We start from the raw sequence: 115,343 nt of genomic DNA, 5'->3' as shown, positions 1-115,343 counted from the left end.
ATCTGTATGGCTGTGGCATGCTGTTTGTGGTGTATATGGTGGCATTCGCACTGGCGATTGGTATGGCGAATGATCGCCAGCAGACACTGGAGATTGGCCTGATTAACTATTTATGGCCGAGCTTGACGCTGCTGTTAGCTGTGCCGTTGCTCAAACTTCGCGCACGCTGGTGGCTCTGGTTGGGGGCCGCCTTAGCGCTGTTTGGCGTTATTTGGGTCGTCAGTGGTGGGAATGGGCTGGATATTAAAACACTGAGCACCAATGTCCGCAGTAACCCGCTGGCCTATAGTCTGGCGCTGATCGCCGCTTTTACCTGGGCGGCTTACTCCAATTTAGTGCGTTTATACAGTCGAGGACCGGGGGCGCTGCCGCTATTTCTGCTCGCCTGCGCGCTCTGTTTATGGGTGATGTTCTTTATGCTGACACCCGGCAAGTTGCATTTCACTCCGCGCGCCACTTTTGAACTGCTGCTGATGGGGGCAAATACCGCGCTGGCCTATGTGTGCTGGGATATTGCCATGAAGAAAGGCAACGCCACACTGGTCGCAGCCCTCTCTTACTTCACACCACTGTTATCGATACTGATTGCCAGCTTGTGGCTCAATACCCTACCGTCAGCCGCATTCTGGCCGGGGGTCGCCATGGTGGTGGTCGGTTCGCTGCTCTGCTGGTCTGCCAGCCGCGCGACTATTTCGAAATGATGAAATCGCGGTAGCCTTTCAATACCAGGAGAAAATCCTCTAAGCCGCACAGGCAAAGGCTCTCTTCATCGTAGTAATTCATGCCCTCCTCCATCTCATCGCCGTCGAGATCCAGTTGGTTGGCCCGTACCATCACTTCTTCACCATCCAGCCACAAGGTATATTCATGACCCGTCAGTTGCCACTGGCGTTCACTGCCTTTCACTTCAATGGCGGCAGCTTCGATTTGATCCAGTTTTGCCAGATCGCCTTTGATCTCCTCATTGAGCCAGTGGCCGATCACTTCATGCCCCATGGAGAATCTGACGAGCACTTGCCCGGTTAAATCACGCAAGAATTCATAGTCCATAGCACGCTCTCCTGATGTCAATATACCCAAGTCATTGGGGCGCTAGCACCGCAGCGGCCTCAAGTAAAAAGGGCATATTATGAGTTTAAACGTTATTAGCAGACTCACTTGGCGCAAGCTCGCAAAGCCGATAAATAGCGGCAAAATATCAATAGAATGTGGTTTTTTTAAATAAAAACGGGAGGCCAATGGCCCCCCGTTTGTTTAGCTGGTGCGGAATATAACGGCTTAGACGGCGGTTTGGAAGATCACGCCGTCAGCTTTTTCAGTATATTGGCTCAACTGATCAAAGTTCAGGTAACGGTAAGTGTCCTCAGCGGTCTTATCAACCTGAGCCATATAAGTCTGGTATTCATCAGGTGTTGGCAGATGACCAAGCAGCGAGGCTATCGCCGCCAGTTCAGCCGAAGCCAGATAAACATTGGCCCCAGTACCTAAGCGGTTCGGGAAGTTACGGGTTGACGTAGAAACCACCGTCGCACCGTCAGCGACCCGCGCCTGGTTGCCCATACACAGTGAACAGCCGGGGATCTCAATGCGCGCACCACTGTTACCAAAGATGCTGTAATAGCCCTCTTCAGTCAGTTGAGCGGCATCCATTTTCGTCGGCGGCGCAACCCACAAGCGAGTTGGCAGTTGACCTTTATGCTGACCCAGCAACTTGCCCGCAGCACGGAAGTGACCGATGTTGGTCATGCAAGAACCGATAAAGACTTCATCGATTTTGCTGTTGGCCACATCAGATAACAGGCGAGCATCATCAGGATCGTTTGGCGCACACAGAATCGGTTGGGTGATGTCAGCCAGATCAATTTCGATCACGGCTGCGTACTCCGCATCTGCATCACCTTCCAGCAGGTTCGGATTCGCCAACCAGCTCTCCATGCCAGTGATGCGGCGCTCCAGCGTACGACGGTCGCCGTAACCTTCAGCAATCATCCACTTCAGCAGCACCACGTTGGATTGCAGATATTCGGTAATCGGCGCTTTATCCAGTTTGATAGTACAACCGGCCGCAGATCGTTCCGCAGAGGCGTCAGCCAGTTCAAATGCTTGTTCTACTTTCAGCTCTGGCAGACCTTCGATCTCCAGAATGCGGCCGGAGAAGATGTTCTTCTTGCCTTGCTTCTCAACCGTCAGCAGCCCTTCCTGAATGGCGTAGTAAGGGATGGCATGAACCAGATCACGCAGGGTGATACCCGGTTGCATTTCACCTTTAAAGCGCACCAGCACCGATTCAGGCATGTCTAGAGGCATCACACCTGTTGCGGCCGCAAATGCCACCAAGCCAGAACCCGCTGGGAAGGAGATGCCAATCGGGAAACGGGTATGGGAGTCACCGCCAGTACCGACAGTATCCGGTAACAGCATACGGTTGAGCCATGAGTGGATAATGCCATCACCTGGACGCAGCGAGACACCGCCACGGTTCATAATGAAGTCAGGTAGTGTGTGGTGAGTCGTCACGTCAACTGGCTTAGGATAAGCCGCCGTATGACAGAATGACTGCATCACCAAATCAGCCGAGAAGCCCAGACACGCCAGGTCTTTCAGCTCGTCACGGGTCATCGGGCCAGTGGTATCTTGTGAACCGACTGAGGTCATTTTAGGTTCGCAGTATTCCCCCGGACGTACGCCAGTGACGCCACAAGCGCGACCGACCATTTTCTGCGCCAATGAGAAGCCTTTATTGCTTTTGGCAACAGGCTTCGCCACACGGAATACCTCGCTTACTGGCAGACCTAGTGATTCGCGGGCTTTGGTGGTCAAGCCACGGCCAACGATCAGCGGAATACGACCACCCGCACGAACTTCATCCAGCAACACGTCCGTTTTCAGCTCGAAAGTGGCTAAGATCTCACCGGTATCATGGCGACGAACTTCGCCCAGATACGGGAAGATATCAATCACGTCACCCATGCTCAGATTGGCAACATCCACTTCGATTGGCAGTGCACCAGCATCTTCCATGGTATTGAAGAAGATGGGGGCAATTTTGCTGCCCAACACCACACCGCCGCCGCGTTTATTCGGTACGTAAGGGATGTCGTCGCCCATAAACCACAGCACGGAGTTAGTGGCGGATTTACGGGAAGAACCGGTGCCGACCACATCACCGACGTAAGCCAGCGGGAAGCCTTTTTTGTTCAGCTCTTCGATCTGTTTGATCGGGCCAACACTACCGGGTTTATCCGGATGAATGCCTTCGCGGGCGTTCTTCAGCATCGCTAGCGCATGCAGTGGAATATCTGGGCGTGACCAGGCATCTGGGGCCGGAGATAAGTCATCGGTGTTGGTTTCACCAGTCACTTTAAATACGGTAACCGTGATTTTCTCTGCCAGCGCAGGGCGGGAGAGATACCATTCGGCATCGGCCCAAGATTGCATCACTTTCTTGGCATGCGGGTTACCTGCTTTGGCTTTCTCTTCCACGTCGTAGAAGTTATCAAACATCAGCAAGGTGTGAGACAGCGCTTTGCCCGCAATCGGAGCCAGCTTTTCATTATCTAACGCATCAATCAGCGGATGAATATTATAGCCGCCTTGCATGGTGCCAAGCAGTTCAATCGCTTTTTCAGCATTAATCAGGGGGGAGTGGGCATCGCCTTTGACGATGGCAGCCAAGAAGCCCGCTTTCACGTAGGCGGCTTCATCAACACCGGGTGGTACGCGGTTAATCAGCAGGTCAAGCAGGAATTCTTCTTCGCCCGCAGGCGGATTTTTTAATGATTCAACCAGCGCGGCCATTTGTGACGCATCTAATGGCTTGGGGACGATACCCTCAGCAGCACGCTCGGCTACGTGCTTACGGTATTCTTCTAGCACGACTCTCTCCTCGCTCTTATTGTCATTTATTTTGCCAGGCTATCTGTTGCCACCAGCCATCATCACTGAGGCAGTAGGTATAAGGTAAGACGCCCAGTTTCGCTCAGCCAGCATACCAGTATTTGAACTCAGTGTTAATTCGTTCACATAAAAGCAACATTAAATTTTTGCTGAATCGTTATGCGCAGAGCATTCCCCTGAACTATTGATAACCGCTCTCAGTTAGCCCCTTGCGGTAGAGCAATATCTGCAAAAACTGCCCTTGCATAATACCCATATTCAATGAATGGATACCATCTCTCTCTGAGCGTCTCGTGCTTTCGGTATGACTTTTAGGGCGAGGAGTGACGAATGGAAAATATTATGGCGCAAAATGAAACAGAAACAGCCGATAACGACTGTTGAACTTGCTGACAAACCTTATTTATAGCTCGGTGATTGGCGGGGCGACTGCACCGATGGGCGATCCGACGGCTTACGCCGTGACGACCCATTCAGCACATATCCCCGCGAATCAACGTTGTCAACGGCGGTTTCTGTTATTCAAGTGGTATGGAGATTAGAACTGGGTATTCAGGCTAACAAAGAACGTCCGCCCCGGTTCATTGTAGGTTGCGGCCCCTGCCCCTGCGATACCCACGACGCTCTGGGCATTACCCGCACGGAACTGGCGTTTATCGAACAGGTTTTCGATACCCGTGGTCACACTGACATTTTTGGTCAGAGTGTAGCTACCGCTCAAACCAAAGATGGCATACGGGCTAACTTCATTGAGTGCAGTCCCAGTAACGGGCAGCCCCTGATAATCATATTTCTTCGGTTTCTGGCGGCCATACCAAGTCACCGTTGAGAGCAGTGACAAATCATCCGTTGCCTGCCAGCTCAGTGAGCTGTTCAGAGTAAACTCTGGAGTGATCGATAAGTAATCACCGGTGGTTTTGTTTTTTGATTCAAGCATGTAGGTCAGGTTGCTGCTCCATTGTACCGTTTCAGTCACTGGCACAGTCAGGTTACCTTCCAACCCTTCAACCAATGCCTTAGGCACGTTTTCCCACTGGAAAATATCGGAGTTAACATAGGCACCAGTGCCGCCACTGGCGGTACCGACGGAGACCAGACCTGGCTCAATTTTATTGCGATAGTCATTACGGAAGTAAGTGATACCCGCAATAATGCCGTCATTGTTATGGAATTCAAATCCAATCTCTTTGTTGACGCTGGTTTCAGCCGAGAGTGAATCATTGCCCATCAGGTAGCAGCTACCGCCACCGCCATAGCAGCCCTGACCACGGCTATATAACAAGTAGTTAGGATTAGTTTGGTACAGGTTTGGGGCTTTATAGGAGCGGGCAATCCCCATTTTCATGGTGAAGTAATCACCCAGTTCCTGCGACAGGTTCAGCCCTGGGCTCCAGTTACTGCCTGCGGTGCTGTGATGATCAAAACGCAGTGCTGGGGTGAGCATCGTGGTATCTGTCAACTCGATGTTATCTTCCACAAACAGGGAGGCTATCTGCGCGGAACTCCGGGTATCACGCCCTGTGCCGGTCAGACCGCTGACGCTGCCGCCCTCGGTGGTGGTTTGGGTATTGGAGCTTGGATCATTCATTTTCTGATCGTTCCACTCCGCCCCCACCGTCAACACCTGATTGACACCCAGTTCGAATGGCAAGTTAACTTCGGAGTGAGCGAGATAATTCTCAAGTTTGATAGTATTGAAATTGTTATTAGAGAATATGCCTTCCGTACCGCCAGCCAACCCTTCGTTAATGCGTGAGTTACGTGTCTCTTCGTACTGAATGTAAGAGGTTGAGCTAACGCCGTTATCCCAAAAACCACGATGGGTTACTGAGAAGTTCTCGCGGTACATGCGGTTGGTTTCAGCGCCGTATAAGCTGCGCACAATGGCGTTACTGTTGGTATTTTGTGTATCACCGGTATAAATGTTCCCCTGACGGCTATAACCCGCCTCGAACTCCAGTGATTGGCCTTTGGCGAAGTCCCAACGTAATAAGCCGTTGATATCTTTATTACGCACCCCTTCACGACCCGCTGGCAATGTGCCAACCTGATTACCGGTACGGGCAGACTCATGACCTTGGTTGATATCCCAGTCATCCGCATCGGTCTTATTGTAGCCACCGTATAAACGGAAACTGAGGGTATCACTTAACGGCCCCATCAGGCTGAAGTCAGTACGACGAGTCGCCCCTTCTTCACTGTGCTGTGGCACATTCATGTAAGCGTTCCAGCTACCATGCAGCTCTTTGTCCGGCTGTTTAGTGATGATATTCACCACACCACCAGCGGCACCGTTACCGTAACGTGCCGCTGACGGCCCACGTAACACTTCGATTTTCTCAACCATATTCGCTGGAACCCAGTTGGTATCACCACGGGTATCACGTTCGCCACGCCAGCCATAGCGCACCGCATTGCGGCTCGAAACTGGCATACCATCGATCATAATCAGTGTGTTTTCCGGCCCCATGCCACGAATATCAATCTGGCGGTTATTCCCGCGTTGACCGCTGGCGGAGTTACCGGAAAGATTGACGCCGGGCATGGTGCGGATAATTTCGGACAGGTCATTCGCCGGAGGGCGTTTGCGAATATCTTCTGCGGTGATGGTCGAGGCACCCAGTGCCTGACGGACTTGCTGCTGAGCCGTGACCACCAGCGTATCGCCAGTGGTGGCCTTATTTTCAGTGGCGGTATCAGACGCGGTTTGGTCTGTCACTTGGGTTTGCGCCCAAAGTGGTGTTGAGAGACAAATGCTGATCAGACTCGCTAAGGTCGTCAGCGAGCGCCGTTGCCATGTTACGTTCATTAAACTTTCCCCGATGCAAAAGCCCACAGCAAATGTCAGCAGAGGAAAATCTCTACCAATCTATTCATGGGGCAACAAAAACGAACAAGATTGATAATTATTTTCATTATCAATTCATCCGGCTAATTGTTACATTTGCAACCCAAGAAAAGGTTTGTTTAAACGGCAAAGCTGTTTGTTGTAAAGTCAATGTTGCCATCAGTTCAATCGAGTCATCACGTCAATGTTAGTGGAGAGTCATCATGCCGGCGGTGAAGAAAAACAAGGTACGCAATGTCTCCCCCTCATCCAAACCGATTTACCGTGACCAAATTGTCCAGCAATCCAATTTGGTTGCCAGCAACTATCAGCTGAGCGGTGCGAAGTCATTACCCACTGACCCGGTATTATTTGGCGATTTTCAGGTATTGCGCTTGAATCCGCATCTGATTTTACATACCGCGAACGTCACTAATCTCTATGATATCAAGACACAAAATCAGCTCAATCCGGCGCTCAAATTGGCAATAGTGGTCAATGGTAGCGCCCATATCTCCTTTGGTGGTAAGCAGCTGCATTTGCAGGAAAAAGGCGATGCCTCACTGGTTTCACTCACTGAAAGTACCCTGTTTACCCGCCACGGCAAAAATAACAGTCACGAGCGCACGCTAACCCTGACTTTTGACCGCGAGTGGCTATATGGCGATTTGCTGCCACAGGATGGCGCGTGGGACACGCTGTACAACTTTACGCAGCAGCATCTGGCGATTCATTTATGGCAGCCATCGGTGCAGGCTCGAGCTATCGCCCAGCAAATCGCCAGTGCGCCACCTTATACCACACCGCTGGCGCGTTTACGCTGTGAAACCCAATGCATCGGTTTGATTATTGAAGCTTTTAGCTCACTGGAGCAACAAGTCCAGCAGCAGAATAAAGTCGTATTACGCGGGTTAAATCGCATTCAACAAGTCCGTGATTGGCTGGAAAATGGCGAGGCAGACCATCTATCAATGAGTCAGCTAGCGCAATCCATTAATATGAGTCCCAGCACCTTGCAGCGGCGTTTTCGTGAGAGTTATCACGTCACGGTATTTGAATATCTACGCCATTGCCGTTTGAAACGCGCCATGCTGGCATTGAAAAAAGAGGGTGTCAGTATTGATCAAGCTGCGACCATTGCGGGATACACCAGCCCGGCCAATTTCGCCACGGCGCTGCGTCGCACCTTTAATATCTCCCCCAGCCAATTACGAGCAGGGAACTATCCTGAATAAAAAATAGTGGTAATCATTGACTGTTAAGTCCCCCATATTAAATATCGATGCAGTAAGTTGTCATTCCTTGATTAACCCTCGGTGAGCGATTAAATATAGAGCCTATATCGGCCGGAAAGATTCGGCTACGAATATATCGGTAAAATAAAATCATGGGGTTAATATGGCAAAGTGCATAAGCATACTTATATTCATTTCCGCTATTCTATCAATTAATATGGCTCGCGCTTATGAGGCCCAACCGCAATGGTATTCAAATAAGGAGAGTTGGTCTGATTATCAGGCCAGACATTGTGAATGGGAAAGGGGCTACCCCTGCAAAAACGTCCCTAGAAATCAGGGGGTTCCTCCACCAAAAAGTACTGGGGATATCTTACTTGAGTTGTTTACCGGGCTACTGAGCATGGGGCCAGCGCCACAACCAGAAGGTTTCAATATCAGTCTGTTCAGACCAAACCTGGCGAATGGCATAGCCAAACCGAGACCTCTCATTTCAGCTAAACCGATAATCACCAGCAAAATACCCACCAAATCGAGTACCTACGCTAAATACGAGAACAGCCTATCATTGTCAGGCACGGCCACTAACAAACCCAAAATCAGTGGCAGACTGCAACGCGTTAACGGGAAAATAGGTTATCTTCTCGGTGATGAGCGCCCGCCGTTTATCAGTGAGGAACCCGTCAGCAAAAGAAGCAGGTTGGAACAACCTGATACTGATAACCTGACCAAAGATACTATAGCGACACATAGCAATGAGGCAGAAGAAGCGACTATTGGCGAACTCAATATTATTAATCGCATTGAGCCAATCAACGAAGCGCAGATAAGCCGTGCCAAAGAAGAAATAGAGTCTCTCTACAGCAGAATAACATTAGAGAATAATGAGCTAGATATTGAAAATGAGATAAAAAACTATAATAGTTCGAGTGCCCATGAACATGTCAGTTTTAGAGAATACTATGCGCTGAGGCACTATAAAGAGATCGGCTATTTAGAGATCAATGAGGCAATGCGCACTGGGAATATCACGCCTGAATTACAAATAGAAATAAGCGAAGTATATAATGCGTTAGATAGAAACTCGGATATGAATATCACTTTAAGAGAATCAGATAATGCGCCACCACCTGAAGAATCCAATGTCAGTATATTATACCGGGGCGAAACAAGAAATAGAGCGGAGTTTTTAGCCAAAATAAAGCCTGATACGACCATTGATATTGAACCTTTCTTCAGCACAACTTCAGATGAAGAGGTCATCAATGATTTTAAAACTGACGACTTGCAAGAGGGTCAGATCAACGTCAGCTATATGATTAAGTACCATGAAGGGCTAACCAATAGCACAGATATCAGTGAAATTTTGGGTGATGCAGAACAAGAGCGAATTTTTCTGCCGCACAGCCGTTTCAACATTGATAAAGTTACTGAGGTAGATAACGGCGAAACCGTCGAGGTAGAGATGACCGCTCTCGTCGATGGGCCTTTCTCTTACTTAATACCCGTAAATTGAACAGATAAAAAAACGGCCCCTGCAAAGGAGCCGCTTCAACTTTTCATATCTACAAACATTTACACCTGCAAATCCTGCTTCAGCAAAAAGAACTTATTTCTTTTTCGCTTTCGGGTTAGGCAAGTCAGTAATGCTACCTTCGTAGATTTCCGCCGCCAGCCCCACAGACTCATGCAGTGTTGGGTGAGCATGGATGGTCAGCGCGATATCTTCCGCATCACAACCCATCTCGATTGCCAGACCGATTTCACCTAACAGCTCGCCGCCGTTAGTCCCGACAATGGCACCACCGATGATACGGTGAGTCTCTTTGTCGAAGATCAGTTTAGTCATGCCGTCGGCACAATCAGAAGCGATAGCACGGCCCGACGCCGCCCACGGGAAGGTGGAGGTTTCGTAGCTGATGCCTTTCTCTTTCGCTTCTTTCTCTGTCAAACCAACCCATGCGACTTCTGGTTCAGTGTAGGCAATGGATGGAATGACTTTCGGATCGAAGTAATGTTTCATGCCAGCGATAACTTCCGCGGCAACATGGCCTTCGTGAACACCTTTATGTGCCAGCATTGGCTGACCCACGATGTCACCGATAGCAAAGATGTGTGGCACGTTACTGCGCAGTTGTTTATCCACGTGGATAAAGCCGCGCTCGTCAACTTCAACGCCAGCCTGACCTGCATCCAGCAACTTACCATTAGGTACGCGGCCGATAGCCACCAGTACTGCATCATAACGTTGTGGTTCTGCAGGGGCTTTTTTACCTTCCATCGTGACGTAGATACCATCTTCTTTGGCTTCTACCGCAGTCACTTTGGTTTCCAGCATCAGGTTGAACTGCTTGCTGATACGTTTGGTGAAGACTTTCACCACGTCTTTATCAGCCGCAGGGATAACCTGGTCAGCCATTTCTACGACGTCAATTTTAGAGCCGAGCGCGTGGTAAACAGTGCCCATTTCCAGACCGATGATGCCGCCGCCCATGACCAACAGACGTTCAGGAACTGTTTTCAGTGCCAGTGCGTCGGTTGAGTCCCAAACACGTGGGTCTTCATGAGGAATGAATGGCAGTTGGATTGGACGAGAGCCAGCAGCGATAATAGCATTATCGAAAGTGATAGTCGTTGGACCATTTTCGCCTTCAACTACCAAGGTGTTCGCGCCAGTAAATTTACCAAAACCGTTAACCACTTTGACTTTACGGCCTTTAGCCATACCTGCCAAACCACCGGTTAACTGATTGATAACTTTCTCTTTCCAAACACGTACTTTATCAATGTCAGTTTTAGGCTCGCCAAAAACGATACCGTGTTCAGCCAGAGCTTTGGCTTCTTCGATCACTTTAGCGACGTGCAACAACGCCTTGGAAGGGATACAACCCACATTCAGGCAAACGCCACCGAGCGTGGAGTAACGCTCAACCAGAATGGTTTCTAAACCTAAATCCGCGCAACGAAAAGCAGCAGAGTACCCTGCTGGACCTGCCCCAAGTACCACGACCTGAGTTTTAATTTCAGTACTCATCATGACCTCTTAATTGTTTGTCCGGCGGGTCTGTAACGTCATTTTTTAGGCTAATTAATTTCATAACGCCTTGATCCACCGTGACGCTTGCACCGCGTGCAGTTTACAGAATTGTTAATAATCTGAAAAGCCGCATCGCGTGACGAGTGTCGCAACAACCTTGTCGACTACTGTAATAAGCCGACAAAGCCGGTTCATAACTGTCTTTTGTCTGTCTGTGTATACCTAAAGTACTTGGAGTTGCAGGTAGGTAGCCAGCAAGCCAATCCCGATGAGCTTACTCAAGTAAGTGATTCGGGTGAGTGCGCGCAGCTAACACCCCTGCAGCTTCAAGAACGAAAGGTAAATAAGGCTGGCGCGAAGCCAGCCTCGGCAATTACATCACCAGACGGCGAATATCGGCCATAATGGTCGCGATATAAGCTGCGAAGCGAGCACCTGCTGCGCCATCGATCACACGGTGGTCGAAGGACAGAGACAGAGGCAACATCAGACGCGGAGCAAACTCTTTACCATTCCAAACCGGTTTCATGGATGATTTTGACACACCCAAGATAGCCACTTCTGGCGCGTTGACGATTGGCGTAAACGCCGTACCGCCGATACCGCCCAGGCTGGAGATAGTGAAACAGCCGCCTTGCATATCAGATGCTGTCAGTTTGCCATCACGCGCTTTCTTAGAAATCACAGTCAGCTCGCGAGACAACTCGACAATGCCTTTTTTGTTCACGTCACGGAATACCGGAACAACCAGGCCGTTAGGGGTATCAACCGCCACACCGATATTGATGTATTTCTTCAAGGTCAGCTTCTGACCATCTTCAGAAATGGAGCTGTTAAAGCGTGGGAACTCTTCCAATGCCTTAGCAGCTGCCTTCATCAGGAACACCAGCGGGGTGATTTTCAGATCTTGTCTTTTCTTCTCAGCTTCGATGTTCTGTTGCTTACGGAAGGCTTCAACTTCAGTGATATCCGCTTCATCGAATTGTGTCACATGTGGGATCATGACCCAGTTACGGCTCAGGTTCGCACCAGAGATTTTCTGGATACGGCCCAATTCGACTTCTTCGATTTCACCAAATTTGCTGAAATCAACTTTCGGCCAAGGCAGCATGCCAGGCAAGCCGCCGCCGGAGACTGCCGGAGCAGATTCAGCGCGTTTCACCGCATCTTTCACGTAAGCCTGAACGTCTTCGCGCAGGATACGGCCTTTACGACCGGTGCCTTTGACTTTCGCTAGGTTAACGCCGAACTCACGAGCCAAGCGACGGATAACCGGAGTGGCATGCACGTAAGCATCGTTCTCGGCAAATTCGCCTTTGCTCTCTGCTTTGGCAGTTGGAGCGGCTGCTGGAGCTGCCGCCGCTGGTGCTGCCGGAGCTGCTGCTTGCGGTGCTGGAGCCGAAGCGGCCGCAGGGGCTGCGCCTTCCACTTCGAATACCATGATCAGAGAACCGGTTTTCACTTTGTCGCCGGTGCTGATTTTGATCTCTTTCACGATACCGGCAAAAGGTGCGGGCACTTCCATGGAAGCTTTGTCGCCTTCAACGGTAATCAGCGATTGTTCAGCTTCAACTTTATCGCCGACTTTCACCATCACTTCGGTCACTTCAACTTCGTCGTCACCGATATCTGGCACTTCAACGTTCTTAGCTGCTGATGCCGCAGGTGCAGCAGGCGCTGCTGCCGGAGCTGGCGCAGCCACTGCTTCTTCTGCTTTAGCAGGCGCCGCTGCGGCACCTGTTGCTTCGAAGATCATCATCAGTTTGCCGGTAGCAACGGTGTCGCCAACCGCAATTTTGATCTCTTTAACCACACCCGCCTGCGGTGAGGGGACTTCCATAGAAGCTTTGTCGCCTTCAACAGTGATCAGCGATTGTTCCGCTTCAACAGTATCGCCAACTTTCACCATAATTTCGGTGACTTCAACTTCATCCGCACCGATGTCCGGTACATTGATTTCGATAGACATGTGTTCTTTACCTCTTATGCCAGACGCGGGTTAACTTTATCGGCGTCGATACCAAACTTAGTAATTGCTTCTGCAACTACGCTGGTGTCGATGTCACCGCGTTTAGCCAATTCACCCAGTGCTGCAACCACAACGTATGAAGCATCAACTTCAAAGTGGTGACGCAGGTTCTCACGGCTGTCAGAGCGGCCGAAACCATCTGTACCCAGAACGCGGAACTCGCTGGCAGGAATAAAGTTACGAATTTGTTCAGCAAACAGCTTCATGTAGTCGGTAGAAGCAACGGCTGGCGCGTCATTCATCACCTGAGCCACGTAAGGTACGCGTGGCGTTTCTGATGGGTGCAGCATGTTCCAACGCTCACAATCCTGACCGTCACGGGCCAGTTCAGTGAAGGAAGTTACGCTGTAAACGTCAGAACCTACGCCGTAGTCGTTAGCCAAAATCTGAGCCGCTTCACGCACGTGGCGCAAGATGGCACCAGAACTCATCAACTGCACTTTGCCTTTGCTACCTGCAACAGTTTCCAGTTTGTAGATACCTTTACGGATACCCTCTTCTGCGCCCTGCGGCATTGCTGGCATGTGGTAGTTTTCGTTCAGCGTAGTCAGGTAGTAATAAACGTTTTCCTGCGCTTCGCCGTACATACGCTCCAGACCATCATGCATGATGACTGCCACTTCGTAAGCATAAGCTGGATCGTAAGAGATACAGTTCGGGATTGTCAGTGACTGAATATGGCTATGACCATCTTCGTGTTGCAGACCTTCGCCGTTCAGGGTGGTACGACCTGAAGTACCGCCGACCAAGAAGCCACGCGCCTGTTGGTCACCCGCTGCCCAGCACAGATCACCGATACGTTGGAAACCGAACATGGAGTAGTAGATGTAGAACGGGATCATTGGCAGATCGTTGGTGCTGTATGAAGTCGCAGCAGCCAGCCATGAAGAAGCCGCACCCAGTTCGTTAATCCCTTCTTGCAGGATCTGGCCTTTTTCGTCTTCTTTGTAGTAAGCAACCTGTTCACGGTCTTGCGGGGTGTACTGCTGACCATTCGGGCTGTAAATACCAATCTGACGGAACAGACCTTCCATACCGAAGGTACGAGCTTCATCGGCGATGATTGGAACGATGCGATCTTTGATCGACTTGTTCTTCAGCATCACGTTCAGCACACGCACGAAGGCGATAGTGGTAGAGATCTCTTTATTCTGCTCTTCCAGCAAGGAGCTGAAATCTGACAATGCAGGGATTTCCAGCTTCTCGGTGAATTTAGGCATACGGGTTGGCACGTAGCCTTCCAGCGCCTGACGACGTTCATGCAGATACTTGTACTCTTCTGACTCTTTATCGAAAGTGATGTACGGCAGTTTTTCGATATCAGCATCAGCCACTGGCACGTTGAAACGATCGCGGAAGTGGTGAACCCCTTCCATGTTCATTTTCTTCACCTGATGGGCAATGTTTTTGCCTTCAGCTGTTTCGCCCATGCCGTAACCTTTAATGGTGTGGGCCAGGATAACAGTCGGTTTGCCAGTCGTGTCTTGGGCTTTTTTCAGTGCAGCAAAGACTTTCTTCGGATCATGACCGCCACGGTTCAGAGACCAGATCTCGTCGTCGCTCATGTCTTTCACTAATGCAGCAGTTTCTGGGAAACGGCCAAAGAAGTGTTCGCGCACATAAGCGCCGTCTTTGGATTTGAAGGTCTGGTAGTCACCATCCAGAGTTTCATTCATCAATTGGATCAGTTTACCGCTGGTATCTTTACGCAGCAGCTCATCCCAACGACCACCCCAAATCACTTTCAGCACTTGCCAGCCAGCACCACTGAAGATGCCTTCCAGCTCATTAATGATTTTGCCGTTACCGGTAACTGGGCCATCAAGGCGCTGCAAGTTACAGTTGATAACGAAGACTAAGTTATCCAGTTTTTCACGGGTTGCGATAGTGATCGCACCTTTGGATTCTGGCTCATCCATCTCGCCGTCGCCCAAGAAGGCGTACACGGTCTGTGCTGCAGTGTCTTTCAGACCACGGTGAGAGAGATATTTCAGGAACTTAGCTTGATAGATGGCACTGATTGGGCCAAGGCCCATTGATACTGTCGGGAACTGCCAGAATTCAGGCATCAGTTTCGGGTGCGGGTAAGAAGAGAGACCTTTACCGTGAACTTCCTGACGGAAGTTGTTCATCTGATCTTCAGTCAAGCGGCCTTCAAGGAACGCACGAGCATAAACGCCTGGAGAGATGTGGCCTTGGAAGTAAACCAGATCGCCGCCATCTTTTTGGGTACGAGCACGGAAGAAGTGGTTGAAGCAAACTTCGTAGAAGGTAGCGGAAGATTGGAAGGATGCCATGTGGCCGCCCAAATCCAGATCTTTCTTAGACGCACGCAACACGGTCATCACGGCATTCCAACGGATAGCAGAGCGAATACTACGCTCCAGCTCCAGGTTGCCAGGGTAAGCCGGTTCTTCTTCTACTGGAATCGTGTTGATGTAATCACGACTGGCTGAACCAGCTGCAACACTCACACCACCTTTACGGGCTTCGCCCAAAACCTGATCAATCAGATACTGAGCACGCTCAACACCCTCTTCACGGATAACCGATTCAATCGCCTGTAGCCAGTCGCGGGTTTCGATCGGATCCACGTCATTGTTTAAACGTTCTGACATGGTGGTATTCCTTATCTGTTTCTAATGGTTTATTTGGAGCCTATCTTCCTGTGCTTTAACCCCAGGCTAAAGCACGTGCCCTGGTGAAAACACCGGAAGATAGGCCCATCAGTTTAGTTGCCGCTAATGATTCTCAAATGAGAATCCAGAACGAGTAATTGAGGTCTTGCAGAGGCGCAACCTGAATGAATCGTTTCTAGTCCTTGCGCTGTTGGAGCCGACGCAAAGATCGCTCACGGCGACTGTGCTCCCGACTGAGATCCAACAGGATTTCCTCAATAAACGCCAAGTGACGGTGTGAAGCTTCGCGGGCTTTCTCTGGCTCGCGTGCCACAATCGCCTCAAAAATCCCGGCGCGGTGACTGCTCACCGTTGCCAGCATTTCGCGGCGCGAGTAAAGCAATTCAAAGTTTTGTTTAACGTTTTGTTCTAGCATCGGCCCCATGCAGCGCAGTAAATGCAGTAAAACCACATTATGCGCTGCCTCTGTGACAGCCACTTGATACTGCATAACAGCATCAGCCTCAGCATCTAAATCACCGCTGTCTTGAGCTTGCTGAATAACAGTATGGCACTCACGGATACGTTGCAGGTCTTCATCAGTACCGCGTAGGGCTGCGTAATAGGCAGCGACACCTTCGAGGGCATGACGGGTTTCTAACAGATCGAATTGTGATTCGGGATGGTCGGCCAGCAGTTCAGCCAGCGGATCGCTAAAACTTTGCCACAGATTGGTTTGCACGAACGTACCACCACCCTGACGACGCAGCAGCAGACCTTTCGCTTCTAGACGCTGGATTGCTTCTCGCAAAGAAGGTCGGGAAACATCAAATTGCTTCGCCAACTCACGCTCGGGCGGTAATTTCTCACCCGGGCGTAGCGTCCCTTCCAAAATCAGGTACTCAAGCTGTTGCTCGATAACATCTGATAATTTGGGCTGACGGATTTTGTTGTAGGCCATATTTTCTGTAAGTCGCGCTGTAAGCCGTATTGAGTGAATCGTCTCTGCGAGTAGCGCGGAGTCAATTGGTAATACCAATTCAAAAAACGTGACGATAAAGTAACAAAGTATTCACTACCTGTCCATACGGACCTTGACCAAAATCATGAAACCCAGCACATTTTAACAACTCCACCAATAAAGTGACGCAAAGTGATAACGTACCGTTGGTAATACCATTACCTGACATGAACGAGTTTTAACTTTTATGAAACGGGTATTTAGGCAAGCTGAAGCGTTATAGTTATTTTATTTGTGAATTTTAATTCTTAATTTATGAATATAAATTCAATTTGCACCAAGAAAAATCTCTCCTCCTCTTTTCCCGCTCTGATCACTGGTATGACCATTATAGAAATGGCTCACTGGTGAGTTTTCGTACTAAAACCGCCCATTACTGCTTTTCCGCCAAACAACAGCTTGATCATGCATCAACATTTTTCTTTGCGTTTTGCCTAAAAATTCACCGATTAAAATAAAAAGCAGATGCAATAATTCTCGCCTACCACTATTCTCTTTTAAACGGTAGCTAAAGACGTAAATTCCATACAAAGCCACCGTAAACAAAATAATACAAATAATGTAATCAAAACCTTACGCATAGCAAAAGGCACGGGTTTGCCGGCGAGAAGTCACAACGACAGAGGATGCAACGATGAGTGTTCAACAGGAAGGTGCGGAGCTAAAGCGGGGGCTTAAAAACCGCCACATTCAGCTAATTGCCTTAGGTGGTGCAATTGGTACTGGGTTATTTCTGGGTATCGCACAAACCATCAAAATGGCGGGGCCTTCAGTTTTACTGGGGTATGCAATCGGCGGTTTTATCGCGTTTCTGATTATGCGCCAGTTGGGTGAGATGGTGGTCGAAGAGCCTGTAGCCGGTTCTTTCAGCCACTTTGCATACAAATATTGGGGTAATTTTGCCGGTTTTGCTTCTGGCTGGAACTACTGGGTGCTGTACGTGTTAGTGGCGATGGCTGAATTGACCGCTGTCGGCATCTACGTGCAATACTGGTGGCCAGAGATCCCGACTTGGGTCTCTGCCGCAGTCTTCTTCCTTGCCATCAATGCCATCAATCTGGCAAACGTCAAAGTCTATGGCGAGATGGAGTTCTGGTTTGCCATTATTAAAGTGGTCGCCATTATTGCCATGATTCTGTTCGGTGGATGGTTATTACTGAGCGGGCAAGGTGGCCCAGAAGCCACTGTGACCAACTTGTGGGCGCAAGGCGGCTTCTTCCCTAATGGCATCATGGGCTTAGTGATGGCCATGGCCGTGATCATGTTCTCCTTCGGTGGCCTCGAGTTAGTGGGTATCACCGCGGCAGAAGCAGAAAATCCGGCCAAAAGCATCCCGAAAGCCACCAATCAGGTTATCTACCGTATCCTGCTGTTCTATATCGGTTCTCTGGCTATCTTGCTGTCACTCTACCCGTGGGGCAAAGTGGTCGAAGGCGGCAGCCCGTTTGTACTGATCTTCCATGCATTGAACAGCAATGTGGTCGCAACGGTATTGAATATCGTGGTACTGACGGCGGCACTGTCGGTTTACAACAGCTGTGTTTACTGCAACAGCCGCATGTTGTTCGGTCTGGCAAAACAGGGCAATGGCCCGAAAATACTGCTGAAAGTCGATGGTCGCGGTGTTCCAGTGATTGCCATTGCCGTCTCTGCCTTTGCCACTGCCTTCTGTGTACTGATTAACTATTTAATTCCGGGCCGTGCTTTTGAATTATTGATGGCACTGGTGGTTTCCGCATTGGTCATCAACTGGGCGATGATTAGCCTCGCGCATCTTAAATTCCGTGCGGCTAAAAACCGTCAGGGTGTGATTCCACAGTTCAAAGCCTTCTGGTATCCGTTCAGCAACTACCTGTGCTTACTCTTCCTGAGTGGCATTCTAGTTATCATGTATCTGACGCCTGGCATCCAGATTTCAGTGCTGTTGATTCCAGCATGGTTACTGCTACTGGCGGTCAGTTACATCCTGAAAAATCGGGGTCAGCAGGTAAAATCTAAATAGCAGAAAATCACCTGTTATCCTCAGAATCTGATGATAACGTCGCTAACGGGCCAGCCTCCAGTGCTGGCCCGTTCATTTTAATGTTTAGAAAAAATAACCCCATTCACGCCAAATCCTGCCCTTACCTCAGCTAACCTATTGATCTCACTGCCCAGTGAATACCCACTCTATCATCTTGGCAATCACCAGTTTGATATCGCTTATCTGTTCAATTTGCGGCATCTATTTTTTTGTAGGCGAGTTCACACTTTGATAGCGATGACATGTTTGTCCATCTCTATAACCATTAACTTCTGATGTCCCCACCAATTGAGCAGTAATAATCCATCCCCAATGACTGTTTTTGATCCATAACGGAGAAAATATCCATGAGCACCGCACTCACAGTGAAGGAAAAGATCGGGTATGGGATGGGGGATGCTGGTTGCAATATGATTGGTGGAGCAATCATGTTGTTCCTGAATTACTTCTACACCGATATTTTCGGCCTCGCGCCCGCATTAGTCGGTATTCTGCTACTTTCGGTGCGGGTACTGGATGCCGTGACTGACCCGATTATGGGGGCCATCGCTGACCGCACCCAAAGCCGTTATGGTCGTTTTCGTCCCTATCTATTATGGATGTCCTTGCCCTATGTCTTATTCAGCGTACTGATGTTTACCACCCCTGAATGGACCTATAACAGCAAAGTTATCTATGCTTTTGTCACCTACTTCTTAATGTCTCTGGCTTATACCGCCATCAATATCCCTTACTGCTCATTAGGTGGCGTCATTACCTCTGATCCTAAAGAGCGCGTCTCCTGCCAGTCTTACCGTTTTATCATGGTGGGTATCGCCACCTTGATATTATCGATGACGTTGTTACCAATGGCTGAATGGTTTGGCGGCGCAGATAAAGCGCGTGGATATCAAATGGCGATGGGTGTTTTAGCCGCGGTGGCATTCTTTATGTTCTTATTCTGCTTCGCCACCGTGAAGGAGCGTATTAAACCTGCCGTTCCCACCCATGACGCGCTGAAAGCAGACCTGCGCGATGTGTGGAAAAATGACCAGTGGGTCCGCATCCTGCTGCTCACATTCTGCAATGTCTGCCCCGGCTTTATCCGCATGGCAGCCACCATGTACTACGTCACTTATGTCATGCAACAATCATTCTCTTTTGCCAGCTTATTTATCAGCCTCGGCGTTATCGGCATGATGATTGGCAGTGCGCTGGCAAAACCGCTGACAGATAAATTCTGCAAATTAAAAGTCTTCTTCTGGACTAATATCGTGCTGGCTATCTTCTCTTGTGGCTTCTATTTCCTCAACCCGCATCTCACCTCAGTGATTGTGGTGGCCTACTTCCTGCTTAATATCCTGCACCAGATCCCTTCTCCACTGCACTGGTCATTAATGGCCGATGTTGATGACTACGGCGAATGGAAAACAGGTAAACGCATCACCGGTATCAGCTTCTCCGGTAACCTGTTTTTCCTGAAAGTTGGATTGGCCGTAGCCGGTGCCATGGTGGGCTTTCTATTATCGGCCAGCGGCTATCAGGCTGATGCCATCAATCAGGCACCCAGCGCGTTAAACAGTATTGTGTTGCTGTTCACGGTGATCCCTGGGATTGGCTATCTGATTACGGCCGGTGTGGTTCGACTCTTGAAGGTTGACCGGAGCCTGATGCAGCAAATTCAGATCGATCTGGAAAAACGTCGCCTTAATTATCAAGAACTCAGTGACTATCGTATTGGTAAACAACTGGAAGCTAAATAAACGTAAGGAGTCAGTATGACTGAGCATCACTACCCTAACCCATTGATTAAACAGCGGGCAGACCCATTTATCACTCTGCACACTGATGGCTATTACTATTTCACCGCCTCAGTACCTGAATATGACCGCCTTGAACTGCGCCGTGCGCCATCGCTGATCGGCTTGGCACAGGCCGAAGCCGTCACGGTGTGGCAGAAGCCACAGCAAGGTCCAATGAGTGCACTCATCTGGGCACCTGAATTGCATTTTATCGCGGGGAAATGGTACCTCTACTTTGCGGCGACCCATTCACCGGAGATCGCCGATGGCTTATTCCAACACCGTATGTTTGCTTTAGAGTGCGATGCCGCCAATCCCCTGACGGGACAATGGGTTGAGAAGGGGCGGATTACTACGCCACTGGACAGTTTCTCACTCGATGCCACCCACTTTGAGCATCAAGGTAAGCACTACTATTTGTGGGCGCAGAAAGATCCCGCTATTCGTGGTAATTCAAACCTCTATTTGGCCGAAATGGAGAATCCATGGACACTAAAAGGTGTGCCAGTAATGCTGAGTCAACCGGAATTACCTTGGGAAACCATCGGTTTTTGGGTAAACGAAGGGCCAGCAGTGATTACCCATGGCGAGCGTATTTTTATCAGTTACTCGGCGAGTGCCACTGATGAGAACTACTGCATCGGCCTACTCTGGGCTGACATCAACAGTAATATTTTGGATGCCACTCAATGGCATAAATCGCCAGAACCGCTGTTCCGCACCCATGACCAAAATCGCCAATTCGGCCCGGGTCATAACAGTTTTACCCGCAATGAAAGTGGTAAAGATGTGCTGGTTTATCACGCCAGAAATTACACCGAGATTGAAGGTGATCCGCTCTATGACCCCAACCGCCACACCCGAATCAAAACCATCCATTGGGATAAACAAGGTATGCCGATATTCGGTGAGCCACCGGCGGATAATGACTAACTCACTGAACCAGAAGTTCAGCCAGATAAGCGTCCTTTAATTGGCTAAATTCTAATGAAATCACGCGGCTCGGGCCCCCTCCGATCCGCGCTGGATTCAGAACACTAAACTAACGCGCCATAAATTGTTAGTAAAGCCACCACCACAATCATTGCCAATGTCACTTTTCGTGCCAATGAAACAGCAGATCTCGGTGTCTGTACGGGGTCTAAATGAGGCTCTCGGGCCAACGAATATTGAGCAAGTTTAGTCAGTACTTGGTATTGCTGAGAATGGAAATCACCTAGTGAAGCAAACCACGCGGGTAGTGCCCTTTCACCATGACCTAATAATGCATAGGCAACACCCACCAGCCGCACAGGTATCCAATCCAACCAATGCAGGATGCGATCAATACCCGATTGAGATCGCTGTAACGGAGTGTGATGCCGTGCTAACCAAGTTTGATAACCGCGTAACATCGCGTAACCCGCTAACGCCACCGGGCCATAGTTAACACAGACAACAAACCAGAAAATCGGGGCCAAATAATAGCGGAAATTTATCCACAAAAGTGCATTTTGCAGGGATTGCAGTCTGGCTTTCTCGCCGCTATCCATTGGCAAGCCATGGATTAACGCTAACTCCTCGGCCATTTTATCAGTGGCATGTGCATCACCCTGCCGCGCAGCCTTCAGATAAGCTCGATAATGTTTACGTATGCCACCCGCACCAATACATAGCAGGCAAATCAGTATCCAGATAAGTAACAGTGGGAAACCGAATAAGATATTTTGTGCTAATTGTAAAATCAGCCATACCAATGCCATCCACACGGCGGTCAGCAAAATGGTTTGTACTAACGAAAAGTGGCGTAAGCGAGCAAATATAACTTCAAGACGGTGATCTAACTGCCAATGTTCGCCCAGTTTAAATAAGCGTTCCCACGCCAGCACCAGTAACAACGTAAACAGTGTCATTAGCTCTTATTCTCCCTTTGCATTTAACCGCCCTGAAGCAGGGCATATGCCTCCCGGCATCTATAAACAACAATATCAGATGAGGCCGTAAACAGATAAGCGCTCGGCAATAGCCTCTGGCTGATATTGAGTTACGTCCACATCACGATTATGGCGATAACTTTGCTAAACACTGCTGATACAAGGCCCAATCAAATGCAGGACCGGGGTCAGTTTTACGTTCAGGCGCGATATCACTGTGCCCTGTCACCCGATCGGCGGTTATTGGATAATGAGCGAATAGCAGCGCACTTATCTTATTTAAGCTGTGATATTGCGCGGGCGTAAACGGTATCATATCCGTCCCTTCCAGCTCGATTCCAATAGAAAAATCGTTACACCGCTCACGCCCAGCAAAAGTTGATGCTCCTGCATGCCAAGCGCGTTTATCAAACGGAACATATTGGATAATTTCACCATCACGGCGAATCAGGCAATGGGCCGAGACTCGCAAGTGAACAATATCAGCGAAATAAGGATGTTCATCGGCATTCAGTGTGCCGGTAAATAACTGATCAATATGCGGGCCACCAAATTCACCAGGAGGCAAACTGATATTATGAATCACCAGCAGTGAAGGTGCCTCACCTTCTGGGCGCTGATCAAAATGGGGGGAAACGACTCGTTTAACCCCTGAAATCCAGCCATTTTCTAACTGCCAGTCACTGTCCAACTGCATCGTTTACCTAAGCCCCCTGATAGTACACTTCTGCTGCTCTTTTATGGCACTTCGGCCAGCAACAGAGTAGCATGTTTGAACGACTATCCATCCGCCATTTCGGAGTTTTCTATGCCGACCCGCAGCTATAATGCTGACAGCCGCCGTGCCGAGCTATTGGAACGAATTCAACGTGATATCCCTTCAGCTGTCGCTCAGGCTTTGAGTGAAGATCTCGGTGGTGAGGTCAATGCAGACCGCGATCTTACCGCACAATTGCTCCCAGCAGATAAACAAGCTAGCGCCACTGTCATTACACGTGAACCGGGTATTTTTTGTGGTCAGCGCTGGTTGAATGAAGTGTTCATTCAACTTGGTGCTCAAGTCTCCGTTGAATGGCTCGTTAACGATGGAGACAAGCTGACGGCAAATCAGACACTTTGTCGCCTGACAGGCCCTGCCCGTATTTTACTCACCGGTGAACGCACTGCACTCAATTTCCTGCAAACGTTATCGGGTGTCGCGACTGAGGTCAGCCGCTACGTGACGCTACTCTCTGGACTACATACGCAACTGCTTGATACCCGAAAAACATTACCCGGGCTACGTACGGCATTGAAGTATGCCGTTCTCTGTGGTGGCGGTAATAACCATCGGCTCGGTTTGTCTGATGCTTTTCTTATCAAAGAAAACCACATTATTGCTGCGGGTTCGATCAAAGAGGCCGTCGCCAAAGCGTTTTGGATACATGCAGATGTCCCTGTCGAGGTTGAAGTTGAATCCCTTGATGAATTGCAACAAGCACTGGAAGCGGGTGCAGACATCATTATGTTAGATAATTTCACCATTCCCATGATGTGTAATGCCGTGCAAATGCGTGATGCACTTGCCAAAACTCAGGAAAGCGCGCAACTGGAGGTTTCCGGCAACGTGACGTTGGAAACACTACGAAGTTACGCCGAAACAGGCATTGACTTCATTTCAGTCGGTGCACTAACCAAACACATTACGGCATTAGACCTTTCTATGCGTTTCCAGTAAATCCTGTCCCTCAGTAATAAGGCCCATGGATGGGCCGAATAACAAGCACGCTTACACACCTACAACTTGAAAGATGAAAGGTATATCAAATTACCTTCGGCGATTCACCGTTATTAACAGACGCTAATTCTATTTTGCGAACGTCGCCGAAGTTATCTGTGATTCCACTGCAACAACCTAAATATCCGACAGTACGCTTCGCAAATCGATGTAATGCCCCTTTTCTCCCGAATTAAAAATCTGCACTCTTGCTTCGTTTTCTCAAACACAAGGAGAGTGGTAAATGGCTAATCAACAAGGTTTTACATTAATTGAATTGATGGTTGTGATCGCGATAATCGCAGTTCTCAGTGGTATTGGTATCCCTTCCTATCAGCGTTACCTCCAAAAAGCGGCACTCACCGATATGTTACAGAGCATCGTTCCCTACAAAATGGCGGTCGAACTCTGTGCGCTGGAACATGCCAAGCTTGATAGCTGCAATGCGGGTAATAACGGAATACCCACGGGGCAGCCATCCCGCTATGTCAATGCAACAGCCATTGATAACGGGGTGATTACACTCACTGGTCAACAGACACTCGCCAGTCTGACTCTGGTAATGTCGCCCACATTAAGCCGCAGCGGAAATATAGTCTGGTCGAGAACATGCACCACAACCGATGACAGCCTTGCTGATAGCTGTAAGGCCGTATTCCGTTTCAATGATAAGGCAGCATCAAATGACTGAGCGCATGACATCTCCACTTGAAGCAATCAGTGACGAATTGCACATACTCTGTCGCCGTCATAGAACAATCGCACTCAAACTCGATGGTAAGAATCTGTCCATAGCTTCATCTGGCCCGGTAAATGATGAGTTATTAACAGCATTGCGTTTTACTTGTGGCCGTAAAATCAGAGTGGAATATTGGCCAGAAGCCAAGATTGAACAGTCATTGTATCTGGCGTCATCAGCTAAAGAACAACGAAGCAAAGGAGTCGATTCCACAGATCACACTCAAACTACATTCCAACAACTGGGTAGACAGCAGGGAACTACCCCATCGAACCTACCATTGCAGGATCTGGATGAAACCCTGCTTGATAGTGAAAGTGATACTCCTGTTATTCAATTTATCAATCAAACACTCTGGCTAGCGATTCAAAAACGCGCATCAGATATCCATTTTGAACCTTATCAGCACCGTTATCGCATCCGTTTACGAATTGACGGTGTATTACATGAATCACCACCGCCCACAACCGAGTTAGCCAGTCGAATCAGCAGTTGCCTGAAAGTGTTGTCAAAATTGAATATCGCAGAAAAGCGGTTACCGCAAGATGGTCAGTTAAATCTACAGCTAAAAGGCACTTGCTACTCAATGAGAATAGCGACTCTTCCAGTGCAGTATGGTGAGAAAGTGGTGCTGCGCATCCTTAACATGCAGCAGCAAACAACATTGGAAACGCTAGGGCTGCCCAAAATTGCGGTCCAACAATTAACGCGGGCTTTATCGGCTCCGCAAGGTCTGATACTGGTAACCGGGCCTACAGGCAGTGGTAAAACGGTGACACTTTATTGCAGTCTGGGGCATCTTAATCAGCCCAAAAGAAACATATGTAGCGTTGAAGATCCCACTGAAATTCAGGTTGATGGCATAAATCAAACTCAGATCAATAGTAAGATTGGGCTGGATTTTTCTCATGTATTACGTGCGATGCTACGTCAGGATCCTGATGTGGTGATGCTAGGTGAAATTCGTGACAACGAAACCGCAGAAATAGCGGTTAAAGCAGCACTGACAGGGCATCTGGTGCTCTCAACACTGCATACCAATTCAACGGCTGAAACACTGACACGCCTAACACAAATGGGAATAGAGCGTCACCTCATTGCCTCGAGCCTAAGCTTAGTTATCGCCCAGCGCCTCGTGCGTAAGCTCTGCCTACACTGTCGGCAGGCATCTCCTCACCTTTTTCAGCCCCCAACAGAAGTACGAGCAACCCCATTGCAACATTATCAAGCTCTAGGCTGTGAACATTGCTGTGCGGGCTATTATGGCCGAACGGGTATTTACGAGATGCTAAATATCACCCCGCAAATCCAACAAGCTTTGCTCCACAATGTTAACCCATCCGAGCTTACGCGAATTGCGCAGGAACAGGGGCAAAAAACATTACTCTCGGCAGGTCTGGCGTTAGTCGAAAGTGGCGTCACCACTCTCGAGGAAGTTAATCGTGTTGTAGGGTTCTTAACCGAAGTTGAGGCAACGCCGTGAGCCAGCAGCGCTTATTCTATTGGAGAGCAATTGGTACTGCTGGGCAGTTGCACACAGGTACGCTACTGGCAACAGAGAGAAACATTGTCTACAAACACATATTCAGCCTTGGATTACAACCACTGGGCATTAAGGGCGGTAAGCGGCTATCGGTTAGCTATTGGCGAGGAGAGCTTCTGATCACCGTTACCCGACAGTTAGCCACCTTACTGCAAGCTGGCTTGCCTTTAGTTAATAGCTTGCAGTTATTAGCAAAAGAGATAGATGCCCTTCCATGGCGATGCTTATTACAGGAAATCAGCCAACAAGTTTCACAAGGCCAATCATTATCCGAAGCAATGGCACGTTACCCACGTATTTTTCCGCGATTATATCCCCCAGTGATTGCCATGGGGGAGTTAACCGGGAATCTTGAGCAGTGTTGCATTCAGTTGGTAGAGCATCAGGAACGGCAGCAAAAATTACAAAAGAAAGTGGTCAAAGCGCTAAAGTATCCCGTGTTTGTCTGTATCATCGCGTTGGTTGTCAGTATTGTCATGCTGGTAATGGTGCTACCTGAATTTGCACAAATCTATCAATCATTTGATACACCATTACCCGCACTTACTGCCTCGCTTCTTTTGATATCCGCATTTCTTACGGATTATGGCCTATACATTACCATCGTATTGATATCACTCTGTACTGGATATTATTATGCACGTCGGAATAGGGCTAGCTGTCAGCTATGGGAGCAAAAATTTCTATTACGCACTCCACTCGTCTCGGCATTAATTCGTGGTAGTTGTCTTAGCCAAATATTTCAAACATTGGCTATCACTCAACATGCAGGATTACCACTGACTGCTGGATTAGATGCTGCACTTCTTTCCGTCAGTAACGATACCTATCGGCAAGCGCTGCTGCATATTCAACAGCAGATAACTCAAGGTACTCCTTTGTATACCGCCCTCGCCCAACACCCATTATTCCCCCCACTGTGCCAACAACTGGTGCGGGTGGGTGAAGAGTCAGGAGCTCTGGATGTACTGTTGGATAAATTGGCAGATTGGCATCAGCAACAAACACAAGATTTGGCGGATAACCTCACTCAAATGTTGGAGCCACTTTTGATGCTGATAATTGGCGGTATTGTTGGCGTTCTGGTGATAGCGATGTATTTACCGATATTCCAGTTAGGGGATGTCATAGGATAGATGGGCGCGTTAGAGGAAAGCTATCGTGCGTGGTGACGTAGTGACGTAGTGACGTAGTGACGTAGTGACGTAGTGACGTGATAGCGTGATGACGGGAGGAAACATAATGACAAAGGGCGCTTTGTTAATTGCGCCCTTGCCATATCAATGAATAAACTTCAGGTATTCATTGACCACTGCATCCAGAAAATAATCATCACCGGAAACTAGGGATTAATTGCTGCCAAATACGCGGTTTTCTTGCTCTGCGACACGGATAAACGTGGTGCGTTTGGTCAGCTCTTTTAAGTGTGAAGCACCGACGTAAGTGCACGCTGAACGTAAGCCGCCCATAATGTCACGAACCGTGTTATCGACGGAACCACGTAATGGCAACTTCACCGTTTTACCTTCTGCTGCACGATACTCAGCAACACCGCCTACATGGCGTTTCATCGCAGATTCAGAGCTCATACCGTAGAACAGCATGAATTTCTCGCCATTCTCTTCAACAACACGGCCTTCACACTCATCATGGCCAGCCAGCATACCACCCAACATCACAAAGTCAGCACCACCGCCGAACGCTTTAGCCACATCACCCGGTACTGAACAGCCGCCATCACTGACAATCTGTCCCCCCAGACCATGTGCCGCATCAGCACACTCGATAACAGCAGATAGCTGTGGATAGCCAACCCCAGTTTTCACTCGTGTAGTACATACTGAGCCAGGTCCAATGCCAACTTTAACAATGTCAGCACCAGAAAGGATCAGCTCTTCAACCATCTCGCCAGTGACCACATTTCCTGCGCAGATCACTTTATCCGGGCAAGCTTCACGGGCTCTTTGCAGGAAGGCGACAAAATGCTCTGAGTAGCCGTTAGCCACATCAATACAGATGAATTTTAAAGCAGGTGATAACGCCAAAATTTGTTTCATTTTGTCGAAATCAGCAGAAGAGGTGCCCGTTGAGACCATAACATGGCGCAACACTGACTCAGGAACACGCTTCACAAACTCGCCCCACTGCTCAACAGTGTAGTGCTTATGAACCGCAGTAAGGACATCGAATGAGGCCAAGACCTCAGCCATGCGGAAGGTGCCAACGGTATCCATATTAGCGGCGATGATAGGTACACCGGACCAATTCCAACCTGAGTGTTTGAAGGTAAACTGACGCTCCAGTTCCACTTCAGAGCGGCTTTTCAGTGTTGAACGTTTAGGGCGGATTAACACATCTTTGAAACCTAACTTCAAACCTTCTTCAATACGCATGGCTCATTATTTCCTGGTTAGTGGCGATAGATCGCAAAATTGATCGGGCGTAAATCACGCCATCCCAGTGAAGCTATCATACGCATGAATAATTCTTCGGCAAGACTGCGAATTCACCTTTATTTACGCTACAATCCCACAAATTACCTGAAGAGTCGCGGCCACACGTCCGTCAATATAACTACTTCACGTATTTTTCCACGCAGTTCAAACAGAATGCACTCCCTGCTATGCCTTACCACCTGCTTTCAGATACAATTCGGCCACTCACTAACAGCATGCAAGGTTAGGCAATGACCTATATTGTGGCCCTCACTGGCGGAATTGGCAGCGGCAAAAGTACCGTGGCAAATACATTCGCCAATTTGGGTGTGCCCCTTATTGATGCTGATATCATTGCCCGCCAAGTCGTTGAGCCGGGAATGCCAGCGTTAGCCGCTATTGCTTCCCACTATGGCGAAACTATTTTGCAAACTGATGGCACATTGGATCGTGCTGCGTTACGCGAAAAGATTTTCAGTGAGCCGCAGGAAAAAGCATGGTTAAATTCATTATTGCATCCACTTATCCAGCAAGAAACTCAGCGCCAACTTGCAGAGATAGATAAGCCATACGTACTCTGGGTTGTCCCCCTGCTGATTGAAAATGGTTTACACCAGCGTGCCAATCGTGTGTTAGTGGTAGATGTTGCACCTGAAATACAACTCGCGAGAACGATGGCGAGAGATGGCATTACCCGCCTACAGGCAGAACATATTTTAGCATCACAGGTTTCGCGACAGCAGCGGCTGGCCTGTGCTGATGACATTATTGACAATAGCGGCGATCCATTAATTATCGCCCCGCAAGTTGCCTCATTACACCAGCAGTACTTAAAATTAGCGGCAGCGGCCCAACAGGATCTACATCGATGAGTGACCTCACCTCAACAATACTATTTGAACATCCGCTCAATGAAAAAATGCGTACCTGGCTGAGAATGGAGTTTTTACTACAACAATTAGAAAGCCAGTGTTCATTAGATAACATCGCCAGTGCATTAACCTTCTTCCGTACTGCATCTGATTTAATTGATGTTCTTGAGCGCGGTGAAGTACGCACTGATTTGCTAAAAGAGCTTGAGCGCCAACAACAGAAGTTACAACAATGGACGGATATGCCCGGCGTTGATATGTCGTTAGTGGATACCCTGCGCAGTCAGCTAAAAAACCGAGCATCAGTATTGATGTCAGCACCACGAATTGGGCAGTCATTAAAAGAGGACCGCTTAATCAGTGTGGTTCGCCAGCGGCTGAGTATTCCCGGCGGTTGCTGTAGTTTTGATTTACCGACGTTACACACTTGGCTGCATCAGCCACAGGAACAGCGCAATCAGCATATTGGTAAATTACTGGCAAGCTTAGTCCCACTCAATCAGTCGCTGACCATCATTTTAGATTTAATCCGCCAGTCTGGTCCATTACGCCCACAAATCAGCTTGAATGGCTTCTTCCAAGATAACGCTGAGGGCGCAGATCTGCTCAGATTGCGTCTGCCACTGGAGCCACAGCTATACCCGCAAATTTCTGGCCATAAAACACGATATGCCATTCGCTTCTTACCACTCGACAGTGAAAATGGTACTGTGCCAGCCCGTTTATCCTTTGAATTAGCCTGCTGCTAATTTAGTTATAATGATACCCAATAGATTTCAAGAAGTAGGAAGACGGCAAGCCCATCCGCCTGCGACTTGAAAGATGGAGGGTATAGAAAGATTTTAGGAGAGAATATGGAACCCGAAGTCATCGAGGTTAACTGCCCAACTTGTGGGAAAATCGTTATTTGGGGTGAACAAAGCCCTTACCGCCCTTTCTGTTGCAAGCGTTGCCAACTTATTGACTTAGGTGAGTGGGCAGACGAAGAGAAACGTATTTCCAGCAGTGGTGAGTTATCCGACAGTGACGAATGGAGCGAGGAAGAACCCCCTACGCACTGATAATTTTAGCACCTGCTATTACCCCACAAAATAGAGCAACTCAATAATATTAACTACAATGCAATACCCAACGTAATTGAAGTTGCAGCTAGGCAGCCAGCGAACGAATCCCGATGAACTTACTAAAGTAAGTGATTCGGGTAAGTGTACGCAGCTAACAACCCTGCAACTTTAAGGTCGAAGGGTAGTGAGTAGTTCGATAATTGCTGCATTAGCGGGTGGAAACTCTTCAGCCAACAATTCAGATTGTCTCACCCAGCGCATCGGTTGCCCTTCGCGGCCAAAGGGTTCGCCGTCCCACGCTTCAACTATGTAGAAAGTTAATGTCACGATACGATCCGCAAAAGTATGCTCCAGTACTTTGAGCAAAGTGGCTTTTTGCACCACAATCCCTGTTTCTTCCAACAGTTCGCGTTTTAAAGCCAGTTCCGGTGTTTCACCCTGCTCAATCTTCCCACCAGGGAACTCCCAAAACCCCGCCATGTGGGAGTCAGCGGCTCGCTGAGCAATAAAAATCTCCTGCTGGGCGTTGCGAATAATCCCTACCGCAATCTGTAAATGTTTCAATTCTCTTTCTCCTGTTAAGGGTGCGGACTCATATCGCTCCCTATTTGCTTATCCTAAGGTAAAAACGACAAAAAAAAGCCAAAATAAAGGGCGGTATTTAGCCGCCCTTATTGTCAGTGTGACCCGTGGCCTAACTATTACTGTAGGCTACCATGGCACTGTTTGTATTTTTTGCCTGAACCACATGGGCATGGATCGTTACGACCCACTTTGCGCTCAAGATTGGCGGCAACATTGATCTCTTCCTGTGACATCAATGCGCTGTTGTCAGACTGATGGCTCAACTGTTGCTGTTTAGCTAAACGCTCCGCTTCTTCACGACGTTGTACTTCCAGCGCTTCTACCTCTTCTGGCATCCGCACCTGCACTTTGCTCAGTACGCTAATCACTTCATATTTCAGTGATTCCAGCATAGCGGCAAACATAGCGAAGGATTCACGCTTATATTCTTGCTTAGGATCTTTTTGCGCATAACCACGTAAATGGATACCCTGACGCAGGTAGTCCATTGCAGCCAAATGCTCTTTCCATAAGGAATCAAGCGTTTGCAGCATCACGCCTTTTTCGAAGTTGCGCATCATTTCAACGCCAACAACTTCCTCCTTGCGGTGATAAACTTCGATCGCCTGCTGAAGAATACGCTCACGTAATGTCTCTTCATGCAGCTGCGGCTCATCTTCCAGCCACTTTGCAATTGGCATATCAAGATCGAAATCATTTTTCAGGCGCTGTTCCAGTCCTTCAACATCCCACATCTCTTCCAGTGACTGAGTTGGAATGTAGCTGTCGATAACTGTTTTGAAAACATCTTCACGGATGCTGTTGATGGTTTCGCTAACATCAGACACATCCAGCAGCTCGTTACGCTGGCTGTAGATTGCGCGACGTTGGTCGCTGGCTACATCATCATATTCCAGTAATTGCTTACGAATATCGAAGTTACGGCTTTCAACTTTACGCTGTGCGTTAGCAATAGCCTTGGTGACCCATGGATGTTCAATGGCTTCGCCCGGTTTCATACCCAGTTTACGCATCATGCCAGACACACGGTCAGAGGCAAAAATACGCATCAACGCATCTTCCATTGATAGATAGAAGCGTGAAGAACCTGCATCACCCTGACGACCCGCACGGCCACGTAACTGGTTATCGATACGGCGTGATTCATGACGCTCAGTACCAATAATGTGCAAACCACCTGATGCCAGTACCGCATCATGGCGAATCTGCCATGCTGCTTTGATGGCAGCAATTTGATCTTCAGTCGGATTTTCTAGCGCGGCAATCTCACTCTGCCAGCTCCCCCCCAACACGATGTCAGTACCACGGCCGGCCATGTTGGTTGCGATAGTGACCGCACCCGGTTGACCCGCTTGAGAAACAATATCCGCTTCCATTGCGTGGAATTTAGCGTTCAGAACTTTGTGCTCAATACCCGCTTTGGTTAACTCAGCGGATACCACTTCAGACTTCTCAATCGAGATGGTCCCGACTAACACAGGCTGACCATTCGCAGTACGCTCACGGATATCTTCAATGATAGCGCCAATCTTTTCCTGCTCGGTCATATAGACTAAGTCAGCTAAATCCTTACGAATCATTGGACGATTAGTAGGTACAACAATGGTATCCAGCTTGTAAATGGAGCTAAATTCAAATGCTTCGGTATCTGCGGTACCGGTCATACCAGCCAGTTTTTCGTACAAACGGAAGTAGTTCTGGAAGGTGATGGAAGCCAGCGTCTGGTTCTCGTTCTGAATTTCTACGCCTTCTTTTGCTTCAATTGCCTGATGCAGGCCATCTGACCAGCGACGCCCCTGCATGGTACGGCCGGTGTGTTCGTCGACGATGATAACTTCGCCGTCTTTCACAATGTAATCAACATCGCGGGCAAACAGCACATGCGCGCGCAGTGCTGCCGTGACGTGGTGCATCAACATGATGTTAGTTGGAGAATAGAGCGACTCGCCCTCTTCCATAATGCCCGCTTCCACCAACATTTGCTCAATCAGAATCAAACCACGCTCTGTCAGGTGAACCTGACGTGATTTTTCGTCCACTGAGAAGTGGCCTTCACCCTGGAAGGTCTCTGAGTCCTCTTTTTCCTGACGAATCAGTTTTGGAATCAGTTTGTTAACCCGAATATACATCTCGGAACTATCTTCGGCTGGGCCAGAGATAATCAACGGAGTACGGGCTTCATCGATCAAGATGGAGTCAACCTCATCCACCAACGCATAATGCAGCTTACGCTGTACCCGCTCTTCTGGGCTGAATGCCATGTTATCGCGCAGATAGTCAAAACCGTATTCGTTGTTCGTACCGTAGGTGATGTCCGCAGCATAAGCCGCACGCTTGGCTGGTGCCGTCATATTCGGCAAGTTGATGCCCACACTCAGGCCAAGGAACTCGAATAATGGACGGTTATTTTCGGCGTCACGCTGGGCCAGATAGTCGTTGACGGTAACCACGTGCACACCACGGCCACTCAATGCATTGAGGTAAGCGGGTAGTGTTGCGGTCAGCGTTTTACCTTCACCCGTACGCATTTCAGCGATGCAACGCTCATTCAGTACCATACCGCCGAGCAGCTGTACGTCGAAGTGGCGCATACAAAACACACGTTTACTGGCTTCGCGCACCACGGCAAACGCCTCAGGAATCAAGGTTTCCAGCACTGCACCTTTTGCCAGGCGCTCACGGAATTCGTCTGTTTTGGCGCGCAATTCAGCATCGGTCAGTTTTTCAATTTCAGGTTCCATGCGGTTGATAAGCTCAACCACTTTGCGCATACGACGCAGTGTACGATCGTTACGGCTGCCAAAAACTTTGGTTAATAATTTGATTAGCATGATTCTTAATATCTCTTACAAGACCACCAAACCGGCGGCCAAAGGTTGCATAAAATTGGGGTAGACCAAGAGAATAATTAGCTGAAATTGGCAGGCCCGGCGCGGATGCCTTGCACTTGTGCAAGCCAAAGCCCAGGTTTGTGTAACGAAAGAACAGGCCGTTTAACCTGCTCGGTATAACGAATGATAGCGGGTGGTTTAAACTCGTGCGTCAGGAGGGCGTTCAGTGTATCCAGCAACGCAAGCTGCTGAATTTGTGATGGCGCTACCTGTTCGACTTCTGCGACCTCTTGCGCTCTGGCATAAGCCGCTTGAGGTGCCAGCGCAAATGAGAGGTGACGAATAACCGTGCGCAGTGCATGCTGTTGCCAGTAGTCTACGCTGAATGAAGGGCGACGATGCATATCATGTAGCAATGCCAAACTGTTAAAGTTTGTCGCACCATGATTCTGACGACTTTGGCTTGATGATGTGTTCGGTATCGCGGTTTGATCTGGCACGCCAGACAGATTTGAAGGCACGCCAAGACTCGCCGCGACCATCCCCAATAAGAGATGCGGCCAGAAATAACGTCTACCAAATTGTCGCCAACGATTTAGAATACCGATCACGAGTTTAAAATCCGCCGGAGCCTTGTCAATGCGTGAAAACCGCCCACAATTATTAGATGTTCTGTTCGATGATGCGGTTGCAGCAGAAAACGGACCGCTACATAACGTACAACAACGCGCGACTGCACTGTTAAAACTTAACCGTGCGGTAAAAGGATTGCTCCCGTCACAATTACAGCCGTGGTGCCGTGTCGCTAACTATCGACAGAGTGTTTTAGTGCTAGAAACCGCGAATGCCAGCTGGTTAATGCGCTTACGCTATGAGCAACCCGCTTTACTTTCTGCACTACGAGCGCAAATTCTACCATCATTGTCTTCAATCGACATCAGGATTAATCCATCCTTAATGGCTAAGGGTCATAACATTACGCAAGATGCCGCAAAATCGTCGGAAAATCCTGGGAAATCTCCGCCATTACGTCATTTAAGTTTGGAAAGTGCTAAGGAATTAAGAGAATTAGCGAGCCGTAGCCCTGAAAAACTGAGGACAATATTGGAACGATTAGCTGCGTTGGCCGGAGAGAGTGCCAACGCAACCAAAAGTGATGGTGATAAATAGCCTTAGTAGGCCAATACCGTAGACGGTGCTTTGAATGCCAATGGCATTTCGGCTTCGTCTTGGAACGTCACAAATTCCCAAGCTTCTTGCTTAGCTAAAACAGCCTGCAATAACTTGTTATTTAAGGCATGACCCGACTTGTATGCAGTAAATGCGCCAATAATATTATGGCCACACATAAACAGGTCGCCAATCGCGTCCAGCATTTTGTGACGAACAAACTCATCTTCGAAGCGCAGGCCATCTTCATTTAATACGCGGTAATCATCAACCACGATGGCACAATCGAAACTACCGCCCAGGCACAAACCACGGGACTGTAGATACTCGATATCACGCATGAAACCAAAAGTACGCGCACGACTGATTTGGCGGACGAATGAATCGGCCGAGAAATCCAGACGGTAGCGTTGAGTACTTGAGTCAATCGCCGGGTGATTAAAATCAATGGTGAAATCTAAACGGAATCCATTAAATGGAGACAATTCAGCCCATTTATCACCGTCTTCAACCCGCACTGTCTCTTTCAGACGCAGGAATTTCTTCGCAGAGTTTAACTCTTCGATACCCGCATCTAGCAGCAAATACACGAATGGACTGGCACTACCGTCCATAATCGGCACTTCGGGAGCGTTAACTTCAATAATAATGTTATCAATCCCTAACCCTGCCAAAGCAGCGTTGAGATGTTCAACAGTAGAAATACGCACGTCATGCTCATTGACCAAGCAAGTACAGAGCATGGTATCACGCACGGATTTTGCATCTGCCGGGAAATCAACCGGTGGATTCAAGTCAGTGCGACGATAGATGACCCCGGTATTAGCCGGCGCGGGTCGCATTGTCAGCGTGACTTTTTTACCGGTGTGCAAACCGACGCCAGTCGCCTGAACAATACGTTTTAAAGTCCTTTGTTTGATCATCGTTTTATCTCGCAATGTTATCCATCCTACCGACCAAGCTTATAACAAGATCGGCGGGACAGTTTAGCACAAAGAGCGGAGATTCCAATATTTTCGGAAATTAGTCGGCTTGCTTACGCAAAAACGCCGGAATATCCAAATAATCGGGCTCTTTATTGGTTTGAGCAGTTGGATCATTGACCACTTTAGCCGCAGGTTTAACTTCCTGAGGTAAAGGAGACATGCCATGCTGCTGGTAACGGTGGTCCATCACAGGCTGAGTCTGTTTGTTGGTCACCAGCGTGATTTCAGGACGTTTGTCCATGCCGATACCGGTCGCCACCACAGTGACACGCAATTCATCGTTCATCTCTGGGTCTAACGATGTACCGATAACCACAGTCGCATTGTCGGACGCGAATGCACGAATGGTGTTACCCACAGTTTCGAACTCATCCAAACGCAAATCGAAACCGGCAGTAATGTTGACCAGCACGCCACGGGCACCAGACAGGTCGATATCTTCCAACAACGGGCTGGAAATCGCCATTTCTGCTGCTTCTTCCGCACGATCTTCACCGCAAGCTACACCGGAGCCCATCATGGCATAACCCATTTCGGACATCACTGTGCGCACGTCAGCAAAGTCGACGTTCATCAGGCCTGGGCGGGTGATCAGCTCGGCAATACCCTGAACCGCGCCTTTCAATACGTCGTTAGCCGCACCGAATGCATCCAGTAAAGAGATGCCACGACCCAGAACTTTCAGCAACTTATCGTTCGGAATAGTGATCAATGAGTCGACATGTTTGGACAACTCAGCAATACCCTGCTCAGCGAACGCCATGCGTTTCTTGCCTTCAAAGTTGAAAGGCTTAGTCACCACGGCCACTGTCAAAATACCCAGTTCTTTTGCCACTTCGGCAACAACAGGGGCAGCACCAGTACCTGTACCACCGCCCATGCCTGCGGCGATAAAGACCATGTCTGCGCCTTCAAGAGCAGCACGCAGAGCTTCACGGTCTTCTTCAGCTGAATTGCGACCCACTTCTGGGTTCGCGCCAGCACCCAAACCTTTGGTAATACCGCTACCAATCTGGATGGTTTGGCCAACAGCCGTCTTACGTAGCGCCTGAGCGTCTGTATTAACGGCGAAGAATTCAACACCTTCGATGCGCTCGCGCACCATGTGTTCGACGGCATTACCACCGCCACCACCGACGCCGATGACTTTAATCACCGCGTCATTGGTTAGTTCCATAGGTTCAAACATAGTTTCTCTCCGTTTTGTGCCTGTCGCTTCGAGATCAAAAAATATGTTCAGCTTGATCTCTTTGTTGAAACATTAAAACTCTTTTCTCAGCCAGCTATTGATACGTTTAAACCAATTGCCCACTGAGGCACGTTTTTCTACTTCTGACTCACCACTGAGATGAGACTCTTTACCGTAATGCAATAACCCAACAGCAGTGGAGTAATAAGGCTCCTGTGCATAATCCGTCAGTCCGGTGATATTGAGCGGTTGACCGATGCGCACTTGGGCATGGAACACCCGTTGTGCACATTCAGCCAGACCATCAATTTGTGCCGCACCGCCAGTCAGCACGATACCGGCTGCCAGATGATGCTTCACGCCTTGCTGACGTAGCTGCTCCTGCAATTGTAAAATCTCGTCATTAACTAAATTCAGCAATTCGGTGTAGCGTGGTTCTATAACCTCAGCGAGTGTCTGTCTTTGCAGACTACGCGGAGGGCGTCCGCCAACACTTGGCACTTCTACACTTTCGTCCTTGCTGACAATCGACCCGAGCGCACAGCCGTGTCGAACTTTAATCGCTTCCGCATCTGTTGGCGGTGTACCGAAGGCATAAGCTATATCGCTGGTGACCACGTTCCCGGCGTAAGGGATGACTTTGGTGTGCCGCAACGCGCCACCGGTATAAACCGCCATATCCATGGTGCCACCGCCGATGTCGACCACACAGACACCCAGCTCACGTTCATCTTCCGTCAATACGGCATAACTGGCTGCCAAACCGGCGAAAATCAGTTGGTCCACTTTGAGGCCACAACGTTCCACCGCTTTGACGATATTTTTTGCCATATCGTTATGGCAGGTAATCAGGTGCACTTTGGCCTGCATCCGCACACCAGAAAGACCAACAGGATTTTTGATGCCTTCCTGATAATCGATGGCATATTCCTGCGGAATAACGTGCAGGATGCGATGCTCATCACGCACACGTACCGACTTCGCGGTATGTACTACGTTCTCTACATCTTCCTGAGTTACTTCTTCTTCTGAAATAGGAACCATCCCTATTTCATTCTGGCAGCTGATATGTTTGCCCGATAACGCCAAATAGACAGATGAAATTTGGCAATCTGCCATTAACTCAGCCTGATCGATAGCGCGCTGAACGCATTTCACTACCGATTCAAGGTCGTTAACCCCACCCTTATCCATGCCACGGGACGGGCAACTGCCGACCCCAATAATATTGACCATGCCATCGGGCAGAACTTCCCCTACCAATGCGGAGACCTTTGCCGTTCCGATCTCAAGACCTACTACCAGTTTTCTGTCCGTCGACTTGATCATTGTTGTTTTGCCTGTGCCTGATTCTGTTGCGGATTACTGTTCTGCTGGCCATTTATTGGTGGCTCACCACCCTGACTGCCGATGAATACCGGAGCCCAACCTATTGCCGCCCCTGTCTCATACCGCAAATCTACATAACTGACGCGCTTATCTGGCTGCTGTTGCAACAGCGGATATAACTCGATGAAACGTTGTAAACGCCCCATCCGGTCATCCCGTCCCAGCTCCAGCCGAACATCATTATCTAAGGCCAACTGCCAAGAATGCCGAGCACTCATCGCCGCCATTTTTAGCTGATACTTGTTGGCCGCTAACACCTTGCTCATTGCCCGGTAGCCTTCCAGAACATCCTGTTCACTGCCTTCCGGGCCATACAGTAGTGGCAGTTTCTGTTTGCCAATTCGCTCAGAGGGAACACTGAATGACCGCCCCTGCTCATCAACCATATGCAAATCATTCCAGCGGGCAAAGGGCACATACTCCACCAGATGGATTTTCAGCTCATCCGGCCACTGTTTACGCACACTGGCCTGCTGAATCCAAGGCAAGCGTTCAATCTGTTGCTGGATGATGTTCACATCCTGCGTCATAAACGTGCCCGGTGCGCCCAATGCCAGAATCGCCTGGCGAATATCATCATTGGTGGTGTAATGGCGCTCACCCGTTACCACCAGTTTCGACAGCGGCAATCGGCTAGCATCTTTCATCCAACCCACCACTACCCAACCGCCCCAGAGTATGGTCCCAAGCACCATCAGCAGGAAAACCATACCCGCCAATTGGCCTCCGTTACTGCGCCGGGCTGCGGTATTTTCCGCTGCACGTTCACGCGCATTCAGGGCAGCTTGCGACATCTCAGTCAGCCAACGTCAGAATTCGGGCCACCAACTGGGAGAAACTCAACCCATATTGGCGGGCTGCCATCGGCACTAAACTGTGGCTAGTCATACCCGGAGAAGTATTCACTTCAAGCAAGTAAAAATTGCCGTCGCTGTCTTGCATAACATCAACACGCCCCCAACCGCTGCAACCCAGCGCTTGATAAGCCTGCAATGCCAATGCGGCTAATTGTTGCTCCAACTCAGTGCTCAGGCCGCTTGGGCAGAAGTACTGTGTCTCATCGGACAAATATTTAGCTTCATAGTCATAAAACACGCCAGGCACTTGAATACGGATCGACGGTAAAACGTCATCACCGAGGATGCCGACGGTAAATTCCGGGCCGCTCAACCATTTCTCAATTAGCACATCAGTGTCATGGCGGAACGCCTCAACCAGCGCACTCTGTAACTCATTGGCGTGATCCACCTTGCTCATGCCAACACTGGAGCCTTCATGGCTTGGCTTCACGATTAATGGCAGGCCAAGCTTAGCGACACGGGCCGCCAATTCCTCTGACGAAAGTGTTTCAAACTGTTGACGATTCAACGCTACATAAGGCGAAATCGGTAAACCCAGCGCTTGCCACACTAATTTAGTGCGCAATTTATCCATGGTTAGGGCGGATGCCATCACGCCGCTACCGGTATAAGGCAGGCCCAGAAACTCCAAAACGCCTTGCAAGGTACCATCTTCGCCACCACGGCCATGTAAGGCGATAAAGACCTTATCAAAGCCCTGCTCTTTAAGCTGAGTTACCGGGAAGTCTTTAGTATCAACGCCATGGGCGTCGATACCGGCTTCTCGCAGGCCCGCTAAAACAGCCTGACCGGATAGCAATGACACTTCACGTTCGGCGGAGGTCCCCCCCAGCAGTACCGCAACTTTCTCAGCCATGATGTTCCTCGTTTTTAATCTGTGGCTGCAATTTAAGCTCAGCCAATTTACGGGCAATTTTACCAATATTACCTGCGCCCTGAACCAGAATCAGATCATCGCCATTCAGCACTTGCGCCAACACTTCTGGTACGGTTTCACTGTCTGAAACCAAAATCGGGTCTAACTTGCCACGGTTGCGGATAGTACGGCATAACGAGCGGCTATCTGCGCCAGGGATCGGCGTTTCACCTGCGGCATACACATCCAACATCAGCAAAACATCAACTTGCGATAGCACATTAGCAAAATCGTCATACAGGTCGCGGGTGCGGGTATAACGGTGCGGCTGGAACACCATCACGATACGTTTATCCGGCCAACCGGCTCGTGCCGCTTTAACGGTGGCATCCACTTCCGTTGGGTGATGACCATAATCATCCACCAACATCACGCTGCCCTCTTTGCCATTAACCGGTGCCAGTGGGAAGTTGCCGAGGAAATCAAAACGGCGACCTGTCCCCTGGAATCCTGCCAGCGCGCGCAGGATGTCATCGTCCTCAATGCCCTCTTCGGTCGCTACCGCAACCGCTGCTGCCGCATTCAGTGCATTGTGACGACCCGGTGCATTCAAGGTCACAGTCATCAATGGCTTATCCAAGCGCTTAAGCGTGAAGTGCCCCTGTGGGCCGTCCTGCCGATAGCTGGCAATTTGCACATCAGCATCGTCACTGAAACCGTAAGTGGTGATATGGCGGCCAACACGTGGCAACAACTCGCGCACCACAGGATCATCGATACACATCACGGCACGACCATAGAATGGCAAATTGTGCAAAAAGTTAATAAATGTCTGTTTTAAGTTCTCGAAGTCGCCCTGGTAGGTATCCATGTGGTCGGCTTCAATATTGGTAACAATCGCCACCATCGGTTGCAAATGCAGGAATGATGCATCGCTTTCATCCGCTTCAGCTATCAGATAGCGGCTTGAGCCCAAGCGCGCGTGCGTACCCGCGGCTTTTACCAATCCGCCATTCACAAACGTTGGATCCAAACCCGCTTCGGCATAGATGCTGGAAACCATCGCTGTTGTGGTGGTTTTACCGTGGGTACCTGCAACCGCAATCCCATGGCGATAACGCATTAATTCAGCGAGCATTTCTGCGCGGCGGATCACCGGAATACGCGCCTCGCGAGCTGCGACAATCTCGGGGTTATCCGCCGAAATTGCCGTTGAAACGACCACCACACTGGCATCTAGCACGTTCTCTGGGCGGTGATGGAAATAGATCTGCGCGCCCAATGAAGCCAAATGCTGAGTGACCGGGTTGGGTGCCAAATCGGAACCGCTAATCTGATAACCTTCGTTTGCCAACACTTCAGCGATACCACCCATGCCGGCACCACCAATGCCGATAAAGTGAATGTGCCGGACGCGGCGCATCTCGGGCACGATAGTACGTAGTTTCGCCAGTTGCTGTGTATTCACGTTTCTCTTCACTTTTTTGTCTGTTGTACATCTATGGCCGGTATTCGCTACCAGCCATTCATTATCTCAATCTATTTCACTTACTGGCAGCGACCACTTCAGCCGCCACACGCTCTGTCGCGTCAGGGATAGCCACGGTTCTTGCCCGCTCAGCCATCGCCAATAGGGTCGCGCGATCCCAGTCAGCAAGTAGGCTGCTAACCGCTTGTGCGGTAAATTGCGGCTGCTCGATGATTTTGGCGGCCCCCGCTTTTTCCAGCGGCAAAGCATTCCAGTATTGCTGCCGATCTTTATGCTGAAATGGCACAAAAATCGCTGGTAAGCCTGCGGCAGCCACTTCACTGACGGTTAGTGCACCTGAGCGGCAAACCACCACGTCAGCCCAAGCATAAGCGGCGGCCATGTCATCGATAAACTCGACAACCTGATGCTTATCACCCTGCCCCGCTTGCTGGTAAGCCTGTAATACTTCCGGCAGCGCACCTTTACCCACCTGATGCCAAACAGTGACTTGTTCACCCAGTGTCGCAGCAACCTGCGGCATGGTTTGATTCAGTATCCGTGCGCCCTGACTGCCACCGATAACCAATACGCGAATCGGCCCTTCACGGCCCGCCAAACGCTCAGCCGGTAATGGCAACGCCAACACGTCGGTGCGAACCGGATTACCCACCACATCGGCATCGGGGAATGCACCCGGAAATGCCTGCAAAACCTTCTTGGCGATTCGAGCCAGCCAGCGGTTAGTCAAACCCGCAATGCCGTTTTGCTCATGCAATACCACCGGGACACCACACAGCCATGCCGCCAAACCACCAGGGCCGGAAACATAGCCGCCCATACCCAACACCACATCAGGCTGATAATCACGCATGATTTTCTTCGCCTGACGTACCGCACGATAAATTCGTACCGGTGCGGTCAGTTGGGCCATCAGCCCCTTGCCACGCAAACCAGAAATCTGGATAAAATCGATCTCAATGCCATGTTGGGGGACTAATGACGCTTCCATTCGGTCTGCGGTGCCCAACCAACGCACCTGCCAGCCTTGCGCCATCAGATGATGTGCCACGGCCAAACCGGGGAAGACATGCCCCCCAGTGCCACCGGCCATCACCATTAAGCGCTTGGTCTTCCCACTCATCGGGCACTCCTTACAAACGCTTGGGCTTTTGCCAAACGTGTTTCAAAATCAATACGTAACAACAGCACTATCGCGGTTGACATAATAATCAAGCTCGAACCACCGTAACTGATCAGAGGTAGTGTCAAACCTTTGGTCGGCAACATCCCAGCCGCAGCCCCAACGTTAACCAGTGCCTGAAAGCTAAACCAGACGCCGATCGAACAGGCCAAAAAGCCAGAAAATCGCTGATCTATCTCTAATGCACGACGCCCAATGGACATAGCACGAAAAGCGACGAAGAATACCATTAACAATGCAAGAACCACACCGAAATACCCGAGTTCTTCGCCTAAAATAGAGAAAATGAAGTCGGTATGCGCTTCCGGTAAATACTCCAGTTTCTGCACTGAATTCCCTAAGCCCTGCCCCCAGAACTCACCGCGCCCAAAGGCCATCAGCGACTGGGTTAACTGGTAACCGCTGCCGAATGGATCAGCCCACGGGTTCCAGAATGAGGTGACGCGCCGCATGCGGTAGGGTTCGGCAACAATCAGCAGACATACCGCAAAGACACCGGAGCCGATAATTGCCAGAAACTGCCACATTTTAGCCCCAGCTAAAAACAGCATCGCCAGTGTGGTCACAAACAGCACCACCACCGTACCTAAGTCGGGCTGTGCCAGCAGTAGCACCGCCAGAATGACCATCACGCCCATCGGTTTACAGAAGCCCCAAAAGTTACTGCGGACCTCCTCAACCTTGCGTACCAAATAGCTCGCCAGATAACAAAATAGCGACAGCTTGGATAACTCGGCAGGCTGAATACGTAGCGGCCCCAGTGCAATCCAGCGTGATGCCCCGTTAACTGAGCTCCCCACCACCAACACCACCAAGAGCATCACCAGCGAAATCAATAACATAATGTTACTGTAGCGCTGCCAGACCGCCATCGGGATGCGCAACGTCACCAGTGACAGACCGAACGCCAGCGCCAGATAGAGCGCGTCACGTTTAGCAAACAGGAAGGGGTCACTGGCCAGACGTTGACCGATCGGCATGGAGGCCGATGTCACCATCACAAAGCCAATAATCGCCAAACCAAATGTCAGCCACAGCAAGGTTCTGTCATAAAGCACCATACTGGTGGTGTCGCTCTCCCGCGATCCCATCACAAAATGCTTTAAGCTATTTAACAGCTCCAGCCCCGGCATGCGCATCAACCCAACTCCTCTGCCAAACGAGCAAACTCATCACCACGTTGCTCGAAGCTACGGAATTGGTCCAAACTGGCGCAGGCAGGTGACAACAACACCATGTCGCCCGGTGACAGATTTTTCGACAGCAATACCATGGCCTGCTCCATTGTCTCAGTCAGTTGGGAGACTTCAGGGCGCAGTTCTGCCAGTTCTTCACCATCACGGCCAAAGCAGTAAATTTTGATGTGGTCGCCTTGCAAAAAGCGTGTCAATCCAGAGAAATCAGCGGATTTACCGTCGCCGCCCAGTAATAAATGCAAGGTACCATCCACCTGTAAACCATCTAACGCCGCTTCAGTGCTGCCCACGTTGGTAGCTTTCGAATCATTAATCCAACGCACGCCATTGTGCTCAAACACCAGTTGGAAGCGGTGCGGCAGACCGGTAAATGTGGTCAATGCTTTCAAGCTGGATGAACGCGGAATACCCACTGCATCAGCCAGCGCCAGCGCCGCCAGCGCATTGGTGTAGTTATGACGCCCGGTGAGTTTCATCTCACGGGTATTCAACACTTTCTCACCCCGCACTCGCAGCCAGATTTCGCCCTGCTGCTTATTGAGGTGGTAATCACCAACATCGACCCCAAAGCTGATACAGCGGCTATCGGCACCACGCACAGGCATAGTCAGCGCGTCATCGGCATTCACGACACAAACTTTAGCGTTTTCATATACCCGCAGTTTAGCGGCGCGATATTGCTGCAAACCAAACGGATAACGATCAGTGTGATCTTCCGTCACGTTCAGTATGGTGGCCGCATTGGCCCGCAAGCTCGAGGTGGTTTCCAACTGGAAGCTGGACAGCTCTAGCACCACCAATTGATTCTCTTGTTTCAACAGCGTAAGAACCGGAACGCCGATGTTGCCACCGACACCAACCTGCCAACCCGCCGCTTTCGCCATCTCGCCAACCAGCGTGGTCACGGTGCTTTTGCCGTTAGAACCCGTAATCGCGACCACAGGGGCTTGGTTCTCACGGCAGAACAGTTCGATATCACCGACAATTTCAACGCCGGCATCCGCCGCATCACTTAACGCGGGATGTGCCAGTGCAATACCGGGGCTAGCAACGATCAAATCGGCATCCAACAGCCACCGCTGATTCAGGTCACCGACATGGCGCTCGATACTTTCGGGTAATTTGTCCAGTCCAGCAGGGTTGATTCGGGTATCCATCACACGGGGCTTCACACCACGCGCCATAAAGAAATCAACGCAGGAAAGGCCGGTTAGCCCCAGCCCGATAATGACGACTTTTTTACCCTGATAATCAACCATAATTACCGCACCTTCAGCGTCGCCAGGCCAATCAGCACCAGCATCAGCGAAATAATCCAGAAGCGCACGATCACCCGTGGTTCCGGCCAGCCTTTAAGTTCGTAATGGTGATGAATCGGCGCCATGCGGAAAATGCGCTGCCCACGTAACTTAAAGGACCCTACCTGCAAGATGACCGACAGTGTTTCAACCACGAACACACCGCCCATAATCACTAATAAGAACTCTTGGCGCAGCAATACCGCGATGGTGCCGAGTGCGCCGCCTAATGCCAGCGAGCCGACGTCACCCATAAAGACCTGTGCCGGATAGGTGTTAAACCACAGGAAGCCCAAACCTGCGCCGACAATGGCGGTGCAGACAATCACCAGCTCACCAGCATGGCGCAGATAAGGAATATGCAGGTAGGCGGCAAAGTTCACGTTACCGGTCGCCCAGGCAACTAATGCAAAGCCGCCCGCCACGAAAACGGTCGGCATAATTGCCAAACCATCCAGCCCGTCAGTCAGGTTGACCGCATTGCTGGTGCCGACAATCACGAAGTACGCCAGCAAGATATAGAGCAGACCCAGTTGCGGCATGATGTCTTTGAAGAACGGCACCACTAACTCGGTTGCTGGGGTGTCTTTGCCGATGCTGTACATGGCAAATGCCGCCGCCAGTGCAATTATCGACTGCCAGAAGTACTTCCAGCGGGCGATCAAGCCCTTGGTATCTTTACGTACCACTTTGCGATAATCGTCAATGAAACCGACGATGCCATAACCCACCAGAATGAACAGCACGCACCAGACATACGGATTAGACGGGTAAGCCCACATCAGCACCGAAATGGTAATAGAGAACAGAATCATCAGGCCGCCCATGGTCGGCGTGCCGCGTTTACTGAAATGTGACTCTGGCCCATCGTTACGCACCACTTGACCAATCTGCAATTTCTGCAAATAAGCAATCAGGTGCGGCCCCATCCACAATGAAATCACTAATGCAGTCAACAGACTGACGATGGCTCGGAACGTCAAATAGGAAAAGACGTTAAAACCCGAGTAAAATTTCACTAAATATTCAGCCAACCAAACTAACATGATGCCTTCTCCTGTAACGCACGCACGACATTTTCCATGGCGGCGCTACGTGAACCTTTAATTAACACTGTGATAATCGGATGTTCGCCTAGCAGTTCGCTTATACGGGCTGCCAATGTGCTTTTATCCTGAAAATGTTCGCCGTTGCCGCTGGCGTCGCTGAGTGTCTGACTTAAGGTGCCGACACTCAGCACTTTATCGATACCCGCCTGTTTCGCCGCTTCACCGACTTGACGATGGCAATCAATCGCGGTCTCACCTAACTCGCCCATGTCGCCGACCACCATGACACGGTAACCCGGCATTTCTGCCAGCACTTGTGCCGCTGCGGTCATGGAACCCACATTGGCGTTGTAAGTGTCATCCAGCAGCAACTTGCCAGCGGCGAGTTGAATGGGGAATAAGCGCCCCGGTACAGCCTGTAACTGCATCAGCCCCTGACGCACCGCCGCTAAGTCAGCCCCAATCGACAGGGCTAACGCCGCTGCGGCTAGCGCATTGGCAATGTTATGTCGCCCCGGCAATGGTAGCTCAATGGCGACAGTGCCAAATGGCGAGTGCAGAGTGAAGTGGGTTGCCTGCGGCGTGATTTGCACGTCGGTGGCATAAAAATCGACATCTTCTGCTGCCTGAGGGCCAAAACGCCAGACTCGCTTGTTATGCAGAGTTTCCTGCCAGTGAGGCCAATCGTTGCTGTCAGCATTGATGATTGCGGTGCCGTTAGCCGGCAAACCCGCAAAAATCTCGCCTTTGGCTTGTGCCACACCGGCCAGAGAGCCGAAACCTTCCAGATGCGCGGCGGCTAAATTGTTCACCAAAGCGCTTTCTGGGCGGCTTAAATCGGAGGTGTAGGCAATTTCACCCACATGATTGGCACCCAATTCAATAACCGCAAAATCATATTCTGGCGTCAAACGCAGTAGGGTCAGCGGCACACCGATATCGTTATTAAAGTTACCGGCGGTGTACAGCACATTGCCGCATTGGCGCAAAATCGCTGCCGTCATCTCTTTGACTGAGGTTTTACCTGATGAGCCAGTTAAGGCCACCACGCGAGCAGGCACTTGCTGGCGAACCCAGGCCGCAAACTGCCCCAGCGCTAGGCGGGTGTCTTTAACCACTAATTGTGGAACACCCACCAGTAAGCGTTTACTTACCAGCAGAGCACCAGCCCCTGTGGCAACAGCATCTTCTGCGAAATCATGCCCATCAAAACGCTCGCCTTTCAGCGCAACAAACAGACAACCTGCCGTGACCTTACGGGTATCAATGGTCACTTCGGTTATCTCGAGTTTATTGCCGCCTTTATCACTAGCAATAAACTCAGCGTTAAGCAGCTCAGACAAGAAATCCAGCGAGACCTTAATCATGCCACTACCCCCAACAAGCGCGCGACAGTGACGCGGTCGGAGTAATCCAGTCGGCGATTGCCAACTAGTTGATAATCTTCGTGCCCTTTGCCCGCGATGAGTACAACGTCGTCTTCTTTGGCCTGCATAATGGCACTGGTCACCGCTTCCGCACGGCCATGAATCGCCAGTGCATGTCCAGCATCCAGTAACCCGCTGAGGATATCGGCCACAATCGCCTGCGGCTCTTCGCTGCGCGGGTTATCGTCAGTGACGACGACGCGATCAGCCAGTTGTTCCGCGATACCGCCCATAAGTGGGCGCTTACCTTTGTCACGATCGCCACCGCAACCAAACACACACCACAGTTGCCCTTTACAATGTAAACGAGCGGCTGCCAGCGCTTTTTCCAACGCATCCGGCGTGTGGGCATAATCCACCACGACTGTGGGTTTACCCGGCGCATTAAACACTTCCATCCGCCCACAAACCGGTTGCAGATGAGGGGCGGCAGCTAAAAGCTGGTCTAGCGGATAGCCCAACGAGAGCAGCGTTGACAGAGCCACCAGCAAATTGCTGACGTTAAATGCCCCCATTAGGCGGCTCTCTATCTGACCTTCGCCCCAGCTGGAATTAAAGGCGATACTCGCGCCATTATCGTGATACTCCACGTGGCTGGCGGATAACCACGGGCCTTTCCAGCCCGCAGGAACATGACCTTCCATGCTGACGGCGACCGCTTGCGGCAACTGGCTTAACCAGCGGCGACCGACTTCGTCATCAGCATTGATAATTTTGTGTTCGGATTGATGGGTGGAGAACAGCAACCATTTTGCCGCCTCGTAACTCGCCATATTGCCGTGGTAATCCAGATGATCGCGGCTCAAGTTAGTGAACACGGCGGCGGCAAACGGCAATGCGGCGACGCGATTCTGAATCAAACCGTGGGAAGAGACTTCCATGGCCGCAAAAGTGGCCCCTTGATCGACCAGGTTGCGCAGTAAATGTTGGATATCAACCGCAGAGCCAGTGGTGTTTTCCGTCGGGATCACCTGCCCTAATAAGCCATTACCCACTGTCCCCATCACTGCACTGGTTTCGCCCAGAGCCTGACTCCATTGCGCCAGCAGTTGCGTGGTGGTGGTTTTGCCGTTAGTCCCGGTCACGCCGACCAAACGTAGTGCAGCGCCCGGTTGATGGTAAAACTGCCCCGCCAGCGTGGATAAGTGCTGATTCAAATTACGCAAATAAATAACAGGAACGCCATGCATTTCAGCCACACTGGCATCCGGTGCCACACCATCGGCTTCGGCCACAATTGCCGCCACACCTTGTGCGATGGCTTGCGGGATATAGCGACGCCCGTCCGTCTGGTGGCCGACAATGGCGACAAACAAATCCCCGGCAGCGGCAACACGGCTGTCTAATGTCATTTCCCGTAGCGCACGCTCCGGGACGTCTAGCCCCCAAGGAGCGAGTAAGTCGCGCAAGTTACGATCTGCCACCTGAACCCTCTTTTGTATTAATCACTAATTCGCTTTTATCACCAGTGGGTAACGCATCTGGCTCGATGTTCATGGTGCGCAATACGCCGCCCATGATGGCACCGAACACCGGTGCAGAAACCGCACCACCGTAATATTTCCCTGCCTGCGGGTCATTGATGACCACAACCAGAGCAAATCGAGGGTTACTCGCGGGCGCTACGCCAGCGGTGTAAGCGAGGTATCGGTCCATATATTTGCCATCCGGACCCACTTTCTTGGCGGTACCGGTTTTGATGGCAATACGGTAGCCTTTGATGGCGGCTTTGGTGCCCCCGCCGCCAGGTAATGCCACACTCTCCATCATATGAACCACGGTGCGTACCAGCGGTTCAGGGAAAATGCGCTCACCAGCCACTGGCGGGTCAACTTTGGTGATCGACAGTGGGCGATAGATCCCCATGCTGCCGATGGTTGCATAGACTCGCGCTAGTTGTAACGGTGTTACCATTAGCCCGTAGCCGAAAGAGAAGGTGGCCCTCTCTATGTCAGACCACCGTTGTTTTTTAGGATATAAGCCACTGCTTTCTCCGACCAACCCCAAATTGGTCGCTTTCCCAAACCCAAACCGTGAGTAAGTATCTACTAACGCTGAGGATGGCATCGCTAACGCCAGTTTAGACACACCGACGTTACTCGACTTCTGCAAGATCCCGGTCACGGATAGCTCTGCGTAACGGGCCACGTCTTTAATCTGGTGACCGTTAACAAAGTACGGCAAGGTGTTCAGCACGCTGTTCTCTTTCACTACGCCGTGCTGCAATGCCGTCATCACTACCATTGGCTTAACTGTCGAGCCGGGTTCAAAAATATCGGTAATTGCCCGGTTACGCATCGCGTCTTTCGGCGTACCGGTCAGGTTATTTGGGTTGTAGGATGGGCTATTCGCCATCGCCAGCACTTCGCCGGTATTCACATCCACCAACACCGCTGTACCTGATTCTGCTTTGTTGAATGCCACCGCATTGTTCAGTTCGCGATACACCAGCGCCTGTAAGCGCTCATCGACACTCAGCACCAGATTGTGTGCCGCCTGACTATCAACGGAGGAGATATCCTCAATGACGCGGCCATAGCGGTCTTTACGTACCGTACGCTCGCCGGGTTGCCCAGTGAGCCAACGGTCAAAACTTTTCTCTACACCTTCAATACCTTGGCTATCAATATTGGTTACGCCAATAATGTGTGCCATTACCTGACCCGCTGGGTAGTAGCGGCGGGATTCTTGGCGCAAATAGATGCCGGGTAATTTCAGCTTGTGGATGTAGTCGCCAATGGCGGGGTTAACTTGGCGGGCCAAATAGACAAAGCGCCCTTTTGGATTGGCATTGATTCGCGTTGCCAATTGATCTAGCGGGATTTCCAGTGCGTCGGACAGCGCTTTCCAGCGCGTATCCAGCGTAATTCCGCCACGCTCGGTGAGCTCTTTCGGATCAGCCCAAACTGCATTAACCGGCACACTGACAGCTAATGGGCGGCCTGAGCGGTCGCTTATCATGCCGCGCGCCGTTGGCACTGCTTGTACTCGCAGCGAGCGCATATCGCCCTCGCGCACCAGCTTATCGGGGTTGATCACTTGCAGATAGGCAGTGCGCAGCATCAACCCGACCAGTGCCAACAAAATGCAGCCGCACAGCAACGCAAAACGCCAGCTGATAAAGCTGGCTTGTTCTTCTTGGCGCTTTAACTTCCCGGGGCGCGCTGCTTTCATGCGTTACCTTGGCAACGTAGAATCATGATGGCGACTAGTTCCTTTTATTATTAGAAAAACCTATTGCTTTAGAAAAACCTACTGCTGAACCACAATATTTTCTTGTGAAGGATCAACATGTTGCATCTTCAGCTTGTCAGTTGCGATACTTTCAACACGGCTGTGGTCACCCAATGCGTTCTCTTCCAGAATCAGGTTGCGCCACTCAATATCCAGCGCATCCCGCTCCAGCACCAACTGCTCACGCTCAGCGGTTAACAAGCGCGTACGATGGGCGGTCGTCACAACAAAAATGGCAGACACCAACACCGCGACCAGTAAAATTAACGGGATCTTCGCATTGCGGAGTAAGTCCCCGCCGATAACCCCAACTAAACCGTGGCGTTCGTTGCCTATCACTCTTTAATCCTCTCGGCAAAGCGTAATACTGAGCTACGTGCCCGTGGGTTTTCAGCCACTTCGGCATCCGCTGGCATCATCTTGCCAATGGATTTCATTGTGCGCCCACCCATGCTGCGTAACTGTGCTTCCGTCAATGGCAATCCGGCTGGAACCTGTGGCCCACGACTGCGCTGACGAATAAAGTTCTTCACAATGCGGTCTTCAAGAGAGTGGAAGCTAATCACTGACAAACGGCCTTCAGGTGCCAGCACTTCATGGGCACCATCCAGTGCGCGCTCAATCTCTTCTAACTCACTGTTGATATAGATGCGGATAGCCTGGAAACTGCGGGTCGCCGGGTGTTTATGCTTTTCGCGGAATGGGCTGGCGTTAGCAATCAAATCAGCCAACTCTTTAGTGCGAGTCATCGGCTGCGTGAGGTTACGCTCAACAATGGCCTTGGCCAGACGCTTGGCGAAACGCTCTTCGCCAAAAGTTTTTAGCACCCAAGCGATATCATCGGCGCTGGCTTTCATCAGCCATTCGGCGGCAGATAATCCACGGGTAGGGTCCATCCGCATATCCAGCGGCCCGTCACGCATGAAAGAGAAACCGCGTTCGGGATCATCCAGTTGCGGGGATGACACACCGAGATCCAGCAAAATGCCGTCAATCCGGCCAACTAAATCCAATTCCCGCACATAATGCGCCAATTCGGAAAAAGGACCGTGTACGATAGAGAAACGTGGATCAGTAATAGATTTTGCTGCTTCAATCGCTTGTGGGTCACGATCGATCGCTATCAAGCGCCCTTCTGGCCCAAGTTGGGACAAAATAAGACGCGAATGGCCACCACGGCCAAAAGTTCCGTCAATATAGATGCCGTTATCGCGGATATTCAGGCCATTTACGGCCTCATCCAGCAATACGCTGGTGTGCTTGTAGTTGTTATCTACAATTTTTTTGTTATCTACCATGCTTATAGCGATAAGTCCTGTAGCCGCTCAGACAGTGGTTCCTGAGTGGACTGTTCTGCGTCGATGTCATCCTTGACTTGTTGATACCAGGTCTGTTCATCCCACAGCTCAAACTTATTGAACTGCCCAACCAGCATCACTTCTTTATTCAGCCCGGCGTGCTGACGCAATGTTCCTGCAATCAGTAAGCGCCCAGCGCCATCCATCTGACATTCACTGGCATGCCCTAACAGCAAACGTTGAACCCGACGCTCAGCCGGGTTCATGCTCGACAGACGAGATAATTTTTGTTCTATGATTTCCCATTCAGGGAGTGGATAAAGCAACAGGCATGGTTGGTGAAGGTCTATGGTACAGACCATCTGGCCCTGCGATTCCTCGTTCAGCAAATCCCGATAACGGGTAGGTACGGCGAGCCGCCCTTTGCTGTCGAGGTTAACCATCGTTGCCCCACGAAACATGACTGAGTTACCCCTTCATGACCCAATTCGCCACTTTACCCCACAAATCCCCACATTAAAGAGTTTACGGATGGTATGAAAACCTTGTCAAGCCAGAGCCAAGGCGCTTTGACAATATTTATGGGCCGTTTTTGAGATATATCTCGTAGAAGGGGCTATTTTAGGGCTTGAAATAGAAATTAACGTCATGATTAACGGGCTATTTTTCCGCCAGTAATTCCAGCTACTTAAATAAATAATTAATTGTCGATTAATTGTCTCATTATTTCCTTCTGCAAGGAATGTCTCATTTTCAGTATGAAAAGCGTACGGTCTAAAATTCGACAGCCTGAGTACAAAACCCGCGTCTGCTGGCTTCTCTAAGGAAAAACAACGGAAATCGGCGGCAAAATACACGACAAAACAATAATACCCTTGAAAACAACAAGTGTTATCGGCGCTGCATTTTACTTCAATTAAGCCGCAAGGATTAATCTATTTTGAAATAAATTATGGGTACATATTTTGGGGCATCGCTGAAATATGAATGTCTTCAGACAGATAAATCTTAAATTAGGGAAATAGCGCAAAATAGTTTTTTTCTCATCGATTATTTTAAATTTGACTTAGATTGCATGCTTTTTTCTCACCACCAAAGCAAAATCATAACTTTTTGTTTTTAAATAGGAAACAGATTCATCACCATTTTAAAAACCACCGAAAGCCCTATTCCTCGCAGTAGAAAGTATAAAAATCAGTCAAATGTTAAAAATAAAAATTTTGAGCTGGTTATATTACCAACAATAGCACTGTAAACTACACAAAAAGCAAAAACACAATACAATCGACTAGTATTCAAATGATGAGCAACACATAAACCCTGCTAATAATCTTATTGATTGGCGTTTTGGCAGATTTTTACCCCAAGTAGGGAGTTAATGACAATGTTTTCAACTGGGTCCCGTCTGCGTAGTGCCGCAGCCGATACTTTCGCTCTCGTGGTGTATTGCTTTGTCATCGGCATGATAATTGAAATAGTGATCTCGGGAATGACCTTCCAGCAGTCGCTCTCTTCTCGCTTGGTTTCAATACCGGTCAATATCCTTATCGCCTGGCCTTATGGTGTGTATCGGGATGCCTTTATCCGCTTTGCGCATCGGTATGCTGGGGAACATTTTTGGGCGAAAAATCTGGCAGACCTACTGGCATACGTCAGTTTCCAGTCACCGGTCTATGCGCTGATTTTGTGGTCAGTAGGGGCTGATTTAGAGCAAATCACCACGGCAGTGACCAGTAACGCGTTAGTTTCCATGGCAATGGGGGTAGCGTATGGCTACTTTTTGGAGTATTGCCGGAGGTTGTTCCGCGTTGCCGGCTACGTCTAATGACGGGTGAATTACACAAGTAAACAGCAATCAGGGTGCACTCGACACCCTGATTTGTGATAACAGGTTATTTACGACTCAAACTGCCACGGCGGAACAAATTACGGCGGATCCGCGTTAAGCCCGGCTTCGGCTTATGCGGCTCGTCCAAACTGGCTAATACCAATTCCAACACCCGCTCAGCCACATCTCGGTGACGCTGTGCGACCGCCAGTACCGGACATTCAAGGAAATCGAGCAGTTCGTTATCACCAAAAGTGGCGATCGCCAGATTGCTAGGTAAGCGCCCACTCTGCTTTAAAGTAACGTCCATAACGCCCTGTAACAGCTGGAATGAGGTGGTAAACAGCGCCTGTGGCATCGGGTGGGTCTTTAGCCACTCGGCAAACAGCACACCGGCTGCTTCGCGTTCGTAGCTGTTGGCATAGAGGTAATCGACCTTACGGGGATCATCCTTCCACGCTTCACGAAAACCCATTTCTCGCAGGAAGCTGACCGACAACTCAGGTAACGCGCCAAGGTACAGCACCGATTCCGCGGGGAAAGTTCGTAATTCTTGCGCCAACATCAGTGCATCTTCTTGATCTGCCCCCACCACGCTAATGAAATGCTCCCGATCAAGGGCGCGATCAAGGGCGATTATCGGCAATGGGTCATTTGCCCAGCGCTGATAAAAAGGGTGCTCTGGTGGTAGAGCCGTTGAAACAATGATGGCATCAACCTGACGCTGCAACAGATGCTCAATGCAACGCATTTCATTATCGGGCTGATCCTCAGAACAGGCGATCAACAATTGGTAGCCACGCTGGCGAGCCTGACGCTCCAGATAGTTTGCGATGCGGGTATAGCTGGTATTTTCCAGATCCGGGATCACCAGACCGATCGAGCGGGTTCTGCCCGCGCGCAATCCTGCCGCAACGGCATTTGGGTGATAGTTATGTTCCCTGACAACAGCCATAACTTTATCTACTGTTTTATCGCTGACCCGGTACTGTTTCGCTTTGCCATTAATGACATAACTGGCGGTTGTGCGCGAAACGCCCGCAAGACGCGCGATTTCATCCAGTTTCACATTGACCCCTTATAAACCCAATAAAATAATGAAAGGCATGATGTCTGCCAGAGCGAAATACCTCAGAATCTCTCGGAATCTCTCAATCCGTCGATAAACCGGAGCGTTATGGCTAAACCATGAGATCTATAGACATAGTTTAACTACGGATATTTCGCTCTGTAGATCTAACCGCAGAACTCGCTATTGAGCAACCGCTTTAACCGCCATATAACGCTACCTTGGTTAAATAATAAGAAAAAAAAAGCTCAGCATCTCTGCCGAGCCTAATAATAAGTATTAATCACCATGATTAACGCATGATCTTGTCACCACGGGACACGCCGACAATACCGGAGCGAGCAACCTCAACAATCTCGGCGACTTCCCGCACAGCATTTAAAAATGCATCCAGTTTATCGCTAGTCCCGGCAAGCTGGACGGTATAGAGCGTGGCAGTCACATCAACAATCTGCCCACGAAAGATTTCAGCGCAACGCTTCACTTCTTCGCGCCCGTATCCGCTGGCCTGTAACTTCACCAACATGATTTCGCGCTCAACATGTGAGCCGGAAACCAACTCACTGACCCGCAAGACGTCTACCAGCTTATGCAGCTGTTTTTCGATCTGTTCCAGCACCTTGGCATCACCCACGGTTTGGATGGTCATTCGGGACAGCGTTGGATCGTCGGTCGGCGCAACAGTCAAACTCTCAATGTTATAACCGCGCTGAGAAAACAGGCCCACAACCCGTGATAGAGCACCTGATTCGTTTTCCAGCAGAACTGATAAAATCCGGCGGCGCATAATTATGTCCTCTCCGTTTTGCTAAGCCACATTTCGTCCATGCCACCACCGCGAATCTGCATCGGGTAAACATGCTCCGTTTCATCGACAGTCACATCCACAAACACCAGACGATTGGTCTCGGAGAGTTGTGACAAGGCATCAGCCAACTTACTCTCCAGCTCATCCGGCGTGCGGATCGCAATACCAATGTGCCCATAGGCTTCAGCCAATTTGACGAAATCAGGCAGTGAATCCATATAAGACTGTGAATGACGGCCTGAATAGATCATATCCTGCCACTGCTTCACCATGCCGAGGTAGCGGTTATTCAGATTCAGGACCAGCACTGGCAGGTTATATTGCAGCGCGGTGGATAATTCCTGAATATTCATTTGGATGCTGCCATCACCGGTAACACACACCACGGTTTCATCGGGTAGCGCCAGTTTAACCCCAAGGGCAGCCGGTAACCCGAAGCCCATGGTGCCCAAGCCGCCTGAATTGATCCAATGGCGTGGTTTATCAAACGGATAGTAAAGTGCGGCGAACATCTGGTGTTGGCCCACATCAGAGGTGACATAAGCATCGCCTTTGGTCAGACGGTGCAGTGTTTCAATCACCGCTTGTGGCTTGATTTTGCCGCTCTCTTTGTTGTAGCCCAGACAATTGCGCGCACGCCACTGCTCAATGGATTGCCACCAGTCACGTAAGCTATCAAAATCTTGTGCGCAATCGATCTGAGGCAACAGATCCAGCATCTGTACCAAGACTTGTTTGGCATCACCGACAATCGGAATGTCTGCGTTGACGGTTTTCGAGATTGAGGTCGGGTCGATATCGATGTGTACCACCGCAGCATCCGGGCAGTATTTCGCCAGATTATTGGTTGTGCGATCATCAAAGCGCACGCCAACGGCGAAAATCAGATCCGTATTGTGCATGGCCATATTGGCCTCAAACGTCCCGTGCATCCCCAACATGCCAACACTTTGGCGATGCGTACCAGGAAAACTCCCCAGCCCCATCAGTGAGCTGGTGACCGGAAGATTCAGCTTTTCGGCAAACGCCAGTAGCTCTTGGTGACAAGCAGAATTTATCGCCCCGCCACCCACATACATAATGGGTCTTTTCGCCGCGAGAATGGTTTGCAGCGCACGTTTAATCTGCCCACGGTGACCTTGCACTGTCGGATTATAAGAGCGCAGACTAACCTGTTCAGGGTAAGCGTAAGGCATTTTGACCGCCGGCCCGACAATATCTTTCGGCAGGTCAATAACCACCGGGCCTGGGCGACCTGTTGAGGCCAGATAAAACGCCTTTTTCAGTACAGTCGGAATATCTTCCGTGCGTTTAACCAAGAAGCTATGTTTGACCACTGGGCGGGAGATCCCCACCATGTCGCACTCTTGGAAAGCGTCGTAACCAATCAACGAGCTAGGCACCTGACCAGAAAGCACCACCATCGGCACGGAATCCATATAAGCTGTGGCAATACCGGTAATCGCATTGGTTGCACCGGGGCCGGAAGTGACTAGCACCACGCCGACTTCGCCGGTTGCCCGCGCATAACCATCGGCCATGTGCACCGCACCTTGTTCATGGCGCACCAGCACGTGATCAATGCCACCGACCGTGTGCAGGGCATCGTAGATATCAAGTACGGCCCCGCCGGGATAACCGAACACATGCTTAACGCCCTGATCGATTAACGATCGGACAACCATCTCGGCTCCTGACAACATCTCCATGGGTTTTGCCTCCAGGCTTAGTTTGCTCATCGGATAACGGGAAGTCATTTCCACGGGTTCCTGTAGGAAAGGCACAACGCCCCTTATTCCTATTCTTAGTTTGTTATTGTTAGGGTAACTAACTTATTAACATAACGTCAGAATTTCTGGCAGGCAAACAGCAATTCTCTGCCCTAAAGACAATTCCGTCAGTCACACTCTGGATTTATCCTCGTTACAAAGATAAAACACTGCTTTGATATCTGACGCCTTGTTTTTTACGTCGCATTGATAGCCAATAATAGAACTAAATCAGGCTGATGAATTTTATGCATTGGATTCGGTAAAATGATAGGTACTACACAGAAATGGGTAGAGAAAGAGGGCTATTGAACGTAAAAACAGCGATAGCCCATATCGACATGGTGATACAGGCTATCGCTGTTAAAAGCAGGATGAATCAATCACGGTACATGGAGTCAATTTCATTCTGATAACGCTGAAGAATGATCTTACGCCGCAATTTCATGGTTGGCGTCAACTCACCGGTTTCCATGGTGAATGCCTGCGGCAATAGTGTAAAGCGCTTAACCTGCTCAAACAGTGCCAGCTCTTTTTGCATCTCTTTTAGCCGTTGTTCGAACAAACTGACAATATGGCTATGGCGTAATAGTTCCAATCTATCGTGATATTTTAGATTTATCGAACGCGCATACTCTTCCAGTGATTCGAAACAGGGAACAATCAGCGCCGAGACAAATTTGCGCGTATCCGCAATGATCGCTACTTGCTCAATAAAACGGTCCTGACCGAGGGTGCCTTCAATCATTTGCGGCGCAATGTACTTGCCGCCCGAGGTTTTCATCAGATCTTTTAGCCGCTCTGTGATGAATAGATTACCTTTAGCATCCAGTGCACCGGCATCACCGGTTTTGAGCCAGCCATCTTCGGTGAAGGATTCTGCTGTCTCTTGCGGCTTATTAAGATAGCCGCGCATGACAATCGGACCACGGACTTGAATCTCATTTTCAGCACCTAAGCGGACATCAATCCCCGGTAATGGCTTACCGATAGAGCCGAAACAGAAGTTTTTCTCCTCCCAACATGAGACCGTGGCACAAGTTTCGGTCATACCATAACCGTACTTAATATTGATGCCGATAGCTTGGAAAAACAGAATGATATTATCATCTAATCGCGCACCCGCCGCCGGTAAAAAACGCACTCTTCCGCCCAAGAACCCACGTAGCTTGCTCAGTACCAAGCGATCCGCCAGCTTATACATCTGCTCAGACAGCAGCGATACTGTTTGCCCGCGTTGCAAGCTTTGGAATTTACGTTCGCCACAGCCTATCGCCCAACGAAATAGCATTCGGCGGTGCCACTTCGCTAAAGCAACTTTGTCATTGATGGCGCTGAACACTTTCTCGTAAAAACGGGGAACCGCGCACATGACGGTGGGTTTTACGGCCTGCATCGCCGCGCGCACCCAATCCGTATCACTGATATAGACGTTTTGCGCGCCGGTATGCATCACATAGAAGCTCCAGGCCCGCTCAAACACATGAGATAATGGCAAGAAGCTGAGGGAAACATCATCGACTGTCAGGGTTAAGCGCTGATCATGCAGATGAAGTTGGGCTGCCATATTACGGTAATCCAGCATCACACCTTTAGGTTCACCCGTGGTGCCAGAGGTATAAATCAGCGTGAACAAGTCATCTAAATCGCAACCGTCTATACGTGTAGTCAATAGATGCTGCTGTATGGCATCGGGTTGCTGCTCAAAATTGGCTAAATGCTGGGCATATTCACAACCGCGTAAATCGACGGTGGGCTCTAATACGACAATCTGAGTCAATTGCGGGCACATTGGCTTTAGCGTAATAGCGACATCAAATTGCGTTTGCCCACCCACGAATAAAATACGCACATCGGCATCATTGAGTACATAAGCGGCCTGAGCCGTGGTATTGGTGGCATATAAGGGGACACTCACCCCACGCAATTGCAAAATTGCCAAATCTGCCAACGACCAAGCCATGCTGTTATTGGCAAAAATCCCAATGCGCTCTTGAATTGCTGCGTCTAAAGAGAGCAGTGCAGTAGAAATCTGGGTAACATGCCGCTCAATCTGACGCCAAGTTAGCTGTTTTTCGCCTTCTGGCGACCACTCACGAAAGGCTATCTGCTCAGTACGCTCACTGATTTGCTGGCGCAGACGGCGCACAAGGTGGTATTGCTCTAGTGTGTGGGTCATAACATCGCCGCTCGCTAATCAATCATTCATTAAAGTGTACCGCAACTTTTTGCCTGTTGGCATTCAGCGTACATCTGTTCACTTTTTTTCCGCGCAGTCTACCTGCTCCATAGGTTATGGCAAATAAAATTCAACTTAGAAATGTGAGCTGAAATTGAATTTGACAAAAAAAACAGCAATTGGCGCTGGCAGCGCCACCGATTAAGCAAGACGAGAACACTTTACTGGATGACGTAATGAAAGGCGGAATAAAGCGAGGTTAAATTAAATATCCCCCTTGCCTGCTACTGATAAAAATATAATCTCAGCAGCAGGGCTTAACGGGAGTGATTACAAAGGAGTATTAAGCTGAGCGAGTAATTCCTTCATCCATTGATGACCTTTATCTCTATCAGTAGACTCATGCCACGTGAGATAACATGGCCGACTTATATTATTTCCCCATGGTAAAGAGACAAGTTTTAAATTAAGGGTTTCACTGTATTGTTCAACAAGCCAGCGGGGAGCTATTGCCACAAAAGATGTTTGAGATACAATATTAAGCACGCTATTCATATCCGTACTCTCATATGCAATAGTTTGGGCGCTGACAATAGACTCATAATAAAGCTCACTAAATGAACCCACTTTTTCTAATGACACGACAGCATGTGGTTCGGAAATGAGTTGTTCTTGAGTAATTGAATTATCAATGCGTGGGTGATTTTTAGACACGACCAGCACTGACTCATCATCAAACAGTGATATATCGTGAAAGTCGGGACGTTCAAATTTTGTATAACCGATAACAAACTCAGTCTCTTGATATCGTAACTGGTGCTCAATATTCTCATTAAGATTAGATTTGATAATGAGCTGAACATTGGGTGCCAATTGCTTAACGCGCTCTATTATTTGTGCCGTCAGCCTGATATCTAAAGGACTACAAATAGATAGATTAAATACTCGCCCACTTTTTTTGGCTTCAAAACCGGCACCGGGCAACTCATTTTGTACTAGTTGCAGTGCCTGCCTTACCGGCCCAAAAAGCTGGCGTGCTCTGGCGGTAGGCTGAATACCTCGACCATAACGGACAAACAACTCGTCATTAAACATCACTTTCAAGCGAGCAACTGCATTACTCACCGCAGGCTGGGACATCCCCAAGGACTGGGCTGCACGTGTAACATTGTGCATTTGCATTACTGCATCAAAAACAGTTAATAAATTGAGGTCGACACTTCTTAAGTGAACTTCACTACACTCTTTTTTAGTTGCTTGACTGTTGGTTACTAAGTTGTGTTCAGACATGCTTAACTCCACTAAGCTTTATGCAGATGGCATGATTAATATAAAGAGCTCCGCAGACATTTATAGCCACCTTAAAATATCTTTGAATTCTTACTATTAACGACACCAATATTCTCATTATTATCCTTGTAAGATAAAATGAGTCTCATCCTTGTATAAATGAAAAGATATGAATTGCCTCCATGTATTTTCCGCTAATAATGCCTATAGATAAATACGTGAATAAGCCATCCACATAAAGTATCCCATATAATATTTAAAACCAATTCATTTCAGCAATAAAAGTCAATCACATCATAAGTACCGATAATAAAAGCAATAGCATGATCACATCATAAAATGGGATGATTAACAACTATGCCATTAATAAATAATAAATTCATCAATGAAAACTTATTAGTTATTAATTATAGTCATGAATATGTTTAATTATGATTGAATTTCACTCAGCTTAATTAATATCTTACTCCATAGGCATAACAGTTTAAACAAATAAATAGCATCATTCATTAAGTAAATAAATATTCATATTAAAAACATATAAGAAAATTATAATAAGGTATTACGTGTCCCCTCCCAGTCTTAATAATCAATAAATTGCTCTTAGTCATCTTACTTCATTCTTTCAAAATCTAAATATAACATTCAAAATTGGGCGTGATCTCGATTATGCAGGTGATTAACACCTTAAAAAATCTGAAAAGCACAATAAGCCGCATTGTAAGGGTTATGCCAAACAAACAAAAAGACAAAGCAACATAAATAAGATTAATAGCCTGAATTATTTTATTTAGTAGTTTTTTATATCAAAACAAGGAATCCAAAACTGTCGCAACCAGTCGAAGACACCATTTCAAACAAATATTGACACAACCATAAAATTCACGTATCAATTTAGGCAACGCAATATTTTAACCAATGAGAAACTGAAAAATTATGTTCTACACAACCCGCCTACTAAGCCTACTACTAAACGCATCTCACTTGCGCGGTATGTTGGTGGACGGAAATCAGAACTGATTCAGTCATCAAGATTAACAAGCCCGCGCAAATGCGCGGGTTTTTTTTTACCCGCTAAGCGCAAATGTAAACACGACAAGGAATCCCCCCATGAGCCAACAGGTCATTATTTTTGATACAACATTGCGTGACGGTGAACAAGCGTTGCAGGCTAGCCTGAGTGTAAAAGAGAAGCTGCAAATCGCGCTGGCACTGGAAAGAATGGGTGTCGATATAATGGAAGTCGGCTTTCCGGTTTCCTCTCCTGGCGACTTTGAGTCAGTGCGTACTATTGCGCAGCAAGTGAAAAACAGCCGGGTTTGCGCCTTGGCGCGTTGCGTAGACAAAGATATTGATGTCGCGGCCGAAGCCTTACGTATCGCTGAAGCTTTCCGCATCCATGTATTCTTAGCCACCTCGACTTTGCATATCGAATCCAAGTTAAAGCGCTCGTTTGATGATGTGTTGGCAATGGCAGTACATTCCGTGAAACGCGCACGCAACTATACCGACGACGTAGAATTCTCTTGCGAAGATGCGGGCCGCACCCCCATTGATAACTTGTGCCGCATCGTCGAAGCCGCAATTACGGCGGGTGCCACGACCATCAATATCCCTGATACCGTCGGCTACACCACCCCTTATCAGTTCGGTGGGATCATCACTGACTTGTATGAGCGCGTACCTAATATTGATAAAGCGATTATCTCGGTACATTGCCACGATGATTTGGGCATGTCAGTGGCTAACTCCATCACCGCAGTACAAGCGGGGGCGCGTCAGGTTGAAGGCACTATCAACGGCTTGGGCGAACGTGCCGGTAACTGTTCACTGGAAGAAGTGATCATGGCGATTAAGGTGCGCCATCAGATGTTGGGGGTGCATACCAATATCAATCATCAGGAAATTTACCGTACCAGCCAGTTGGTCAGCAAAATATGCAACATGCCAATCCCTGGTAACAAAGCCATTGTCGGCAGCAATGCTTTCGCCCACTCCTCCGGGATTCATCAGGATGGTGTACTGAAAAACCGCGAAAACTACGAAATCATGACCCCCGAGTCTATCGGCCTGAAACAAGTGCAGTTGAACCTGACTTCTCGTTCTGGTCGCGCGGCAGTGAAACACCGCATGGAAGAGATGGGTTATCAAGATAAAGATTACAATTTAGACTCCTTGTACGACGCTTTCCTGAAACTGGCAGACAAAAAAGGCCAAGTCTTTGACTACGATTTAGAAGCCTTAGCCTTCATTAATAAGCAGCAGGAAGAGCCCGAATATTACCGCTTGGACTATTTCAGCGTCCAATCTGGCTCCAGTGTGATGGCGACCGCCTCAGTGAAATTGGTTTGTGGTGAAGAGACAAAATCCGAAGCCGCCACCGGTAACGGCCCCGTTGATGCGGTGTATCAGGCCATCAATCGCATTACCGACTACCCCATCGAACTGGTGAAATATCAGTTGTCAGCCAAAGGTCAGGGCAAAGATGCACTGGGTCAGGTTGATATCGTGGTTGATCACAAAGGCCGCCGCTTCCATGGCGTGGGTTTGGCAACGGACATTGTCGAGTCATCCGCTAAGGCATTGGTTCACGTATTAAATAACATCTGGCGCGCTCATCAGGTCGAGATCGAGAAGCAGCGCTTGCAACAAAATAATCAGGAAATGGTGTGAACATGACGAAGACTTATCATATTGCCGTTTTACCCGGAGACGGTATTGGTCCTGAAGTAATGGCTCAGGCAAGTAAAGTATTGGATGCGGTGCGCCAGCGCTTCGGTATCAAGATTTCAACCAGCGTTTATGATGTAGGGGGCGCGGCCATCGACCGCCACGGCAGCCCATTACCGCCAGCAACCGTTAACGGTTGTGAGCAGGCTGATGCGATTTTATTCGGCTCGGTTGGCGGCCCTAAATGGGAACATTTGCCACCGGCTGAACAACCTGAACGCGGTGCGTTATTGCCATTGCGAAAACATTTTAAATTATTCAGCAATTTGCGTCCTGCACGCTTGTACCAAGGATTGGAAGATTTCTGCCCGCTGCGCAGTGATATCGCCGCCAAAGGCTTCGATATTTTGTGTGTGCGTGAATTAACCGGCGGTATCTATTTCGGTCAGCCGAAAGGCCGCGAAGGCCAAGGCCAGTACGAACGTGCATTTGATACTGAAGTGTATCACCGCTTCGAAATTGAACGTATTGCCCGCATCGCCTTTGAATCGGCTCGCAAACGCCGTAGCAAAGTGACCTCGATTGATAAAGCCAATGTGTTGCAAAGTTCTATTTTGTGGCGTGAAGTGGTCAACGCCATTGCTGCAGACTACCCGGATGTCGCGTTGTCCCATATGTATATCGATAACGCCACCATGCAGTTAATCAAAGACCCTTCCCAGTTTGACGTGCTGCTGTGCTCTAACTTGTTTGGCGATATTTTGTCTGACGAGTGCGCCATGATCACTGGCTCAATGGGCATGTTGCCATCAGCCAGCTTAAATGAGCAAGGTTTTGGCTTATATGAACCCGCAGGCGGCTCCGCACCGGATATCGCCGGCAAAAACATCGCCAACCCCATCGCCCAGATCTTGTCGTTAACCCTGCTGTTGCGCTTCAGTTTAGGCAAAGATGACGCCGCAGACGCTATTGAACGCGCAATCAATCAGGCATTGGAACAAGGCTATCGCACCGCAGATTTGGCCGGTGATGGTAAAGCCATTGGCACCAATGAAATGGGCGATATTATCGCTAAATTTGTGGCTGAGGGGGTTTAACATGGGCAAGACCTTATATCAGAAACTGTACGATGCGCACATCGTCCATGAAGCGCCCAACGAAACGCCATTGCTGTATATCGATCGCCACTTAGTGCACGAAGTGACCTCACCGCAAGCTTTTGATGGTTTGCGGGCCATGGGTCGCCCGGTACGTCAGCCGGGTAAAACCTTTGCCACTATGGACCACAACGTTTCCACCCAGACCAAAGATATCAATGCCAGCGGTGAAATGGCGCGCATTCAGATGCAAGAGTTGATTAAGAACTGTGCTGAGTTCGGCGTCTCCTTATATGACCTGAATCATCCATTCCAGGGCATCGTCCATGTGATTGGCCCTGAGCAAGGCATGACCTTGCCGGGCATGACCATTGTGTGCGGCGACTCTCATACCGCCACCCATGGCGCATTTGGCTCATTGGCCTTCGGTATCGGCACCTCAGAAGTCGAACATGTGCTGGCTACCCAAACCCTGAAACAGGGCCGTGCCAAAACCATGAAAATTGAAGTCAATGGCGAGGTTGGCGCGGGGATCACCGCCAAAGATATCGTGTTGGCGATTATCGGTAAAACCGGCAGCGCAGGCGGCACCGGTCATGTGGTGGAGTTCTGCGGCAGCGCAATTGAAGCGCTGAGCATGGAAGGCCGCATGACATTGTGCAATATGGCCATTGAAATGGGGGCTAAAGCAGGGTTAGTGGCACCGGATGACACCACCTTCGACTATCTGAAAGGGCGTCAGTTTGCCCCGATGGGCGAACAGTGGGAGCAAGGCGTAGCTTACTGGCGCACCTTGAAATCAGATGCGGATGCCAAGTTCGATACTATCGTCACCTTAGCGGCGGCGGATATCGCCCCACAGGTCACTTGGGGCACCAATCCGGGCCAGGTGATTGCCGTGAACCAAATTATTCCGGCACCTGAATCCTTCAGTGATCCGGTTGAACGCGCCTCCGCAGAAAAAGCCTTGGCTTATATGGACTTGCGCCCCGGCATCAAGTTAACCGAAGTGGCGATTGATAAAGTCTTTATCGGCTCTTGCACCAACTCACGCATTGAAGATTTACGTGCCGCCGCCGCCGTCGCGCAAGGGCGTAAAGTCGCCAGTGGTGTACAGGCTATCGTGGTTCCTGGCTCCGGCCCGGTGAAAGCACAGGCTGAAGCGGAAGGGTTGGATAAGATCTTTATCGACGCCGGTTTCGAGTGGCGCTTACCCGGCTGCTCAATGTGTTTGGCGATGAACAATGACCGTCTGGAACCCGGTGAGCGTTGTGCCTCCACCAGCAACCGTAACTTTGAAGGCCGTCAGGGTCGTGGTGGCCGCACTCATTTGGTTAGCCCTGCGATGGCCGCTGCTGCTGCCGTCAGTGGTCACTTTGCTGATGTCCGCGACTTAACCGCTGCCACCCACTAACCGGAGACTCCACCATGGCTAAATTTACTCAACACATTGGTTTGGTTGCACCCTTAGATGCGGCGAACGTCGATACCGACGCGATTATCCCAAAGCAGTTTTTGCAGAAAGTGACGCGCACGGGTTTTGGTCAACACCTGTTTAACGACTGGCGTTTTCTGGATGATGCGGGCCAAGTGCCAAACCCTGAATTTGTGCTGAATCAGCCTCGCTATCAAGGCGCGACAATTTTGTTGGCCCGTGAGAACTTTGGTTGCGGTTCATCGCGCGAACATGCACCTTGGGCGCTGACAGATTTCGGTTTCCACGTGGTGATTGCCCCAAGTTTTGCCGATATCTTTTACGGCAACTCGTTCAATAACCAACTGTTACCGGTCACCTTAAGCGAAGCCGATATTGATACGTTATTCCAGTTAGTTAAGAGCAATGAAGGCATTCAATTTGTTGTCGATCTGGAAGCACAAACGGTGAATGCCGGTGGCAACAGTTATGCTTTCGAAATCGATAGCTTCCGTCGCCATTGCATGATGAATGGCTTGGACAGTATTGGTCTAACCTTGCAGCATGAAAGTCATATTTCCGCATACGAAAAACAACAGCCTGAATTTCTACGCTAATGACTTTTGGGGTTAGCTCTATTTCGCCAACCCGTTTTGTGAGTAAAATGCCCCCTACTTAACCTCAGTAGGGGCGCTAAGCTTCCCGCACCCGCGCAAAAGTAACCAATGCCAGAATCGCCAGCACCATCGCCACCACATACACCGAATCATGCCCCCAAGTTTCGGTCAATATCCCTTGCAGCACCCCTGCCAGAATCACGCCAGTCGAGATGCTATTGGTGAACAGCGTGGTAGCAGCGCCCGCCCTGCCCGGCATTAAATCTTGGAAATAGAGCATACCGATACCCGCGACGATACCGATAAAGATGGCGTTGAAAATCTGTAGCAGCATCAAGGCAGTTTTGAATTTAAACAGCACCAATCCGGTATAAAACAGCACGCCAGCCAGCACGGCAAATAGCATGATTTTACGCTTTCCAAAGCGCCGAACTGAATAGCCTGCCAGCAGCATAATGGGAATTTCCAACCCAGCGGCGGTGCCCATCAACAAACCGGCCAAGCGCTCAGGCAGCCCCAGACTTGCGGTGATATACAGCGGCATATCAATGATATACATGGTGTTGCAAGTCCACATCAGCATCGAGGCAATAAACAGCAGTCGCACATTTTTATCAGCAAACAAGCTACCCTGTGCCACCTCCGGCGCATCCACCACCGACTCGGCGCGCGGCACTGACGGCAGAATAAACCATACCACCAGCGCACTCAGCACAAAGATACCCGCGGCAATGCTAAACATCAGGGTAAAACCATAATTCAGTGCCAGCATAAACGACAGCGGCGGCCCGATAACCCACGCCAATGAAAGTTGCGCACGCATAATAGAGCTGAACATCACCACTTCACGCGCCGAGCTGTCGGCATATTCACGCGCTAGGGCAAATATCTGCGGCATGGCGGTATTAGCGACCGATGCCAGCAACACCCCAGCAGTGATTAATGTCAGATAATCACGGTTAAAGGCAAACAGCAGGCAGTTCCCCACCGCCATCAGATAGCAGACCATGATCAGCTTGCGGCGATCGCCACGTGAATCTGAGCGTTTCGCCAGAATAAAGCTGACCGTAATCCCGGCGATGGCATTCACGGTATAAAACAGGCCAACCCAGAGTGGGCGAACTTTTACTTCGGTGCTTAAAAACAGGCTTAATGTCGGTGCCTGCAACGCGCCAGCGATACCAGAAAGAAAAGCCACCACAAAGAAAGCGAGAAAAACCGGGTTGATGCGACGGGAAAAGGTGAGTGCAGATTTCATTTCAGGTTCCAGCACCAGAAATAACAATATTTCTCTATGCTACAGAAGCTCTTATATAAAGCAGCATAATTTTAATGGGAGAAATCATTTTCCTGATAACTAAGTGAAGCTAACAACGCCACAGCTTCAAGTGCAAAATATATTACCCAAAGTAATTGGAGTTGTGGCTAGGCAGCAAGCGAACGACAAATCGGGAACCGATTTGAACAGCATTTATGCTAGCCCGTAGGGGGAGCCTCATCCTTGAGGCTCATTAATCCCGATGAGCTTACATAAGTAAGTGATTCTGGTGACAAATTTGCCTGGAGCAGATTTGAACGCTGCTTGCAGCGGCCTCGCAGAGGTGAGGCCCAAGGATGGGCCGAGTAACGAGTGAAGCTAACAACGCCACAGCTTCAAGTACGAAGGGTAATAAAAAAAGCCAGCGGGTTAATAACCTACTGGCTGGTGAAATACACCATTACTCAGAAAATTTTTAGACTCAATATCACAGCAGGACTCATTTCACTCAACAGACATCATCTGGAACAATTAATCATAGGGTATGCTCGGTGCGGGCGATAATATCGTCCTGCGCATCTGGCGACAGTGCGGTGAAGAAGGCCGAGTAACCCGCCACCCTGACCACCAAATCGCGGTAACGATCCGGATGCAATTTGGCATCCACTAACGTCTCGCGGGACACAATGTTGTACTGCACGTGCCAACCCAGATACTCCTCGAAGAAAGTACGCAACATCATCATCAACTTCTCGCGATCGCGGGGGTTATCCAAGGTAGACGGATTCAGTTTTTGATTCAGCAACACCCCACCCAGAATCGAGGCGGTTGGCAGTTTCGACAGTGAGTTAAACACCGCCGTTGGCCCTAGATGGTCAGTGCCGGAGGCTGGACTTGCGCCCTCCGCCAACGGACTGTGCGCCTTGCGACCATCCGGTGTTGCCATGGTCGCCGCACCAAATGGCACGTTGGCAGAGATGGATGACGTCCCAGCGTAATAGGTGCCACCAATAGGTCCGCGACCAAAACGAGTATTGTGATATTGCTTCAACTCATCAATGTAGGTCTGATAAGCCCGCACCAGAAGTTGGTCAACATCATCAACATCATTGCCATATTTCGGGGCTGAATTAATCAGATGTTGGCGCAACTGCTCGCCGTTTAGGCCCGTGAAATCATTGGTGAGCGCCGTTGCCAGTTGTTTCTGGCCGATAAGCTGTTGTTCAAACACCAGTTTTCGCACCGCTGCCAAGCTGTTACCCAGATTGGCGATACCCACTTGCAAGCCAGAAACCCAGTCGTAACGTGCGCCCCCCTGCTTGATGCTTTTACCGCGCTCAATGCAATCATCCACCAGCGCCGAGCAGACGATATCGTGGGCATTCTCTTCCAGCACGGTATCCACCACACACTCGATTTCGATGGATTTACGAGTGTAGTAGCGGATCTGCTGATCCCACTGCGTCATCACTTGGGCGAAATCAGTAAAGTTGCCTTTCGACAGCCCCTGCTCTTGCGGCAAGAACACCTGCCCGGATGTGGCATCGCGCCCCTGTTCCAGGGCAGCCAGCATCACACGAGCAAAGTTGATAAAACTCATGCCAGTACAGCGGTAGCCCCACTTGCCGCCTACGGCAGTTTCAATACAGCCAATCGCCGCATAGTCGTAGGCATCCTGCGGCTCCACGCCCAGCTTGATAAATTCAGGAATCACGATTTCGTCATTATTAAAAGCGGGCATGCCAAAACCGCAGCGAATGACCTGCACACAGGCATCAAGGAAATCGTCGCTGATCCCCGCATGGTAGCGGACACTGAGGTTAGGCTGGGTTGATTTTAAGCGCCCGCACGACTCCAGCACCGCATAAGAGAGCGGGTTAACAGCATCAATGGCCTTGCCTTGCACCAGTTTTTGCCCACCAATCGTGACGTTTTGATAGAGCGGGCTACCCGCCGACGCCTTGGAGTGCGAGCCGGATCGAATTTTGTTCACTTCCAGTAACTTCAGCCAGCAGCTATGCAGCATCTCAATCGCCTGTTCGCGGCTGAGAGTATTTTCCAGCTCCACATCACGGCGATACCACGGGTAGAGATACTGGTCGAGGCGACCAAAGGAGACCGAGTGACCATTGGACTCAATTTGCAAAATGAGCTGAATGAAATAGCACAGCTGCAAAGCTTGCCAGAAGGTCTGCGGCGGTTGATGAGCAATCAGCGCGCAGTTTTCAGCAATCGCCAGCAGCTCAGTACGCCGCCATTCGCGTGTCTCCTCTTCCGCCATTTGCCGCGCCACAGCCGCATAGCGCTCGATATGTTCGCTCAGCGCCGCCAGTGAGATATCAATCGCCTTCAGAAATTGCTCTTTATGCAGATCACTCCAGTCGGTCAGTTGCAGGCGCTCGCGGCGACGGGCGACTTTGGTGCGCAGGCCATCTAAGCCCTTCTCCAGCAACAGCGGGAAGTTAACCGCCAGATGGGCATCACCGGAGGTCATATTGCCTTCTGCCTTGATGATGCCGGTCGCCAGTAGCGCTTTCTGTTCGTCGGTAAACATACCGTAGCAGCGATCCTGCACGGTTTGACCCCGCCACCATGGGCACAGCTGATGCAATACTGACTTGTCTGCTTCACTGACCGAGAAGCCCGCTCCGGGGCGATCAGCCAGCTCGTCGATTTCACTTTCGATCCAGCCGACAGTGTATTCAGGGAAAATCGGGGCGGCGCGCAGTTGGCTAGCCTGATTACCAATAATCAGCTCATCGTTTTTGATCCAAACCCTGCGCTGCTGTAGATGATGGGCCAGCGCCAGTGCGCGACGAACCGGCAAGGGCTTATCCTGATGTTGCTGATAAGCCTCGGTATAATGCCGCGCCCGCTCGGTGCATACCGGTGGTTTCACAATGTGGATCAGGGCATTTTTGTGCTGTTTTGTCCGTTCGCTTAAGGTTACCAAATCGAGCGTGGTCATTGCGTCATCCTCTTAAAATTGCGGTCAGGCCCTTGTCACGGGCATAACTTTCCGCGAAGGCCAGCAGATCAGGAGCGTCCAAAGGGCGATTGGCGGCCAGATAGTCTTCACCCAGCAGCGAATATTTATTGATACCCAGCGTGTGGTAAGGCAAAAAATGAATCTCTTTCACGCCAATCTCATCGGCGGCAAAATCGACAATCCCTCGCACCGAGTGACGATCAGCATTGAAGTCGGGGATCAGCGGTACCCGCACCGTGATATGAGTGCCCGCGGCAGCTAACTTGCGGAAGTTATCCATCACCCGCTTGGCCGAACCGCCGGTCCACTGCTGAAAACGGCGCTCATCGGTATGTTTGAGGTCCGCCAGCATCAAGTCAAGCCACGGCAAAGCTGGGGTGATATAGCGCCACGGCGTATGTAAGCAAGATTCAACCGCCGTATGAATACCGAGTTGATGGCAGCGCTGTAACAGTTCAGCGGCAACCTCAGGCTGCATAAAAGGCTCGCCGCCGGATAGGGTCACCCCACCGCCGCTACGCCGATAAAACGGTAAGTCACGCAGCAGGGTTTCCATCGTGGCATTGAGATCTATCGGGCTACCGCACACTGTCAGCGCGCCACTGGGGCAGCGCAGGGTCAGCGCCTGAATATCCGCTTCCGCCAATAACTGGCGCTGGATAACCAGTTTTTCATCAATACGTTGGATGGCGCTCTGGTGGCACAGGTCACAACCCGCCAGGCAAAGACGTGGGTCAAATAACACTTCGGGTTTCGGTGAACGACTCTCTGGGTTTTGGCACCAGCGGCAGCTCAGCGAGCAGCCTTTGAGAAACACCACACTACGAATGCCGGGGCCATCATGGGTGGAATAGCGCTGCAAATTAAAAATCATCTTATTCCTCCCATTAGCTGTGACTGCATCGGCATCGCGGCGATAACCCGCTTTCCATGGCAACCAGTATCTGCGTAATATAGGGAAAGAAAAATTGATGAAATTTGTCGTGGAGTTCCTCTTTTATGTCTGCCTCACGTTTGCAACAGCAGTTTATTCGCCTCTGGCAACGTTTTAATGGCCAGCCAACGGAGACCACCCTACAGGAGTTGGCTGACGTGCTCTGTTGCTCACGCCGCCATGTCAGATCCTTGCTGGGCAGCATGCAGCACGAGGGCTGGCTAAGTTGGCAAGCGGAAGCGGGGCGTGGTAAGCGCTCACAATTGACCTTCCTTTATTCCGGGCTGGCACTGCAACAGCAGCGGGCCGACGAGTTACTGGAACAGGACAATATTGATCAGTTAGTGCAGTTGGTGGGGGATAAAAAAGCGGTGCGCCAAATGCTGCTATCCCAGCTAGGGCGCAGCTTCCGCCAGGGTAAACATATTCTGCGCGTGCTCTATTACCGCCCACTGCCTAACCTGCTCCCCGGTACCGCCCTGCGCCGCTCAGAAACCCACATGGTTCGGCAGATCTTTAATGGCCTGACGCGGATAAATGAGGAAAATGGGGAACTCGAACCCGACTTATCTCATCACTGGCAAGCCATCAGCCCGTTGCATTGGCGCTTTTATTTGCGCCCCGCTATCCATTTTCACCATGGCCGCGAACTGGAGATGGAGGATGTCATCACCAGCCTGACCCGACTGATCCCGCAACCTCTGTTCTCCCATATCACCGCGGTGCGCTCACCGACCCCCTATGTCATTGACGTGCATCTCAGTAGCCCAGACCACTGGTTGCCGTGGCTGCTGGGCAGTGTGCACGCCATGATTTTGCCGCAAGAGTGGGAAAGCCAGCCTGATTTCCAGCGCCACCCTATCGGCACGGGCCCTTATTCCGTGATGCGCAATCATCATAGTCAATTGAAAATTCAGGCATTTGATAACTATTTTGGTTTCCGTGCGTTGATTGATGAAGTCAATATCTGGGTGCTGCCGGAGTTGTCTGAAGAGTTGGTCTATTCCGGCGTGCAGTTGCAGGCAGACGACACCAGTAAAAATGAGCTGGAGAGTCGGTTGGAAGAGGGCTGCTACTTTTTGCTGTTTGACCAGCGATCCGCCCAAACCCGCCATCCCGATATCCGCCGCTGGCTCTGTGAGCTGATCACCCCCGTCGCCCTACTCAGCCATGCCGACCCCTTCTATCAGCGCTACTGGTCACCGGCTTACGGTATGTTGCCGCGCTGGCACCACAATCGGCTCACCACACTGGAACCCAAGCCGGAAGGGTTGACCGAACTGACCCTCACCTTTTACCGCGAGCACTCTGAGTTTGATGCCATCAGCCAAACACTGACCACCTTGCTGGCTGCCCATGGCGTCAAGCTGGTGATTCAGGCCGTGGATTATGTCAGTTGGTATCAAGGGGATGCGCAGAGCGACATCTGGCTCGGCAGCGCCAACTTCTACCTGCCGCTGGAGTTCTCGCTGTTTGCCACCCTGTATGAGCTGCCGCTGCTGCAACACTGCCTCGACGACGAGCTGCATCAGGACGTAGAATCATGGCGCAATAATACCCTGCCGATGGCGGACTGGAGCCAACGACTGGTTAGCCAAAATCAATTCCACCCACTGTTCCATCACTGGCTAGAATTATATGGGCAGCACAGTATGCGTGGCGTGCGAATGAACACCCTCGGCTGGTTTGACTTCAAATCCGCCTGGTTTACCCCACCGGAGGCATAAACCCACTTTCACCCGTCCGAATTAGTCTCTACAATAGCGCCGTCTCAACGGGGTGCAAGAACATCGCTAGCCAAGTTCAATCCGGTGCCGCAAGTGTTAAAAACACAGCGAGCCGGGTTCAGACAGTGGCGGACAGCACGGAGAAACCGGAGCGTACTTGAAGTACGTGAGGATTTCGAGTACTGCCCAACGCTGTATCAACCACGGCGCAGCACGTTTTTGCTGAGAGTACACCCGTCGAACCTGATCCGGTTAAAACCGGCGGAGGGATTTGAGAAAAATAACGCCGTATCACCTCGACACCGCTGTTATTGACCGCCTCAGATACCTTTGCCACCTTTATTCTTAAGGAGTGCAAAGTGTTTAAACGTATGATTCTCTGCTTGTTTCTGCTGTCAGCTGCCGCTGTTGCTGCCGATAAACCCACCCTGACGGTTTACACCTATGACTCCTTTGCTGCCGACTGGGGGCCAGGGCCGGCGATTAAAAAAGCCTTTGAAGCCGAGTGCGATTGTCAGCTTAAATTTGTGGCGCTGGAAGATGGCGTGTCACTGCTGAACCGTCTGCGGATGGAGGGTAAAAATAGTCAAGCCGATGTCATTTTAGGTTTAGATAACAATCTGGTACAGGCGGCAGAGCAAACCGGCTTATTCGCGCCAAGTCAGGTGGATACCCGCACGTTGACCCTGCCTGAGCCTTGGCAGAATAAAACCTTTGTCCCTTACGACTACGGCTACTTCGCCTTTGTGTATGACAAAAACAAACTGAAAAACCCGCCGAAAAGCCTGCAAGAGTTAGTTAGCAGCAAAGAACCCTGGAAAGTGATCTATCAAGATCCCCGCACCAGTACGCCAGGCCTTGGCTTAATGCTGTGGATGCAGAAAGTGTATGGCGATAAAGCCCCGCAGGCGTGGCAAGAACTGGCGAAGAAAACCGTCACTGTCACCAAAGGCTGGAGCGAAGCTTACGGTCTGTTCCTGAAAGGTGAAGGAGATCTGGTGCTGAGCTACACCACCTCTCCGGCTTACCATCTGATTGAAGAGAAGAAAAGTAACTATGCCGCCGCCGATTTCAGCGAGGGCCACTACCTGCAAGTAGAGGTCGCGGGTCAAGTGGCGTCCAGCAAACAGCCGGAACTGGCGCAGCGCTTTATGAAATTTATCGTCACCCCCGCTTTCCAGAATCATATTCCCACCGGCAACTGGATGTATCCGGTGATTAAGATGGATCTTCCGGCGGGCTTTGAAACGCTAAACGTGCCACAAAAAGCATTGCAGTTTGATGCCAAAGAGGTGGCCGATAACCGTGGTAAATGGATTCAGGCATGGCAATCCGCCGTCAGCCGCTAATCCCGCCGTGGTTGTGGCCGGGGCTGCTCGCCGCTGCGCTGATCGTCGGTGTCGCCTTATTGGCGTTCACCGCGATTTGGCGGCATGCGCCTGCGGCAGACTGGCAAAGTATTTGGCATGACAGCTATCTGTGGCATGTGATTCGCTTTACCTTCTGGCAGGCGTTTCTCTCTGCGCTGCTGTCGGTGACACCCGCTATTTTTCTGGCCCGCGCCCTGTATCGCCGCCGCTTTCCGGGCCGCCAACTGATGCTACGTTTATGCGCCATGACACTGGTGTTGCCGGTATTGGTAGCGCTGTTCGGCATCCTGACGGTCTATGGCCGTCAAGGTTGGCTGGCGGGGCTATTTAGCTGGCTGGGGATGAATTATCGCTTCTCACCCTATGGTTTACAGGGCATTTTGCTGGCGCATATTTTCTTTAATATGCCGCTGGCGACTCGCTTACTGTTGCAATCACTGGAGAGCATCGCCGTCGAGCAACGTCAGCTCGCCGCGCAACTGGGGATGAACGGCTGGCAGCATTTCCGCTGGGTTGAGTGGCCCTATCTGCGTCGCCAAATCCTGCCCACCGCCGCGCTGATTTTTATGCTCTGTTTTGCCAGCTTCGCCACGGTGCTGTCACTGGGCGGTGGACCACAAGCCACCACTATCGAACTGGCTATTTATCAGGCGCTTAGCTATGACTATGATCTTGGGCGCGCCGCCTTGTTGGCACTGATCCAACTGGGCTGTTGCCTTGGCTTGGTGGTGCTGAGCCAGCGGCTGAGTTCGGTACTGGCGGTGGGCAATACCCACGGCCAGATTTGGCGCAGCCAGCAAGACAGCTATTGGTCGCGCATCAGCGATACCCTGCTGATTGGTGCGGCCTTGCTATTGATGGTTCCCCCTTTGCTCGCCGTCGTCATTGATGGCAGCAATCAAACAATAGTGACCGTGTTGCAGCAACCGCCGCTCTGGCAAGCCTTTTTCACCTCATTGACTATCGCCATTGGCGCTGGATTGCTCTGTGTGACCCTGACCATGATGCTGCTGTGGAGCAGCCGTGAGCTGAAACTACGTCAGCAGATGGCTTACGGGCAAGCGCTGGAGGTGAGCGGCATGGTGATTCTGGCGATGCCGGGCATTGTGCTGGCGACCGGCTTCTTCTTGCTGCTAAACGATACGCTGGGCTTACCGCAATCCCCTTACGCGCTAGTGATCCTGACCAATGCGCTGATGGCGGTGCCTTATGCTTTGAAAGTGCTGGATAACCCGATGCGCGACTTGGCGGAGCGCTATACGCCGCTCTGTTTATCTCTGGATATTCGCGGCTGGCACCGCTTGCGCTATATTGAGTTAAGCGCCCTGAAGCGCCCGCTGGCGCAAGCGCTGGCCTTTGCCAGTGTGCTCTCTATCGGCGATTTTGGCGTGGTGGCGCTGTTTGGTAACGAGCACTTCCGCACCTTGCCATTTTATCTCTATCAGCAGATAGGTTCTTATCGCAGCAACGATGGCGCAGTCACCGCCTTGCTGCTGCTGCTGCTCTGCTTCCTGCTGTTTACCCTGATTGAAAGACTGCCGAGCCGCCATGTTAAAGCTTGAGAAAATCACCTATCTATACGACCACTTACCGATGCGCTTTGATTTGCACATTCAGCCCGGTGAGCGGGTGGCGATCCTTGGCCCGAGTGGCGCAGGTAAAAGCACCCTACTGAGCCTGATTGCCGGTTTCTTGACGCCAGCCAGTGGCCGTATGTGGCTGAATAATCGCGATCATACCACCACTGCGCCCGCCCAACGGCCGGTATCAATGCTGTTTCAGGAGAATAATCTGTTCTCGCACCTCAATGTGGAGCAGAACATAGGACTGGGGTTGCATCCGGGGCTGAAACTCAATCAAGAGCAAAAACAGTTACTCAGCCAGATTGCCCAGCAAGTGGGATTGGAGTCGTGCCTTGACCGCCTACCCGCGCAGCTCTCCGGCGGCCAACGCCAGCGGGCAGCACTCGCGCGCTGTTTGGTGCGCAGCCAGCCGATCTTGCTGTTGGATGAGCCATTTTCTGCGCTAGACCCCGCATTGCGCAATGAAATGCTGCAATTGGTCGATCAGGTATGCCGCCAACGCCAACTGACGCTGTTGATGGTGTCACACAACCTCGAGGATGCCGCGCGCATCGCCGATCGCACCTTGTTAGTGGTCGATGGCCACATCTACTACGACGGCCCGACTCAAGCACTGGTCAATGGCAGCGCACCCGAAGCCAGTGTGCTGGGTATTAGCCCCCACCCAGCACCTTCCACAGCAGATGCCGATAAACCGGCATAATCGGCTGCATATGCAGCCAGACAAAACTGGCGATCGCCACCACAATCGCCAACACCGTCACCCAACGCAGTCGGGCAAGGGGTAGCCACTTGTTCAGGCGATCGGGGCTACGTTTATCAAAACGCCACCAGCGCCATGATAACCAGCACGCCAACCAAATCAGCAGCACCACGGCCGCAAGCAGACACTTAAACATAAAGCTGTTGGTGCTCGGCGGGATATCAATGGCAACACCGGCCAAGATGCCGGGGAAGAAATAGATGGGCGGCCAAGTGAGGCAACCAATCACATTGGGTAGCGCGAATTTTGCCGGCGGCAGATTCAGCATCCCCGCCACCATTGGCACGATAGGCCGTGCCGGGCCGATAAAGCGCCCCAGCAGCACCGTGGCCATACTGTGGTTATGCAGCGCATGTTCGGTTTTCGCCAGCATCGATTTATGCTTTTTCAGGAAAGACCAGCGGTGCAGCGGCTCTTTGAAACGGCGGCCAATAAGGTACGAAAGCCAATCCCCCGTCAGGCAACCGACGGTCGCGGCGGCCCAAGCCCAATAAAAATCCATCTCCCCGCTGCCAATCAGCGCCCCGACGGTGGTCATCATGATGGTGCCGGGCAGTAGCATCCCCACCAGCGCTAAAGATTCGAGAAAAGTCACGATCATGACGACAAATAGCGCGAAAGCCAGAGATTGCGTCAGTAAATGTAGTAAGTAGGCTTCCATAAATTTTTCCGTTGGTTAACAACCCGGTTTGAGGCGCGAGGGATTGTCCGGCCCATTGAGAAATGAGTCAATCGACAAATTATACCCTTCCTCCTTGAAGCCGCAGGGGTGTTAGCTGCGCCCACTCACCCGAATCACTGACTTAAGTAAGCTCATCGGGATGAGCTCACTGGCTGCCTACCTGCAACGCCAATGACTTTGGGTATATACAGGTCGAATGGCGAATCATCATTGAAATAGACAATTACTGTATAAATACCCATACTAAAGAACTTAGCCTACCAAGTATTATTCATCTCTTTATTAAAGGTAGCATCATGGGGCACTCCCGCCAGGGCTTCCTGCTCACCCGCCACTGGCGCGACACGCAGGCAGGCACCGAAGTTGAATTCTGGTTAGCCACCGATGAAGGGCCGCAGCACGTCAGACTGCCACCTCAGCCATCGGTCGCCTTTATCCCGGCCGAACAACGGCAGCGGGCTGAAACCCTGCTGCGTGATGAACGCCGCTGGCAACTGCGCCCCCTTGAGCTGACTGACTTCCATCATCGCCCCGTACTGGGGCTGTATTGCACTCAGCATCGCCAGTTAATTCGCTTGGAAAAACTGCTCAGGGAAAGTGGCGTAAATGTCTATGAAGGTGACATTCGCCCGCCCGAACGTTTTCTAATGGAGCGCTTTATTACCGCACCAGTTTGGTTTAGCGGTGATGACAACGGCAACGGCCCGCTGCTCAATACCCAGATGAAACCGGCAGAGGAGTATCGACCGACGCTAAAACTGCTGTCACTGGATATCGAAACCAGCGAACACGGCGAGCTTTATTGCATTGGTCTGGAGGGCTGCGGTCAGCGGCAGGTTTACATGCTCGGGCCGCCCAATGGCGATGACGTAACTCAAGCATGTAAATCTGCCGTGCTGGATTTCAATCTGGAGTATGTCGCCAGCCGCCCGCTGTTGCTGGAAAAGCTGAATCAATGGCTGGAGCGGTATGATCCCGATGCCATTATCGGTTGGAATCTGGTGCAATTTGATCTGCGTGTGCTGCAAAAACACGCGGATCGCTATCAGATCCCGCTGCGCTTTGGCCGTGGCGGTAACCTGCTGGAGTGGCGTGAACATGGCTTTAAGCAGGGGCACTTTTTTGCTTCGGCGGCCGGACGGCTGATTATCGATGGCATCGAAGCATTGAAATCTGCCACTTGGAACTTCCCCTCTTTCAGTCTGGAATCTGTCTCGCAAACCTTGCTGGGTGAAGGGAAAGCCAGCGATAACCCCTATCAACGCATGGATGAGATCAATCATCGCTTCGCCAATGATAAACCTGCACTGGCCCGCTATAACCTGAAAGACTGTGAGCTGGTGACGCGGATTTTTGCCAAAACCGAGCTGCTGAGCTTCTTGCTTGAGCGCTCAACTGTCACCGGGTTGGCAGCGGATCGCAGCGGCGGTTCAGTCGCGGCCTTTACTCACCTTTATCTGCCACGGATGCACCGTATCGGCTATGTGGCCCCCAATTTAGGTGAGCTACCGGAGGAGCACAGTCCCGGCGGCTTTGTGATGGATTCTCAGCCCGGGTTGTATGATTCGGTGCTGGTGCTCGACTATAAAAGTCTGTATCCCTCGATTATCCGCACCTTTCTTATTGATCCGGTGGGGTTGGTGGCGGGTATGCAGCAGCCTGATGATGAGCACTCGGTACCGGGTTTTCGCGGGGCCTGGTTCGCGCGCGAGAAGCACTGCCTGCCCGCGATCGTCAATCAGATCTGGCAGGGAAGAGAGGCGGCAAAACGTCAGCAAAACAAGCCGTTATCGCAAGCATTGAAGATCATCATGAACGCCTTTTATGGCGTACTTGGCTCCAGCGGTTGCCGCTTCTTCGACCCAAGATTAGCCTCATCCATCACCCTGCGCGGCCATGAGATCATGCGTCAAACCCGCGAATTGATTGAAGCACAGGGCTATCAGGTGATTTATGGTGATACCGACTCAACCTTTGTCTGGCTGAAAAATGCCCATAGCGAAGCGCAGGCATCGCGCATCGGCAAAGAACTGGTTCAGCACGTCAATCAATGGTGGCAAAACCATATCCAGCAAACCTTTAACTTGCCCTGCGCATTGGAGCTGGAGTTTGAAACCCACTATCGGCGCTTTTTGATGCCCACCATCCGTGGCGCGGAGCAAGGTAGCAAAAAACGCTATGCCGGACTGATATCCACCCCCACGGGCGATCAGATGGTGTACAAGGGGCTGGAGACCGTTCGCACCGACTGGACGCCGCTAGCGCAGCAGTTCCAACGGGAGTTATACCTGCGGATTTTCCAGCAGCAGCCCTATCAGGACTATGTGCGCGATTACGTGGCGCGTACCCTGAATGGTGAGCTGGATGAGCAGTTGATCTACCGCAAACGCCTGCGTCGGCGGCTCGACGACTATCAGCGCAATGTGCCGCCACACGCCAGAGCAGCACGTCTGGCGGATGAGTTTAACCGCCAGCAGGGTCGCCCGTTGCAATATCAAAATGGCGGCTGGATAAGTTACGTCATGACCACTGCGGGTCCCGAGCCACTGGAAACCCGCCAATCCCCCATCGATTACGATCACTACCTGACCCGTCAGCTACAACCGGTGGCTGACGCTATACTTCCGTTCATGCACGATGACTTCACAACGCTGATCACCGGACAAATGGGGCTATTTTAATCGTAATTCAGCTGTTTTACAGGTGACGCCGCGCGCTCCTTCCATTACCATAGCGCCCTTGCCAAAATTCGCATCAATCACACAGACAAACACTTTTCTACTCATAACTGTCCAACAAAAAAATCGAGCCGATAATTTATGCCTTTTACACTTGGTCAACGCTGGATCAGCGACACAGAAAGCGAACTTGGATTAGGTACTGTCGTTGCCATCGACGTACGCATGATCACCTTACTGTTCCCCGCAACCGGTGAAAACCGCCTTTACGCCAGAAATGACTCGCCAATCACCCGCGTCATGTTCAATCCGGGCGATACCATCACTCACCACGAAGGCTGGCAGCTGAAAGTGGAAGATGTGACGCACGAAAACGGACTGATTACCTATATTGGCACCCGTCTGGATACAGAAGAGACCGGCGTCTCAATGCGTGAAGTGTTGCTCGATAGCAAACTGACTTTTAGCAAACCACAGGATCGATTATTTGCTGGCCAAATCGACCGCATGGATCGTTTTGCCCTGCGTTTCCGTGCCCGTAAGTATCAAAGTGAGCAGTTCCGCTTGCCATGGAGCGGCCTGCGTGGCGTCCGTGCCAGCCTGATCCCACACCAACTACATATCGCTTATGAAGTGGGACAGCGCCATGCACCGCGCGTATTACTGGCCGATGAAGTGGGCTTGGGTAAAACCATCGAAGCTGGGATGATTATCAACCAGCAACTGCTGGCGGGCCGTGCTGAGCGCGTACTGATTGTGGTGCCAGAAAGCCTGCAACATCAGTGGTTAGTTGAGATGTTGCGCCGCTTCAATCTGCGCTTCTCGCTGTTTGATGACAGCCGCTATTCCGAAGCCTTGCAAGACAGCACCAACCCGTTTGAAACCGAACAAATGGTGATCTGCTCACTGGATTTTGTACGCCGCAATAAGCAGCGTTTGGAACAGTTGGCGGATGCCGCTTGGGATCTGCTGGTGGTGGATGAAGCACACCATCTGGCGTGGAGCGAAGAGGCGCCGAGCCGTGAATATCAGGTCATTGAGCAATTGGCTGAACATATCCCCGGCGTCTTGCTGTTAACCGCAACTCCTGAGCAATTGGGCCAACAGAGCCACTTTGCTCGCTTGCGTTTGCTCGATCCTGATCGCTTCCATGACTACGAAGAGTTCATCAATGAGCAGCAGAAATATCGCCCGATCGCTGATGCCGTGACACTGCTGCTGGGTGGCGAGCGCTTGGCTGACGATAAGCTGAATCTGTTGGGCGAACTCATTGCTGAACAAGATATTGAGCCACTGCTGAAAGCCGCTAATAGCCAAAGTGAAGACAGCGAAGCCGCCCGTAAAGAGTTGGTGACTATGCTGATGGACAGACACGGCACCAGCCGGATCTTGTTCCGTAACACCCGTAATGGGGTGAAGGGCTTCCCGCACCGCGTGTTGCATCAGATTAAGCTGCCATTGCCGACTCAGTACCAAACAGCGATTAAAGTGTCGGGCATCATGGGTGCCAAGAAAACACTGGAAGCGCGCGCCAAAGATATGCTTTATCCGGAGCAGATCTATCAGGAGTTTGAAGGTGAAAATGCCACTTGGTGGAACTTCGACCCTCGGGTTGAGTGGCTGCTTAACTATCTGATTGCCAATCGTGGCGAGAAAGTGCTGGTTATCTGTGCACAAGCTGCCACGGCATTGCAGCTCGAACAAGTGCTGCGTGAGCGAGAAGCTATCCGCGCCGCAGTGTTCCATGAAGGTTTGTCGCTGATTGAACGCGACCGTGCCGCTGCCTACTTTGCCTCTGAAGAAGATGGCGCGCAGGTACTACTCTGCTCTGAAATCGGTTCCGAAGGGCGTAACTTCCAGTTCGCCTGCCAGTTGGTGATGTTCGATCTACCGTTCAACCCAGACTTGCTGGAACAGCGTATTGGCCGTCTGGATCGTATCGGCCAGAACCGCGAAATCCAAATCATGGTGCCCTATCTGGAAAATACCGCGCAGGCGGTGCTGGTACGCTGGTATCACGAAGGGTTGGATGCTTTCGAGCACACCTGCCCGACGGGTCGCACCATTTATGACACCGGCTATCAAACATTGATTGGCTATCTGGCGACCCCGAATGAACAAGAGGGGCTGGATGAGTTTATCCACACTTGCCGTCAGCAACATGAAGAGCTGAAACTTCAGTTGGAACAAGGCCGCGACCGTCTGCTGGAGATGCACTCCAACGGCGGCGAGCATGGGCAGGAGTTGGCGCAGATCATTTCGGATCAAGATAATGACGTCAATTTGGTCAGTTTTGCCCTTAACTTGTTCGATATTGTTGGGATCAATCAAGAAGATCGCAGTGATAACCTGATCGTGCTGACGCCATCTGACCATATGCTGGTACCTGACTTCCCTGGGCTGCCGCAAGATGGTTGTACCGTCACCTTTGATCGCGAACAAGCACTGTCGCGAGAAGATGCTCAGTTTGTCAGTTGGGAACATCCGATCATCCGCAATGGTCTGGATCTGATTCTGTCTGGCGACACCGGCAGCTGCGCCGTTTCTTTGTTGAAAAACAAAGCATTGCCTGTTGGCACCTTGCTAGCTGAGTTGGTTTATGTGGTCGAAGCGCAAGCGCCGAAACACCTGCAACTGACTCGTTTCTTGCCACCGACTCCGGTGCGGATGCTGATGGATCGTAACGGCACCAATCTGGCGGCACAGGTTGAATTCGAAACCTTTAACCGCCAGTTGAATGCAGTTAACCGCCACACCTCCAGCAAGCTGGTCAATGCGGTGCAGCAAGAGGTTCACACCATGTTGCAGCAGGCAGAGGTACTGGTTGCAGAGCAAGCACAGCTGTTAATTGATGCCGCTAAGCACGAAGCTGACGATAAGTTGAGTGCTGAACTGGCACGTTTGGAAGCCCTGAAAGCGGTTAACCCCAATATTCGTGATGATGAGCTGGAAGCACTGGAACATAACCGTAAATTGGTACTGGAAAGTCTAAATCAAGCGGGCTGGCGTTTAGACGCGATTCGCTTGGTGGTGGTCACTCACCAGTAATCCCAAGAGTGAGAACCGGGATCGGACGCCCGGTTTTCCTCCAGCGGGGTTTTGCTCTACGGATCCCCCATTAATGACTTTCTGGAATTTTTTTGGAATAAAAAATGGAACCCTATAATCCCCCACGTGATCCTTGGCTGCATATCCTGTATCAAGATGAGCACATTATGGTGGTCAACAAACCGAGCGGATTGCTCTCCGTACCCGGTCGCGCGCCAGAGAATAAAGACAGTGTCATGACCCGTATTCAGGCCGATTATCCGACGGCTGAATCTGTTCATCGGCTAGATATGGCAACCAGTGGTGTGATTATTGTGGCGTTGACCAAGGCCGCTGAGCGCGAACTTAAGCGCCAATTTCGTGAGCGTGAGCCGAAAAAAACGTATATCGCTCGAGTATGGGGCCATCTGGCACAAGATGAGGGCCTAATTGACTTACCTTTAATCTGCGATTGGCCAAATCGGCCAAAACAGAAAGTCTGCTATGAAACTGGGAAGTCAGCACAAACTGAGTATCTGGTGCTATCGCGGGACCCGGATGGCAGCACTCGAATGAAGTTATCCCCCATCACAGGTCGCTCACATCAGTTACGGGTCCATATGCTGGCGATAGGTCATCCGATCCTCGGCGATGGCTTCTATGCCCATCCTGAAGCCAAAGCAATGGCACCTCGGTTGCAGTTACATGCACAGGAATTATGTATTACTCACCCAGAGTTTGGCACGGTGATGCATTTTAAATGTGAAGCAGAGTTTTGATATTTATTAGTTTTTAGGATATTTCTTTTTAATTGTGCTTATGGCTTTTAAATATGACGTTAACCATTAGAAATAATATATTTAAGAACATAAAACAATAATGAGATAGTAAGCCGAGTAATAATATTCCATCGAACACTGATGAAATGAAGGAATATTATTATGTCTACTGCAACAGCCTGTACTGAAAACCCTGAAAAAAACGTCCTCCTTAAAGGAGAAAAAATCAGAAGCCATATACATAGATTTGATCAAAGTAATGTAAAGGCATTATCGGGATATTCGGTCAGCATGAACACTAATACACAAAACTGGCATCCCAAAAGAACCACAACCAGCACGGAAAGAACCAAAGAAAGTACCAAAGCACTAGAATCACAACATATCACTATCCAGCCAAAGCACGAATCAGGTGATAATGACATCACGTTTTACTTACCCAAAGAACAGGGTAACTATCGTGCGGAGATCTCTAACTTCAAACCCATTACAGTTGCAGCAGAATCAATATATGAATTTGATTTTAAAGCAAAATCAATACATAAAGATCTCGTTCTATTCCAAGTGAGAGAACTGGGTGGCAGTATGAAAACATGGGGTGCTGACCGCCCCCCATTCTCGCTACATATCCAACAAGATGGCATGCTAGTCGCGGCAGTAAACACCGTTAATCCTGATTATGACTCTACGAAGCTGGGTGATAAATCTTATAATCATGAGGAGAAATCGTTAAAGAGAATCGGGTTAGATGAATATTACCACCTCACCATTGAGATAATTATGCATCGCGATCACCCCTTAATTAAAATTTCTATTGATGATGATATAATATATCAACGTGACGTATCTTTTGGGGCTTTGGATTCAAAAACGTTTTATAGCAAGCTTGGCGCTTATGTCCCACAGCAGAAAAATAAAGCGGGGCTAAATGATTCCAAGGTCAGTTTTGATAATATTAAAGAAGCACATCACCAATATGTCCCTGCGCTAATAACAGCAGATAATAGTGTTTGTTCAGCTGATTCAGAAGCTCAAAATTCATTGCCTACGGCAATGGCAACCTTTTATACCCCACAAGATGGCATGATAAATGTCAATTGGCTTGATATTGCGGAACCCATACTGATTCTCAGCCCAGCGATAATAACTCAATTGTAAATATTCTAATGTGCTTTTAAATCATTACCTGGAGAGAAAGATGCCTGAAAATAGGCATCTCAGACCGTTGACAAACCCCGATGACTCGCTCGGGAACGGTGAGGACCGGCGGAAGAGTAAAGCGTCCGCGCCAGGGAGGGCGCGGCTCGAGCCATCAGGGATGATTTTACGGCGTCTTTACGATCTGCCTGTTCTCTCCGCCTCTGGCACTTTGTCAATAAGCTCAGATGCCTGAAAACAGGCATCTTTTAGATGAAATCAGCCAAGCTTACTTAAATCCCTTCTCGCGCTTAATCAAATCATACGCAGCTTGAATTTCTTGGGCTTTTTGTTTTGCCATCTCCATCATTTCTGGCGGCAAACCTTTCGCCACCAATTTATCTGGATGATGCTCCCCCATTAACTTGCGGTAAGCACGTTTGATGACCACACTGTCGTCAGTGCTACTCACCCCCAGCACTTTACAGGCATCTTCCAGTGTTGGGCCATTCGACGCTTGCTGGTAGCCACCTTGAGAGTATCCCCCCTGCTGACCCTGCCATCCGCCGTGTCCACCAAACTGGCGACCACCCTCAATCATGCTCAGGAACTGATCAAACTGACCACGGGAGATCCCCAGTTCTTCAGCGATGACATACAGCACCTGCCGCTCATTCGGATGCAATGAACCATCGGCAAAAGCGGCCTGCAACTGAATTTCCAGAAACATCCGAATTAAATCAAAGCGACCAAAGCATACGCCACGTAACTCCTGCAATCTTTCACGCAACGGGAATCCACTCTCTTTCCCCTCACGGAAGGCTTGCTGCGCCGCTGCTCGGGCCTCGCCATGCAATTGCATTCTATCCATCAATTGACTGGCAAGCTGAATATCAACCTCCGTCACTCGCCCTTTGGCCTTGGTCAAATGTCCCATAACCTGAAAAGTGGCGCGGAAAAAAATTAATTGTCGTGTTTGTTGATCGGCAAAATAGCCGCGGCGCTTCGTGCTTCGCACCCTGTCTACCATATGGCCGACAAGCAACCCCAGTACCACACCCCAGAAACCAGTACCTGACATTAAACCCAGTACCAGACCGAGCAGTTTTCCCCAATACTGCATATACTCCTCAATTCATCATGCCGTCAGTCAAAATTTGCATTATCATACTCGGCATTCAGCTCAGCGCCTAACAGCGAGACGTGTAAGCGGCCGGATTTAACACTAGCGCAACTGTGATGAGTAATATAGTCTCAGACCGTTTGCCGGCATGATGCCCCCCGATGACGGAACACCAAAACCGCGTATGAAAAAAAGATTCCCAACACTGCTGGCCACATTGATATGGACGGCACTATATAGCCAGCAATCGCTGGCTGACCTTGCTGAGCAATGTATGCTCGGTGTACCTACCTATGATCAGCCATTGGTCACGGGCGATCCGAATCAGCTCCCGGTCCGCATTAATGCGGATAAAACCGAAGCTAATTACCCGGATAGCGCGCTGTTCACTGGCAATGTTGTTGTCCAGCAAGGTAATAGCACGCTAACCGCCAATCAGGTTGAGCTGACACAAGTACAAAAAACCGGTGAAGCTATCCCGGTGCGTACTGTCACCGCCACTGGCGATGTTAATTATGACGATCCGCAAATCAAGCTAAAAGGCCCGAAAGGCTGGTCAAACCTGAATACCAAAGACACTGATATGGATAAAGGTAAATATCAGATGGTGGGTCGTCAGGGGCGTGGTGATGCAGATTTGATGAAATTACGTGGTCAGAATCGCTATACCATTCTGGAAAACGGGACTTTTACCTCCTGCCTGCCGGGTGATAATAGCTGGAGCGTCGTGGGTTCAGAAGTCATACATGACCGCGAAGAAGAAGTGGCCGAAATCTGGAATGCCCGTTTTAAAATTGGCAAAGTACCGGTGTTCTACAGCCCGTACATGCAGTTGCCGATCGGCGACAAACGTCGTTCAGGTTTTCTGATCCCTAACGCTAAATACACCAGTAACAACGGCCTCGAATTTATGCTGCCGTACTACTGGAATATTGCGCCTAACTTCGATGCAACCATTACCCCGCACTATATGGAGCGGCGTGGGTTGCAGTGGCAAAATGAGTTCCGCTACTTGCTGGCACCTGGCTCAGGTACCATGGCGTTAGATTGGTTGCCGAGTGACCGTTTATATCATGGCACTGATGGTACTGATAACGATTCCACGCGCTGGTTATACTACTGGGGCCATTCCGGTGTGATGGATAAAGTCTGGCGTTTCAACGTCAACTATACCCGCGTGAGTGATCCGGATTACTTCACCGATTTAACGTCGCGATATGGTTCGACCACGGATGGCTATGCCACGCAAATATTCAGCGTTGGCTATGCCGACCAGAACTGGGATGCCACCTTGGCCTCCAAACAGTTCCAGGTGTTCACTGACGCCGGTAATAGCAATGCTTACCGCGCCCAGCCACAGCTGGATATGAACTACTACAAAAATGATGTCGGCCCGTTTGACCTGCATGTCTATGGTCAAGCCGCCAAATTCACCAGTGTTAACCCAGAGAATCCGGAAGCCAGCCGTTTCCATATTGAACCTTCAATTAACCTGCCACTGTCCAATGGCTGGGGTAGCTTGAATACCGAAGCCAAATTATTGGCGACCCATTACCAGCAAGATATCCCGACGGGTTTCGCCAGCTATTATTCCCGTGCGAATAACGCTGAAACGGCCCCTGATCTAAAAGACTCGGTAAATCGAGTGATGCCGCAATTTAAAGTTGATGGCAAAGTAGTATTTGATCGGCCAATGGATTGGAGCGAAGGCTTCACCCAAACGCTAGAACCGCGCGTACAATATCTCTACGTTCCTTACCGGAATCAGGATGATATCTATATTTACGACACCACGTTGATGCAGTCGGACTACTCTGGCCTGTTCCGTGACCGTACCTATAGTGGACTAGACCGCATCGCGTCTGCGAATCAGGTCTCCACCGGTTTAACCACCCGCATATATGATGATGCACTGGTTGAACGTTTTAATGCTTCTGTGGGTCAAATCTATTACTTCAGCCGTTCGCGTACAGGTAATAGCGAAACGATTGATAACAGTGATGATACCGGTAGCCTTGTTTGGGCTGGCGACACATTCTGGCGAATCAGCGATCAGTTTGGTCTGAAAGGTGGTGCGCAGTATGATACTCGTTTAGGGAATTTAACCCTAGGTAACGCGGTAATGGAGTATAGGAAGGACTCAGAGCGTATGATTCAATTGAATTATCGCTATGCCAGCCCTGAATATATTCAGGCAGCAGTATCTAACGTGAAAAGTCCCGGTTATCAGCAGGGTATATCTCAGGTTGGTGCTACTGCCAGTTGGCCAATTGCCGACCGCTGGGCGTTGGTAGGATCTTATTACTACGATACCAAAGCCAATCAGCCCGCCAGCCAGCTCCTTGGCGTACAATACAACACCTGTTGTTGGGCGATAAACTTGGGTTATGAGCGTAAAATCACTGGCTGGAACTCACAAAATGAAGCCAGTAAATACGATAACACAATCAGTTTTAACATCGAGTTACGGGGTCTGAGTAGTGACCATAGCCTGGGGACTGCACAAATGCTGCGCTCAGGTATTCTGCCTTATCAAAGTGCATTCTGATACTGTGTAACACACTGAATACAGTGAATTTTAACCCGCAAAAGCGGATTACATAAATGGAAAAGGTATGAAGAACTGGAGAACGCTTATTCTCGGATTGGTTGTCTGTGCCAATACCGCGTTCGCAGCACCACAAGAAATTAATAAAGTTGCCGCCGTGGTCAATAACGGCGTCGTTCTGCAAAGTGACGTCGATGGCCTGTTACAGTCAGTGAAGCTGAATGCACAGCAGGCCGGGCAACAGGTTCCGGACGATGCAACGCTGCGCCATCAGATTCTTGAACGTCTGATTATGGATAGTATCCAGTTGCAGATGGCTAATAAAATGGGCATTACCGTCAGTGACGAAGCGCTAGACAAAGCCATTGCGGATATTGCGGCACAAAACCGCATGACACCTGCCCAAATGCGCAGTCGCTTAGCGGCAGATGGTCTGAATTACGACACTTACCGCGAGCAGATCCGCAAAGAGATGCTGACTTCCGAAGTGCGTAACAACGAAGTGCGCCGCCGGATCACCATCCTGCCGCAGGAAGTTGAATCGCTGGCCAAACAGATTGGTAACCAAACCAGTGGTGATGCCGAGCTAAACCTCAGCCACATTTTGATCCCGCTGCCAGAGAATCCATCTCAGCAGCAAGTTGATCAGGCAGAAGAATTAGCGAACAAATTGGTATCCGACATTAAAGGTGGCGCTGATTTTGGTAAATTGGCTATCGCCAACTCCGCTGACTCTCAAGCGCTGAAAGGCGGCCAGATGGGCTGGGGTAAATTGCAGGAACTGCCTTCACTGTTTGCTGAAAGATTGCAATCTGCAAACAAGGGTGATGTGGTTGGCCCTATCCGCTCTGGTGTTGGCTTCCATATCCTGAAAGTGAATGATATCCGCGGTGCAGATAAAACGGTTTCCGTGACTGAAGTTCACGCGCGTCACATCTTGCTTAAACCCTCACCCGTCATGACTGACGATCAGGCGCGCGCTAAGTTAACCGCTGCAGCGGCTGACATTAAAAGCGGAAAAACAACCTTCGCCAATATTGCCAAAGAGATCTCTCAGGACCCAGGTTCTGCGGTGCAAGGGGGTGACCTGGGTTGGGCATCACCAGACATTTATGATCCTGCGTTCCGTGATGCATTGATGAAACTGCAAAAAGGCGAAATCAGCGCACCGGTTCACTCCTCTTTCGGCTGGCACTTAATTCAGGTTGTCGATACCCGTCAGGTCGATAAAACTGATGCCGCGCAGAAAGATCGTGCGTATCGTATGCTCTTTAGCCGTAAGTTCGCTGAAGAAGCGCAAACCTGGATGCAAGAGCAGCGTGCTGCTGCTTACGTAAAAATTCTTGATGGTAGTAATGCACAACCACAATAATCGTATTGTCATTACCCCCGGCGAGCCTGCCGGGGTTGGGCCGGATTTAGTCGTCGCCCTGGCTCAACAGGATTGGCCTGTTGAGTTAGTGGTGTGCGCTGATCCGGCCTTGCTACTTGCACGTGCCAGCCAGCTAAATTTGCCTTTGCAGCTACGTGAGTATCAGCACGGTCAGCCAGCGCAGGCACAACAAGCGGGTACTCTCACTATTTTGCCCGTGAAAACAGCGGCCGAAGTGACACCAGGTCAGCTTGATGTCAATAACAGCCACTATGTTGTGGAAACCTTGGCAAAAGCCTGTGATGGCGCGATAAGCGGCGAATTTGCCGCACTGGTGACAGGCCCGGTACAAAAAAGCATTATCAATGACGCCGGTATCCCTTTTATCGGGCATACCGAGTTCTTTGCTGACCGCAGCCTCTGCCCGCGGGTGGTGATGATGCTGGCAACAGAAGAGCTACGAGTTGCTCTGGCAACCACTCATCTACCTTTGTTGGCCGTACCTGGAGCCATCACTCAGGCCAGCCTGCACGAAGTCATCACTATTCTTGATCATGACCTGAAAACCAAATTTGGCATTAAGCAGCCACAGATTTATGTCTGTGGGCTTAATCCTCATGCGGGTGAAGGGGGTCACATGGGCCATGAAGAGATCGATACTATTATTCCTGCGCTGAATGCATTACGTCAGCAGGGGATAAACCTTATCGGCCCTCTCCCCGCAGATACTCTATTTCAGCCCAAATATCTGCAACACGCCGATGCAGTGCTCGCGATGTACCATGATCAGGGGCTACCGGTGCTTAAATATCAAGGATTTGGCCGCGCCGTCAATATCACTCTCGGTTTGCCTTTTATCCGTACCTCGGTGGATCACGGTACCGCTTTAGAACTCGCCGCAACTGGATCTGCCGATGTCGGCAGTTTCATTACGGCATTAAACTTAGCCATTAAAATGATAAATAACAGCAATGAATAATAGAGTCCACCAAGGGCATTTTGCCCGCAAACGCTTTGGACAAAACTTTTTAAACGATCAGTTTGTCATCGACAGCATTGTCTCTGCTATCCACCCCGTTCCCGGTGAAGCGGTGGTTGAGATCGGCCCCGGTTTAGGTGCACTAACCGAGCCAGTCGCAGCACGGATGGATCGTATGACGGTGATCGAGCTGGATCGTGATTTAGCCGCTCGACTGGCTAGCCATCCTCAGTTGAAAGACAAGCTCACCATCCATCAACAAGATGCGATGAAGGTTAATTTCGCTGAATTGGCAGAGCTTGCTGGGCAGCCATTGCGGGTGTTTGGTAACTTGCCATACAACATCTCCACCCCGCTGATGTTCCATCTTTTCAGCTATACTAATGCTATTCGTGACATGCATTTCATGTTACAAAAAGAGGTCGTTAACCGCTTGGTTGCAGGGCCTAACAGTAAAGCTTATGGCCGTTTGACCGTAATGGCGCAATACTATTGCAACGTTATCCCCGTGTTGGAAGTACCGCCAACTGCATTTACTCCAGCCCCGAAAGTTGATTCGGCCGTGGTGCGCTTGATTCCACATGTAAACATGCCAAACCCGGTGGGTGATGTGCGTATGCTTACCCGTATTACCACGCAAGCATTCAACCAACGCAGAAAAACGGTGCGTAACAGCTTAGGTGATCTATTCACTGCTGAGCAGTTAATCGAATTAGGCATTGACCCGATATTGCGGGCAGAGAACATTTCGGTAGCACAGTACTGCAAGCTGGCGAACTGGCTTTCAGCCCAATCGACACCGCAAGAATAAGCAGGAGCACATCATGATTGAACAGCCTCGCGTTTGTGTACAGGTGCAAAGTATCTATGTGGAAACCCAATCGATACCTGATGAAGAACGTTTCGTCTTTGCCTATACCGTGACAATTCGTAATTTAGGTCGTTCAAATGTGCAACTAATGGGCCGCTATTGGTTAATCACTAATAGTAATGGCCGGCAGACTGAAGTTCAGGGTGAAGGGGTCATCGGTGAACAGCCGCTGATCCTGCCAGGTAATGAGTTTCAATATACCAGCGGCGCTGTTTTAGAAACCCCGCTGGGTACCATGGAAGGGCACTATGAGATGGTTGACCACCTTGGTCAGGCTTTCCGTACTGCAATTCCGGTGTTCCGCTTAGCGATCCCAGCACTGATCCATTAATCCTGACCTCAACTATGTCTACTTATCTTATTGGCGATGTTCATGGCTGTCTTGATGAGTTGCTTGCGCTATTGGCGCAGGTCAACTTCGATCCGCAGCAGGATACTTTGTGGCTAACCGGTGATTTAGTCGCCCGTGGCCCAGCTTCACTGGATGTTTTACGTTATGTTCGCTCATTAGGACCAGCCGTTCGCATGGTTCTGGGTAACCATGATCTGCATTTACTGGCCGTTTTTGCGGGCATCAGCCGCAATAAACCTAAAGATCGAATCACGCCGCTGCTAGAAGCACCTGATGCTGACGAATTGATTAATTGGCTACGTCGCCAGCCGGTTTTACAGGTTGATGACGAGCTAAAATTGATCATGGCCCACGCGGGGATCACACCACAATGGGATATCGAAACCGCCAAGATGTGTGCTCGTGAAGTCGAATCAGTCTTAAGCAGTGACAGCTATCCACTATTCCTTGATGCAATGTACGGCGATATGCCGAACAACTGGTCACCCGAATTGACTGGGCTGGCGCGCTTGCGCTTTAGCACCAATGCACTGACCCGTATGCGTTTCTGCTTCCCTAATGGGCAGTTGGATATGATCTGCAAAGATACGCCAGATAATGCCCCTGCCCCACTTAAACCTTGGTTCGAACTGCCAAGACTTGTTGATCCTGAATATTCGATTATTTTTGGTCACTGGGCATCACTGGAAGGTAAAGGTGTTCCGGAAGGTATTTATGGGCTTGATACGGGTTGTTGCTGGGGCGGTGACTTAACCATGCTCCGTTGGGAAGATAAACGCTATTTCACTCAACATGCATTCAAAGTTGAAGCCGAAACCGATAACGTTGATAACTCCGCCGCTGCATCGGAAGACCCGCCAAACTACTTATAATATCGATACATATTAAAAGGCCCATTATTAATGGGCTTTTTTCTGCAAAGTATAAATAGTGATCAATAGCTTTTAGCGACGATCCAGAATCTCGAAGCAATAGCTGTGAGAGTTGGCTTCATCTGCATCATGGAACTCGCTGAATGTGCTTTCCCACTCATCTGGCTCGTAGTCAGGGAAATGGGTGTCGCCACCGACTTCAGCATCGATATGGGTTAGATACATGCGGTTCGCACGGTCTAAAAACTGGCTATAGACTCGGCCACCGCCCATGACCATCACTTCTTCTGCATCACCAGCGAGAGAAAGCGCGTCGTCAATAGAGGTTGCCCAAGTCACGCGGTCATCAGTGCCGGGTTGGCTACTGATAACAATATTCAAGCGCCCCGGCAAAGGGCGACCAATAGATTCGAAAGTCTTACGGCCCATAATAACTGGCTTATTTAGCGTGTTACGTTTGAACCACGCTAAATCCGCAGGTAAGTGCCATGGCATGGCGTTTTCCATACCAATAACGCGATCCGCTGCCAGTGCAGCGATCAGGCTGATAATCATTGTTAAACCCTGTAGGCTGCAAGAGCCAGTACCGAAAAATTGCTCACACTATACGTAAAGCCGAAACCAGCGTCGATAGCGATAAGCAGGCTAATCACACATATGAGATAGGTCTTAGCCCGATACCAAAACAGAGAACAAAAAAAGCCTTATACACCAGGACGTTTGCGATATAGCCATAATCCAGGCAAAGATAAACCAATCGACAACGCACCAACAATAAATGAGGCTTTCAAGAAATTAGTCACCATAGTGGACATCAATGCCTCGGTGTAACCCATATGAGAAATCTCCACCACCGATATCATCGCGGTATAAGCAGAGATTCCGGGGAACATTGGGATCACCGCGGCAACGGTGAAAACTTTAGGATGCGCCAGCAGCCAGCGCGACCAGTTAATCCCAATCACCCCAATCATAATCGAGGCCAGTAACGAAGCCAGCTCGATATTCATGCCAAAATGAACCATCAACATGCGCGAACCGTGACCAATCGCCCCCAGTAGTGCGCAATAGCGCAATGCACGAACAGGCACATTAAACACCATCGCAAAACCCAATGCCGGAATAGCGGCCAGCACCATATCTTGTAGTAACGCCCAGAGTAAACTCACGACCACCCCCGCAATCCCCAAAGTGCCATCGCAAATATCACCCCAATACAGGTGGATAGAGTGAGCAAACTCGCCATCGCCCAACGGGCCAACCCAGTATTAACATGCCCTTTGAACATATCAGCGACAGCATTAATCAGTGGGAAGCCGGGCACCAGTAGCAATACACTGGCGGCCATCGCCACACTGGATGCCTCATGGAAAAAGGGTAGCCGCATCAATAAGCCAGATGCCGATGTCGCGACAAATGCCGTGATGCAGAAATTAATCAGTGGATTCATATGGCGAGCCGTCAGGCTTTGGCGCACAAACATCGCCAACCCACTGGCAATAAAGGTAATGGAAAAAGCATCCCAACCGCCGCCATTGAGTTTACTGAAGCAGCCACAAGACAGCGCAACCATCACCACCACCAGCCAGCGTGGATAACGTAGCGGTTTGATATTCTCAAAACGCTTGTCTACCCCCTTCGCATCCAGCAAATGGTGCTCCACCAAAATGACAATATGCTGGACCTCGGTGACGACCTGCATATTGATACCACGATCAGTATTTTTGCGGGTAGACGTCAGACAATTACCTTGGCTAATGGTGGTCAAAACAACCGCATTGGCTGAGATGGAGCTTTCGACACTGTCCATTCCCAACGCCATACCCAAGCGGGCCGATAGCTGCTCAACCAGCATACTTTCTGCGCCATGTTGCAATAGTAGCAACGCGCATTTGATGCACAATCGTGTAATCTCCCGCTGCTGCTGATGCGGCACCTCACTGCTTATTACATGCTCCAGGCTCATATTCGTGCATCGCTATCCGTCAAAAGAGTAAAAGAAAAATGCTCAATATCATCACTGCCGGCAATCAAACCATCACAGATAACCAATAAGGATAATGCAAGGAAAACCCAGTGGCGCTATTATCGCCAGAACGCATCACTCTTACTCGGTAATTCTTATGTTTGAAACGTCGTTATTCGTCGCAACTATTGCTACTTTAGGGATGCTCTCCCCTGGCCCTGATTTTTTTCTGGTGATTAAAAATGCCGCCCGCTATCGCCGCCCCGCCGCCATGATGACGGCACTCGGCGTTATTTTGGGCGTCGCGACACATATGTCTTACTGCGTGGCGGGTCTGGCTGTGGTTATCACCACCACCCCTTGGCTATTCAATCTGCTGAAATATGCCGGCGCCTGTTATCTGATTTGGATTGGTATCCAAGCCCTACTGTCGCGGGGAGAAAGTAAGCTCAGTATCGATAACGCGACACAGTCCCCTATCTCGCTTAAAGCCGCATTCTTACAGGGATACCTTTGCAACTTATTGAATCCAAAAGCAACGCTGTTCTTCCTCGCTGTTTTCACTCAAATATTGCAGATCAACTCTGGCGTGGGTGAAAAATTGTGGTACGCCTCAATCATCTGGGTACTGGCCGTGATCTGGTGGCCTCTACTGGTGATTCTGATTCAAAGTGCGCCAGTGCGTCGTGGTTTGGCAAAAGCGCAAAAAGTGGTCGATAAATTGCTAGGTGGCCTGTTGATCGGCCTGGGTATCAAAGTGGCGTTAAGTTAGCTGAACCGGCCGTTAGCCGTTAACTATCCACAATATGGAATATAGCGGGGGTTAACATTGGTGAAGATCAATGTTGTTTATGAACAATACTATCGTTTATGAATAATACTTCTGTTTATAACAAATACTGCTTATCAGGCTAAAACCCACGATTTTATAATCTCTCAGCATGAAAAAGGGCGATGTCTCCATCGCCCCGCTGCTTTATTGATTCTCGATGACCACCAAAATTAGCCTTTCATATTCTTAATCTTGGCGTGCATCTCTTGCACAGAAATCACTTGCTCGGTTGGGTCCGCATTTAAGGCCATAGCCGTGGCGAAACCGCCATTCAAGGTGGTGTCGTAGTGCACCTTATATTGCAAAGCACTGCGGCGGATCAGTTTGGAGTCTTCAATCGCCTGACGCCCTGCCGTGGTATTCACGATATAGGTGTACTCGCCATTCTTAATACGGTCCTGAATGTGTGGACGGCCTTCATGCACCTTGTTGACCAAGCGTGGATTTATCCCTGCTTCGCCTAACACCACCGCAGTACCGTGAGTCGCATCCAGTTCAAAGCCCTGTTTCAGCAGCTTCGCGGCCAGATCAACCACCCGATGTTTATCGCCCTCACGAACCGATAACAGCGCACGACCACTCTTTTTCATCCCTGATTGACTGCCCAGCATCGCTTTAGAGAAAGCTTCTGCGAAGGTACGGCCAACCCCCATGACTTCACCGGTAGAGCGCATTTCTGGCCCTAAAATCGGGTCAACACCAGGGAATTTATTAAACGGTAAGACCACTTCTTTTACCGAGTAATAAGGCGGAATAATCTCTTCGGTGATACCTTGCTCAGCCAGTGACTGACCCACCATCACGCGCGCGGCAATTTTTGCCAGTGGCATACCGGTCGCTTTAGAGACGAATGGCACGGTCCGAGCTGCACGAGGGTTAACTTCAATCAGGTAAACTTCGTTGTTCTTGACCGCGAACTGCACGTTCATCAGGCCACGAACACACAACTCGAAGGCCAGTTTTTCGACTTGCTGGCGCATCACATCCTGAATCTCTTTACTCAGGGTGTAGGCAGGCAAAGAACAAGCTGAGTCACCGGAGTGAACCCCTGCTTGCTCGATGTGCTCCATAATGCCGCCGATGAGCACACGCTCGCCGTCACAAATGGCATCTACATCCACTTCAACCGCATCATCAAGGAAACGGTCCAGCAACACGGGCGCATCATTCGAGACACTCACCGCATTTTGGAAGTAACGACGCAGGTCAACTTCGTCATAAACGATCTCCATTGCGCGGCCACCCAAGACATAAGATGGGCGAACTACCAGCGGATAACCCAGACCAGTCGCTTTCTCTACTGCTTGTTCGATGGTAGCAACAGTGGCGTTTGCCGGCTGTTTCAGGCCCAGACGATTGACCGCCTGTTGGAAACGTTCGCGGTCTTCAGCACGGTCGATAGCATCAGGGCTAGTCCCAATCACTGGCACACCAGCCGCTTCCAATTCACGGGCCAATTTCAATGGCGTCTGACCACCGTACTGCACGATGACGCCCTGCGGCTTCTCGATACGCACGATTTCTAGCACATCTTCCAGCGTCACTGACTCAAAGTAGAGACGATCAGAGGTGTCGTAGTCGGTTGAAACCGTTTCTGGGTTACAGTTCACCATGATGGTTTCGTAACCATCTTCACGTAGCGCCAGTGAGGCGTGTACGCAGCAATAATCGAACTCAATCCCTTGGCCGATACGGTTCGGACCACCACCCAGCACCATCACTTTCGGGCGATCGCTGGTTGGATTGGATTCACACTCTTCCTCGTAGGTCGAGTACATGTAGGCGGTGTCAGTAGAGAATTCCGCCGCACAGGTGTCGACCCGCTTGTAAACTGGATGCAGGCCATGTTTGTAGCGCAGTTTACGCACTTCGCTTTCTGCCGCGCCGACCAATTTCGCCAGACGAGCATCGGCAAAGCCTTTGCGTTTCAGTTGGCGCATAAACTCAGCATTCAGGCCGTTGATACCGCACTCCGCCACGTTCTCTTCCAGGCGAACCAGCTCTTCAATCTGCACCAAGAACCAGCGATCGACGTTGGTCAGGTTGAAAACACCATCAACCGACATGCCAGCACGGAAGGCATCCGCGATATACCAAATACGGTCAGAACCTGCTTCTTTCAATTCACGACGAATTTTAGTCAGCGCTTCGGGATCATCCAAACTCACTTTCGGATCAAAACCGGTCGCACCCACTTCCAAACCGCGCAGTGCTTTTTGCATTGATTCCTGCAAAGTGCGGCCAATCGCCATCACTTCGCCGACAGATTTCATCTGCGTAGTCAGACGGTCATTCGCACCGGCAAACTTTTCGAAGTTAAAGCGAGGGATCTTGGTCACAACGTAGTCAATGGATGGTTCGAAGGAGGCTGGAGTGCGGCCGCCAGTGATGTCATTCATCAACTCATCCAAGGTATAACCCACTGCCAGCTTGGCGGCAATCTTGGCAATCGGGAAACCCGTTGCTTTCGAGGCCAGCGCGGAGGAGCGAGAGACACGTGGGTTCATTTCAATCACAATCAAACGGCCATTCTTCGGGTTAACCGAGAACTGTACGTTAGAACCACCGGTTTCTACGCCGATTTCACGCAGTACTGCCATCGAGGCATTACGCATGATTTGATACTCTTTATCGGTCAGTGTTTGGGCGGGTGCAACGGTGATAGAGTCGCCGGTATGGATACCCATCGCATCGAAGTTTTCGATGGCACAGACGATGATGCAGTTGTCGTTTTTGTCGCGCACAACTTCCATCTCATACTCTTTCCAGCCAATCAGTGACTCATCGATCAGTAACTCTTTGGTTGGCGACAGATCCAGACCGCGCTCGCAAATCTCTTCAAACTCTTCGCGGTTATAGGCGATACCGCCACCCGTGCCACCCATGGTAAAGGAGGGGCGGATAATACAAGGGAAGCCCACATCAGCCGCGACGGCCAGCGCTTCTTCCATGTTATGGGCAATACCGGAGCGGGCGGTATCCAGACCAATTTTCTTCATCGCGATATCAAAGCGACGACGGTCTTCTGCTTTATCAATGGCATCAGCGGTGGCACCAATCATGGTGACGCCAAATTCAGCCAGAACACCTTGGCGTTCGAGTTCCAGCGCGCAGTTCAGTGCGGTTTGGCCACCCATGGTTGGCAAAACAGCGTCTGGGCGCTCTTTTTCGATGATCTTACGCACCACTTCCCAGTGGATCGGCTCGATATAGGTCGCATCGGCCATCTCAGGGTCAGTCATGATGGTCGCGGGGTTGGAGTTCACCAAAATGACGCGGTAACCCTCTTCACGCAGCGCTTTACAAGCCTGGGCGCCGGAGTAGTCAAACTCACAAGCCTGGCCGATAACGATAGGGCCTGCGCCCAGAATCAGGATGCTTTTTATATCTGTACGTTTTGGCATGGTAATCGCTCCTGATTATTTATGGGTATGGCTAGCGGCAGTGGCGCGATAAGCTTCAATCAGCTCGATGAAGTGATCAAACAACGGGGCGGCGTCATGCGGCCCTGGACTAGCCTCCGGGTGACCCTGGAAACTGAACGCTGCTTTATCGGTGCGGTGAATCCCTTGCAGAGAACCATCAAATAGCGAAAGGTGTGTCTTACGCAGGTTGGATGGCAATGTGGTTTCATCTACTGCGAAACCGTGGTTCTGTGCAGTGATCATCACGCAATCTGCATCCAAATCTTTCACTGGATGGTTGCCACCATGGTGACCAAACTTCATTTTTACTGTTTTGGCACCACTGGCCAGTGCCAGTAATTGGTGACCTAAGCAGATACCAAACACTGGGATATCGGTTTCCAGGAAACGTTTAATCGCCGCGATTGCATAATCGCATGGCTCCGGGTCCCCTGGGCCGTTGGACAAGAAGATGCCATCTGGATTGAGCTTCAGAACGTCTTCAGCAGGCGTTTGTGCCGGAACAACCGTCAGGCGGCAACCGCGATCCACCAACATACGCAGGATGTTGCGTTTCACGCCGTAGTCGTAAGCCACCACATGGAAGGGCAAATCTTCTGGCTGTTTCGCTGCAGGCAGATCATCTTCCAGTGTCCAGCTGCCTTGCAGCCACTGATAGCTATCTTTGGTGGTCACTTCTTTCGCCAAATCCATCCCTTTCAAACCGGGGAAAGCTTTCGCTTTTTCCAACGCCAAAGCGGCATCAGATAAGTCACCCACAATAATGCAGCCGTTTTGTGCACCTTTCTCACGCAGCAACCGCGTCAGCTTGCGGGTATCGATATCAGCAATCGCCACAATGTTGTGACGCTTGAGATACTCAGCTAAGCCTTCTTCACTGCGGTAGTTGCTGGCGATCAATGGCAGGTCACGAATAACAAGACCTTGGGCGTGTACTGCGGAGGATTCTTCATCGGAGGCATTAGTGCCGACATTGCCGATATGAGGATAAGTAAGAGTAACGATCTGGCGGGAGTAGGAAGGATCAGTGAGGATTTCTTGATAACCGGTCATCGACGTATTGAAGACCACTTCCCCCACTGCCGTACCCTCTGCCCCGATGGCCCGACCGTGAAATTGGGTTCCGTCTTCGAGAACCAATAGCGCTGACTTAATCAAAACACCCTCCAAGGAATAAACAGTCACATTATTTGCATATTAATTCATATCTAGCGATCTAAATCAATGCAAAAACCGCCCTCAAAGCTAATTTTTGGCAAATTGGGCGCATTTTAATGATGAGTGACGCTCTTGTCTAGCCAAAGTGCCATTTTTTCTCTATTTTTTGCCGTTCTCATAAAAAATAGCGGGTTATAGCGACAAAAGCACAGGCTAACTTAGCATAGTAAACGGTTGCGAGGGTAAGTGACTGGAAAATATCTGTCTGGAGAGATGAAAATCAGTGTTAGCGCTTAGCAAGAGGATAAAAAAGATAAAAAATCGTGTATAAATACATAAAAATGAATGCTAAACAATAAAATCAAAGTGAACATTGTTATTTAACAAAACAAATAAAAAAGGACAATAAAATATTGCCCTATTATCAAATGATTATGATAAAAACAACCACATCACGGGTTGTGCTTTACATCTTTAAAGTTCGTTCAAATTCAGTACATCTCGCATATCAAACTGACCATTATCATGCTCAGACACCCAAATAGCAGACTTAACGGCACCATTGGCAAATGTCATACGACTGGTCGCTTTATGCGTGATTTCAACGCGTTCACCAATATCAGCAAACATCGCGGTATGTTCGCCAACAATATCGCCAGCGCGCACCGTCGCAAAGCCTATCGTGCCGGGCTTACGCTCACCGGTATGGCCTTCACGGCTATATACCGCATGATCTTTCAGTGACCAGCCCAAAGAATCGGCAATGGCTTCGCCCATGGCAAGCGCCGTACCTGAAGGCGCATCAACTTTATGTCGGTGGTGCGCTTCAATAATCTCGATATCGGTGTAGTCGCCCATCACTTTAGCGGCTTTTTCGAGCAACTTAAGTACCACATTCACCCCAACACTGAAGTTGGCCGCAAACACAATGCCAATATCAGCAGCTGCTGCACTGATGGCCGCTTTACCTGCATCATCAAAGCCCGTGGTGCCAATAACCATCGCTTTGCGGTGCTGACGGCAAATGGCTAAATGTTCCAGCGTGCCCTCTGGGCGAGTAAAATCGATCAACACATCAAAATGATCAATTACCTTGGATAAATCATCACTTACAGTAATGCCTAGCAAACCCGTTCCGGCCAACTCGCCAGCGTCACTGCCCACCAAAGTGGAGCCTGTGCGCTCAACTGCCGCCCCCAGCACAACGCCCTCTGTCTGGGTAATTGCCTGAATAAGTTGTCGGCCCATACGGCCACCCGCGCCGACAACAGCGATACGAATAGTTGAATTGGTCATGATTCCTCCTAATGTTTGTGTCATCTACCCTGACAAGAGTTCAGATTAGCCGCCCGCTTTGGACTCTGCCAGTCTATTTAATCTGTATTAGAAAAAAATGATATACGCTCGTTTTTATCAGCGATACCACTTAACGGCTTAAATAGCGTTAAATAGCCTTAAACCAGCAGCGCCCGATTCATCGCCCACTGAGGCCATGGTGCTTCATCTGCCATTTTACGGTTACTCCGCATATTCATTCAGTTACGATGCAATAATTTCCTGTATTTACCGGCATTGGTTCCACCCGTTATGGGTCGCCATCATGGAAAAAGCACCGTTTTACCGATAAAAAAAGCAGCCACTAAGGGCTGCCTGATATCAGATAACGAAAATATGCCTGAGAGAGTAAACGCAGGATCAATCAATCTGCTTAATATCAACTCGTAATTCTTTGGGTACTTCGAAGACGATACTCTCTTCACGGCCACTAAGTTCAACGGCCCCGCCCGCGCCAAGCGCTTGCAGGCGTGCAATCACTTGCTGCACCAATACATCCGGTGCCGATGCGCCAGCCGTCACACCAATCCGCGCCGCGCCCTGCAACCATGGCTCTTGGATATCAGCCGCAGAATCAATCAGGTAGGCTGGTTTCCCCATCCGCTGCGCCAGTTCGGCTAAACGGTTGGAGTTAGACGAGTTTTTCGAGCCAACGACTAACACCAGATCGGCATCATTCGCTAAATTCCGCACCGCTTCCTGCCGATTGGTAGTGGCATAGCAGATATCATCTTTGCGCGGGCCGACAATCTTCGGAAAACGTTTATGTAAAGCATCGATAACCGCAGAAGTATCATCCACGGACAAGGTCGTCTGCGTCATAAAGCACAGATTATTCTCGTCTTTTACATTCAGCGCCCAGACATCGTCGGGTGACTCAACCAGATACATCCCCCCTTTCGGGTTGCTGTATTGCCCCATCGTCCCTTCGACTTCCGGATGACCTGCATGGCCGATCAGGATAGCTTCTTTACCTTTACGGCTGGCGCGCGCGACTTCCATGTGCACTTTAGTCACCAACGGGCAGGTCGCATCAAACAGCATCGTCAGCTTGCGCTCACGGGCTTCTGCGCGAACGGCCTGCGAAACGCCATGGGCCGAGAAAATCAGAATGGAGCCATCGGGCACCTCAGAGATTTCTTCGATAAAGATAGCCCCGCGCTCACGCAGGCTATCAACCACATAGCGGTTATGGACGACTTCATGCCGCACATAAATTGGCGCGCCATACATCTCGATCGCGCGCTCAACAATACTGATAGCCCGATCAACGCCAGCGCAAAAGCCGCGTGGATTAGCCAGCAATATCTGCATGGACAGCCTCCTGTTGGGGGTCAATCTCCAGCACTTCAATTTCAAAGCTGACGACATGCCCTGCCAACGGGTGATTAAAATCAACAGTAATGGACTCTTCTGCGACCTCTCGCACCACACCTGGCATTTCACTGCCATCACGAGCGGTAAACAGCATGATGGTGCCAGCATCTGGCACCCCGGTTAGCGCAAAGTCACGCTGAGTGAAATACTGAACCAGATCAGGACTTTCCAAGCCAAATGCATCTTCAGGTTGTAAGGTGAAAGTGTGCTTATCACCCACTTTCAAACCAATCAACTGCTGCTCCAATGCATCTGAAAGGCTGTCATCACCTAAACGAAACAGCGCTGGCTTCCCGTGAATGTGGGTTGATTCAGCCGTTGAGCCATCTTCCAGCTTCAGAGTGAAGTGCACTAGTACGGCGCTGCTATCTTGTACTTGATCGCCTTGAATACCCTCAGACATATCACTCACCTTTATCAATTGCCGTTTTATCAGCCGGACTCAAGAAGCCTTCAAATATGACTAACGCAGCACCGATACAGATCGCGACATCGGCCAGATTGAACGTCGGGAAGTGCCAGTTATTGACGTAAAAATCGATGAAATCGTTTACTGCGCCATGCACTAAGCGGTCAAATAAATTCCCGAGTGCACCACCGATAATCAATGCGTATGCACAGTTTATCAGACGTTGTTTTGCTGTTGAGCGATACATCATCACCATCAATACAACTGAGATACCGATGGCTATTCCAGCAAAGAACCAGCGCTGCCAGCCACTTTTATCCGCCAGGAAGCTAAATGCCGCGCCATAATTCTGTGCGTAAGTCATATTGAAAAAAGGAATCAGTGGCATGGATTCATACAGCGCAAAGTGGGTCATGACCCACTGTTTGCTGCCAAGATCCAAAATCACCACCAGTACCGCTAGCCATAGCCAGCGCAATCCGGTCGAACAAATTGGCTTACTCATTAGGCAAACTTACGCTCTTCACCGTCACCGGCGACGTTAGTGACACAGCGGCCGCATAGCTCAGCATGTTCCGCTACCAAACCGACGTCTTGAGTATAATGCCAGCAACGTGGACACTTCTCACCGTCAGCCTTATTAAAGGTGATTTTCAGCCCTGCAATCAGCTCACTTTGCAGTGCATCATCCCCTGCTTCGGCATAATCTGCGACTTTCGCGGCAGAGGTCAGCAACACAAAGCGCAATTCGTCCTGCAAGCTGTTTAGACGCGCAGCCAATTCAGGCTCTGCGTACAAGGTCACAGCGGCTTCCAGAGAACCACCGATACGTTTATCGCTACGTGCCTGCTCTAACACTTTGTTCACTTCGCCACGCACTTTCAGCAGCTCGGCCCAGAAAGTATCGTTCATGCTTTCATCGCCCGCCAACCCGAACAGACCGTCATACCACTCTTCAGTGAAGACGTATTGCGGACGTTCACCTGGCAATTGATTCCAGATCTCGTCTGCGGTGAAGGACATGATTGGTGCCATCCAGCGAACCAAGGCTTCGGCAATATGGAATAGTGCAGTCTGGCAGCTACGGCGGGCAACGCTGTCGCCTTTCGCGGTGTACTGACGATCTTTGATGATATCCAGATAGAAGGAGCCCATCTCAACCGAACAGAACTGCATCAACCGCTGCACCACCAAGTGGAAATCGTAATTTTCGTAGGCGGCCATGATCTCGGCTTGAGCAGCTTGAGCACGGCCCACCGCCCAGCGATCGACCACAACCATATCTTCAGGTTTCACCTGATGCTGCGCGGGATCGAAGCCATTCAGGTTAGCCAGCAAGAAGCGCGCGGTGTTACGAATACGGCGATAGGAGTCAGCAGAACGTTTCAGAATTTCGTCAGAAACAGCGATCTCGCCGGTGTAATCAGTCGATGCCACCCACAGACGCAGGATGTCGCCACCCAGTTTGTTCATCACATCTTGCGGGCTGATAGTGTTACCGATGGATTTGGACATTTTACGCCCCTGACCATCAACGGTGAAGCCATGAGTCAGCACCTGGCGATAAGGCGCTTTGCCTTTCATCGCGGTCGCAATCATCAGTGACGACATAAACCAGCCACGGTGTTGGTCAGAACCTTCCAGATACATGTCTGGGCTATGACCACCAAACTCTGGGCGCACGTCAACCACAGAAGAGTGGGTTGAACCCGAATCGAACCATACGTCTAGCGTGTCTGGCACTTTGACGTAATCGGCAGCATCGGTACCTAAAATTTCAGCCGGATCCAGATCCCACCATGCTTGAATACCGTCTTGCTCAACACGCTTGGCGACTTCTTCCATCAGCTCAGTGCTGCGCGGGTGAAGCGCTTCGGTCTCTTTGTGCACAAACAGAGACATCGGCACGCCCCAAGTGCGCTGGCGCGAAATACACCAGTCTGGGCGATTAGCAACCATGGTTTCAATACGTGCCTGACCCCAATCAGGGATCCATTGCACGCCTTTGATCTCTTCCAGTGACTGCTTACGCAAGCCTTTCTGATCCATGCTGATGAACCATTGTGGTGTAGCACGGAAGATAATTGGTGTTTTGTGACGCCAGCAGCATGGGTAGCTGTGGACCAGTTTTTCAACTTTCAGCAGTGCGCCTTTTTCGCGCAACAGCTCAACGATCACATCGTTGGCTTTAAATACAAACAAGCCGTCCAGCGTTGGATAAGTCCCCGCCAGATAGCAGCCGTTCGGACCAACCGGGTTCGCCACTTCCAAACCATATTTTTGACCGATAACAAAGTCATCTGGGCCATGGCCTGGTGCCGTGTGAACTGCGCCAGTACCGGCATCCAGTGTCACGTGGTCACCTAAAATCGCTGGAACATCAAAGCCCATAAATGGATGGTTAAAGCGCAGCAGCTCGAGATCAGCGCCTTTACAGCTTCCCAACACTGTCCATTCAGCAATACCGGCGCGCTTCATGACGCTCTCAACCAGGTCTTCAGCCAGAATCAGGCATTCGCCGTCAACCTGCACCAGTTGATAGATGTACTCAGCATTCAGTGAGATTGCGCGGTTGGCTGGCAAGGTCCACGGGGTGGTGGTCCAGATAACCAGTGAAATTGGGCCGTTAGCCTTATTTTCACCAGCAACATGGCTTGCACCAAATTTTGCGCTCACTGCAGCAGCATCAACGGCGTTAAAGCGCACATCAATAGAAGGTGAAGTTTTATCGTAATATTCAACTTCCGCTTCAGCCAATGAAGAGCCGCAATCAGTACACCAATGCACTGGCTTCGCGCCTTTGTGCAGGTGACCGTTATCAATGATCTTGCTTAACGCACGAATGATATTGGCTTCGGTTTTGAAATCCATCGTCAGATAAGGATGGTCCCAATCGCCTAATACGCCCAGGCGGATAAAGTCCGCTTTCTGGCCTTCAACCTGTTCAGCGGCGTATTTACGGCAGGCAGCACGGAACTCTGCCGCACTGACTTTCTCGCCCGGCTTACCAATTAGCTGCTCAACTTTTAACTCGATCGGCAGTCCATGGCAGTCCCAACCTGGAATATAAGGTGAGTCGTAGCCAGCCATTCCTTTCGATTTAACAATAATATCTTTGAGAATTTTGTTAACAGAGTGACCAATGTGAATGTTGCCGTTCGCATAAGGAGGGCCGTCGTGCAGAATAAAGGTCTTTTTACCTTTCTTGGCCGTACGAACAATCCCGTACAGATCCTGCTCATACCAACGTTTCAGCATGTCAGGTTCACGCTTAGCCAGATCGCCGCGCATCGGGAACCCTGTTTCAGGTAAATTCAGGGTATTCTTGTAGTCACTCATTAGATTCTCGGTTCCGTTTCGGCTAGAAATATTAAACCGGTGTCTTTAGCCCGAAAAATGTTCGGGCCGTCACCACATCATTGGCGATTTGCTGCTTCAGGGCATCGAGCGAAGCAAAACGCTGTTCATTGCGCAGTTTTGCGCGGAGCACCACATCAATATGACGCCCATAAAGATCCATTGTTACATCAAGCAGATGAACCTCTAGTTGCTGGCGAACGCCGGCAACAGTAGGCCGGGTGCCAATATTGGCGACACCGGGCAATGGCTCTGGACCCAAGCCATAAACATCAACCGCATACACTCCTTTTACCGGAGCGACTAAACGTTTTAACGGCAAGTTCGCCGTGGGGAAGCCAATCGTCCGCCCCAGTTCATCGCCGTGAACCACACGGCCGGAAATACTGTACGGGTGGCCAAGTAGCGTCTCAGCCAACACCAGATCGTCGTCGTGAAGCGCCTGACGAATCGCCGTGCTGCTAATGCGCAACCCACCGTCACAGAAGCTGTCAGTGCTGATGACATCAAAACCAAATTCAGCACCCGCCTGCTGTAACAGCTGAAAATCCCCCTGACGCCCTGCGCCAAAGCGGAAATCATCGCCAACCGTTAAAAACTTAACACCCAACTTCTCTACCAGCAACTGAGCAACGAAAGCTTGCGCAGTATTTGCTGCAAAACGCGGATCAAATTTAACGCACAATAAATAGTCAACACCCGCTTCGGCCAGATATCGCGCTTTATCACGCAAGCGCGTCAGCCGTGCTGGTGCTTTGTCCGCTGCAAACAATTCCAGTGGTTGCGGTTCAAATATCATTACCATAACGGGCAGATCTAAACGCTGACCTTCGCGCTTTAACTGCTCCAATAAGGCTTGATGTCCGCGATGGACACCATCAAAGTTACCGATAGTTAGCACGCAACCATGGTGGCGTGCCCGGATATTATGTATACCGCGAATTAGCTCCATAGCTGGCTCAAAACAGTGGAAATCGCCGGATTATACCTTGTACAGCGGTTAAGGTTAACCCGCGATTGGCACCTTTAATCGAAAGTCATACCATTTTGCCAATTTTATGCAGGTAAAATCCCTTTTACTGACTTTATCCTGTAGAATACGCTCGCCGTTGAATACAGAAGCAGGCTGAGATTTTTACAAGAACCACCGTCGAATCCCTTCGAGGCAGTGAACTGTGGAATTTTCTTTCGAAAGACTGTATTCCACAGCGCGAAGCTGGTAAAATCCCGCTCCATCACAACGTAGCAAGTGCCGCCCGTACAAACGGCGCTTATTTGCACAAATCCATTGACAAACGAAGGCTAAAAGGGCATATTCCTCGGCCTTTGAATTGTCCTCAATAGAATATATTTGGGAGTTGGACCTTGGCTAATATCAAATCAGCTAAGAAACGCGCCGTACAGTCTGAGAAACGCCGCAAGCATAACGCTAGCCGTCGCTCAATGGTGCGTACCTTCATTAAGAAGGTGTATGCGGCAATTGCAGCTGGCGATAAAGACGCAGCGCAAAAAGCATTTAATGAAATGCAACCAATCGTGGATCGTCAGTCCTGTAAAGGTCTGATCCACAAAAACAAAGCAGCACGTCATAAGTCAAACTTAGTCGCGCAAATCAACGCAATGCAGTAATGCATTAAGTTGGTTGCTTAGTAAAAAGACCGGCCTAGGCCGGTTTTTTTATGTCCATCGTTTGGCGATTATCTCACTTCTTTCACTACCCCACTAGCAGCAGGGCAATGATGCCGATCACCAAATAGCTCATATTTCAGCTGCTCAATTGCCGAAGTCATCCATCAACCGCTAAAAAGTGCTGAAAAATCTTTGTTACATACCCGCTGTACGGCCGGATGTTGGATCATTCGCTCGGCAAAAATGACGTAATACTCTTCTTGCACATTATCCAGTCGGCCAATTTCGACAATTTGATCATCTTTAGCGTAGGTATCAGCCGCGTAAATGGTTGGTGCAACAAAAATGGCATTGTTATAAATAGCAAAAGCGTTCATCAATGCGGCATCATCAAACTCCCCCAAAATTTCCACCTGTAGCCCTTTGCTGTTAATCCAGTTCAGCAATTTACGCCCGAGCATTGAGCGACGGCCGGGGATCAACAAACGCTTTTGTTGCAAACAAGCAGGGAAAGGTGAATCTGGGATGGGTTGACGACAGTAAAAACTCACACTGCATTCACCCAGTTTGACCGAGAACAGCCCTTCTTGCTGGCTGGAGTCGACTGGGCAATCCGAAAGGATCATATCCAGCTTATGTTGGCTTAGCTGCTCAAGTAGCATCTCATGGGTCGATTCGAAACAGCGCAGATGAATTTTTTCATTATCGACTACCGCTGTTTCCAGCACCTGACTCACCAAGCGCTTGGATAGCGCATCGGCAACACCCACATCAAAGAGCAGATTGGATTCTTTGCGGTAGTTAACAATATCCAGCATTTCATGGCTGAGCATGAACATTTTATCGGCATAACGAAAGACCAACTGCCCCAGTTCCGATGGCACTAAACCTCGCCCTTGGCGCTTAAACAGTTTACCGCCTAGCCGCTCTTCCAAGGCTTTAATTTGGCCGGTAATAGTTTGTGGGGTTAGGAATAATGCTCCAGCGGCACCCACGACGGAGCCTTCTTTGCAGACCTGCCAAAAATAGTAAAGATGATTGAAATTGATATGAGACACTCGCATGTCGTTATCTCCTTAACCTATCGCGAAGCCAGATATAGGGCCCCATGTACGATAAAACATTCCCTGTTTTAGACTTCACAGCCTGTGAGCCAAGAATTCCATCAAGTAAAACTGCCGGTGTTTTTGTCTGACACCGGCAATGGTGAGTAATACCTTGAACCAGCATTCGATTAGACTAGTTAGCCGCTTTTTTATTTGCCGGTAACGCCAAGCGCAACAGGCTGTAACCCACAATCGCTGCGGCGGTCGAACCTAGCAATATGCCCAGTTTGGAATAGGTTGTCAGGGCAAGGTCAGCGCCTTCGAATGCCAGTGAAGCGATAAATATCGACATTGTAAAGCCGATACCGCAGAGCACTGAGACAGCGAAAATCTGCTTAAAGTTTATCGCATCAGGCAGTTTAGCAATCCCTAACTTAACCGCGAGCCAACTAAAGATGAAAATCCCCAGTGGCTTACCAATAAACAGACCGCTCGCTATCCCCAGAGGCAGTAACGATGTCAGCCCGGAGAAAGAGACGCCCTGTAACGAAACCCCTGCATTGGCAAAAGCAAACAGTGGCAAAATCAAATAGGCAACCCACGGATGCAAACCATGTTCCAGCGACTCCGAAGGAGAACGCTTATCTTTGGTATGCAGCGGGATCATAAAGCCAACAATGACGCCAGCTAAGGTTGCATGTACACCTGACTTAAGAATGCAGACCCACAGCACCAACCCCACCAGCAAATAGGCAGAGGTTTTCCCGACGCCACGCCAGTTCATGTAGCCCAACAGCGCAATGGCCGCAGCGGCGATCCCCAAAGCTTGTACTGAAACCTCGTGGGTATAAAACAGCGCAATAATAATGATGACACCCAGATCATCGATAATTGCTAGCGCCAGTAAGAATACTTTCAGGCCAGTTGGTACGCGGTTACCCAACAACGCCATGACCCCAAGGGCAAAAGCAATATCCGTGGCGGCTGGAATGGCCCACCCCTGGCGAGTGACTTCATCCGCCCCATTAAACAGCAAATAGATCAGGGCTGGTGCTAACATACCGCCCAATGCGGCAATGGCGGGGAAAACCGCTTTATCGCGGCCTGCCAATGAACCTTCCATCAACTCGCGCTTAACTTCCAGCCCAACGACAAGAAAGAATACTGCCATTAAGCCATCGTTAATCCACAGTAATAGCGGTTTACTGATATCCAGCGACGCGACTTTTACTGATACTGGCACATCAAGAAATGATTGATAAATCCCTTGCAGCGGGGTGTTAGCCATCAATAAGGCCACGATGGCGGCAAAGATTAAAATCAGCCCACCCGCAGCCTCTTGGCGCAAAAATTGACGAATCATATTTGTCACAATGAATACTCCCTACATCGGACAGAAAAGCCAGTCAGAGTGACTGGCAAATAATCTACAAATTCTAGGCTAATTATTAGCTCGTAAAAAGTCGTTTTTATAGCAACAAACACTCGGAATTACCGATCAATCGGTCATATCAATCACATTAACTTTCGATGGAAGAGCAAAAAAACCAATTTGGTGGATGCTCACGGCTTCATTCAACCATGACCCACCGACAAGCTCTCGCAAAAAAAGTGCTGAGGTAAGCCCTTTAACGTCAGCCCGATGGCTTCATCAACATTATCGACTTGTACCACAGACACAATGGGCATCATCAATTCATTGGCAACAAAATGAGTCCGATGATCCGCAATTTTGTTTTCCGCAGTGACTGCTTTTTCAGCTATACATGAAGGGTTTTATCAAAACTACACCTATTAATAATATCTTAGGCTGTTTTTTTAATATTAGAATATTAATGCCAAGTTGGCATATTAGACTTAAGTTCAAGCCCACATACATAAAGTATGAGCTTAAGATAAATTTAAGCTCAGCATTTTAAAATACATATCACTGTATTTAACGTGCAATAGCCTCGACAATCGTCAGGTAAGTACCGGTATCGATAATGCGGCTTATTTTCAGATCGGCATTCGTTAGCAACTATTTCAGTTCAGCTTCTGTGCGTTCTCTCCCGCCGTCAAAACTGCCCAACATGAGAATATCCATGTTCTTGCCGAAATGAGGTTTATTATCTTCCTGAATTAGGTTATCCATGATCAATACTTTCCCATTTGGCAGCATTGCCTTACGGCAATTTCGAAGTATTTCTGTCGCTTTTTCATCAGGCCAATCATGGACGATATATTTCAGTAAATAAAAATCAGCCGGTGGGCATGATTCAAAGAAAGAAGTATTAAATAAGAGCGATAATAGATATAACCGGACAACACCTCTATCTACTGACGGCAGATAGGACAGAACATGTGTTCGACATATAATTATTGCCAAAACAAAGCATAACTCCAATTATCATTAGATATATTAAAGTGGTCGTTGTGTTTTTTTATTTACATCCATATTTTAGTATTTACATTGAAAATAAAACCATACTGATTTTTTTATCATTTGATTGATTTATTTGAATTAATTATCAATAAAGCCAACTTAATTTATATCAAATACATTAATAACCACAATGCCGATCAACTCAGGATCGATGGACAGACCCTTAATTGATCGGCATTGTACAGTTAGTGGCTTAACCTGCATTACCTACAGGTTAAGCCATTTATTAACGGGTTAAATCATCGAAGAATTTTTTCACGCCATCGAGGAAGCTTTTAGAACGGGGGCTGTTTTTCTCACCCGCAGCACCGACGAAACTCTCTTCGAGTTCACGCAGTAACTGTTTCTGTTTTTCACTCAGATGAACTGGCGTCTCAACCACGACACGGCATAACAAGTCACCTTGACTCCCGCCACGGACGGATTTAACACCCTTGCCACGCATACGGAACAACTTACCAGTCTGAGTTTCTGCAGGCACTTTCAGCTTAACCCGGCCATCCAGCGTCGGGACTTCAATCTCGCCGCCCAAGGCTGCCATTGCAAAGTTAATAGGCACTTCACAATAGAGATTGTTGCCTTCACGCTCGAAGATTGGATGCGCTTTGACTTGCACCTGGACGTATAAATCGCCTGCTGGTGCGCCGTGTTCACCCGCTTCACCTTCGCCCGTTAAGCGAATGCGATCACCGGTATCAACACCCGCCGGGATCTTAACCGACAGTGTTTTTGATTTCTCGACGCGGCCATGCCCATGGCACTTATTGCATGGGTCTTTAATGATTTGGCCACTGCCATGACAAGTAGGACATGCCTGCTGTACGGTAAAGAACCCTTGCCGCATATGCACCTGACCCGCACCACGGCAAGTCGAACAGGTGACAGGAGAACTTCCCGGTTTAGCACCGCTACCGTGGCAAACGTCACACTCATTCAGCGTTGGAATGCGGATCTCTTTAGTCACACCGCGTACAGCTTCTTCCAGTGTCAGATCCATGTTGTAGCGCAGATCTGAACCACGGGATGCACGTTGACGACGTCCACCACCAAATATATCGCCGAAAACATCACCAAAGATATCGCTAAAATCAGCACCACCACCACCGAAACCGCCGCCGCCCATACCACCTTGTTCGAAGGCGGCATGACCATACTGATCATATGCTGCGCGCTTTTGTGGGTCGGTTAGAATTTCGTAGGCTTCTTTAACTTCTTTAAAGTTTTCGCCGGTATCGTTTTCGTCCTGATTACGGTCCGGATGATACTTTACTGCCAGGCGTTTATAGGCCTTTTTGATTTCACGTTCATCGGCGTTCTTTTGAACACCTAGAACCTCGTAATAATCTCTCTTCGCCATTCTCTTTTTTTCCTACCCTTAACATGCGTGCACGGGCGTAGAGTTTCCTCGACGCCCGTGCTGGTTTCCAGCAACAGTAAGGCCTACCACTGCTGTGCCCGCTTAAGGGCGATTATTTTTTGTCTTTCACTTCTTCGAATTCGGCGTCTACAACGTCGTCTTCTTTCTTGGCACTGGTATCGCCAGCATCACCGCCTGCGGCAGCTTGCTGCTGCTGAGCCATTTCCAGCAATTTGCCAGAAACCTGCACCAGAGCCTGAGTTTTTGCTTCGATTTCAGCTTTGTCTTCGCTTTTCAGAGCTGCTTCAAGCGCTTTCAAAGCATCTTCGATTGCAGTTTTGTCTTCTGCTGGCAGTTTGTCACCGGCTTCTTCCAACTGTTTACGTGTACCGTGAATCAGATGGTCAGCTTG

Annotated in this window: 90 protein-coding genes, 1 other RNA gene, 1 pseudogene and 1 riboswitch (2 of these 93 cut by a window edge); of the genes and pseudogenes, 36 read left to right on the top strand and 56 right to left on the bottom strand. The window is 49.9% G+C overall.

Features of this window, described 5'->3' with window-relative positions; translation table 11 throughout:
* Window positions 1-701 carry the 3' portion of an aromatic amino acid DMT transporter YddG gene (gene yddG / locus ACZ76_RS12640; RefSeq protein WP_048619235.1) on the top strand. It extends 187 nt beyond the left edge of the window, so the window shows 701 of its 888 coding nt (coding positions 188-888); its start codon lies beyond the left edge, outside the window; the stop codon is at window positions 699-701.
* Here yddG and yacL read toward each other — a convergent pair.
* The 3 genes from yacL to ACZ76_RS12625 all read right to left on the bottom strand — a co-directional run bounded on the left by yacL (window position 688) and on the right by ACZ76_RS12625 (window position 6,706).
* Complete coding sequence (gene yacL / locus ACZ76_RS12635; protein WP_048619234.1) at window positions 688-1,050, bottom strand: protein YacL; 363 nt, start codon at window positions 1,048-1,050, stop codon at window positions 688-690. The genes yddG and yacL overlap by 14 nt on opposite strands.
* Window positions 1,051-1,278: 228 nt before the next feature.
* Window positions 1,279-3,876 (bottom strand): bifunctional aconitate hydratase 2/2-methylisocitrate dehydratase, encoded by a 2,598-nt coding sequence (gene acnB, locus ACZ76_RS12630; protein ID WP_048619233.1) that lies wholly within the window; start codon window positions 3,874-3,876, stop codon window positions 1,279-1,281.
* Between the two features lie 559 nt (window positions 3,877-4,435).
* Window positions 4,436-6,706: a TonB-dependent siderophore receptor gene (locus tag ACZ76_RS12625; protein ID WP_048619232.1), complete on the bottom strand. Its 2,271-nt coding sequence runs from the start codon at window positions 6,704-6,706 to the stop codon at window positions 4,436-4,438.
* Between the two features lie 242 nt (window positions 6,707-6,948).
* Between ACZ76_RS12625 and ACZ76_RS12620 the strand changes: the two genes are divergently transcribed.
* Entirely contained in the window at window positions 6,949-7,959 is a 1,011-nt protein-coding gene (locus ACZ76_RS12620) for a helix-turn-helix transcriptional regulator (RefSeq protein WP_048619231.1), read from the top strand.
* A 163-nt stretch (window positions 7,960-8,122) separates the two neighbouring features.
* Window positions 8,123-9,475 carry a hypothetical protein gene (locus ACZ76_RS12615; RefSeq protein WP_048619230.1) on the top strand — a complete coding sequence of 451 codons (1,353 nt, stop codon included), beginning with the start codon at window positions 8,123-8,125 and terminating at the stop codon, window positions 9,473-9,475.
* Between the two features lie 93 nt (window positions 9,476-9,568).
* Here ACZ76_RS12615 and lpdA read toward each other — a convergent pair whose 3' ends face one another.
* The 4 genes from lpdA to pdhR form a co-directional block, all read right to left on the bottom strand.
* Window positions 9,569-10,993 carry a dihydrolipoyl dehydrogenase gene (gene lpdA, locus ACZ76_RS12610; protein ID WP_161597836.1) on the bottom strand — a complete coding sequence of 475 codons (1,425 nt, stop codon included), beginning with the start codon at window positions 10,991-10,993 and terminating at the stop codon, window positions 9,569-9,571.
* A 376-nt stretch (window positions 10,994-11,369) separates the two neighbouring features.
* On the bottom strand, window positions 11,370-12,965 hold the full coding sequence (gene aceF / locus ACZ76_RS12605) for a pyruvate dehydrogenase complex dihydrolipoyllysine-residue acetyltransferase (RefSeq protein WP_048619229.1): 1,596 nt from the start codon (window positions 12,963-12,965) through the stop codon (window positions 11,370-11,372).
* Window positions 12,966-12,979: 14 nt separating this feature from the next.
* Window positions 12,980-15,643: a pyruvate dehydrogenase (acetyl-transferring), homodimeric type gene (aceE, locus tag ACZ76_RS12600; protein WP_048619228.1), complete on the bottom strand. Its 2,664-nt coding sequence runs from the start codon at window positions 15,641-15,643 to the stop codon at window positions 12,980-12,982.
* A 196-nt stretch (window positions 15,644-15,839) separates the two neighbouring features.
* Window positions 15,840-16,604 (bottom strand): pyruvate dehydrogenase complex transcriptional repressor PdhR, encoded by a 765-nt coding sequence (gene pdhR, locus ACZ76_RS12595; RefSeq protein WP_005275180.1) that lies wholly within the window; start codon window positions 16,602-16,604, stop codon window positions 15,840-15,842.
* A gap of 694 nt (window positions 16,605-17,298) precedes the next feature.
* Here pdhR and ACZ76_RS12590 point away from each other — a divergent pair.
* From ACZ76_RS12590 to ACZ76_RS12580, 3 genes are all read left to right on the top strand, one after another.
* Complete coding sequence (locus tag ACZ76_RS12590; RefSeq protein WP_048619227.1) at window positions 17,299-18,666, top strand: amino acid permease; 1,368 nt, start codon at window positions 17,299-17,301, stop codon at window positions 18,664-18,666.
* A gap of 368 nt (window positions 18,667-19,034) precedes the next feature.
* Complete coding sequence (locus ACZ76_RS12585; RefSeq protein WP_048619226.1) at window positions 19,035-20,429, top strand: glycoside-pentoside-hexuronide (GPH):cation symporter; 1,395 nt, start codon at window positions 19,035-19,037, stop codon at window positions 20,427-20,429.
* 15 nt (window positions 20,430-20,444) lie between these two features.
* Window positions 20,445-21,401, top strand: a complete 957-nt coding sequence (locus ACZ76_RS12580) for a glycoside hydrolase family 43 protein (protein ID WP_048619225.1) — start codon at window positions 20,445-20,447, stop codon at window positions 21,399-21,401.
* Between the two features lie 104 nt (window positions 21,402-21,505).
* Here ACZ76_RS12580 and ampE read toward each other — a convergent pair whose 3' ends face one another.
* Window positions 21,506-22,360 carry a beta-lactamase regulator AmpE gene (gene ampE, locus ACZ76_RS12575; RefSeq protein WP_048619224.1) on the bottom strand — a complete coding sequence of 285 codons (855 nt, stop codon included), beginning with the start codon at window positions 22,358-22,360 and terminating at the stop codon, window positions 21,506-21,508.
* 148 nt (window positions 22,361-22,508) lie between these two features.
* Window positions 22,509-23,078, bottom strand: a complete 570-nt coding sequence (ampD, locus tag ACZ76_RS12570; protein WP_048619223.1) for a 1,6-anhydro-N-acetylmuramyl-L-alanine amidase AmpD — start codon at window positions 23,076-23,078, stop codon at window positions 22,509-22,511.
* A gap of 111 nt (window positions 23,079-23,189) precedes the next feature.
* Here ampD and nadC point away from each other — a divergent pair, with 111 nt between their 5' ends.
* The 4 genes from nadC (at window position 23,190) to hofC (ending at window position 27,555) form a co-directional block, all read left to right on the top strand.
* Window positions 23,190-24,098 (top strand): carboxylating nicotinate-nucleotide diphosphorylase, encoded by a 909-nt coding sequence (nadC, locus tag ACZ76_RS12565; RefSeq protein WP_048619222.1) that lies wholly within the window; start codon window positions 23,190-23,192, stop codon window positions 24,096-24,098.
* Window positions 24,099-24,381: 283 nt separating this feature from the next.
* Window positions 24,382-24,828 carry a prepilin peptidase-dependent pilin gene (gene ppdD / locus ACZ76_RS12560; RefSeq protein ID WP_048619221.1) on the top strand — a complete coding sequence of 149 codons (447 nt, stop codon included), beginning with the start codon at window positions 24,382-24,384 and terminating at the stop codon, window positions 24,826-24,828.
* Entirely contained in the window at window positions 24,821-26,359 is a 1,539-nt protein-coding gene (gene gspE, locus ACZ76_RS12555; protein WP_048619220.1) for a type II secretion system protein GspE, read from the top strand. Before ppdD ends, gspE begins: the two co-directional genes overlap by 8 nt.
* Window positions 26,356-27,555 (top strand): protein transport protein HofC, encoded by a 1,200-nt coding sequence (gene hofC / locus ACZ76_RS12550; protein ID WP_048619219.1) that lies wholly within the window; start codon window positions 26,356-26,358, stop codon window positions 27,553-27,555. Before gspE ends, hofC begins: the two co-directional genes overlap by 4 nt.
* 213 nt (window positions 27,556-27,768) lie before the next feature.
* Here the strand turns inward: hofC and ACZ76_RS12545 are convergent, their stop codons facing one another.
* Window positions 27,769-28,812 carry a GMP reductase gene (locus ACZ76_RS12545; protein WP_004875550.1) on the bottom strand — a complete coding sequence of 348 codons (1,044 nt, stop codon included), beginning with the start codon at window positions 28,810-28,812 and terminating at the stop codon, window positions 27,769-27,771.
* 293 nt (window positions 28,813-29,105) lie between these two features.
* On the opposite strand from ACZ76_RS12545, the gene coaE reads away from it, so the two are divergent.
* The 3 genes from coaE (at window position 29,106) to yacG (ending at window position 30,787) form a co-directional block, all read left to right on the top strand.
* Entirely contained in the window at window positions 29,106-29,726 is a 621-nt protein-coding gene (coaE, locus tag ACZ76_RS12540) for a dephospho-CoA kinase (protein ID WP_048619218.1), read from the top strand.
* A complete protein-coding gene (gene zapD / locus ACZ76_RS12535; protein ID WP_048619217.1) occupies window positions 29,723-30,475 on the top strand; it encodes a cell division protein ZapD in 753 nt (250 codons plus the stop codon). Before coaE ends, zapD begins: the two co-directional genes overlap by 4 nt.
* Window positions 30,476-30,580: 105 nt before the next feature.
* A complete protein-coding gene (gene yacG, locus ACZ76_RS12530) occupies window positions 30,581-30,787 on the top strand; it encodes a DNA gyrase inhibitor YacG (protein ID WP_048619216.1) in 207 nt (68 codons plus the stop codon).
* Window positions 30,788-30,958: 171 nt separating this feature from the next.
* Here the strand turns inward: yacG and mutT are convergent, their stop codons facing one another.
* From mutT to secM, 3 genes are all read right to left on the bottom strand, one after another.
* Window positions 30,959-31,354 (bottom strand): 8-oxo-dGTP diphosphatase MutT, encoded by a 396-nt coding sequence (gene mutT / locus ACZ76_RS12525; protein WP_048619215.1) that lies wholly within the window; start codon window positions 31,352-31,354, stop codon window positions 30,959-30,961.
* Between the two features lie 137 nt (window positions 31,355-31,491).
* Window positions 31,492-34,206, bottom strand: coding sequence for a preprotein translocase subunit SecA (secA, locus tag ACZ76_RS12520; protein WP_048619214.1), 2,715 nt, complete (start codon window positions 34,204-34,206; stop codon window positions 31,492-31,494).
* A 77-nt stretch (window positions 34,207-34,283) separates the two neighbouring features.
* Window positions 34,284-34,817, bottom strand: a complete 534-nt coding sequence (gene secM, locus ACZ76_RS12515; protein ID WP_048619213.1) for a secA translation cis-regulator SecM — start codon at window positions 34,815-34,817, stop codon at window positions 34,284-34,286.
* 28 nt (window positions 34,818-34,845) lie between these two features.
* Between secM and ACZ76_RS12510 the strand changes: the two genes are divergently transcribed.
* Window positions 34,846-35,376 (top strand): DUF721 domain-containing protein, encoded by a 531-nt coding sequence (locus ACZ76_RS12510; protein ID WP_048619212.1) that lies wholly within the window; start codon window positions 34,846-34,848, stop codon window positions 35,374-35,376.
* A 2-nt stretch (window positions 35,377-35,378) separates the two neighbouring features.
* Here ACZ76_RS12510 and lpxC read toward each other — a convergent pair whose 3' ends face one another.
* The 16 genes from lpxC to mraZ all read right to left on the bottom strand — a co-directional run bounded on the left by lpxC (window position 35,379) and on the right by mraZ (window position 53,291).
* The gene (gene lpxC / locus ACZ76_RS12505) at window positions 35,379-36,299 is read right to left on the bottom strand and encodes a UDP-3-O-acyl-N-acetylglucosamine deacetylase (RefSeq protein ID WP_004389005.1); all 921 of its coding nucleotides are present in this window, start codon (window positions 36,297-36,299) and stop codon (window positions 35,379-35,381) included.
* 100 nt (window positions 36,300-36,399) lie between these two features.
* A complete protein-coding gene (gene ftsZ, locus ACZ76_RS12500) occupies window positions 36,400-37,551 on the bottom strand; it encodes a cell division protein FtsZ (RefSeq protein ID WP_004389003.1) in 1,152 nt (383 codons plus the stop codon).
* A 72-nt stretch (window positions 37,552-37,623) separates the two neighbouring features.
* Window positions 37,624-38,880, bottom strand: coding sequence for a cell division protein FtsA (gene ftsA / locus ACZ76_RS12495; protein ID WP_002210431.1), 1,257 nt, complete (start codon window positions 38,878-38,880; stop codon window positions 37,624-37,626).
* Complete coding sequence (ftsQ, locus tag ACZ76_RS12490; RefSeq protein ID WP_048619211.1) at window positions 38,877-39,734, bottom strand: cell division protein FtsQ; 858 nt, start codon at window positions 39,732-39,734, stop codon at window positions 38,877-38,879. The genes ftsA and ftsQ overlap by 4 nt, the downstream gene beginning before the upstream one ends.
* Before the next feature lies 1 nt (window position 39,735).
* Complete coding sequence (locus ACZ76_RS12485; RefSeq protein ID WP_048619210.1) at window positions 39,736-40,656, bottom strand: D-alanine--D-alanine ligase; 921 nt, start codon at window positions 40,654-40,656, stop codon at window positions 39,736-39,738.
* A complete protein-coding gene (gene murC, locus ACZ76_RS12480) occupies window positions 40,649-42,124 on the bottom strand; it encodes a UDP-N-acetylmuramate--L-alanine ligase (RefSeq protein ID WP_048619209.1) in 1,476 nt (491 codons plus the stop codon). Before murC ends, ACZ76_RS12485 begins: the two co-directional genes overlap by 8 nt.
* 76 nt (window positions 42,125-42,200) lie before the next feature.
* Window positions 42,201-43,268 (bottom strand): undecaprenyldiphospho-muramoylpentapeptide beta-N-acetylglucosaminyltransferase, encoded by a 1,068-nt coding sequence (murG, locus tag ACZ76_RS12475; RefSeq protein ID WP_048619208.1) that lies wholly within the window; start codon window positions 43,266-43,268, stop codon window positions 42,201-42,203.
* Window positions 43,265-44,467, bottom strand: a complete 1,203-nt coding sequence (ftsW, locus tag ACZ76_RS12470; RefSeq protein WP_048619207.1) for a cell division protein FtsW — start codon at window positions 44,465-44,467, stop codon at window positions 43,265-43,267. The genes murG and ftsW overlap by 4 nt, the downstream gene beginning before the upstream one ends.
* Entirely contained in the window at window positions 44,467-45,783 is a 1,317-nt protein-coding gene (gene murD, locus ACZ76_RS12465) for a UDP-N-acetylmuramoyl-L-alanine--D-glutamate ligase (RefSeq protein ID WP_048619206.1), read from the bottom strand. Before murD ends, ftsW begins: the two co-directional genes overlap by 1 nt.
* Window positions 45,784-45,785: 2 nt before the next feature.
* Window positions 45,786-46,868, bottom strand: coding sequence for a phospho-N-acetylmuramoyl-pentapeptide-transferase (mraY, locus tag ACZ76_RS12460; RefSeq protein ID WP_032814707.1), 1,083 nt, complete (start codon window positions 46,866-46,868; stop codon window positions 45,786-45,788).
* Window positions 46,862-48,238 carry a UDP-N-acetylmuramoyl-tripeptide--D-alanyl-D-alanine ligase gene (murF, locus tag ACZ76_RS12455; protein ID WP_048619205.1) on the bottom strand — a complete coding sequence of 459 codons (1,377 nt, stop codon included), beginning with the start codon at window positions 48,236-48,238 and terminating at the stop codon, window positions 46,862-46,864. The genes mraY and murF overlap by 7 nt, the downstream gene beginning before the upstream one ends.
* On the bottom strand, window positions 48,235-49,722 hold the full coding sequence (murE, locus tag ACZ76_RS12450) for a UDP-N-acetylmuramoyl-L-alanyl-D-glutamate--2,6-diaminopimelate ligase (protein ID WP_048619204.1): 1,488 nt from the start codon (window positions 49,720-49,722) through the stop codon (window positions 48,235-48,237). The genes murF and murE overlap by 4 nt, the downstream gene beginning before the upstream one ends.
* Window positions 49,709-51,472 carry a peptidoglycan glycosyltransferase FtsI gene (locus ACZ76_RS12445; protein WP_004875565.1) on the bottom strand — a complete coding sequence of 588 codons (1,764 nt, stop codon included), beginning with the start codon at window positions 51,470-51,472 and terminating at the stop codon, window positions 49,709-49,711. Before ACZ76_RS12445 ends, murE begins: the two co-directional genes overlap by 14 nt.
* A gap of 78 nt (window positions 51,473-51,550) precedes the next feature.
* Window positions 51,551-51,871, bottom strand: coding sequence for a cell division protein FtsL (gene ftsL, locus ACZ76_RS12440; RefSeq protein ID WP_032814710.1), 321 nt, complete (start codon window positions 51,869-51,871; stop codon window positions 51,551-51,553).
* Entirely contained in the window at window positions 51,868-52,830 is a 963-nt protein-coding gene (gene rsmH, locus ACZ76_RS12435; RefSeq protein ID WP_048619203.1) for a 16S rRNA (cytosine(1402)-N(4))-methyltransferase RsmH, read from the bottom strand. Before rsmH ends, ftsL begins: the two co-directional genes overlap by 4 nt.
* Window positions 52,831-52,832: 2 nt before the next feature.
* Window positions 52,833-53,291, bottom strand: coding sequence for a division/cell wall cluster transcriptional repressor MraZ (gene mraZ / locus ACZ76_RS12430; RefSeq protein ID WP_004875568.1), 459 nt, complete (start codon window positions 53,289-53,291; stop codon window positions 52,833-52,835).
* 923 nt (window positions 53,292-54,214) lie between these two features.
* On the opposite strand from mraZ, the gene ACZ76_RS12425 reads away from it, so the two are divergent.
* Window positions 54,215-54,655, top strand: a complete 441-nt coding sequence (locus ACZ76_RS12425; protein WP_048619202.1) for an L-alanine exporter AlaE — start codon at window positions 54,215-54,217, stop codon at window positions 54,653-54,655.
* A gap of 67 nt (window positions 54,656-54,722) precedes the next feature.
* Here ACZ76_RS12425 and cra read toward each other — a convergent pair whose 3' ends face one another.
* The 5 genes from cra to leuO form a co-directional block, all read right to left on the bottom strand.
* Window positions 54,723-55,727, bottom strand: coding sequence for a catabolite repressor/activator (gene cra / locus ACZ76_RS12420; RefSeq protein ID WP_004875570.1), 1,005 nt, complete (start codon window positions 55,725-55,727; stop codon window positions 54,723-54,725).
* A 292-nt stretch (window positions 55,728-56,019) separates the two neighbouring features.
* Complete coding sequence (gene ilvN / locus ACZ76_RS12415; RefSeq protein WP_004388986.1) at window positions 56,020-56,514, bottom strand: acetolactate synthase small subunit; 495 nt, start codon at window positions 56,512-56,514, stop codon at window positions 56,020-56,022.
* A 2-nt stretch (window positions 56,515-56,516) separates the two neighbouring features.
* A complete protein-coding gene (gene ilvI, locus ACZ76_RS12410; RefSeq protein ID WP_048620283.1) occupies window positions 56,517-58,244 on the bottom strand; it encodes an acetolactate synthase 3 large subunit in 1,728 nt (575 codons plus the stop codon).
* Window positions 58,245-58,683: 439 nt separating this feature from the next.
* Window positions 58,684-60,483: an AMP-dependent synthetase/ligase gene (locus tag ACZ76_RS12405; RefSeq protein WP_048619201.1), complete on the bottom strand. Its 1,800-nt coding sequence runs from the start codon at window positions 60,481-60,483 to the stop codon at window positions 58,684-58,686.
* 330 nt (window positions 60,484-60,813) lie between these two features.
* Window positions 60,814-61,773, bottom strand: coding sequence for a transcriptional regulator LeuO (gene leuO / locus ACZ76_RS12400; protein ID WP_048619200.1), 960 nt, complete (start codon window positions 61,771-61,773; stop codon window positions 60,814-60,816).
* 1,110 nt (window positions 61,774-62,883) lie between these two features.
* Here leuO and leuA point away from each other — a divergent pair.
* The 4 genes from leuA to leuD are packed head-to-tail and all read left to right on the top strand — an operon-like array spanning window position 62,884 to window position 67,571.
* The gene (leuA, locus tag ACZ76_RS12395) at window positions 62,884-64,446 is read left to right on the top strand and encodes a 2-isopropylmalate synthase (RefSeq protein ID WP_048619199.1); all 1,563 of its coding nucleotides are present in this window, start codon (window positions 62,884-62,886) and stop codon (window positions 64,444-64,446) included.
* 2 nt (window positions 64,447-64,448) lie between these two features.
* Window positions 64,449-65,540, top strand: coding sequence for a 3-isopropylmalate dehydrogenase (gene leuB / locus ACZ76_RS12390; RefSeq protein WP_048619198.1), 1,092 nt, complete (start codon window positions 64,449-64,451; stop codon window positions 65,538-65,540).
* Window position 65,541: 1 nt separating this feature from the next.
* Window positions 65,542-66,954 (top strand): 3-isopropylmalate dehydratase large subunit, encoded by a 1,413-nt coding sequence (gene leuC, locus ACZ76_RS12385; RefSeq protein ID WP_048619197.1) that lies wholly within the window; start codon window positions 65,542-65,544, stop codon window positions 66,952-66,954.
* Between the two features lie 14 nt (window positions 66,955-66,968).
* Window positions 66,969-67,571: a 3-isopropylmalate dehydratase small subunit gene (leuD, locus tag ACZ76_RS12380; RefSeq protein WP_048619196.1), complete on the top strand. Its 603-nt coding sequence runs from the start codon at window positions 66,969-66,971 to the stop codon at window positions 67,569-67,571.
* Window positions 67,572-67,647: 76 nt separating this feature from the next.
* On the opposite strand, the gene ACZ76_RS12375 is transcribed toward leuD, so the two are convergent.
* The 3 genes from ACZ76_RS12375 to ACZ76_RS12365 all read right to left on the bottom strand — a co-directional run bounded on the left by ACZ76_RS12375 (window position 67,648) and on the right by ACZ76_RS12365 (window position 72,692).
* Window positions 67,648-68,829: a sugar efflux transporter gene (locus tag ACZ76_RS12375; RefSeq protein ID WP_048620282.1), complete on the bottom strand. Its 1,182-nt coding sequence runs from the start codon at window positions 68,827-68,829 to the stop codon at window positions 67,648-67,650.
* A gap of 535 nt (window positions 68,830-69,364) precedes the next feature.
* Window positions 69,365-71,797: a formate C-acetyltransferase/glycerol dehydratase family glycyl radical enzyme gene (locus ACZ76_RS12370; RefSeq protein WP_048619195.1), complete on the bottom strand. Its 2,433-nt coding sequence runs from the start codon at window positions 71,795-71,797 to the stop codon at window positions 69,365-69,367.
* Window positions 71,798-71,801: 4 nt separating this feature from the next.
* Window positions 71,802-72,692, bottom strand: a complete 891-nt coding sequence (locus ACZ76_RS12365) for a glycyl-radical enzyme activating protein (protein ID WP_048619194.1) — start codon at window positions 72,690-72,692, stop codon at window positions 71,802-71,804.
* Window positions 72,693-72,817: 125 nt separating this feature from the next.
* Between ACZ76_RS12365 and sgrR the strand changes: the two genes are divergently transcribed.
* Complete coding sequence (gene sgrR / locus ACZ76_RS12360; RefSeq protein ID WP_048619193.1) at window positions 72,818-74,479, top strand: HTH-type transcriptional regulator SgrR; 1,662 nt, start codon at window positions 72,818-72,820, stop codon at window positions 74,477-74,479.
* A 94-nt stretch (window positions 74,480-74,573) separates the two neighbouring features.
* On the opposite strand, the gene ACZ76_RS18485 is transcribed toward sgrR, so the two are convergent.
* Window positions 74,574-74,647: non-coding RNA, sX9 sRNA (locus ACZ76_RS18485), on the bottom strand.
* 24 nt (window positions 74,648-74,671) lie between these two features.
* A riboswitch (TPP riboswitch) is annotated at window positions 74,672-74,766 on the top strand.
* A gap of 72 nt (window positions 74,767-74,838) precedes the next feature.
* On the opposite strand from ACZ76_RS18485, the gene thiB reads away from it, so the two are divergent.
* The 3 genes from thiB to thiQ are packed head-to-tail and all read left to right on the top strand — an operon-like array spanning window position 74,839 to window position 78,135.
* Window positions 74,839-75,828: a thiamine ABC transporter substrate binding subunit gene (thiB, locus tag ACZ76_RS12355; protein WP_048619192.1), complete on the top strand. Its 990-nt coding sequence runs from the start codon at window positions 74,839-74,841 to the stop codon at window positions 75,826-75,828.
* On the top strand, window positions 75,804-77,411 hold the full coding sequence (gene thiP / locus ACZ76_RS12350; protein ID WP_048619191.1) for a thiamine/thiamine pyrophosphate ABC transporter permease ThiP: 1,608 nt from the start codon (window positions 75,804-75,806) through the stop codon (window positions 77,409-77,411). The genes thiB and thiP overlap by 25 nt, the downstream gene beginning before the upstream one ends.
* A complete protein-coding gene (gene thiQ, locus ACZ76_RS12345; protein WP_048619190.1) occupies window positions 77,398-78,135 on the top strand; it encodes a thiamine ABC transporter ATP-binding protein ThiQ in 738 nt (245 codons plus the stop codon). The genes thiP and thiQ overlap by 14 nt, the downstream gene beginning before the upstream one ends.
* Here the strand turns inward: thiQ and ACZ76_RS12340 are convergent.
* The gene (locus ACZ76_RS12340) at window positions 78,086-78,856 is read right to left on the bottom strand and encodes a DedA family protein (RefSeq protein WP_048619189.1); all 771 of its coding nucleotides are present in this window, start codon (window positions 78,854-78,856) and stop codon (window positions 78,086-78,088) included. The genes thiQ and ACZ76_RS12340 overlap by 50 nt on opposite strands.
* Window positions 78,857-79,173: 317 nt before the next feature.
* Between ACZ76_RS12340 and ACZ76_RS12335 the strand changes: the two genes are divergently transcribed.
* The 5 genes from ACZ76_RS12335 to ACZ76_RS19770 all read left to right on the top strand — a co-directional run bounded on the left by ACZ76_RS12335 (window position 79,174) and on the right by ACZ76_RS19770 (window position 86,771).
* On the top strand, window positions 79,174-81,558 hold the full coding sequence (locus ACZ76_RS12335) for a DNA polymerase II (protein ID WP_048619188.1): 2,385 nt from the start codon (window positions 79,174-79,176) through the stop codon (window positions 81,556-81,558).
* 138 nt (window positions 81,559-81,696) lie between these two features.
* On the top strand, window positions 81,697-84,603 hold the full coding sequence (rapA, locus tag ACZ76_RS12330) for an RNA polymerase-associated protein RapA (RefSeq protein ID WP_048619187.1): 2,907 nt from the start codon (window positions 81,697-81,699) through the stop codon (window positions 84,601-84,603).
* Between the two features lie 137 nt (window positions 84,604-84,740).
* Window positions 84,741-85,361: a bifunctional tRNA pseudouridine(32) synthase/23S rRNA pseudouridine(746) synthase RluA gene (gene rluA, locus ACZ76_RS12325; protein ID WP_235428223.1), complete on the top strand. Its 621-nt coding sequence runs from the start codon at window positions 84,741-84,743 to the stop codon at window positions 85,359-85,361.
* Window positions 85,362-85,523: 162 nt separating this feature from the next.
* A complete protein-coding gene (locus tag ACZ76_RS12320) occupies window positions 85,524-86,519 on the top strand; it encodes a hypothetical protein (protein WP_048619185.1) in 996 nt (331 codons plus the stop codon).
* Between the two features lie 153 nt (window positions 86,520-86,672).
* The gene (locus ACZ76_RS19770; protein WP_144413947.1) at window positions 86,673-86,771 is read left to right on the top strand and encodes a gluconate 5-dehydrogenase; all 99 of its coding nucleotides are present in this window, start codon (window positions 86,673-86,675) and stop codon (window positions 86,769-86,771) included.
* Window positions 86,772-86,787: 16 nt separating this feature from the next.
* Here the strand turns inward: ACZ76_RS19770 and djlA are convergent, their stop codons facing one another.
* The gene (djlA, locus tag ACZ76_RS12315) at window positions 86,788-87,621 is read right to left on the bottom strand and encodes a co-chaperone DjlA (protein WP_048619184.1); all 834 of its coding nucleotides are present in this window, start codon (window positions 87,619-87,621) and stop codon (window positions 86,788-86,790) included.
* A gap of 184 nt (window positions 87,622-87,805) precedes the next feature.
* Between djlA and lptD the strand changes: the two genes are divergently transcribed.
* From lptD to apaH, 6 genes are all read left to right on the top strand, one after another.
* The gene (lptD, locus tag ACZ76_RS12310) at window positions 87,806-90,169 is read left to right on the top strand and encodes an LPS assembly protein LptD (RefSeq protein WP_048619183.1); all 2,364 of its coding nucleotides are present in this window, start codon (window positions 87,806-87,808) and stop codon (window positions 90,167-90,169) included.
* A 67-nt stretch (window positions 90,170-90,236) separates the two neighbouring features.
* On the top strand, window positions 90,237-91,541 hold the full coding sequence (surA, locus tag ACZ76_RS12305; RefSeq protein ID WP_048619182.1) for a peptidylprolyl isomerase SurA: 1,305 nt from the start codon (window positions 90,237-90,239) through the stop codon (window positions 91,539-91,541).
* Window positions 91,525-92,520, top strand: coding sequence for a 4-hydroxythreonine-4-phosphate dehydrogenase PdxA (pdxA, locus tag ACZ76_RS12300; RefSeq protein ID WP_048619181.1), 996 nt, complete (start codon window positions 91,525-91,527; stop codon window positions 92,518-92,520). Before surA ends, pdxA begins: the two co-directional genes overlap by 17 nt.
* Window positions 92,513-93,331, top strand: coding sequence for a 16S rRNA (adenine(1518)-N(6)/adenine(1519)-N(6))-dimethyltransferase RsmA (gene rsmA, locus ACZ76_RS12295; RefSeq protein ID WP_032814549.1), 819 nt, complete (start codon window positions 92,513-92,515; stop codon window positions 93,329-93,331). Before pdxA ends, rsmA begins: the two co-directional genes overlap by 8 nt.
* A gap of 13 nt (window positions 93,332-93,344) precedes the next feature.
* A complete protein-coding gene (apaG, locus tag ACZ76_RS12290) occupies window positions 93,345-93,722 on the top strand; it encodes a Co2+/Mg2+ efflux protein ApaG (protein ID WP_004715944.1) in 378 nt (125 codons plus the stop codon).
* Between the two features lie 14 nt (window positions 93,723-93,736).
* Complete coding sequence (apaH, locus tag ACZ76_RS12285; RefSeq protein ID WP_048619180.1) at window positions 93,737-94,615, top strand: bis(5'-nucleosyl)-tetraphosphatase (symmetrical) ApaH; 879 nt, start codon at window positions 93,737-93,739, stop codon at window positions 94,613-94,615.
* A 72-nt stretch (window positions 94,616-94,687) separates the two neighbouring features.
* Here apaH and folA read toward each other — a convergent pair whose 3' ends face one another.
* The 3 genes from folA to ACZ76_RS12270 form a co-directional block, all read right to left on the bottom strand.
* Complete coding sequence (folA, locus tag ACZ76_RS12280; protein ID WP_048619179.1) at window positions 94,688-95,170, bottom strand: type 3 dihydrofolate reductase; 483 nt, start codon at window positions 95,168-95,170, stop codon at window positions 94,688-94,690.
* A gap of 149 nt (window positions 95,171-95,319) precedes the next feature.
* Window positions 95,320-95,784 carry a threonine/serine exporter gene (locus ACZ76_RS12275; protein WP_032814552.1) on the bottom strand — a complete coding sequence of 155 codons (465 nt, stop codon included), beginning with the start codon at window positions 95,782-95,784 and terminating at the stop codon, window positions 95,320-95,322.
* Complete coding sequence (locus ACZ76_RS12270; protein WP_048619178.1) at window positions 95,781-96,581, bottom strand: threonine/serine exporter family protein; 801 nt, start codon at window positions 96,579-96,581, stop codon at window positions 95,781-95,783. The genes ACZ76_RS12275 and ACZ76_RS12270 overlap by 4 nt, the downstream gene beginning before the upstream one ends.
* 157 nt (window positions 96,582-96,738) lie before the next feature.
* Between ACZ76_RS12270 and ACZ76_RS12265 the strand changes: the two genes are divergently transcribed.
* Entirely contained in the window at window positions 96,739-97,353 is a 615-nt protein-coding gene (locus ACZ76_RS12265) for a LysE family transporter (protein WP_048619177.1), read from the top strand.
* 230 nt (window positions 97,354-97,583) lie between these two features.
* On the opposite strand, the gene carB is transcribed toward ACZ76_RS12265, so the two are convergent.
* The 8 genes from carB to ribF form a co-directional block, all read right to left on the bottom strand.
* Entirely contained in the window at window positions 97,584-100,817 is a 3,234-nt protein-coding gene (gene carB, locus ACZ76_RS12260) for a carbamoyl-phosphate synthase large subunit (protein ID WP_048619176.1), read from the bottom strand.
* A gap of 15 nt (window positions 100,818-100,832) precedes the next feature.
* Window positions 100,833-101,996, bottom strand: a complete 1,164-nt coding sequence (gene carA, locus ACZ76_RS12255; protein ID WP_048619175.1) for a glutamine-hydrolyzing carbamoyl-phosphate synthase small subunit — start codon at window positions 101,994-101,996, stop codon at window positions 100,833-100,835.
* 474 nt (window positions 101,997-102,470) lie between these two features.
* Entirely contained in the window at window positions 102,471-103,292 is an 822-nt protein-coding gene (gene dapB, locus ACZ76_RS12250; RefSeq protein ID WP_048619174.1) for a 4-hydroxy-tetrahydrodipicolinate reductase, read from the bottom strand.
* A 399-nt stretch (window positions 103,293-103,691) separates the two neighbouring features.
* Window positions 103,692-104,645 carry a 4-hydroxy-3-methylbut-2-enyl diphosphate reductase gene (gene ispH, locus ACZ76_RS12245; RefSeq protein WP_048619173.1) on the bottom strand — a complete coding sequence of 318 codons (954 nt, stop codon included), beginning with the start codon at window positions 104,643-104,645 and terminating at the stop codon, window positions 103,692-103,694.
* A complete protein-coding gene (fkpB, locus tag ACZ76_RS12240) occupies window positions 104,626-105,111 on the bottom strand; it encodes an FKBP-type peptidyl-prolyl cis-trans isomerase (protein ID WP_048619172.1) in 486 nt (161 codons plus the stop codon). The genes ispH and fkpB overlap by 20 nt, the downstream gene beginning before the upstream one ends.
* Before the next feature lies 1 nt (window position 105,112).
* Window positions 105,113-105,622 carry a signal peptidase II gene (lspA, locus tag ACZ76_RS12235; protein ID WP_048619171.1) on the bottom strand — a complete coding sequence of 170 codons (510 nt, stop codon included), beginning with the start codon at window positions 105,620-105,622 and terminating at the stop codon, window positions 105,113-105,115.
* Entirely contained in the window at window positions 105,622-108,456 is a 2,835-nt protein-coding gene (gene ileS, locus ACZ76_RS12230; protein ID WP_048619170.1) for an isoleucine--tRNA ligase, read from the bottom strand. The genes lspA and ileS overlap by 1 nt, the downstream gene beginning before the upstream one ends.
* 31 nt (window positions 108,457-108,487) lie before the next feature.
* Entirely contained in the window at window positions 108,488-109,426 is a 939-nt protein-coding gene (gene ribF, locus ACZ76_RS12225) for a bifunctional riboflavin kinase/FAD synthetase (RefSeq protein WP_048619169.1), read from the bottom strand.
* A 413-nt stretch (window positions 109,427-109,839) separates the two neighbouring features.
* Between ribF and rpsT the strand changes: the two genes are divergently transcribed.
* Window positions 109,840-110,103 (top strand): 30S ribosomal protein S20, encoded by a 264-nt coding sequence (rpsT, locus tag ACZ76_RS12220; protein ID WP_002220715.1) that lies wholly within the window; start codon window positions 109,840-109,842, stop codon window positions 110,101-110,103.
* A gap of 164 nt (window positions 110,104-110,267) precedes the next feature.
* On the opposite strand, the gene nhaR is transcribed toward rpsT, so the two are convergent.
* The 5 genes and pseudogenes from nhaR to dnaK form a co-directional block, all read right to left on the bottom strand.
* Complete coding sequence (nhaR, locus tag ACZ76_RS12215) at window positions 110,268-111,167, bottom strand: transcriptional activator NhaR (protein ID WP_048619168.1); 900 nt, start codon at window positions 111,165-111,167, stop codon at window positions 110,268-110,270.
* A gap of 175 nt (window positions 111,168-111,342) precedes the next feature.
* Window positions 111,343-112,521: a Na+/H+ antiporter NhaA gene (gene nhaA / locus ACZ76_RS12210; protein WP_048619167.1), complete on the bottom strand. Its 1,179-nt coding sequence runs from the start codon at window positions 112,519-112,521 to the stop codon at window positions 111,343-111,345.
* A gap of 564 nt (window positions 112,522-113,085) precedes the next feature.
* Window positions 113,086-113,418 (bottom strand): annotated as a pseudogene (locus ACZ76_RS18475) (methyltransferase); the annotation flags it as partial.
* A gap of 382 nt (window positions 113,419-113,800) precedes the next feature.
* On the bottom strand, window positions 113,801-114,931 hold the full coding sequence (gene dnaJ / locus ACZ76_RS12205) for a molecular chaperone DnaJ (RefSeq protein WP_048619166.1): 1,131 nt from the start codon (window positions 114,929-114,931) through the stop codon (window positions 113,801-113,803).
* Window positions 114,932-115,043: 112 nt separating this feature from the next.
* A protein-coding gene (gene dnaK / locus ACZ76_RS12200) for a molecular chaperone DnaK (RefSeq protein ID WP_048619165.1) crosses the window boundary here: on the bottom strand, window positions 115,044-115,343 show its end. Its footprint extends 1,611 nt past the window's final position; the window shows 300 of its 1,911 coding nt (coding positions 1,612-1,911); its start codon lies beyond the right edge, outside the window; its stop codon occupies window positions 115,044-115,046.

This window comes from Yersinia aleksiciae (assembly GCF_001047675.1).
Classification (GTDB): domain Bacteria; phylum Pseudomonadota; class Gammaproteobacteria; order Enterobacterales; family Enterobacteriaceae; genus Yersinia; species Yersinia aleksiciae.
The sequence above is the reverse complement of the archived record's forward strand: the minus strand, read 5'-3'. Positions and strand labels throughout refer to the sequence as shown.

Excerpts from the sequence above, each read along its gene's own strand:
- nhaR (WP_048619168.1), bottom strand. The coding sequence starts at position 111,167 with ATGCGAGTGTCTCATATCAATTTCAATCATCTTTACTATTTTTGGCAG.
- gspE (WP_048619220.1), top strand. The coding sequence starts at position 24,821 with ATGACTGAGCGCATGACATCTCCACTTGAAGCAATCAGTGACGAATTG.
- ACZ76_RS12580 (WP_048619225.1), top strand. The coding sequence starts at position 20,445 with ATGACTGAGCATCACTACCCTAACCCATTGATTAAACAGCGGGCAGAC.
- murF (WP_048619205.1), bottom strand. The coding sequence starts at position 48,238 with ATGATTAAGGTCTCGCTGGATTTCTTGTCTGAGCTGCTTAACGCTGAG.
- coaE (WP_048619218.1), top strand. The coding sequence starts at position 29,106 with ATGACCTATATTGTGGCCCTCACTGGCGGAATTGGCAGCGGCAAAAGT.
- ACZ76_RS12405 (WP_048619201.1), bottom strand. The coding sequence starts at position 60,483 with ATGACCCACACACTAGAGCAATACCACCTTGTGCGCCGTCTGCGCCAG.
- yacL (WP_048619234.1), bottom strand. The coding sequence starts at position 1,050 with ATGGACTATGAATTCTTGCGTGATTTAACCGGGCAAGTGCTCGTCAGA.
- rsmA (WP_032814549.1), top strand. The coding sequence starts at position 92,513 with ATGAATAATAGAGTCCACCAAGGGCATTTTGCCCGCAAACGCTTTGGA.
- ampD (WP_048619223.1), bottom strand. The coding sequence starts at position 23,078 with ATGCAGTTGGACAGTGACTGGCAGTTAGAAAATGGCTGGATTTCAGGG.
- ACZ76_RS12365 (WP_048619194.1), bottom strand. The coding sequence starts at position 72,692 with ATGATTTTTAATTTGCAGCGCTATTCCACCCATGATGGCCCCGGCATT.
- djlA (WP_048619184.1), bottom strand. The coding sequence starts at position 87,621 with ATGCAGTATTGGGGAAAACTGCTCGGTCTGGTACTGGGTTTAATGTCA.
- leuO (WP_048619200.1), bottom strand. The coding sequence starts at position 61,773 with ATGTCTGAACACAACTTAGTAACCAACAGTCAAGCAACTAAAAAAGAG.
- thiP (WP_048619191.1), top strand. The coding sequence starts at position 75,804 with ATGGCAATCCGCCGTCAGCCGCTAATCCCGCCGTGGTTGTGGCCGGGG.
- lpdA (WP_161597836.1), bottom strand. The coding sequence starts at position 10,993 with ATGAGTACTGAAATTAAAACTCAGGTCGTGGTACTTGGGGCAGGTCCA.
- yacG (WP_048619216.1), top strand. The coding sequence starts at position 30,581 with ATGGAACCCGAAGTCATCGAGGTTAACTGCCCAACTTGTGGGAAAATC.
- leuC (WP_048619197.1), top strand. The coding sequence starts at position 65,542 with ATGGGCAAGACCTTATATCAGAAACTGTACGATGCGCACATCGTCCAT.
- surA (WP_048619182.1), top strand. The coding sequence starts at position 90,237 with ATGAAGAACTGGAGAACGCTTATTCTCGGATTGGTTGTCTGTGCCAAT.
- murD (WP_048619206.1), bottom strand. The coding sequence starts at position 45,783 with ATGGTTGATTATCAGGGTAAAAAAGTCGTCATTATCGGGCTGGGGCTA.
- ACZ76_RS12270 (WP_048619178.1), bottom strand. The coding sequence starts at position 96,581 with ATGAGCCTGGAGCATGTAATAAGCAGTGAGGTGCCGCATCAGCAGCAG.
- nadC (WP_048619222.1), top strand. The coding sequence starts at position 23,190 with ATGCCGACCCGCAGCTATAATGCTGACAGCCGCCGTGCCGAGCTATTG.
- dapB (WP_048619174.1), bottom strand. The coding sequence starts at position 103,292 with ATGACCAATTCAACTATTCGTATCGCTGTTGTCGGCGCGGGTGGCCGT.
- zapD (WP_048619217.1), top strand. The coding sequence starts at position 29,723 with ATGAGTGACCTCACCTCAACAATACTATTTGAACATCCGCTCAATGAA.
- pdxA (WP_048619181.1), top strand. The coding sequence starts at position 91,525 with ATGCACAACCACAATAATCGTATTGTCATTACCCCCGGCGAGCCTGCC.
- ACZ76_RS12320 (WP_048619185.1), top strand. The coding sequence starts at position 85,524 with ATGTCTACTGCAACAGCCTGTACTGAAAACCCTGAAAAAAACGTCCTC.
- ACZ76_RS12615 (WP_048619230.1), top strand. The coding sequence starts at position 8,123 with ATGGCAAAGTGCATAAGCATACTTATATTCATTTCCGCTATTCTATCA.
- ACZ76_RS12485 (WP_048619210.1), bottom strand. The coding sequence starts at position 40,656 with ATGGCTGAGAAAGTTGCGGTACTGCTGGGGGGGACCTCCGCCGAACGT.
- ftsA (WP_002210431.1), bottom strand. The coding sequence starts at position 38,880 with ATGATCAAGTCGACGGACAGAAAACTGGTAGTAGGTCTTGAGATCGGA.
- lspA (WP_048619171.1), bottom strand. The coding sequence starts at position 105,622 with ATGAGTAAGCCAATTTGTTCGACCGGATTGCGCTGGCTATGGCTAGCG.
- lptD (WP_048619183.1), top strand. The coding sequence starts at position 87,806 with ATGAAAAAAAGATTCCCAACACTGCTGGCCACATTGATATGGACGGCA.
- murG (WP_048619208.1), bottom strand. The coding sequence starts at position 43,268 with ATGAGTGGGAAGACCAAGCGCTTAATGGTGATGGCCGGTGGCACTGGG.
- lpxC (WP_004389005.1), bottom strand. The coding sequence starts at position 36,299 with ATGATCAAACAAAGGACTTTAAAACGTATTGTTCAGGCGACTGGCGTC.
- fkpB (WP_048619172.1), bottom strand. The coding sequence starts at position 105,111 with ATGTCTGAGGGTATTCAAGGCGATCAAGTACAAGATAGCAGCGCCGTA.
- ftsZ (WP_004389003.1), bottom strand. The coding sequence starts at position 37,551 with ATGTTTGAACCTATGGAACTAACCAATGACGCGGTGATTAAAGTCATC.
- ilvI (WP_048620283.1), bottom strand. The coding sequence starts at position 58,244 with ATGGAGATGTTGTCAGGAGCCGAGATGGTTGTCCGATCGTTAATCGAT.
- sgrR (WP_048619193.1), top strand. The coding sequence starts at position 72,818 with ATGTCTGCCTCACGTTTGCAACAGCAGTTTATTCGCCTCTGGCAACGT.
- apaH (WP_048619180.1), top strand. The coding sequence starts at position 93,737 with ATGTCTACTTATCTTATTGGCGATGTTCATGGCTGTCTTGATGAGTTG.
- thiQ (WP_048619190.1), top strand. The coding sequence starts at position 77,398 with ATGTTAAAGCTTGAGAAAATCACCTATCTATACGACCACTTACCGATG.
- ACZ76_RS12375 (WP_048620282.1), bottom strand. The coding sequence starts at position 68,829 with ATGAAATCTGCACTCACCTTTTCCCGTCGCATCAACCCGGTTTTTCTC.
- dnaJ (WP_048619166.1), bottom strand. The coding sequence starts at position 114,931 with ATGGCGAAGAGAGATTATTACGAGGTTCTAGGTGTTCAAAAGAACGCC.
- ileS (WP_048619170.1), bottom strand. The coding sequence starts at position 108,456 with ATGAGTGACTACAAGAATACCCTGAATTTACCTGAAACAGGGTTCCCG.
- ilvN (WP_004388986.1), bottom strand. The coding sequence starts at position 56,514 with ATGCGCCGCCGGATTTTATCAGTTCTGCTGGAAAACGAATCAGGTGCT.
- mraZ (WP_004875568.1), bottom strand. The coding sequence starts at position 53,291 with ATGTTTCGTGGGGCAACGATGGTTAACCTCGACAGCAAAGGGCGGCTC.
- aceF (WP_048619229.1), bottom strand. The coding sequence starts at position 12,965 with ATGTCTATCGAAATCAATGTACCGGACATCGGTGCGGATGAAGTTGAA.
- aceE (WP_048619228.1), bottom strand. The coding sequence starts at position 15,643 with ATGTCAGAACGTTTAAACAATGACGTGGATCCGATCGAAACCCGCGAC.
- leuD (WP_048619196.1), top strand. The coding sequence starts at position 66,969 with ATGGCTAAATTTACTCAACACATTGGTTTGGTTGCACCCTTAGATGCG.
- ppdD (WP_048619221.1), top strand. The coding sequence starts at position 24,382 with ATGGCTAATCAACAAGGTTTTACATTAATTGAATTGATGGTTGTGATC.
- secA (WP_048619214.1), bottom strand. The coding sequence starts at position 34,206 with ATGCTAATCAAATTATTAACCAAAGTTTTTGGCAGCCGTAACGATCGT.
- leuB (WP_048619198.1), top strand. The coding sequence starts at position 64,449 with ATGACGAAGACTTATCATATTGCCGTTTTACCCGGAGACGGTATTGGT.
- ispH (WP_048619173.1), bottom strand. The coding sequence starts at position 104,645 with ATGCAGATATTGCTGGCTAATCCACGCGGCTTTTGCGCTGGCGTTGAT.
- ftsW (WP_048619207.1), bottom strand. The coding sequence starts at position 44,467 with ATGCGCATGCCGGGGCTGGAGCTGTTAAATAGCTTAAAGCATTTTGTG.
- mraY (WP_032814707.1), bottom strand. The coding sequence starts at position 46,868 with ATGTTAGTTTGGTTGGCTGAATATTTAGTGAAATTTTACTCGGGTTTT.
- ACZ76_RS12625 (WP_048619232.1), bottom strand. The coding sequence starts at position 6,706 with ATGAACGTAACATGGCAACGGCGCTCGCTGACGACCTTAGCGAGTCTG.
- ACZ76_RS12335 (WP_048619188.1), top strand. The coding sequence starts at position 79,174 with ATGGGGCACTCCCGCCAGGGCTTCCTGCTCACCCGCCACTGGCGCGAC.
- ACZ76_RS12265 (WP_048619177.1), top strand. The coding sequence starts at position 96,739 with ATGTTTGAAACGTCGTTATTCGTCGCAACTATTGCTACTTTAGGGATG.
- apaG (WP_004715944.1), top strand. The coding sequence starts at position 93,345 with ATGATTGAACAGCCTCGCGTTTGTGTACAGGTGCAAAGTATCTATGTG.
- ACZ76_RS12585 (WP_048619226.1), top strand. The coding sequence starts at position 19,035 with ATGAGCACCGCACTCACAGTGAAGGAAAAGATCGGGTATGGGATGGGG.
- leuA (WP_048619199.1), top strand. The coding sequence starts at position 62,884 with ATGAGCCAACAGGTCATTATTTTTGATACAACATTGCGTGACGGTGAA.
- ACZ76_RS12510 (WP_048619212.1), top strand. The coding sequence starts at position 34,846 with ATGCGTGAAAACCGCCCACAATTATTAGATGTTCTGTTCGATGATGCG.
- ACZ76_RS12425 (WP_048619202.1), top strand. The coding sequence starts at position 54,215 with ATGTTTTCAACTGGGTCCCGTCTGCGTAGTGCCGCAGCCGATACTTTC.
- ACZ76_RS12590 (WP_048619227.1), top strand. The coding sequence starts at position 17,299 with ATGAGTGTTCAACAGGAAGGTGCGGAGCTAAAGCGGGGGCTTAAAAAC.
- ftsQ (WP_048619211.1), bottom strand. The coding sequence starts at position 39,734 with ATGTCGCAAGCTGCCCTGAATGCGCGTGAACGTGCAGCGGAAAATACC.
- ACZ76_RS12370 (WP_048619195.1), bottom strand. The coding sequence starts at position 71,797 with ATGACCACGCTCGATTTGGTAACCTTAAGCGAACGGACAAAACAGCAC.
- rsmH (WP_048619203.1), bottom strand. The coding sequence starts at position 52,830 with ATGGTAGATAACAAAAAAATTGTAGATAACAACTACAAGCACACCAGC.
- ampE (WP_048619224.1), bottom strand. The coding sequence starts at position 22,360 with ATGACACTGTTTACGTTGTTACTGGTGCTGGCGTGGGAACGCTTATTT.
- ribF (WP_048619169.1), bottom strand. The coding sequence starts at position 109,426 with ATGGAGCTAATTCGCGGTATACATAATATCCGGGCACGCCACCATGGT.
- ACZ76_RS12545 (WP_004875550.1), bottom strand. The coding sequence starts at position 28,812 with ATGCGTATTGAAGAAGGTTTGAAGTTAGGTTTCAAAGATGTGTTAATC.
- pdhR (WP_005275180.1), bottom strand. The coding sequence starts at position 16,604 with ATGGCCTACAACAAAATCCGTCAGCCCAAATTATCAGATGTTATCGAG.
- ACZ76_RS12445 (WP_004875565.1), bottom strand. The coding sequence starts at position 51,472 with ATGAAAGCAGCGCGCCCCGGGAAGTTAAAGCGCCAAGAAGAACAAGCC.
- ACZ76_RS12340 (WP_048619189.1), bottom strand. The coding sequence starts at position 78,856 with ATGGAAGCCTACTTACTACATTTACTGACGCAATCTCTGGCTTTCGCG.
- rapA (WP_048619187.1), top strand. The coding sequence starts at position 81,697 with ATGCCTTTTACACTTGGTCAACGCTGGATCAGCGACACAGAAAGCGAA.
- carB (WP_048619176.1), bottom strand. The coding sequence starts at position 100,817 with ATGCCAAAACGTACAGATATAAAAAGCATCCTGATTCTGGGCGCAGGC.
- ACZ76_RS12620 (WP_048619231.1), top strand. The coding sequence starts at position 6,949 with ATGCCGGCGGTGAAGAAAAACAAGGTACGCAATGTCTCCCCCTCATCC.
- folA (WP_048619179.1), bottom strand. The coding sequence starts at position 95,170 with ATGATTATCAGCCTGATCGCTGCACTGGCAGCGGATCGCGTTATTGGT.